62 protein-coding genes (1 of these 62 running past the window's edge) are annotated in these 86,728 nt (G+C 31.6%); 33 read left to right on the top strand and 29 right to left on the bottom strand.

Annotated features, from left to right (window positions below; genetic code table 11):
• Positions 1-271: 271 nt before the first annotated feature.
• The 4 genes from HN894_02860 to HN894_02845 are packed head-to-tail and all read right to left on the bottom strand — an operon-like array spanning position 272 to position 1,278.
• The gene (locus tag HN894_02860) at positions 272-502 is read right to left on the bottom strand and encodes a nucleotidyltransferase domain-containing protein (GenBank protein ID MBT7142253.1); all 231 of its coding nucleotides are present in this window, start codon (positions 500-502) and stop codon (positions 272-274) included.
• A 58-nt stretch (positions 503-560) separates the two neighbouring features.
• Positions 561-824 (bottom strand): DUF2442 domain-containing protein, encoded by a 264-nt coding sequence (locus HN894_02855; GenBank protein MBT7142252.1) that lies wholly within the window; start codon positions 822-824, stop codon positions 561-563.
• Entirely contained in the window at positions 802-1,041 is a 240-nt protein-coding gene (locus tag HN894_02850; protein ID MBT7142251.1) for a DUF4160 domain-containing protein, read from the bottom strand. Before HN894_02850 ends, HN894_02855 begins: the two co-directional genes overlap by 23 nt.
• A gap of 6 nt (positions 1,042-1,047) precedes the next feature.
• On the bottom strand, positions 1,048-1,278 hold the full coding sequence (locus HN894_02845) for a hypothetical protein (protein ID MBT7142250.1): 231 nt from the start codon (positions 1,276-1,278) through the stop codon (positions 1,048-1,050).
• A 185-nt stretch (positions 1,279-1,463) separates the two neighbouring features.
• On the opposite strand from HN894_02845, the gene HN894_02840 reads away from it, so the two are divergent.
• A complete protein-coding gene (locus HN894_02840; GenBank protein ID MBT7142249.1) occupies positions 1,464-2,303 on the top strand; it encodes a DUF2202 domain-containing protein in 840 nt (279 codons plus the stop codon).
• A gap of 378 nt (positions 2,304-2,681) precedes the next feature.
• Here HN894_02840 and HN894_02835 read toward each other — a convergent pair whose 3' ends face one another.
• The 3 genes from HN894_02835 to HN894_02825 form a co-directional block, all read right to left on the bottom strand.
• Positions 2,682-3,311, bottom strand: coding sequence for a M23 family metallopeptidase (locus tag HN894_02835; protein ID MBT7142248.1), 630 nt, complete (start codon positions 3,309-3,311; stop codon positions 2,682-2,684).
• An 81-nt stretch (positions 3,312-3,392) separates the two neighbouring features.
• The gene (locus HN894_02830; GenBank protein ID MBT7142247.1) at positions 3,393-4,751 is read right to left on the bottom strand and encodes a peptidoglycan synthetase; all 1,359 of its coding nucleotides are present in this window, start codon (positions 4,749-4,751) and stop codon (positions 3,393-3,395) included.
• 196 nt (positions 4,752-4,947) lie between these two features.
• Positions 4,948-7,866, bottom strand: coding sequence for an insulinase family protein (locus tag HN894_02825; GenBank protein MBT7142246.1), 2,919 nt, complete (start codon positions 7,864-7,866; stop codon positions 4,948-4,950).
• Between the two features lie 141 nt (positions 7,867-8,007).
• Between HN894_02825 and HN894_02820 the strand changes: the two genes are divergently transcribed.
• The 17 genes from HN894_02820 to HN894_02740 all read left to right on the top strand — a co-directional run bounded on the left by HN894_02820 (position 8,008) and on the right by HN894_02740 (position 29,955).
• Complete coding sequence (locus tag HN894_02820; protein ID MBT7142245.1) at positions 8,008-9,654, top strand: T9SS type A sorting domain-containing protein; 1,647 nt, start codon at positions 8,008-8,010, stop codon at positions 9,652-9,654.
• Between the two features lie 449 nt (positions 9,655-10,103).
• The gene (locus HN894_02815) at positions 10,104-10,586 is read left to right on the top strand and encodes a hypothetical protein (GenBank protein ID MBT7142244.1); all 483 of its coding nucleotides are present in this window, start codon (positions 10,104-10,106) and stop codon (positions 10,584-10,586) included.
• 117 nt (positions 10,587-10,703) lie between these two features.
• The gene (locus HN894_02810; protein MBT7142243.1) at positions 10,704-11,411 is read left to right on the top strand and encodes a DNA alkylation repair protein; all 708 of its coding nucleotides are present in this window, start codon (positions 10,704-10,706) and stop codon (positions 11,409-11,411) included.
• 510 nt (positions 11,412-11,921) lie between these two features.
• Positions 11,922-13,709 carry a sulfotransferase gene (locus tag HN894_02805; GenBank protein MBT7142242.1) on the top strand — a complete coding sequence of 596 codons (1,788 nt, stop codon included), beginning with the start codon at positions 11,922-11,924 and terminating at the stop codon, positions 13,707-13,709.
• A 52-nt stretch (positions 13,710-13,761) separates the two neighbouring features.
• A complete protein-coding gene (locus tag HN894_02800; protein MBT7142241.1) occupies positions 13,762-14,955 on the top strand; it encodes a glycosyltransferase family 4 protein in 1,194 nt (397 codons plus the stop codon).
• 8 nt (positions 14,956-14,963) lie between these two features.
• Complete coding sequence (locus HN894_02795) at positions 14,964-15,707, top strand: hypothetical protein (GenBank protein ID MBT7142240.1); 744 nt, start codon at positions 14,964-14,966, stop codon at positions 15,705-15,707.
• 54 nt (positions 15,708-15,761) lie between these two features.
• Positions 15,762-16,544, top strand: coding sequence for a sulfotransferase (locus HN894_02790; GenBank protein ID MBT7142239.1), 783 nt, complete (start codon positions 15,762-15,764; stop codon positions 16,542-16,544).
• Positions 16,545-16,588: 44 nt separating this feature from the next.
• Positions 16,589-17,416, top strand: coding sequence for a hypothetical protein (locus HN894_02785; protein MBT7142238.1), 828 nt, complete (start codon positions 16,589-16,591; stop codon positions 17,414-17,416).
• A 323-nt stretch (positions 17,417-17,739) separates the two neighbouring features.
• Positions 17,740-17,985, top strand: coding sequence for an acyl carrier protein (locus tag HN894_02780; GenBank protein ID MBT7142237.1), 246 nt, complete (start codon positions 17,740-17,742; stop codon positions 17,983-17,985).
• Positions 17,986-18,111: 126 nt separating this feature from the next.
• Positions 18,112-19,605, top strand: a complete 1,494-nt coding sequence (locus tag HN894_02775) for an MBOAT family protein (protein MBT7142236.1) — start codon at positions 18,112-18,114, stop codon at positions 19,603-19,605.
• Between the two features lie 20 nt (positions 19,606-19,625).
• Entirely contained in the window at positions 19,626-20,570 is a 945-nt protein-coding gene (locus tag HN894_02770) for a hypothetical protein (protein ID MBT7142235.1), read from the top strand.
• Between the two features lie 87 nt (positions 20,571-20,657).
• Entirely contained in the window at positions 20,658-23,405 is a 2,748-nt protein-coding gene (locus tag HN894_02765; GenBank protein MBT7142234.1) for a T9SS type A sorting domain-containing protein, read from the top strand.
• Positions 23,406-23,444: 39 nt separating this feature from the next.
• Positions 23,445-24,272, top strand: coding sequence for a hypothetical protein (locus tag HN894_02760; GenBank protein MBT7142233.1), 828 nt, complete (start codon positions 23,445-23,447; stop codon positions 24,270-24,272).
• A gap of 71 nt (positions 24,273-24,343) precedes the next feature.
• On the top strand, positions 24,344-25,870 hold the full coding sequence (locus HN894_02755) for an AMP-binding protein (GenBank protein ID MBT7142232.1): 1,527 nt from the start codon (positions 24,344-24,346) through the stop codon (positions 25,868-25,870).
• A 218-nt stretch (positions 25,871-26,088) separates the two neighbouring features.
• The gene (locus tag HN894_02750) at positions 26,089-27,531 is read left to right on the top strand and encodes an MBOAT family protein (GenBank protein ID MBT7142231.1); all 1,443 of its coding nucleotides are present in this window, start codon (positions 26,089-26,091) and stop codon (positions 27,529-27,531) included.
• A 238-nt stretch (positions 27,532-27,769) separates the two neighbouring features.
• Positions 27,770-28,864 (top strand): hypothetical protein, encoded by a 1,095-nt coding sequence (locus HN894_02745; GenBank protein ID MBT7142230.1) that lies wholly within the window; start codon positions 27,770-27,772, stop codon positions 28,862-28,864.
• Positions 28,865-28,899: 35 nt separating this feature from the next.
• The gene (locus HN894_02740) at positions 28,900-29,955 is read left to right on the top strand and encodes a hypothetical protein (GenBank protein MBT7142229.1); all 1,056 of its coding nucleotides are present in this window, start codon (positions 28,900-28,902) and stop codon (positions 29,953-29,955) included.
• Between the two features lie 214 nt (positions 29,956-30,169).
• On the opposite strand, the gene HN894_02735 is transcribed toward HN894_02740, so the two are convergent.
• Positions 30,170-33,073, bottom strand: coding sequence for an insulinase family protein (locus tag HN894_02735; GenBank protein MBT7142228.1), 2,904 nt, complete (start codon positions 33,071-33,073; stop codon positions 30,170-30,172).
• A gap of 171 nt (positions 33,074-33,244) precedes the next feature.
• On the opposite strand from HN894_02735, the gene HN894_02730 reads away from it, so the two are divergent.
• Together HN894_02730 and HN894_02725 are read left to right on the top strand one after the other, a co-directional pair.
• Positions 33,245-38,950 (top strand): hypothetical protein, encoded by a 5,706-nt coding sequence (locus HN894_02730; protein MBT7142227.1) that lies wholly within the window; start codon positions 33,245-33,247, stop codon positions 38,948-38,950.
• 145 nt (positions 38,951-39,095) lie between these two features.
• Complete coding sequence (locus HN894_02725) at positions 39,096-41,507, top strand: FtsX-like permease family protein (protein MBT7142226.1); 2,412 nt, start codon at positions 39,096-39,098, stop codon at positions 41,505-41,507.
• A gap of 111 nt (positions 41,508-41,618) precedes the next feature.
• On the opposite strand, the gene HN894_02720 is transcribed toward HN894_02725, so the two are convergent.
• Positions 41,619-42,473, bottom strand: a complete 855-nt coding sequence (locus tag HN894_02720) for a bifunctional methionine sulfoxide reductase B/A protein (protein ID MBT7142225.1) — start codon at positions 42,471-42,473, stop codon at positions 41,619-41,621.
• An 873-nt stretch (positions 42,474-43,346) separates the two neighbouring features.
• Positions 43,347-45,563: an amino acid permease gene (locus HN894_02715; GenBank protein ID MBT7142224.1), complete on the bottom strand. Its 2,217-nt coding sequence runs from the start codon at positions 45,561-45,563 to the stop codon at positions 43,347-43,349.
• A gap of 881 nt (positions 45,564-46,444) precedes the next feature.
• Between HN894_02715 and HN894_02710 the strand changes: the two genes are divergently transcribed.
• The 8 genes from HN894_02710 to HN894_02675 all read left to right on the top strand — a co-directional run bounded on the left by HN894_02710 (position 46,445) and on the right by HN894_02675 (position 56,138).
• Positions 46,445-46,822 carry a hypothetical protein gene (locus HN894_02710; protein ID MBT7142223.1) on the top strand — a complete coding sequence of 126 codons (378 nt, stop codon included), beginning with the start codon at positions 46,445-46,447 and terminating at the stop codon, positions 46,820-46,822.
• Between the two features lie 26 nt (positions 46,823-46,848).
• Positions 46,849-47,043: a hypothetical protein gene (locus tag HN894_02705; GenBank protein MBT7142222.1), complete on the top strand. Its 195-nt coding sequence runs from the start codon at positions 46,849-46,851 to the stop codon at positions 47,041-47,043.
• 170 nt (positions 47,044-47,213) lie between these two features.
• Positions 47,214-49,733 carry an XrtN system VIT domain-containing protein gene (locus tag HN894_02700; GenBank protein ID MBT7142221.1) on the top strand — a complete coding sequence of 840 codons (2,520 nt, stop codon included), beginning with the start codon at positions 47,214-47,216 and terminating at the stop codon, positions 49,731-49,733.
• Positions 49,724-51,064, top strand: coding sequence for an exosortase N (gene xrtN / locus HN894_02695; protein MBT7142220.1), 1,341 nt, complete (start codon positions 49,724-49,726; stop codon positions 51,062-51,064). Before HN894_02700 ends, xrtN begins: the two co-directional genes overlap by 10 nt.
• Before the next feature lie 176 nt (positions 51,065-51,240).
• The gene (locus HN894_02690) at positions 51,241-53,139 is read left to right on the top strand and encodes a family 20 glycosylhydrolase (GenBank protein ID MBT7142219.1); all 1,899 of its coding nucleotides are present in this window, start codon (positions 51,241-51,243) and stop codon (positions 53,137-53,139) included.
• Positions 53,140-53,262: 123 nt separating this feature from the next.
• Positions 53,263-54,603, top strand: coding sequence for a reductive dehalogenase (locus HN894_02685; GenBank protein ID MBT7142218.1), 1,341 nt, complete (start codon positions 53,263-53,265; stop codon positions 54,601-54,603).
• 11 nt (positions 54,604-54,614) lie between these two features.
• Positions 54,615-55,682 (top strand): ribosome small subunit-dependent GTPase A, encoded by a 1,068-nt coding sequence (gene rsgA, locus HN894_02680; protein MBT7142217.1) that lies wholly within the window; start codon positions 54,615-54,617, stop codon positions 55,680-55,682.
• Positions 55,683-55,808: 126 nt separating this feature from the next.
• Complete coding sequence (locus HN894_02675; GenBank protein ID MBT7142216.1) at positions 55,809-56,138, top strand: hypothetical protein; 330 nt, start codon at positions 55,809-55,811, stop codon at positions 56,136-56,138.
• Between the two features lie 40 nt (positions 56,139-56,178).
• Here the strand turns inward: HN894_02675 and HN894_02670 are convergent, their stop codons facing one another.
• The 3 genes from HN894_02670 to HN894_02660 all read right to left on the bottom strand — a co-directional run bounded on the left by HN894_02670 (position 56,179) and on the right by HN894_02660 (position 58,599).
• Positions 56,179-56,781, bottom strand: a complete 603-nt coding sequence (locus HN894_02670; GenBank protein MBT7142215.1) for a hypothetical protein — start codon at positions 56,779-56,781, stop codon at positions 56,179-56,181.
• Between the two features lie 4 nt (positions 56,782-56,785).
• Positions 56,786-57,346, bottom strand: a complete 561-nt coding sequence (locus tag HN894_02665) for a sigma-70 family RNA polymerase sigma factor (GenBank protein MBT7142214.1) — start codon at positions 57,344-57,346, stop codon at positions 56,786-56,788.
• 71 nt (positions 57,347-57,417) lie between these two features.
• Positions 57,418-58,599 carry a hypothetical protein gene (locus tag HN894_02660; protein ID MBT7142213.1) on the bottom strand — a complete coding sequence of 394 codons (1,182 nt, stop codon included), beginning with the start codon at positions 58,597-58,599 and terminating at the stop codon, positions 57,418-57,420.
• Between the two features lie 396 nt (positions 58,600-58,995).
• On the opposite strand from HN894_02660, the gene HN894_02655 reads away from it, so the two are divergent.
• Positions 58,996-61,635 (top strand): DNA gyrase/topoisomerase IV subunit A, encoded by a 2,640-nt coding sequence (locus HN894_02655; protein ID MBT7142212.1) that lies wholly within the window; start codon positions 58,996-58,998, stop codon positions 61,633-61,635.
• Positions 61,636-61,666: 31 nt separating this feature from the next.
• Here the strand turns inward: HN894_02655 and rlmD are convergent, their stop codons facing one another.
• The 5 genes from rlmD to HN894_02630 form a co-directional block, all read right to left on the bottom strand.
• Positions 61,667-63,073 (bottom strand): 23S rRNA (uracil(1939)-C(5))-methyltransferase RlmD, encoded by a 1,407-nt coding sequence (gene rlmD / locus HN894_02650; protein MBT7142211.1) that lies wholly within the window; start codon positions 63,071-63,073, stop codon positions 61,667-61,669.
• 65 nt (positions 63,074-63,138) lie between these two features.
• Entirely contained in the window at positions 63,139-64,197 is a 1,059-nt protein-coding gene (locus HN894_02645) for an ATP-binding cassette domain-containing protein (protein ID MBT7142210.1), read from the bottom strand.
• A gap of 34 nt (positions 64,198-64,231) precedes the next feature.
• Positions 64,232-65,005, bottom strand: a complete 774-nt coding sequence (locus tag HN894_02640; protein ID MBT7142209.1) for an ABC transporter permease — start codon at positions 65,003-65,005, stop codon at positions 64,232-64,234.
• Between the two features lie 4 nt (positions 65,006-65,009).
• Positions 65,010-66,002, bottom strand: a complete 993-nt coding sequence (locus tag HN894_02635) for a solute-binding protein (protein MBT7142208.1) — start codon at positions 66,000-66,002, stop codon at positions 65,010-65,012.
• A gap of 13 nt (positions 66,003-66,015) precedes the next feature.
• Entirely contained in the window at positions 66,016-66,852 is an 837-nt protein-coding gene (locus HN894_02630; protein MBT7142207.1) for an MBL fold metallo-hydrolase, read from the bottom strand.
• A gap of 179 nt (positions 66,853-67,031) precedes the next feature.
• Here HN894_02630 and hypF point away from each other — a divergent pair, with 179 nt between their 5' ends.
• From hypF to hypE, 4 genes are all read left to right on the top strand, one after another.
• A complete protein-coding gene (gene hypF, locus HN894_02625; protein ID MBT7142206.1) occupies positions 67,032-69,314 on the top strand; it encodes a carbamoyltransferase HypF in 2,283 nt (760 codons plus the stop codon).
• 87 nt (positions 69,315-69,401) lie between these two features.
• Entirely contained in the window at positions 69,402-69,665 is a 264-nt protein-coding gene (locus HN894_02620) for a HypC/HybG/HupF family hydrogenase formation chaperone (GenBank protein ID MBT7142205.1), read from the top strand.
• Between the two features lie 75 nt (positions 69,666-69,740).
• Positions 69,741-70,823 carry a hydrogenase formation protein HypD gene (hypD, locus tag HN894_02615; GenBank protein MBT7142204.1) on the top strand — a complete coding sequence of 361 codons (1,083 nt, stop codon included), beginning with the start codon at positions 69,741-69,743 and terminating at the stop codon, positions 70,821-70,823.
• A gap of 49 nt (positions 70,824-70,872) precedes the next feature.
• A complete protein-coding gene (gene hypE, locus HN894_02610) occupies positions 70,873-71,889 on the top strand; it encodes a hydrogenase expression/formation protein HypE (protein ID MBT7142203.1) in 1,017 nt (338 codons plus the stop codon).
• 55 nt (positions 71,890-71,944) lie between these two features.
• Here hypE and HN894_02605 read toward each other — a convergent pair whose 3' ends face one another.
• The 11 genes from HN894_02605 to HN894_02555 form a co-directional block, all read right to left on the bottom strand.
• The gene (locus HN894_02605; protein ID MBT7142202.1) at positions 71,945-72,343 is read right to left on the bottom strand and encodes a hypothetical protein; all 399 of its coding nucleotides are present in this window, start codon (positions 72,341-72,343) and stop codon (positions 71,945-71,947) included.
• Between the two features lie 436 nt (positions 72,344-72,779).
• On the bottom strand, positions 72,780-73,178 hold the full coding sequence (locus HN894_02600; GenBank protein ID MBT7142201.1) for a hypothetical protein: 399 nt from the start codon (positions 73,176-73,178) through the stop codon (positions 72,780-72,782).
• A 225-nt stretch (positions 73,179-73,403) separates the two neighbouring features.
• Positions 73,404-74,543, bottom strand: a complete 1,140-nt coding sequence (locus HN894_02595; GenBank protein MBT7142200.1) for an acyltransferase — start codon at positions 74,541-74,543, stop codon at positions 73,404-73,406.
• 5 nt (positions 74,544-74,548) lie between these two features.
• Positions 74,549-75,844, bottom strand: coding sequence for an AMP-binding protein (locus HN894_02590; GenBank protein ID MBT7142199.1), 1,296 nt, complete (start codon positions 75,842-75,844; stop codon positions 74,549-74,551).
• Position 75,845: 1 nt separating this feature from the next.
• Positions 75,846-77,012 carry a hypothetical protein gene (locus HN894_02585; protein ID MBT7142198.1) on the bottom strand — a complete coding sequence of 389 codons (1,167 nt, stop codon included), beginning with the start codon at positions 77,010-77,012 and terminating at the stop codon, positions 75,846-75,848.
• Between the two features lie 80 nt (positions 77,013-77,092).
• Positions 77,093-77,968: a 4Fe-4S binding protein gene (locus HN894_02580; protein MBT7142197.1), complete on the bottom strand. Its 876-nt coding sequence runs from the start codon at positions 77,966-77,968 to the stop codon at positions 77,093-77,095.
• A gap of 4 nt (positions 77,969-77,972) precedes the next feature.
• Complete coding sequence (locus HN894_02575; GenBank protein ID MBT7142196.1) at positions 77,973-79,658, bottom strand: peptidase C45; 1,686 nt, start codon at positions 79,656-79,658, stop codon at positions 77,973-77,975.
• A 42-nt stretch (positions 79,659-79,700) separates the two neighbouring features.
• Positions 79,701-81,200 (bottom strand): NAD(P)-binding protein, encoded by a 1,500-nt coding sequence (locus tag HN894_02570; GenBank protein MBT7142195.1) that lies wholly within the window; start codon positions 81,198-81,200, stop codon positions 79,701-79,703.
• Positions 81,201-82,691: an NAD(P)/FAD-dependent oxidoreductase gene (locus tag HN894_02565; protein MBT7142194.1), complete on the bottom strand. Its 1,491-nt coding sequence runs from the start codon at positions 82,689-82,691 to the stop codon at positions 81,201-81,203. It abuts the gene before it with no gap.
• Positions 82,688-86,524 (bottom strand): MMPL family transporter, encoded by a 3,837-nt coding sequence (locus tag HN894_02560; GenBank protein ID MBT7142193.1) that lies wholly within the window; start codon positions 86,522-86,524, stop codon positions 82,688-82,690. Before HN894_02560 ends, HN894_02565 begins: the two co-directional genes overlap by 4 nt.
• 6 nt (positions 86,525-86,530) lie before the next feature.
• On the bottom strand, positions 86,531-86,728 hold the 3' end of the coding sequence (locus HN894_02555; GenBank protein MBT7142192.1) for a DUF2062 domain-containing protein. Its footprint extends 975 nt past the window's final position; the window shows 198 of its 1,173 coding nt (coding positions 976-1,173); its start codon lies off the right edge, out of view; it ends in the stop codon at positions 86,531-86,533.

Here is an 86,728-nt window from a genome sequence, read left to right as displayed (position 1 = left end):
GTGTGTCAGATTTGAACTACCACAGATTTTTATTTTTGAGTAATAGCGAGCTATTTTGATGGAATAAAAATTGAGGACGGTCAAAGATGATGTGCAGTTTGGGCTTGTAGTAGAAATATTTATGAATTATTCAGGTTAGAAGTCGCCATAAAGGCGACTTCTAAAATACAAATTTCTTCGTTGTGTCGAAATTTAAAAATCCTCATTTACAATAGTAAACTTCGGTTTTAAAATTTCTTACGCCTTGAACTTTACTATTTTTAGAGCTCCCCTAAAGTAAAATATCTATTGGTTTCTGAGAAATCTGACTAATTTCTCTACGAATATCTCTAATCAATTCTATTTTTCGTTTTTTTCCTAAATCAGTAATGATACAAAAATCCAAGTCGCTTCTTGCCTGTAGTTCCCCATAAGCAAAAGAACCAAATAAAAATATTTTTTTTGCGTCAAACTTATTAGCAATACTTTCAGCTAACACATTGATTTGTTTTTTTGTAATCATACCTTCAAAAATTTTAGACAAATTTTAAGTCATTCAATCTTTAAGGGTTTGCAAATGGTTATGCTACTTGGACATCTTGAAGTGAAATTCCTTGAAAAAATCCGCAAATACTTAAATCTTCATCTAAATCTATCCAATGAATTCCTTCTCCGTCACCCAATATCTCATAATTTTCAAGCTGTTCTTTTGTAGCATTTTCCAGTGATGGATACCAAACCAAAGGTACATTTATACTTCTTCCATCTTTCAAAAAAACTATTAGTTCATCTTCTGTAATTTTCAATTTATAAGCCAATGGCTCATTTTGTATTAAAATACTCATTCCAAACCTCCAAAAATTTATTTTTATTTTCTGCAACTAATTTTTCCAATCTTCTCAATTCTTTTGGTGTAAATCTAATTGATTTTGATAATTTTACCGGAGTTAGCCAAAACTTTGCCGTTTTATTATCACTTTGTATATGAATATGTGGTGCTTCACCTAATTCATTACTATAAAAGAAAAAACGAAATTTACGAATCCATATTATTGTTGGCATAGCTTTCTATTTACCAAGCACTGCTACAGTGTTGTGAACATTGCCTTTTTCAGTATTTTCTAAAGTTTCAGTACCAACATGAATTAGTGAAAAATTATGCTCTTGTATATAATGATTTACAAAGCTCGCAAATTCACCTATATCAAATTGTTCATTACAATGTGTACATGTTTTACCATATTCAGTAGTAACATGAACAATTTCTTTAAACCCAATAAGCTGATTTGTTTTAGTCATTTTTCTCTTATTTTAATGAAATAATACATATTAGCTAACAAATATATATTTTATATCTCAAATAAGCAAAAAACCATTATTTAAAATAATTCGCTGGTTTTTTAAAATGCTTGTGTCTTATGAAGTAACCGGTTAAAAATTCTTAAAATAAATTCAAATTATCAATTAAAAAATAAAGTATTATGATGAAGAAAGTAATTAAAACAAGATTTATTATTGTAGGACTAATCAGTTTATCAATATTTTTTGTTAAATGTCAAAAAGACGAAAGCCCATTGGAAACACCTACCGAGGATGTTGTTTCCCTAAATATAATTAAGTCGATGAGTTTAGACACAATTATGTCGTTCCCCTACGATTCTTTGAGTCAGGAAGAAACAGATGGCTTAATCCTTATGCGTGAAGAAGAAATTTTTGCACGAGATGTTTATTTAGGTTTATATAATATCTGGAATTTGCAAATATTCAGCAATATTTCAAATAGTGAAGACAATCATACAACTGCTGTGAAAGCCTTGTTAGACAAGTATGGTATAATTGATCCGGCCGCTAACTACCAGACAGGGGTATTTTCAAATCAAAACCTGCAAACATTGTATGACAATTTATTAGCACTTGGTAGCACCTCAATTATGGATGCATTGCAAGTTGGTGCAACAATAGAAGACCTTGACATTTACGACCTTAACCATATGCTCGACAGTATTGTTGATAATGCTGATATTACTTTTGTATATGAAAATCTGGTACGTGGTTCAAGAAATCATATGCGTGCTTTCAACAAACAAATTGTAAATTTAGGAGGAACATATACTCCCCAGTTTATTTCGCTCACTTTATTCAATGAAATTATTAATAGCCCACACGAACCAGGAATGAAAGGTGGCATTGGAAATGGTAACGGAAGCGGAAACTGTGGATTAAGTGGCACTGGGAACGGAAACGGAAACGGAAATGGAAACGGAAACGGAAATGGAAATGGAAATGGCGGTGGAAACGGAAATGGCGGTGGAAACGGAAATTAAAAATCATATAAAATAAAGAAAATTGCTATAACTACTATTGCAATTCACTCTATCAATATAAATATTTGGAACTATCGACTTTTGCTTAAAAGTCTGATAGTTCCAATTTGTTTTAACAAAATTTTATGACAATTTCAATGCAGCCAAATAATCAAAATATAATCATTTATATAAATTTGCAGTAACTAATCAGTGTCGGAAACATTAAGTTAATAAAAAGCTTTCTCTGTGAAACTCAGTGTTTTCTTTGTGATTCTTTGTAAAACAGCTATTACACAAAGTTGCTCAAAGAAGCACAAAGTGGCACAAAGATTAAAAAGAATTATTTAGAATCTGTATCATCAAAACTATTTTGTACACTGTATAGTTACTAAAAAACTAATGTACCCAATTTTTGAAATATTCCATCGGATTATAATAATACTTATCTAAATCAGATATATCATAACATTCAAGACAATATGTTCCAAAAAACCTAAAAGGTATTTTTTTATTTGGCTTAAGATGACGAGGCTTGATTTTCAAAATTTCAAAATGTAAGTGATCAAATTGCCATCCATATTGTTCCAACTCATTTTTATTCATAAATCGAGCTATTGAATAATTTGGATTTACGAAATCTCCAACACTTACGCTTATACCGGCAACATGTTCATAAACTGACCAAACTGTGTTTTGATTTTCATTATTATGCTCAATTATTATTTGGGCGAATGGGCCATCATCTCTAAAACTAATAATTATACCATGCATTATTGGGAAAATAGGCTCATTTTCATAGTTGTCGTTTGGTCGTTTAAAATCGATACCTGTATGATGATGAGCCGGAACATTTGGTCTGGCATTTCTCATTACCCCAAACTGCCCGATTGAAGTCAAATGAACTGTTTCCCATGACTGTCGGTTTTCAATATTTATTGGCAAATAACATTCAAATACTTGTTGACCAAATAGATATTCAGAAAAAAAAATTATTAGAAATACGGCAAATATTTTTGATTGGTTCATGAACACAGTTATTCAATTATTCGTGTGCTATTTGGCAGAATATTAATAGTTTGAAACATAAAGCAACTTAAAATTCACAGTTTATTTCAAAATAGCCTCCGATAATTCAACAAAATCCAAACCATCGAAATTTCCTGAACTCATCAAAAGCAAATTTTTATTATCCCAATTTTTCGATAAAAGTAGCTCCTTTATTTTTTCAGAGCTTGTATAGATCTTAATATTGTCGCCACCAAAAGCTCTTGCAACTTGCTCTTTTGTAATTTGTTTCAGTTTTTTATGTTCAATGGTATGTGGATTGAAATAAACAATTGCCTCGTCGGCTTTTTGCATCGAATCTTTATAAAATGATAGAAATTGCTCAGTCAAACTACTGAAAGTATGAAGTTCCATGCAGGCAATAAGTTTTCTGTCAGAAAATTGTTGTTTTACCGCTTCAACCGTAGCTTTTAGTTTGGAAGGCGAATGTGCAAAATCGGAATAAATATTTGTTTTTGAATTTTTATCGACTAATTGCAAACGTTTTGCTGCACCCGAAAAACTGCTAATAGCTTCATAAAATTCCGAATCCGATATTCCGAGTTCCGAACAAACAAGTTTTGCACCGGCAAGGTTTTGCATATTATGTTTTCCAAAAACTTCAATCGGATAAGTTTTTTCTCCAAAAAGCAAACTGGTTTTACTATTTTCAACTCTATTTTCAATTTCTGAATATGGTAGTTTTTTTATATCAAGTTTCACATTTTCAGTAATTTTCAAAATTTCATCGTCCTTCTCGAAATAAACTAGGCTGCCATTTTTATCAATTAAATCTGCAAATATTTTAAACTGTTCTACATAATTCTCGAAAGTTGGAAAAACATTAATATGATCCCAGGCTATTCCGCTAATCAGAGCAATATGTGGTTTGTAAAGATGAAATTTTGGGCGTTTATCAATTGCGGAACTTAGATATTCGTCGCCTTCGAAAATTGCAATAGGAGCATTTTCGGTAATTTTAACCATAGTCTCAAAACCTGTAATTTTTGCCCCAACCATATAATCAAAATCCATATCAAGTTTTTTCAAAACGTGCATTATCATTGAGGTAATGGTAGTTTTTCCGTGGCTTCCCCCAATCACAACTCGTGTTTTGTTTTTCGATTGCTCGAACAAATATTCTGGAAAAGAATAAACTTTAAGTCCAAGTTTTTGAGCTTTCAACAATTCGGGATTGTTTGCTCTGGCGTGCATTCCGAGAATTACTGCATCAAGTTTTTCTGTAATTTTTTCGGGAAACCAGCCCCATTTATCCGGCAAAAGTCCTTTTGCTGCAAGTCTTGATTTCGATGGCTCGAAAATTTCATCGTCTGAACCTGAAATTTGATAACCTTTTTCGTGTAAAGCGAGAGCCATATTGTGCATCACGGCACCGCCTATTGCTATTAAGTGTATTTTCATTTGTTTATATTTTGGTATTCATTCTTTTTGAAATTTATTTGAAAAAATGCAACAAATCAGTGTATGATAATAAATTGTAATATGCTAAAACAAAATAAAAAATCTAAACGCAAAGGTCGCCATGCAAATCGCAATGTTTCGCAAATAAAACATATTCAATAACTTAGTGTTTTTCGCATTTCTCATTTCGCATTTCTCATTTCCTAAAAATATCCTTCTTTTTCAACACTATAATTTCTCCATATTTTTCTAAATCCTCGAAATTTATACTTCTTTTATCTCCCACAATTGTTATCAAAATTGGTTTTCCTGAAATATTCTTTTTGTAAAAATCAGTTATATCTTCAAATTCCAGGTTTTTAATAATTTCTATATTGAAATTTTTCGGGTCTTCGGTATATCCTTTTTTTCGCCAATATTCAACATTGCTTGAAAGCCACCTAAAAGTGGGGCGACTTGAATATAAAGATTGCTCGAGCGATGATTTTATATAATCAATTCTATTCGGTTTTTCGGGCATATTTGTAAGCAAATCGCTCATAGTTGCAATTGCTTCTACAGATTTGTCGGCTTGTGTTCCAAGAAAACCTCTCAAATATCCTTTTTTATTTTCATAAAAAGGATTGCTAAAATAAGCATAAGACGAATAAGCGAGAGAACGGAATTCTCTAATTTCCTGAAAAACAATTGCCGACATTCCAGAGCCAAAATATTTGTTAAATCCCGAACAAATTACTCTATTTTTCCTATCGTTAGGTTCGCCATCAATCACAAAATGGATATGACTTTGAAGAGATTTTTTATCATTAACAAAAAGTATGGTGTTTTTGTCATAAGTATTTCTCTCTTTATAAATGGGCGATTTGGTGGCAATTGTAACTTCATTCAGGGGCAGCGATTTTTTTAGATTCTGAATCACTTCTTCATTTTCAATATTTCCAACATAGTGAATATCAAGCTCATATTTCAAAGCCTTTTTGAAAGTTGAAATTATACTATCGCAATTCAGTTTTTTAGTTTCTTTCACAGTCAAACGATCGAGATATCGCGATTTTTTGCCATAAATTGCATATTCTTTAAGTGCATCGCCAACAGTTCCGGGTTCCTTTTTCTCAAATTTTGTATTAGCTTTTACATCTTGAACAAGTTTTTTCAACTTCGATTCGTCAACTTTCACTTTTGTAAAAAACTCATTGAACAATTCGAGGGTTTTTTCAAAATTTTTATCCAAACCTGTTATGCTAAAAGAGAAATAATCTTGGCTGGCATGAGCATAAAACGAACTTCCAAGATTTTGCATACTTTGCTTAAACTCGTCAACTGTTTGAGAATCTGTCCCTAAATAATAAATATATGATGAAACTTCTTTCAGACGAGGCAATTCGTGAGTGCCTACACCAAATTTCAGTTTCAAACTAAAAATGTCGTTAATTGGATTTGGCGTTGAATAGAAATGCACTTTGTTGCTAATATCGGTTATAAATACATCATCCTCAGGCTTCGATTCATTTACATTAAAGTTAATGAATTTAATTTTTTCTTCCTTTGGTTCAATAACTTCAATCATTTTTCGATAGTCTGATTTCACTTCTGCATTTTGTGGTATGATAGGTTCATATTTTGGATTTTTAATTTTGTTCTTTTTGGGGAAACCCATCTTTGAATACAACACCAGATAATTTTCTCCATAGTATTTTTTTGCAACCCTAATTACATCTTCCAATGTAACACTCTGAATTTTATCGTTGTAAGCTAAACTTTCTTTCCATGATTTGTCTTGCAGAAAAACATCTATTAGTCTGTAAAACCTACGATAAACATTTTCTATGGATTTCTGGAAATCTACATCCATTTCCAGTTTTATTGCATCAATTTTTGTTTCATCGAAATTGCCGGTTTTAATTTTTTCGAGTTCTGCTAAAACAATTTTTTCAGCCTTGTTTAACGACTGCCCAAATATTTTTGGAATAAAGTACAACATACATCCGCCATGATCAATTTGATTTACATTTTCCATTCCCGCACCCAGCAATTTATTGTCTATCCCAAGCTTGTCTAACAATCCGGTGCTTGAATAATTCGAGAGCAAAGCATTGCAAACATCCAAAGCAGGCTCGTCAGGATGTCCTAAAGGCACTGTTCTGAAACCAATTACACCAACTTTTATAGGTGTCATTCTTTTAGAAAACAATTCTCTCCCTTCAAACTCCTTTTCTGGATATTCGGGTAAAGTAGGAATTTCTCCGGATTTCCATTTTCCAAATTTTTTATCAATCAAAGGAATTAGTTCATTTACATTTATGTCGCCCGTAAGAATTAAAGCCATATTATTCGCAACATAATAAGTATTGAAATATTCTTTCATTTTTGTCAATGAAGGATTTTTGATATGATCGACTTCGCCAAGAACCGATTGTTGTCCGTATGGGTGATTTTTGTAGAAATTTTTGCTGTATTCTTCCAGAAGTCTTCTGAACATATTATCCAGAGCACGATTTTTTTCCTCGAAAACAGTTTCCAATTCGCTTTGAAAAAGCCTGAAAACCGGATTAGTAAATCGATTACTATAAATTTCAAGCCATTTTTCAATTTGGTTTCCCGGAAACATATTGTAGTATGCAATACAATCGTGATTGGTGAAGGCATTAATATTACTTCCACCCATTTCCTCAAGCATTTTGTCCATTTCGTTTGGAATGGCAAATTCTGAGGCTTTCAAAGAAAGATCATTAATTTTCTGCTGAACCTTTTCTCTTTGGTCTTCATCGGAAATTGCTCCGAGCAAATCGTACATTAAAACTATGCTGTCGAGAAATACTTTTTCTTTTTCAAAATCGATAGTTCCAATTTCTTGCGTACCTTTAAATAACATATGTTCAAGATAGTGAGCAATTCCTGTTGCATCTTTAGGATCACGTTTTGCACCGCCTTTTACAATAATTGCACCTGCCACTTTCGGACTACTGTGGTCTTCGTTTAAATAAACTGTCAATCCATTTTCGAGTTTATATTGTTTAACGATTAGCGATTGGTTTATACTTTCTTGTGCAAAAACACTTAAAACACTAGAAACCATGATAATAATTCCAAATGCAATTATTGACTTTGTTCTCATAATCAGAAAATTTTAAAATTAATTTTTAATTTTATTTTTAATAAAAACTTACTATTTTAGCAAAACAAAAATATTAATAAAATATTATTATTTGCTGGCATCAATTTAATAAATCAAACGTCTAATTAAAAAAAAGAAAGCATGAAAAACCATTTATTACTTATCTCAATAATTTTCAGTTCCTTTTTTGTAAACGCTCAAAACCCAGATTGGCTTTGGGGCAATGTTGCCGGTGGAAATTATTATGATCTTGCACAAGGTATGTGTCAGGATTTTTATGGGAATATATATATCACCGGACATTTTGAAAGCGATAGTCTCTTATTCGGAAATGAATACTTCATAAATTTGGGACATTCAGACGTTTTTGTTGCTAAATACGATTCGGCTGGAGATTTTCAATGGGCAATAACAGGTGGTGGTTCTCAATATGATTTTGCTAACGATATTTATGCCGACCAACAAGGATTTATTTATATTATTGGAACATCTTATAGTAGTAACTTTCAGATTGGTTCTACCGGATTTTCAACTATGGGTTTCGGAGGTTATTTTGTTTCAAAAATAAGCATTAACGGATTCCCTCAATGGGCAGTTGATGGTGGAACAGAATTCGTAGATATCGGAAATGGAATATGTGGCGATCAGCAAGGAAATATTTATGCAACAGGAGAATATAGAGGGAATACTATGTTTTTAACAAAATTTTCTTCCGCCGGTGCAGAAATTTGGACAAAGATGGCAGACAGTTCGGGAAATTGTTTTGGTGAAAGTGTAAACATTTTATCTACAGGAGAAATAGTTGTAGCAGGAATGTTTGAGGATAGTTCAATTACTTTTGAAAACATAACTTTACAAAACAATGGAGAGTATGATATTTATGTAGCGAAATATTTGGCAAATGGAGATTTTGTTTCTGCTTTTAGTATAGGAAATGACGACTACGACTATGTAAATGATATAAGTACCGACAACTTTGGAAATTTTTATCTTACCGGAAGTTTTTATAGTCTGAATTTATTTTTTGGAGATTCAGTAATTATAAACAATAATCATACAGCAGAATTGGACGCATTATATATAGCAAAATACGGAAATTCCAATGCCGTAGAATGGATTAAAACCGGTAGCAGCGATTTCGATACCTGGGCAATTTGCTCTGAAGCAGACCAATTTGGCAACTTATATGTGGTAGGAGACTTTTGGGAAGAAATAAGTTTCGATGGCAATCCAATTTCTGCAGTAGGACAATACGAATGTTTTATCGCACGATTTAATCCGGCTGGTGAAATTGTTTGGGCTGAAAGTATAGGTAGCGAACGAAACGATTTTGCTAAAAGCATTTGTATTGAAGACACAAATCGCATTTATATCCTTGGTGGATACGAATATGAGAATATTTCGATTGCAGACTATACATATAGTAATTTAGGTGAGGAAGATATTTTTCTGGCTAAACGTAAGGCAAAAAGTTCTGTTTTTGTTCCTTATGAGCCACCTCCACCAGGATATGTCAGCTTTCTGGAAACTAAATTCGAATTGTATCAAAACTCGCCAAATCCTTTTGTTGATGTTACCAAGATTTCCTTTTACCTGCCTAAAAATTCCTATGTAAATATTTCGACATATAGTATCCATGGCGAAATGATAGAATGCGTACTTTCAAAAAAACTACATTCAGGAGAGCATTCAGTAATTGTTACTGCCGAAAACTATTCTCATGGAACTTATTTATATAAAATTTCCAGTCAGGAATTTTCAAAAACTAAACGAATGATGATTCAGTAGTTACTTTTTCATGAAGTATGTTTGGGTATGTATAAGCAAGATGCAAAATCCTGATAAAAATATGGACATTATTTATAAATAATTACAGGGAAATGAAAATTATTTTCTAATCTGGGATGGTAAATCAATAAAATTCTCGAAATTCAAAATCAAGCTTCAGGTAGATGTTTGGTGTGGAAATCATCAATCTGCAATTGGTTTGGTCATACAGGAGGCTTAATTTTAGGCACAGCCACAACTTTAGAGATTCATCCAAAAAGCAAAACAGCCATAATAATTTTTACCAATACACATTCTGAAATAGTATTGCCAGGTAACGATATATTTTGGTTAATAAAACAAAAAGCAAATGAATATATCCAATAATTTTTTGAACAATCTTTCAGCAAAATAAATGTTTTGTTATGAAGATGAAATTGTTACTCAAAAATTATATAGGAGGAAATTAGATGAAAATATTCATTATTATTTCAGCTAGCTTAATTATACTTATAATCCTGGCTTTACTTATTGCAGTGCAAAAGAAAAAGCCAAAATTTAATAATAATGGATATACTCCTCTTGAGAAAAAATTATTAACGGAACTATATAGTTTGTTTCCTCCGGCGATAAATAAAAAATTGCAAAAACAAATTGTCTATTTCGAACAAAAAAGACAATGGAGGCGCTACTGGGAAAATTGTATTTCTGTTGAATTGTTTGGAAATGATAAAACTCAAATTCCTGCTGAGATACAGTATAAAAACTCGGATATGATAAAAATAGCAATAATTGATTTTAAAGCAAATAATAATAAATACAGCGTAGAATTTGATAGTTACAATGGTAGAATTTGGAGCTGGAAAATAAGTCCTAATCCTAAATCAATTCAGAAAATAAACAAAATTGAAATTATCAATAAAAATATTCCTGAGCAAGCTATTTTGAGCTAATATCCTGTCCTTCAACTGGTTTTTTTAATTATTTAGAATTTCTATTTTTGTTGAGTTAAATTTTATATTTAACTAATAAAAATAATTAATGGAATTTATTAAAACTAAAATATAAAAATGACTGTTGAAGAAATAATGAAGAAGCTCGAAGAATTCGGGGATGAAAATACCAAAAAAACCTTAAAAAAGCACGGCGCTAAAGAACCATTCTTTGGAGTAAAAGTAGCAGATTTAAAAAAAATACTTAAAAAAACCAAAAAAAATCATGAGCTTTCCTTAGAGCTTTATAAAACCGGAAATACAGATGCGATGTATTTGGCCGGACTGATGGCAGACGAAAAACAAATTACAAAAGAACAACTGAACGAATGGGTTGACAAAGCTTATTGGCATTATTTGAGCGAATATGCAGTTCCATGGGTTGCCGCCGAAACCGATTTCGGATTTGAACTTGGAATGGAATGGATAAAATCTAAAGAAGAAAGAATTGCTGCTGCAGGATGGGCTACATTAGCCTATTATGCAGGAGTTAACAAAGATGAAGATTTAGATATTAAAACCTACAGCAAATTGCTTGATTCAGTTGAAAAAGAAATCCACCAAGCTAAAAACAGAGTAAGGTATGCAATGAATGGATTCCTTATCGCAATTGGTTCATACATTATTGAATTGAATGAAAAATCGAAAAAAATTGCAGCTATGGTTGGAAAAGTAGAAGTGAATATGGGAGGCACGGCATGTAAAGTTCCCTTAGCGAAAAACTATATTGAAAAAGTAGAAGATAGAGGAAATCTAGGAAAGAAGAGAAAAACCGCAAGATGTTAGGATTCTTTTCTATTGTATAAAGTTGAATTCCAAATAAAACAGAAATCTAATAACTAGAATTTAATACAAGAATTTGCCAAAAAAGAAATCATTATTACTTTTGCTACAAGATTTTTTTGTATTAACTAAACATAGATTTGAAGAAAGAAACAAATAATTACTTTCTCTGAAAACGGAAAGTATAGACCATTTGCAATACTAGGATGCAACAAATTTTATTAACTTTCAATAAAAAAAACTCTATCGTGAAAATTATAAAAGCCACTAAAATAACATTAGCTTTCCAGAAATATTTCTTCTCTAAATATTTAATATCTGAAACCTTAGGAAATATCAAGAACCAAATTGTAATATCGAATGAAAGGCAATTTGGAAAAATACCAATCTATTTGCAGTGCTGAATTACATAAATTCCTTTATTTAGCCACGAAAATTCTACCAAAATTTACAAACATTCTACAATAATATACACATGCTTTAATTGATAAATTCAATTATGCAAACTACCTAATGACAAAAAGGAGCTTGGCACATATAACACATCCGGTGTTCGACAAGGATAACAAAGATTCAGAAGCAATCCAAAATATTGCATTTGAAACAATGAAAATAGCTAAGTCGAAAGCAGACAACATTGTTGATGTTGAACAATATGTTGCCTATTATCCGGAAGATGAAAAAATTGTTCCAAGCTATCTCAAAAAAACAAAACCACTCACAAGGTCTGCTTATGTTATAAAGTCGTTTCACTTAAAACAAAAGCGTCCATTGCTAAAAGACATTCTCGACAGACTATATCAAAATAGCAATGCAGATTATTTTATCCTTTCGTCGCCAGACGTAGCTTTGATGCCCGAATTCTATACTGAAGTAAATAAATTGATAGATAAAGGAATTGATGGTTTTGTCATAAAAAATAAAATTGTAAAAGGCGATTTTTGCAGAATAGAGCAAATCCCGCAAATGTTTAAAGAAAATGGTGAAGAAAACGCCGGATTTAACGCATTTGTGTTTCCACGAAAAATATACAAGAAATTTATTCTGGCAAATTCATGTGCCCGAAGCAATTGGACAAGCAGAATTCTAATTAGTAATATATTTACCTATTCAAACGAATTTAATTTTGTTAAGGAGAAAAAGCTAATATTTTGTAGCGAAAAAGCCGAAAAAATCAGGACCAATACCCACCAATTGTTTCACTCATATAACGAGCAAGAATTATTGAAGGTTTTGGTTATATTGATGAAAGAACAAAAAGCAAAGAATAGTAAAATCATCACAAATTTTTACAATTTTCATAACAAATACGACCCAACAATTCTTCTTTCTAATAATAATCAAACAGACAACAGACCTAAATATAAGTTACAAGACAAACCTGAAAATATTTATCATAAAGATTTTAGACATAGCAGTTCGTGGCTTCACTTCAAACACCAGCGGCTACGACAAGATCCTATTTTTGTTATAGGGCAAGAACAACTTCACGTAAATTTCATACACTCAATAATAAATTCAAACTCAAAAATATACTCTATCCCAAATTTGCATTTTTTCGATGTTGTAAAAAAACAGTTTGAAGTTGAGAACGATAGCATACTTTTCGATTCTATTGACAGAACAATCAATGTTATTAGAAAAATTATTCCATTCTCGATAAATGCCGAAGAATACATTATAAAATTGTCGAGAAACAAATCGCTCTCGCCAAAAATGCTATACGAAATTGTAGTGATAGACAATATGATTGAAAATGTAAAACCCAAAAATATCAACCGCACTATATGGATGGAAAAATCTGCTGTCAATATTGATGCTCTCGAAATAATAACCAGATTTTATCCAGAAGCCAGAATAATTGCAGTAATTAGTAACCCAATCAGTAAAATAGTGTCCTTAAAAAACTCCGGTCAATTAATTTTTTCTGACCAAACTTATAAAGACAAATTTGATGAAACAATAAACCAGTGGCTGCAAAAAATTCAGGAAATTGAAAAATACAAAAATCTAAAGCCAGACAATTTCCATATAATTAAAATAGAAGAGCTTGCCAAAAACATTGAAGAAGAAGCAAAGAAAATCTATAAATTTATTGATATACCATATCATCAGGATTCGATCAAAATAAATGAAGGCTTTTTGAAAAAAGTTTCTCAATATAAAAGTTATGAAATGTCGCTTAGCGAAAAAGTAAAATTGTATAAAAAAGCAAAAGGAAAGATGATGCGCTATGGCTATGGTTCGCTTGTTTCAGAATTAAAAGTAAATCTATGTCATCATCTACTTAATAGAAATTGAAAATACAGTTAAATGAATTTTCGAATAGTAATAAGTCAAATATCAATATAATATGAGTTCTAAAAGAATACTTATTCAATATCCATACAATCCATTTACAAAAGCACACGGCGTTCATACCAGATATATGCAAATCTTTAAGTATTTGAAATCGCGTGGTATTCAGATTGATATGATTAGCCATAAAAGTTTTGGAGACCCTTGGAACGATGTAATGGTTATGTCGAACGAAATAGAGCATATGATTGATAATCTTTATGTTAATGACAAAGATGTACATCATTACAAAAAAACCAAACTTTCAAAAAAAATATCAGGCTTAATTTCCCGGAAAGAAGGCAAACAGACAGATTTTTTAGACAGCAATCAATTTCCGGATTATGCCTATCAAAACCTTCAGGAGCAATACAACAAAATACTGAAAACCAGAAAGTATGATATGGTCTTAATCACATATCCAATGTGGGCAAACCTTATCAAAAATATCGATAGAAGCATAACAACTTTTATGACAATCGAAGATTTTATGTCTTTAAATTATTTTGATAAAAGCAATGGGAAAATAAATATTGGTAACTATCTCGGAGAAGAAATAAAAAGGACAAATTATTTCGACAAAGTTATATGTATTTCTAAAGAAGAAATGGCCTTTTTCGAACGATTTTGCAAAAAACCAAAGTTCTACCATATTCCACACATGATGCCACTTATGGAAATGAGAACCGAAAACGAAAAGACCATAGATATCACATATGTAGGTTCAAACAATCAGTTTAACCGCGATGGTATGATATGGTTTTTCGAAAAAGTAGTTCCCTTCTTAAACCCCGATTATAAAATTACAATCATAGGAAAAGTCAATGAACATTTAGATAGATACAAAAATAAATACAGCAACTATGACTTTGTAAATTTTGCCGAAGAGTTAGAGCCATACTATCATTCAAGCAAAATTACAATTTGTCCTATGTTTGGCGGAACTGGCTTGAAAATCAAGGTGATTGAATCTTTATCGTTCGGATTGCCTTGTGTTACTACCGACTTAGGAATTGTTGGAATGGAAGATTCGTCAAAAAATGGTTGCATAGTTACGAACAATGCCGAGCTTTACGCAATGCACATAAGAGACCTTATTGAAAATCAAGAATACAGAAACAAAATTTCAAGAGAAGCTTACGAGTATTTTCAACAAAACTATACCGAAGAAGAGATTTTTTACAAAATGGATGATGTCTTTTTAAAATAGAATTAATAATGGAAAATATAAGGAAATTTGCAATAATTAGCATTCCTAGAACAGGCTCAAATATGTTGGTCGGTGCTTTAGATGCACATCCCGAAATAGTGTGTCATTACGAAATTTTTCATGTAGATGATATTTACTATTCAGGTATGTACGATTTCGACTGGAGCAAACATTTCACCAAAGAAACAAGAAATGAAAGACCCCAGAAATTTTTGAATTTCGTGCTTTCGCAAGCACTTTCAGAAAAAACTAAAGCAATAGGATTTAAAATTTTTCAGGATCAGAATAACTCATTCATGAAGAAAATTGCAAACAGAGATGATATCGACAAAGTTTTCTTGAAGCGAAAGAATTATTTACTCTCAAGAGTATCGCAGCTTGAGGCCGAACAGTCTGGAGTATATGATATTACTATCGACAAAAAAGACCGATTAAATAAGTCACAAAAAATATTTCTCGACATCGAAAAATTTCTATACTATGAAAATAGAAAAAGGCTGTATTTCGAGCAATTCGAGAATATTGCAAAAACAAGAAACCAAAGAATGATATCGCTTGAGTACGAAACTTTATTAGAAATAGAAAACCAGAAAAAACTCTTAAGTTTTTTGGAGGTAGAGCCAAACCCTGATTTATTGGAGATACGATTTAAAAAGCAAAATGAGAAAAAACTTAAAGATAGAATTGTAAATTATAAGCAATTATGTGCTAGACTATCAGGCACTCCGTACGAAAAATACTTAGAAGAATAAAGTGAATTTTTTTATAAAACATAAGACTAAAAAATAATTATCAAAAATAAAATCATGGAAAATAAACCACTATTAACCTATTTCGGACATCACAAATGTGGCACGCAATGGTTCAAAGCTATCATCACCGATGTCAGCGCACTTTTGAAAATAAAATATGTGAGTCATCATAATGCTAGTCAGTTCGACAAAGACCTGCCTAAATTTGTCGAAGGCAACCAAATGGATTTTTATTCTTTTATAAATGCACAATGGAAATTTATTAAAGATCTGAAAAATCACAAAGGCTTTCATGTGATTCGAGACCCAAGAGACATTGTAGTCTCTGGCTATTATTCACATCTATATTCTCACTCGACCCAGGCCTGGACACAGTTAGTCGAAATAAGAGACAAACTTCAAACCTCTTCGAAAGAAGATGGCCTAATGTCAGAAATTGAAAGATCCACAAACCTTATCAATCACATAAGCTCATGGGACTATTCCAACCCAAATATCATGGAACTGAAAATGGAAGAGTTTATGGGAAATCCTTATGAGAGACTGATTGATGTTTTTAAATTTTTAGATTTGGTTTATGATAAAGAGTCGCCACAAAATTTGAAAAACAATGACCGACTTCCTATTGGAAAATTCATGGCGGCAGCCTACTACAACCGTTTTTCGGCGAAAGCTAAAGGCCGTACCGAAGGACAGGAAGATCAGAAAAGCCACTACAGAAAAGGAGTTGCCGGCGATTGGAAAAATCATTTCACCGAAAATCACAAAAAAGCATTCAAAGATATTGCGGGGCAAGCACTCATAGAACTTGGTTATGAGAAAAATATGGATTGGTAATACTAAATTTTGTTTTGTTGCATATTTTACAATAATAGATTGTTATGAAAGAAATAGAAAAACCAAAGCTAAAAGAAGATATTTCTAATAAAAAAGAAACGGGGAAAAACGAACAATACGAGACTATGCTTCCCGAACAGGAAATGAAGGTATATGTCAAATATATTCAGAATCTGGAAAAACTTCCTGAAAAGAAATTTATGATTTTTGGTATTTCGCGTAGCGGAAGCACACTTTTAGTAAATCTGCTAAATTCTCACCCAAAAATTCATTGCGAAGGAGAAATATTAACTCAAAGGGTAACTAATCCATTCCTTTATGCAAAATGCCATCAGGCTTATACAAAAAAAGAAGTTTACGGTTTTAAACTTTTGGTTTATCATTTGAATGGGGTACAAGAAATTGACAAACCTATTAAGTTTGTTTCTCGCTTACATCAGCAAGGATATAAACTTATTCATTTGAAAAGGAAAAATGTTTTGAGGCAAGCATTGTCCGGCTTGTATGCCCGACACCTTGGAACTTTCCATATGTACACAGATAGAGCAAATGTTGTCAAAGACAAAATGCATGTTAATGTAGATAAACTATTAAAGAAAATAAAAGTAACCGAAAAAAAAGGAGTGTTCGAGGAAAAAGTGCTAAAACACATACCACATCTAAGTTTTACTTACGAAGACGACTTAATGAATCTGGAAGTACAACAAGCCACAGTAGATAAAATTACAAATTATTTAGAAATTCCCAACTCAAAAATTCATACAGATCATGTAAAAGTTGCTCCAAACAAATACGAGGATTTTATCGAAAATTCCGATGAAGTGATTGAAGCTATTGAAAACTCTAAATACAAACAATTTTTAGACTATTAAAATAAATTATCAAATACAAATTTAAGAAGTGTACAAAACTGAACTAAAAGCGAGGCGGTTTTTTCAGAATTTGCAAAAGAAAAAAACATTATTACTTTTGTTAAAAGATTGTTTAATATAGTAGAAAAAATGGAATTATTTAATGCAAGGAATAGAAAAAATAATATGACTCAAATTCCTCTTTTTGCAAATTATAAGTTCAAAAATATATGAAAGAAATGAGAAAGATAAAACATAGATATTATATACAGTGCCAAAGTATTATATAAATAAACTACCAGAATAAAATAATACAAGAATAATATTAATTAAAACTAATGAGAATGACAAGAGAACAAGTAATAGAAAGGCTAACACCAATTTTTCATAAGGTGTTTAAAGATGATAGCATAATTGTTACAGATTCGCTCAATGCAAATGATGTAAAAAAATGGGATTCATTATCTAATACACTAATGCTGGCAGACGTTGAAAAAGAATTTAATATAAAACTAAAGTTCAAGGATATTTCTAAAATGCAACATGTTGGCGATCTTATTGATTTGACAATAAAGCATTCAGAAAATTAATGTCTTGATCACTTTTTTAATGGTTCATTTCATGAAAATAATTTATTTATTAATACTGTTTTTGTAATAATAAAATAAGTTCTATTTACCTCAGCTTAAGAATTATAAATATCCAATTTAGCTAAAATGCTTTTTAACTCATTAAGTTTTATAATATTTTTTCCCATTGTAGTTGTTTTCTTTTTTGCACTACCACAGAAATATAGATGGATGTTGCTACTTGCTGCATCCTATTTTTTTTATCTCTCTTTCGAAATAAAATATTTCTTTCTTATAGCCACTTCAACATTAGTAAGTTACTATACTGCAATTTGGATGGGAAATACCGATGATGATAAATTACGAAAAAAGTTCTTGTTATTAAATTTAATAACAAATTTGGGGATTTTGTTCGTCTTCAAATATTTCAATTTTGCAATAGATACAGCAAATTTTACTTTAGAAAAAGTACAGATTGGCTATCAGATCCCGTTGATGAGATTGATGCTGCCGCTTGGAATATCCTTTTATACTTTCCAAATTATTGGTTACACACTCGATGTGTATTACGAAAGAGTAAAACCACAAAAGCACCTTGGAATATTTGCTCTTTATGTTTCATTTTTCCCACAACTTGTAGCCGGTCCTATCGAAAGAGGTGGCAGGCTATTGCCCCAGTTTTTTGTAAAACATAAATTTGATTACAATAGAGTGAAAACCGGTTTAATTATAATGCTTTGGGGATATTTTAAGAAGTTAGTAATTGCTGATAGAATTTCTGTAATCGTAGATCAGGTTTATGGAACACCTGAACAATATGGCGGTGTTGCCTTAATAATTACTACTGTACTATTTGCTATCCAAATTTATTGCGATTTTTCCGGATATACCGATATTGCAATTGGAGCAGCTAAAATCATGGGTTTTGACCTAATGATCAATTTTAAGCGTCCTTTTATTTCGAAAAACATATCCGAGTTTTGGCGGCGATGGCATATTTCACTTTCGACCTGGGCAAGAGATTACATTTATGAACCTATTGCTTTCAAAAGGAAAAATTGGGGAATGAAAGGTATCGTATGGGCAATTTTTGTTACATTTTCATTATTAGGTTTATGGCATGGTGCAAAATGGGCATTTGTGTTTTTTGGAGTTCTACAAGGATTAGCATTCTACTACGAAATGTTTACTAAAAACTTTAGAGCTAAACTTGCCAGAGCCATTCCTGCGATGATATATAACAAACTAAGTATATTATTGACATTCTCATTTTTCTGTTTCACAAGCATATTTTTCAGGGCAGATAATATTATAGATGGTTTCCATATAGCTGGAAGTCTTGACAATGGATTACTCGAATTTATTAGCAACTTTACCAAAAAATTACTTTTTGAATTCAGTCTGTCGCCTGGTGCTGAAGTGCTTAAGGAATTAGATTTGCAACCATTTGATTTTGTTATATTGATGTTTGCAATTTTTACTATGTTCCAATTCGAAAAATTTGGACGTGATGGATATTTTTGGGAAGTATTAGAAAAAGCTCCATTAATTGCTAGATGGACTGTTTATGCTTTTATCTTTACATTTATTCTAATGTATGGAGAATTTAACATTCAAGAGTTTATCTACTTTCAGTTTTAAGAACGAATGGATTACAAAAAATGAAAAAAATTATTATAAAGTCAATTATATTTATTTTGCTTTGGTTTGGCTTATTCAACTTCGTTATAGCCCCTGCATATTTATCATCATTTTTTTATAAAAACCTAAGCAATCATACAGCTTTTACCAGAATAAAAACGAGCAAAACATATGGACCTGAAAAAGTAGTATTTTTAGGCGAAAGTGTCGCAAACCAATTGTTTGGAAAAATGTCTAATACATTAACAACTTCTGGCGCTACTCTAATGGTTGGCAACTACATATTAGCCTATAATGCTATTCAAAACTATCCTAATCTAGAATATATTGTTTTATGTGCAGCTCCGGAAGTTATTGGTCAGGCGTTCGAAAGAGAAAAAACATACAACAACCTGATAAAACCATTTTTTACATACGAAAATAAAGAGCACTTTTCGGAACTTGTTCATTCTAAAATGAGACAAAAATGGTGGTCGTATTTTGCAATTTTGCCTGCTGTAAAAGTAGTTAGTTGTTTCTCTGATGTAGATTACAGTACTCTCCCAAAACTTCCCGAAAAAACTTTTTTCTCCGATATTGCAATAGAATATCTTGAAAAAATTTACCAACTCGCCTACGATAATGATATAGAATTTATTGTAGTTTCATCACCATTAAATAAGAAAAAATTTAGTCGTGAAATTGAAGATGACTGGTGGGATTTTCGTTCAGAAATTGAAGAACATGGATTAGAATATATTTTCATAGATTATTTTGACAACTTACTATACCTCGACAATAAGAATTTCAAAACAGATGGTAAACACATAAAAAAGAACTATTTAAATGAGAATAAAAACTACATAATATCAAGTATTTTACCTAATTTTGTTTATGAAGCAACTGACAAAAACTTCGGCAAGAATAAGAACAATAAAAAGAATAAGAACAATAAGAACAATAAGAACAATAAAAAGAAGAAATAAAATAGATTGAGTTTTCTATAATGGTAAATCTTTGGAAACTATATTTAAGGAAATCAAACTAAAAGCTGTTTACTAATATAAGAAATTATGAAAAAAATAGCTCCTAATAAACTCCTAATACTTTGGTTGTTATATATTTGGTCGAGTAATTCTATTTCCCAAACATGGGTATGTGGAGATGACCTAATTGATGTTCGCAATGGAAGACAATATAATACCGTACAAATTGATGATAGATGCTGGATGGCTGAAAACATCAATATTGGTATAATGATAGATGGAGACAGCAGTCTTGCCAATAATAACATTATAGAAAAGTTTTGCTTCGAAAATGATTCAATTAATTGCGAACTTTATGGAGGAATGTACAATTGGAATGAAATGATGCTGTGGGATACCATAGAATCTTGCCAGGGAATTTGTCCGGATGGTTGGCATATACCAAGTGATAGTGAGATATTTGATTTAGAAACTTTTTTTGATTCAACAATAACTGATCCATTTTCCTTTGGACTTAGAGGAACTGATGCTGGTAAAAAACTTAAAATGGGAGGAATATCAGGCTTTAATTTTTTATTAGGCGGTTCACATTATTTTCATTCAAAAGGATTTATAAGAGTTGGTTATACAGGTGGATTATTAAGCTCATCGCAATTTTCTTCATTTAATGCACTTGGGAGAGGATTTATATTTAATGAAGACCAAACCGGAAGAGAAACAAAAATGAAACACCATGCTTACTCAATAAGATGTTTAAAAGATTCCTCAAGCAGTTCTTGTTTGCCAATGCCTTCAATATCTCATGCAGGACATGACCAACTATTTGTTACCGATACATTTGTGTATCTGCAATCAAATGTTCCTATTTTTGGGAGTGGAGTGTGGAGTTTATCAAGCGGATTAAATGGTAATTTTTCAAATATATATTCAAATACTTCTACATTTTTTGGGATACCTGGACAAACATATAAATTGGTGTGGAGTATTTCAACTAATTGTAACACATCAAATGATACTCTAATTATTCGATTTCTAAGTCCATTTTCTCAAGATATAGCCTGTGGAGACACATTAATTGACATTAGAGATGGGCAAAAATATCCAACAGTCAAAATTGGCGAGCAATGCTGGATGAAAGAAAACCTAAATATTGGGAACAAGATAATAATTGATACGGCAAATTTTACCCAGCAGTTAGACAATAATGTAATTGAAAAATATTGCTTAAAAAACAAAGATTCAAAATGCAATATTTATGGAGGACTATACCAGTGGGATGAGATGATGCAATATTCTTCCACTTCTGGGAGTCAAGGTATATGTCCCTCAGGCTGGCATATACCAACAATATCTGAATATTATACTCTGATAGATTATTATGGAGGAAATGAAGTTGCATCCGGTCCCCTAATGGATACATCAACAGAATTTTGGGCAATCCCAAATAATATTGCTACAAATGCAAGCAGATTTTCTGCATTGGGTACAGGATATATAGCTATAGATGGATCATCAAAATATGAACATGATATTGAATTGCTCTGGTCCTCTTCTGAAAATACAATTGGTAATGCATGGAGGATTGGTTTAAGCAGCAATACTGAAAGAATTTATAAATTAAGTAGTGATAAACTGAATGCAAAATCAGTACGCTGTATAAAAAATCCATGTTCGCCCCAACCTACTTACTCAAATGCCGGTGCTGATCAAATCATTCAAGGGAAATTTGCCAGCTTAAATGCCAATACTCCATTTGTAGGTTTAGGAATGTGGTCAATTGAAGATGGTGTTGGAGGACATTTGCAAAATGACACATTACCAACAACTCTGTTTAAAGGAATACAAGGCAACACTTATATATTAAAATGGACTATTAGTAACACATGTGGCAGTTCTGAAGATTTTATTACAATTAGTCTATTATCTTCATTTTCAAGTTGTGGCGATACTTTAACAGATTACCGTGATGGAAGAAAATATTCCACAATCCAAATAGGTTCACAATGTTGGATGGTTGAAAACCTAAATATTGGAATTTTTATTCCAAGTACCAATACGCCCGGATTGATACATTCTGACCTTTCAAACAACAATATTTTCGAAAAGTATTGTTACAATAATGATACTGGCTATTGTAGTGATTACGGTGGTTTATATGATTGGGATGAACTTATGAAATATAATACAATGGAGGGATTTAGAGGAATTTGTCCCAATGGATGGCATATACCTACAGATCTTGAGTTTTATAATCTTGAAAACTTTGTTGATACAAATATTAATGATCCAAATTTAATTGGCTGGAGAGGCATTGATGCTGCTGTGAAAATGCAAAATGGAGGATCATCGGGTTTCAATTCCCTTTTTGCAGGTTATAGAGATAAAACAGGTAGTTTTAAGAAGATGAATAATAAATCATTTTTCTGGACTTCAAGTGAAATTAGTACACAAAAAGTATGGCATCGTCAAATTCATAATGGGTACTACCAAATTAATAGAGATGAGTTGGTAAAAAAAGACGGATTATCAATCCGATGTATTTTAAACAGTAATAATAAATCTTATTCATTTGAAAATAAAGAAGACATAAGAATCAAATTGTTCCCAAATCCAACATCCGGGAAACTTGAGATTTTATGGAATAGTGTAGCTGATACAAAATACAATATTGTTATCACAAATCTTATGGGTAATATTTTATTCAATAGAAGTATTACGCTTGATAATGAACAGAAACTGACATTAGATATTTCTGATTTTCCGGCAAATGTTTATTTGGTGAAAGTTTTTAATAAAGAAATATACACAATCAATAAAATTATTATAATAAAATAAACTATGATTTTGAATTATTTTATTAAGCAATAGAAGACGATGAAAACAGAAGATATACAAACAAAAAAAGAAGATATTAATACTAATGAGGAGGTAAACCAAAATAAAAATGAAGATAAGAATATATCTATTGAAAGAGAGCTGAAGACTTTTGTTAAATATGTTCAGAATATTTCTAAATTACCAAAAACGAAATTCATCATTTTTGGCTTAGGTCGTAGTGGCAGCACTCTTCTTGTAAGCCTTCTAAATGCAAATCCAAAAATACATTGCGAAGGCGAAGCTTTGATACATAAGGTACAAAATCCATTTCTCTTTACAAAATGTCGTCAGGCTTTTTCTACTAAAGAAGTTTATGGATTTAAATTGCTTCTTTATCATTTAATTGATGTACAAGAAATAGACAAGCCAGCCAAGTTTATTTCGCGTTTATTAAAAGAAGGATTCAAACTTATTCATCTGAAAAGACAAAATATTTTAAGACAAGTGCTCTCCGGAATGTATGCAAGGCATCTTGGAACGTTCCACATGTTTTCAGGTAATGAAAATATTGCTAAGGATAAAATGACTATTGATATAGACAGACTATTAAATAAGCTAAAGTCAACCGAAAAGAAAGGAATGTCTGAAGTAAATATACTAAGAAATCTTCCCCATATAAGTTTTACTTATGAAGAAGATCTGATGAATCAGGAATCTCAACAAGCAACAGTTGATAAAATTACCGAATATTTAGAAATACCTACTTCAGAAATTCATACAGATCATATGAAAATTGCACCAAATCGGTTTGAAGATTTTATCGAAAATGCTGAAGAGCTCATAGAAGTTTTAGGGAAAACAAAATACAAAGAATTTTTAGATTAATACAGAAGATACATTACGAATGAAATAATACTATTACAATTTGTGTCAATTTTTATTATTGAAATATTTATATGAAAACAGAAAAATCAACTATCCATTATTTCCTGAAAAATTGCAAAATATTCCCGGATAGAACAGCAGTTTTTGTTGATGACAGGGAATATACTTACAATGAACTGTTAATAATAGTAAGCAATATTCGATCAGAACTAATAATGACCCAAAACAACAAGAAACTGATAGGAATATTAACTGAGCGAAACATATATACCTATGCCTCATTGTTGGCAATTTTTTCACTTGGTATAGCTTTTGTTCCCTTGAATGGAGAAGATCCTGTTGAGCGACTTGCAGAAATAGTTTCCGATTCTGAAATAGATACAATTCTTGTAAGTAAGTCGAACAAAAAAAATGTTGAAATTGAAGCAAGCAATAAAAAAGTTAAGTCAATCGAAACTTCTTTAATAAATGATGCAAAAATTATTGATGCAATTCCTGCAATTGAAGAAAACAGTTTGGCTTACATGATTTTTACATCAGGAAGTACCGGAAAACCAAAAGGAGTTCCAATTTATAACAAAAATCTGAATTCCTTCCTTTCGTTTATGACTGATAAAAAGAATTATCAACTAAACGAGGATGATAGATTTTTGGAAATGTTTGAATTAACATTTGACGCTTTCTTGATAAGTATAGTTACAGCCCTTTCAATTGGAGCTTCATTTTATGTTGTTCCTCTCGAAGGAGTATATTATTTCAACATTTACAATCTTATGGAAGAAAAAAAGATCACATTTGCAAATGTTGTCCCTTCATTAGTAACATATCTCAAACCATATTTTTCTGAATTGGATTTACCTCATTTAAAGTACTTCTTGTCGGGAGGTGAAGCTCTATCGGACGAATTGATGTCGGAATGGTCTAAGTGCATGCCAAATGGGGCAATTGAAAATGTTTACGGACCTACCGAATCTACTATCTTTTGCACAAGCTATAAATGGCATCCAAGCGAAACAAAAAAGGAAATATATAATGGATTAATGCCAATTGGTAAATCTTTAGACAACTCATTTGTTTTAATAATTGATGAAGAAAACAATGTTTTACCAGACGGTGAAAAAGGCGAAATGCTTTTATGTGGAGAATTAGTTACAAATCATTATTGGAAAGATGATAAAAAAACTATGGAATCATTCATACAAATTGAATATGACGATAAATTAATTAATGGATATAAATCTGGTGATATAGGCTTTGTTAATGAAAATAAAAATTTAGTTTTTGTAGGGAGAGTTGACGAACAAGTAAAAATTGATGGTTATAGAGTAGAACTCGGAGAGGTAGAATCAAGAGTAAAAAATATTAGCAATCTTCAAAAAATAGCTGTGATTACAAAAACCAATGAAATGGATAACTTATCAATCCATCTTTTTATTGAGGATTACAAAAATGATATTTCAACCTTATCTGAAAATCTTGCAAAGAAAATGCCATCATATATGCTTCCTTCAGAAATACATAATATAGATAAGATTCCAATAACCGCGAATGGAAAAAATGATAAGAAAAAACTTAAGAAATTATTAGAAAAAATTTAAGTTTGAAAACTGATAAAATCTATAATTAGCTAATAATTTATTTTTTGATATTAAAGAAAATTATAAATTTAGCACCAAATTTACTGAAATAATGAAAATAATAAAGAATAAGTTTGCGATAATAATTTGTAAATATTTGATTTAACTTTGATAGTAGATAAAAATTAAAAATAATAAAACATCTAAAGCTGAATAATTAAAAATAAAGAAAATTAATAATGCTATTTAATTCGCTCGATTTCCTGATGTTCTTTCCAATAGTATTTATACTATTTTATGCCTTGCCTCACAAGCTGAGAATGATATTGTTGCTGGCTGCAAGTTACTATTTCTATATGTGCTGGAAGGCAGAATATATAATTCTAATACTTGTTTCAACAATAATTGACTATTGGGCAGGCTTGCAAATGGGTAAAATTCCTGAGAAGAAAAAAAGAAGGAAATATTTATACCTAAGTTTAATTGTTAACCTTGGAATACTTTTTGGATTTAAGTATTTCAATTTATTCAACGATGCCACTCGGGCAGTATTTGAAAGTTTCGATTTGTTCTATGGAATTGGCGAGTTCGATGCTTTACTGCCGGTAGGGATTTCCTTCTATACTTTTCAAACCCTTAGCTATTCTATTGATATATATAATGGTAGCGGTCAGGTTGAAAGGAATCCGGTGCGCTTTGGATTATATGTAGCATTCTTTCCGCAGTTAGTTGCAGGACCAATAGAACGTTCCACAAGATTGTTACCTCAATTCTACAAAAAAGTAAAGTTTGAAAGAAATCGGGTTGTTAGTGGAGTAAAGCTAATGGTTTGGGGATTTTTCAAAAAAGTTGTTATTGCTGATACTCTTTCCCTATATGTTGGTAAAGTATTTATGAATCCAGACAGTTTTGAAGGTTGGCATATTATTGTAGCTTCAATTTTGCTATATATACAAGTTTATAATGACTTATCAGGTTATACCGATATTGCCAGAGGAGCTGCACGTGTTTTGGGCTACGACCTGATGAAAAACTTTAACTTTCCTCTTTTTTCACGCTCATTTTACGATTTCTGGAAACGATGGCATATCTCTTTAACAACATGGTTCAGAGATTATTTGTATATTCCATTAGGTGGAAGCAGGGTTGTGAAATGGCGATGGTATTATAATATTTTCATCGTTTTTGTAATCAGTGGTCTTTGGCATGGAGCCAACTGGACATTTGTAATATGGGGAGTATTGCACGGACTATTCCAGCTAATTGAAATTATGACTGATAAAAGCAGACATAAATTATTTAAACGGATAGGGCTTTCGAAAATTCCAGGATTGCAAAAAGTATTAGGAATTATCACAACCTTATTACTAGTAAGCTTTGCTACATTATTCTTTGGTGCAGCCAACCTTAACGATTCATTTATTTTAATGGGGAATGCGGTACGGGGACTAAGTTTTAGTGCATTTTGGCAAGATTTCCTAAGTGATTATAATTTGCAGATGAGTTTCATTCTGGTTGCTTTCTTGTTCATTATTGAACATATGCAGGCAAATTATAACATAATTAAAGTTGTAGCTCAAAAACCAATTGTTATCAGATGGGCAGTATATGTTCTACTTTTGGTTGCAATATTTAATCTCGGTGAATTTGGAGAAAAAGAGTTTATTTATTTTCAGTTTTAAATGTTGAACAAAATAAGAAGTATAATAATTCAAGAATTAAATATAGTATATAGTGAAATATTTCGGTACTAATCAAAGGAAATTAGCAATGAAGAATAAAAGTAATATTTATAAATGGAATTTTACGTTGAATACTGATATATTTAATCGAATAGATAAGTTCATAGATTAAACTAAAATTTCAACAATTGCAAACTTGAGACATCGCAGGAACTATAAAAATCTCTAATGAACAAAAATGAAAACGCCGAAATTTAAGAATACATTCGGAATAATAAAATTGATAAGTCAAATGGCAATTATCATAACTGCTGTTTTGATTATTAACCAATTGATTAGGAAATCATTTGTCTCAAAGACTTGGGGAAACTTTAATGTGCATATCAAAACTAAGTATATAAAAGAAAAGGGTGATGAATTCAACACCTATTTCATTGGATCAAGTACAATCTATAGACATTTAATGCCAAGTGTGTTCGATGAAGAAATTGATCCTGATCTTGAGGTTAGGTCGTTTAATTTAGGCACTGGTCGTTTTGCACCTCCTGAAACCTACATCTATTATGAATATCTTATTAATGAGGAAGACCTTAATATTGATTATGTAATTATTGAATTAAGAGATATTTTTAAAATTCTTGATGAAAATTTGCATACAGCAAGAGCAAGCTATTGGTACACTCCAAGTGCATACTTGTTTGCAATAAAATCATTAATGTCATCCAAATCATTTGAATCATCAGATGAAAAAAGTCACAAAATTAAAAATCATACTATATCTTTTGCTGAAAATGTTTTCAATTTTGGCTTGATTAAATCCTACGTACGTGCTTTGCAAAAAGAATATGAATTGAATGAAAGGAAAGTAAAAAGTATTATTGGTGAGTTTGATGACGGATTTAAAGGATATTATGTGGAAGATTTAAAAAAAGGTAAAAATGAATATTACAAAAGAGATCCGGCTAGATTGCAGAAAAAACTCAACCAAATGGAAATGAAGTATAATAAGTACGATAGAAAAAGCTTTGATTGCAACTTAGTTCATTTATATGAAATAAACAGACTTATTGAACTCTCAGAAGAGAAAGGAATACATTTAATATTCTTCCTTAATCCTAAGATAGCAGTCAAACAATATGAAGAATATATTCCACTAATGCAGCAAATTGATGATGAACATAAAATTGAATTGGCTGATTGTAGATTTTATCCAGAATTATATTCATTAGAATATGCATACGATAACAATCACCTAAATATTGACGGGGCCAGAATAATTACAAAACTTGCTGCTAAAAAGTTTAATGAAATCGTGAGAAATAAAAAATATTGAGAAAAAAACTTTGTTAAAAACTAATATATAATTTTATGATTAGGATTATTTTACAAATTATTTTAATAATGTTCCTGACATTATGTACAAATTATTTTATCAGACATATTCTACTACCTGATCAAACCTGGGGAAATGCTACCATCAGTATTAAGAAAGATCAGCTTGAAGAGGACATACATAAATACAATGCTATTTTCATTGGAGCAAGTACAACATATAAACAATTAATTCCAACTACTTTCGACCGAATTGTTACAGATGCAGACATTCGATCATTTAATTTGGGCAGTCAAAGTACAATGCCACCTGAAACTTTTCATATTTATGATAACATTCTTAAACTTGATGGTCTGGATATTGAATATGCCTTTATTGATTTAGCCAAAATTGACCCTTGTCATACTGAACACTTGCATACCACCCGGAAAAGATATTGGTATTCGCCCATATCATATATTTTTACACTAAATGTAATTAATAATTCATTACTTCCTGACACTCTCAAAATGCTTGCAATTAAAAACCATACTATTTCATTTGCTGAGAACATATTTAATATTGGATTAGTCACAGCGCTTGACAACATAAAAAGAACGAAATGGAATTTATCTGATGAAGACTTAGAAGGTATCCTTGGAGAAAATTACGATGGGTTTGTTGGTCTTTATGAAGATGCACCAGGCATGATAAGAAGAAGGGAATTATTTTTGAGGGATACTAACTCAGTTGACCGAAAAGAGAAGAAAATTCAGAAACTTTATAATGGAAATATAAATTCAAATCTGTTGAATTATGCTTATTTAGATAAAGTTAATTCGCTAATAGAAGAATCTAAAGAAAAAGGCATTCATTTAGTTTTTTTTCTACAACCCCGTATGCAATTAAGTCAATATAGGGAACTTATTCCACTATACAATCTCATTGATGAGGTACACAGAATTGATCTTGCAAATCCCAATTTATACCCTGAATTCTATAATGCTAAATATATGTTTGATGCAAGTCATCTAAATCCGGAGGGAGCTGAGATATTTTCAAAATACTTTGCCCAAGAATTTAATAAATTATTAATAAAAAAGAATAGTTAGAAAGGAACAGAGATAAACGATTGACAAGTTTGGATTGATTCTATTTCATTTGCAAATCTAAATACAATTAGTCAACAATAAACATATTTAACAAAATAGCCTGATTGGTTCTAATAAAAAAGTTGAATCCAATGGTTTTGTAAATGAATGAAAGACACAACCCAACTTAGGCATTTTTCAAAGCAAAATACATAATTTGGAATAAAGGAAATTCCTATTTTAAAAACAAGTCCTTCTCTTTAATTTTAACAATTTTCCCGTAAGCTTCAATTCTTTTTAAATCAATTTGCTTTTCGTTTCCAACAATTGCTATTACAATAGGAATGTTTTGAATGTTCTCGATATAGAATTGAATTATTGATTCAAATTCTAATTGTTCATACATTTTCGATTTCAATTTTGCGGGATCTTCGGTATAACCTTTGAGTTTCCAGCTTTCTATTTTTTGACTAAGGTCTCTAAAGCCAGGTTGGTCAGTCGAAAGTTTCTGAATTAAATATGGTTTAACCATTTCAATTCTTTCCGGCTTTTCTGGCATATTTTTAATTAGTTCGTAAAAAACATCAATTGCTTCGTTTGTTTTATCGGCTTGTGTGCCAACATATCCAATAAAATTTGATGGCTTACCTTCCAAAACAGGGATAGTGTAACGCGAGCCGGCACTGTAAGCCAACGAACGATATTCTCGAATTTCCTGTAAAACAATTCCTGAAAATCCTCCTCCAAAATACAAATTGAAAGCATCAATATCTGCTTCTTTTTCTTTCTGAAAAACCTTGCCATTACCGAAAAAATAGACTTTGCTTTGTGTTGCACTCTTTTTGTTTACAAAATAGATTGTGTTCTCTTTATGAACTTCCGAATCCCTAACAATTGGAGATTCGCTAATCGCAATATTTTTGTTAGGGGCAAATGAGTTTTGAACAATCTGATGCACTAAATTTACATCTTCTTGAGCAACTATATGAATTTTTGATTCGAAATTCGTTGCGTTTTTAAAAGCTTTTTTTAAAGTTTTTGTGTCAAGATTTTTTATTTCTTTCAACGAAAGTCTGTCAAGATATTGGGATTTAGATTTGAAACGAACAAATTCGAAAAGTGCATCGGCTACATTATCAGGTTCGGAGCGTTCCATTTTTCTATTTGTTTTTTCGCCATCGTACAATATTTTTAGCTTATCTTCTTCGAGAACAGGGCTGTTTATCAAATCATTGATTAAAATTATGGCTGATTTAAAGTTCTTCTCTAATCCTTCTACGCTGATTGTCAAGTAACTATCGTCGCTTGATATGTAGTAGTTGCAACCGATTTTGGCAAATTCATTTTTCAGTTCCGATACCGAATGTTTTTTTGTTCCGGCATAATTCATAATTTCCGAAGCATACTTCAACATAGGAAGTTTCTCATTTCCAATACCATATTTAATTGTCGCTGAAAAAATATCATTCACAGGATTTTTTGTGTAAAATAAATTCACACCATTTGATATCTCTTTATGCTGAACATCTTCCTCGAAATAGAAATAAGATTGTTTTGGGGTTTTTGTAGGAATTAATTCAAGTTTTTGGGCAAAATTAGATTTTACTTCATTTTTTGAAGGAATAGCCTGATAATCCGGTTTTTCAATTTTTTCCTTTTTTGGAAAACCCATTTTTGAATAAAAAGCAAGATAGTTGTCGCCATAATATTTCTGAGCAACTTCTATAATATCTTCCCTTGCAATTCTGTCAAGACGTTTTGTAAATTCCAGAACCGTTTCAACTTTTCTGCCTTGAGCAAAACTTTCGGCAAATTGTATAGCTCTACTATCGTTGTCTTCCATAGAAAGCGAATGTTCAACATATAAGCTTTGTTTCACGGCAGGAATAATCCAGTCATCAAATTCTCCATTTCTTAGCTTTTTTATTTCGTTCATAACTAAGTCTTCTGCATTTTCAAGCTTTTGTCCAACAATTTTTGGCACTATAAAAATCACAGTAGCCCCATGATCGTAGTAAGGAATAGGGATTGTCATTGCTGCCAAAAGTTTATTATCTAACGACAGTTTGTCTAACAATCCGGTTTGATTCGGATTAGATAAAATCTGATTACAAACTTGTAGTGCAATTTCGTCTTGATGCCCGGCCGGAACAGTTCTGAAGCCAAGCATTCCTATTTTTATCGGGCTCAATTTCATTTGAACAAACTCACGCCCTTTGAAAGGTTCTTCGTGATAAACAATTCGTTCCGGAATATTTCCGCTTTGCCATTTGCCAAATTTTCTTTCAATCAGTTTTCGGGCTTCAGCCGGATTAAAATCTCCTGAAAGAACTAAAGCCATATTATTTGCTACATAGTATGTTTTATAAAAATCATACATTTTTGTTAGCGATGGATTTTTTAAATCATCAATAGTCCCAATAAGGGTTTGCTGTCCATAGGGATGATTTTTGAAAAAATGTAACTGAAACTTCTCTAACAATCGAGTTTGAAACATATCGGAGTATAGATTTTTTTCTTCATACACAACTTCGAGCTCTGCCTGAAAAGACCTAAAAACGGCATTCTCAAATCTATGGTTATAAATCTCTAACCATTTTTCTAATTGATTTGATGGGAAAGTATTGAAAAAAACAGTTCGGTCGGGACTTGTATTTGCATTCATTCCGGTTCCGCCAATTCCTTTAATTATGCCTGACAATTCGTTTGGAATTGCAAATTCGTTGGCTTTGACAGACTCTTCGTTTATTTGTTTCTGAATGGCTGCACGAACTTCATCATCTTTCGTTTCTCCAAGACGGTCGTACAATGCGAAAATATTTTCGATATATGGTTTTTCCTCTTCCCAGTTTGTAGTTCCGAGTTGTTCGGTGCCTTTAAACAACATATGTTCCATATAATGAGCCATTCCTGTAGCATCGGCAGGATCGTCTTTCCCACCGGCTTTTGTTACAACAAGCCCAAATATCTCTGATTTGGTGTGGTCTTCATTTAATATTATCGTGAGGCCATTTGGCATAACGTATTGAATAACATTGGTTTTTACATCCCTATTTTGTGCAGACACAAAATTTTGCGATAAAACTAATGATGAGATTATAATGAGTTTAAAACAGAATAAACCGATAATTTTTTTCATAACAATATTTATTATTTATTTAAAAATGCAAAATTATCTAAATTAATATTTTTCACAACTGGTCCAACCTCTAATAAATCAGACTTTTTATTTTTTAAAACCAAAATCAAATTAACAAACATAAAAACCCTATATTCGTAGAGTTAAATTTAATATATTAATGATATGAATATGAAATGCTTAAATAACAAAACGATAATAGCTATTTTAGTATTGTTACTAAATTTTACATTTATTTTTAATGTCGCAGCTCAGGTTCAAACAATTCAATATCAAGATAGTTGGGCAACACAAGGATTTTCTATAAAACAAGAAAGCTCGGCAAGTGCAATAGTTTCTTTTTCGATAAATGAATTTTTTCTCGAAGATTTTATTGTAGCCGGGGACAGTATGCAAAAACTACAGTTACCGGGAAGTTTTTTGCCAAACAACGAAGGTGCCCCTGATATTCCGGGAAATGGAAGATATATTGCGATTCCTGAAAATTCTAATGCCAGTATAAATATTATTTCGATGCGAATTGATACCCTTGAAAATATAGATTTGCTTCCAGCTCAACGAATTCCGTTAGTTACAGACAACAATCCTGTTGAATATATTAAAGATAATTCTATTTATGAGGACAATAGTTTTTACCCTAAAAAAAATATTCAGCTTTCTGAAAAGAAAAAAATTCGTGCTGTGGATGTTGTTATGCTTGGGATTACACCATTTCAATACAATCCGGTTTCGAAAAGATTGTTGATTTACAGAGATATTGTTGTTGAAGTTTCATTTCATGGAGGGAACGGACAATTCGGCAACAATCGTTATCGAAACAGATGGTTCGAGCCTATATTGAGTAGTCATATTTTGAATTATAATTCATTGCCACCGATTGATTTTTCAAGCCAAATTTCTTATAGTACAAATACAACACAAGATTTTGAATATCTGATAATTGCACCAGACGATGCCGCTTTTCTATCATGGGCAGATTCGATAAAAAACTGGAGAATTCAGCAAGGGATAAAAACCGGAATAATTACAACAACTCAAATTGGTGGGAACTCAACAACATTAATTGAAAATTATATAAACAATGCCTATAATAATTGGACAATTCCGCCGGTGGCAGTACTTTTGCTTGGCGACTATGGAACTACAGGAAGCACAATTATTTCGCCGGAATATAACAGCTATTGTGCCTCCGACAATATTTATGCAGATGTAGATGGCGACAACCTGCCGGATATAGCATTCGCAAGAATTACTGCACAAAATTCTACACATCTTGCTACTATGGTAGGGAAGTTTTTAGATTACGAAAGGCAGCCCCCAATTTCAAATAGTTATTATAAAAATCCGTTGATTGCAGGAGGTTGGCAATCTGATAGGTGGTTTATAATGTGCACAGAAATTTTATATGGTTTTCTCGAAAATGAATTAGGGAAAACTCCCGTAAGAGAATATTCCGGTACAAGTTCCGCACCTGCTTCGTGGTCAACAAACTCGAATACCGGAATGGTTGTTAATTATTTCGGACCAAACGGATTGTCATATATTCCAAATTTACCATCTTACTTAACCGACTGGACCGGAGATGCTGCCGGAATTAATGCAGCAATAAACAATGGAGCATTCATTACACAACACCGCGACCATGGAGGCACAACAGGATGGGGAGACCCAAGCTATCACAACAGCGACCTTAGTAATTTATATAATATCGACCCAACTTTTGTATTTTCAATAAATTGTCAAACAGGTGCATTCGATGCCAGCTCTGAATGTTTTGCTGAAGCATTTCATAGGCATCAGTATGGTGCATTAGGTATAATTGCTGCCACTGCAAATTCATATTCCTTTGTAAACGATGCCTTTGTTTGGGGAATGTATGACTATATGTGGCCTGATTTTGATCCTGGTTATGGATATACAGGAGAACACACGTTGATGCCCTGCTTTGCAAATATGTCAGGAAAATATTATTTGCAGGCATCTGCATTTCCATACAACTCAAGTAGCAAGGCAGTTACTTATCATTTGTTTCATCATCATGGGGATGCTTTCACTACAGTTTACTCTGAAGTACCTCAGTCGCTTACTGTTTCTCACGATTTAGCTTTATATAGTGGTGTTACCTTTTTTACTGTTACAGCCAATCCAGGAGCTACAATTGCTTTAACTCGTAATGATGAAATTTTGGCTGTAGCTGAAGGTACAGGTTTGCCTCTTGCAATTTCTATTTCACCACAAATTCCGGGAGGAGATTTAAGAATTACCGTAACCAAACAAAATTTTTATAGATATTCTGAATCGGTTATAATTATTCCTCCGGCAGGACCGTATATTACTTATGAATCTTATTTAATTAACGACAATTTTGGAAATGCTGATGGAAATGCTGATTTCGATGAATTAATTTTATTGAAGGTAGATGTAAAAAATGTGGGATTAGATTCGGCAAATTCTGTCAATTGTACATTATCATCATCTGATAATTATATAAATATTTTAGATTCGTTAGAATTTTATGGAACAATTTCTGCAAATTCTACTGTTGGAATAACTGATGCTTTTGCATTTCAAATATCGGATTCTGTTCCTAATGAACATATAATCAATTTTGAAATTATTGCTACAAACCCGGACAGTACATGGACAAGTAGTTTTTCAATTTCAGCAAATGCACCCGAACTAAATATTGGGAATATTGTTGTTTCAGATGCAAACGGAAATAGCAATGGAGCTTTAGATCCGGGCGAAACTGTTGATATTATTGTTCCGATAGCAAATATTGGAAACAGCAATGCACTAAATACAACTTGCACATTGTCGAGTTCAAGTATTGATATAAATATAGTTTCAAGCTCTGTTATCTTTACAAACCTTGCTGCCTTACAGACGGTAAATGCCGTTTTCAGTGTTAGTGTGAACCAAAATGCTATTATTCCAACAATTGTGAATTTTCAAGCTAATGTAAATTCAGGAAATTATTCACATCAAAAAGATTTTGCAAAATCAATTGGGCTTATTTTTGAAAACTGGGAAACAAGCAATTTGAACCAGTTTTTTTGGCAAACAGGTGGCGATTTGCCATGGTTTATTACATTAAACCAATCATATGATGGATTATATTCTATTCAATCCGGTGATATTAGCGATTCTCAAAGCTCAGAATTTGAACTTTCAGTTTATGTTTTAACAAGCGATAGTATCTCATTTTTCAGAAAGGTATCTTCAGAAACATCATACGATTATTTAGAATTTTATATCGACAATATTATGCTTGATCATTGGGCAGGAGAACTAAGTTGGGAAAATGTAAGCTTTCCAATTAGCAGTGGGTATCACACTCTGAAATGGGTATATGATAAAGACGGCTCGGTTTCAACGGGTAGCGATTGTGCATATGTTGATTATATTGTTTTTCCTCCAATTGTAGTTCCCGATATTGATATTGGAGTAACTGCCGTAAATTCTCCGATTAGTTATATAAGTTTAGGTTCAAATGAAATTGTTGAAGTTGAAATAAAGAATTTTGGAAGTAATCCAGTTTCAAATTTTGATATAAATTATTTAGTTAATAATTCTACTGTTGTTACAGAATTAGTTGATACAGTGATACTTTCAGGGAATACTTTAACTTATACTTTTAATACTACTGCCGATTTATCAGCAATTGGACAATATGATTTTAAGGTTTTTACAAATTTGCCTACTGATACTTTTCATTTTAATGATACAATTTTTTATTCAGTTGAGAACATACCTTTAACATATTGCCAACCAACTGCAAATTGTAGTTATGGAGATGGGATAGAAGATTTTGAGCTTGATTCAATAAATCACTCAACAGGGTGTAGCACAAATGGATACGGAGATTATACTAATTTATCTACTTCATTAATTACCGGTCAAACATATACTATAAATGTAACAACCGGCTATGCTAACCAATATTTGTCTTTATGGGTAGATTTCAATAATAATTATCTCTTTGAGGCTTCGGAACTTTTAATTACAGATTTTTATTTAAGCTTATCGAATACTAATTATTCTACCTCGCTCACAGTCCCAATGTTAGTAACCAGTGGTTCTCACAGAATGAGAGTTAGAGTAAATTATGCTGCAAGCAGCGCAGATCCATGTGCAACTTTCACTTATGGTGAAACTCACGATTATACTGTAGAAATTGTTAGCAGCGTTAATCCACTTTTAGTAAATGCCGGTATCGATAAAGATATTTGTATGGGCGATTCTGCAGTATTGTCTGCATCTGTTTTTGGTGGGAATCCGCCATATTATTACAGTTGGAGCAACAACGATACTTTGCCCTCCACTATAGTAATGCCAAATACGTCAACCACATATTATGTAACTGTTACCGATTCGCTCGGAAATACTGAAATTGACGATATTATGATAACTGTAAATCCTTTACCAACAGTATTTATTGGTGCAGATACAAGTTTGGTTTTAGGACAAACATTAACTCTAAATGCAGGTTTAGGCTTTAGTTCATATATTTGGAATACAGGACATCAAAGCCAAAATATTTCAGCAAATGCGACAGGCAATTATTCTGTAACTATTACAGACATAAATGGTTGCCTAAATTTCGATGATATAAATATTACTTTTTCACCAGCAATCAGCCCTGCGTGGACATATGAAGTTACAGGAGAGAATCATACAATTTTAATTCCCCAAAATACAAGTATTATTATAAACAATTCGCCAATTGCAGTTGGTGATTATATTGGAGTATTTTACGATTCGCTCGGTACACTTTTATGCGGAGGATATACGCAGTGGTTAGGAACAACTACTTCAATTGCCGCATGGGGCGAAGATGTTGGGAACGATGGTTTTGAAAATGGCGAAATTTTTAATTGGCGAATTTGGGATGCTTCAGAAGCAATGGAATACGGCGCTTCAGCAATATATAACACTAGCATGTTTCCAAATAGTGAAGCTTATGTACCTAATGGAATGAGCGGAATAGATTCCTTGAAAGTTTTACTTCCTGATTGGACATACTCCGTAACCGGAACAAATCATACCATTTTAATTCCAGATAATACCAATATAAATATTTCAGGAGTATCAATCTCACCGGGAAGTTTTCTTGGAGTTTTCTACGATTCTATTGGAACATTGGTGTGTGGAGGATACACAATTTGGGAAGGCAGCACAACATCGCTCGCAGCATGGGGCGAAGATGTAGGAAACGATGGTTTTGCTATCGGTGAAGAATTTAATTGGAAAGTTTGGGAAGTTTCAAACGGACAAGAATACGATGCAACTGCAACTTACAATACTGTAATTTTTCCAAACAACTCTATGTTTATGGTTAATGGAATGAGCGGTATTGCAGAATTAGTTTCATTAAATTTCCAAAATCAACAAATTCAACTTTCACAAGGCTGGAATATTTTTTCGACATATATTCAATCATCGTATCAAATTGCCGATAGCATTTTTTCTTCTATTGCTAGCGATGTGATAATTGTTAAAAACGGTCTTGGATTGGTTTATTGGCCTCTCTATAATATTAATAATATTGGAGAATTAATAATAGGCGATGGCTATCAAATAAAAATGTCAAATTCTAATATACTGACTATTAGTGGTTCGATGATATTTCCAGAAAGTTTTCCAATAAATTTATTACAAGGTTGGAATCTGGTTGCATATCTGCGTTTGCAAGCTGCACCCATAGAAAGCATGCTAAACAGTATAAGTTCAAATATTATTATTGTGAAAAATGAAACAGGTTTGGTTTATTGGCCTGCATGGGGAGTTAATAATATTGGGAATATGGAGCCGGGCGAAGGTTATCAAATCAAGCTAAGTTCAAATTCTATATTATTGTATCCGGCTAATAATTAATGTTCATATTCGGACAATTAATTATTTAGTATCGAACAAAGAAACTTACTAAAATGAAAAGTATTTGCACATAAGTATTTGAGTTGTATTTGTTTAATTTATATGGTATAATTAGTGTGAAATAAACAAGGTTTTTTTGCAAAATATGATAGTTGGAAGTTTTAAAAATATAATAAGAATAATAATTAGACAAAAATTCTATGCCTTGCTAAACATTTTTGGTTTAGCAATCAGTATTGCGAGTTTTGTATTAATATCCTTGTATATTTTCGATGAATTGAGCTATGATAAACATCACCAGAATTATGAAAAAATATTCAGAATTGCTGGAGAATATAATTTTGATGGAGTTGGAGAAAAACCTTCAAGTCAGCCATTTCCATTAGGTCCTATCTTAAAAAAAGAGTATCCCGATTTGATAAAAGAGTACGTTAGATTTTTCAATTTTCAGCTTCCTAAAGTCATTATACAATATGACAGAATGAAAGAAATTGAAGACAGACTATTTTTTGTAGATTCTACGGTTTTCAGCATATTCAATATAGAATTTTTAAGCGGCAAAGGCGAAAAATCTTTAGACGATCCGTTTTCGATGATTATTACCGAAAGTATGGCAAAAAAATATTTTGGTGATATAGACCCTATAGACGAAACAATTATTGTTGATAATTACTATAAATATACCGTAAGGAGTGTGATAAAAGACCCTCCTACCCAATCGCATTTTCGCTACGATTTTTTGGTTTCAATGTCGTCTGCACGATACATGTATAGAGGCAAATTGCCAACAACTTGGGTGTGGAATCCTTGTTGGACCTATGTTCTTTTGAACAACAATGTAGCAGAAGAAGACTTGGAAAGTCAGTTTCCAAACTTCATTAGAAAATACTTTGAAGATGCAGAGAAAGACAATATTTCACTCAATCTGCAAAACATTTCGCTTATTCACTTAAATTCACATCTCGACTATGAAATTGAACCAAACAGCTATGCAATTTATATATACATTTTAGGATTAATTGCACTTTTTTTACTGATAATTGCTTGTATTAATTTCATGAATCTTGCCACTGCCTCTTCTGCCCACCGTGCCAAAGAAATTGGAGTAAAAAAGGTTGTAGGAGCCTACCGTTCACAATTGATTTTTCAATTTATTTTTGAAGCTGTGATTATCAGTTTTGCTGCAATCTTTATCGCCATTTTGATGGTAGAATTACTATTACCGTATTACAACGATTTTCTAAATAAAGATTTCAGAATAAGCATTTTGCTCGAAACCAGGAATTTAATCCCATTAATTTCATTAGGATTTTTAATTGGAATAGTTTCAGGAATTTATCCGGCATTTTATCTTTCTACTTTTCAGCCAGCAAATGTTCTAAAAGGAAAACTTATAAATGAAGTAAAAACAGGATTTACTCGTAAACTTTTAGTAATAGTTCAATTTACTATTTCAATAGCCTTAATAATTGGAACAATAATGATTTTCAAACAATTGAATTTCATGCGTTCAGCAAATTTAGGTTTTCGAAAAGAAAATATAGTTATCCTTCCAATTTACAAAAGCAATCTGATTTTGGAATATTCAAAATTCAAATCAAAGCTCCTGGAAGTACCGAACATAATGCACGTTACAGCCATGAACGACATTATTGGAAGAGATCATAATACTCACGAATTCAGGCCAGAAGGCACACCGGAAGACGAATGGCAGTTTTATCCGGCTCTTGCTGTCCGACACGATTTTGTAAAAACATTCGACATAGAAATAGTGGAAGGGAGAGACTACGATGAGAAGTTTGAAAAGGACGATTATAAAGCAATTATAATAAATGAAGCGATGGTAGGACATCTTGGATGGGGAAGCAATAAAAATGCCATTGGGAAAACTTTTCAATCCATGCTTGGAAAGGAGAAAGTGATAGGAGTTTTTAGAAATTTCAACGAAACTTCTTTACATAATTCAATAGAACCTTTCGTTTTAGACCTTATTCCGAAAGAATATAAAAACAATGCAATGACCAGATATATCGCCATCAGATTTCAAACAGACGACAATCAGAAAGCACTTAAAGAGGTGAAAAAACTTTGGTATAAGTTTGTGGCTCACAGACCTTTTGAGTATTTTTTCTTAGACAAAGAATTAGATGACCAATATGTTGGTGAAGAAAAACTTGGCAAACTGTCTGGAATACTTTCAATTTTGGTTTTAATAATTTCAAGTATAGGACTATTTGGGTTAACCTCCTTTTTTACTGAAAAACGCACAAAAGAAGTGGGAATACGAAAAGTTCTCGGTGCATCGAAAAATGATATTATTAAAGAATTATCAAAAGAATTTATCATTTTGATAATTATTGCAAATTCTCTGGCAATTCCTTTAGGATATTTAATGATAAAAAATTGGTTTCAGGAATTTGCATTTCAAACAAGCATCGAATGGTGGATTTTTGTCATTGCAGGAACCATCGCTATTCTGATTACTCTGCTTATCTCAAGCTACAAAGCCAACAATGTTTCAAAAACCAAACCTGTTGATACTTTGAAATATGAATAGTTTTTGAAACAGATTCTTAAAGAACAACTCATTAACTATTAATAATTGTTTTATAATTATTGAATGTTGGCTTTTCAATTTATAAATAGTTTTAAATCAGTAAGCTTATATTCAAAATCGCTTGGTATAAACATGGCAATAAGGCAATGCTCCATTTCTTTCATAATAATTTTGATGATAGTCTTCGGCTACATAAAATTCCGCTGCCGGTGTTACTTTAGTAACAACATTGTATCCATTATTTTGCAAGATTTTTATAAGCTTATTGGCAATATTTTTTTGATTTTCGTTAGTATAGAAAACCTCTGAACGATACTGTTCACCAAAATCAGGCCCTTGATAATTCAACTGGCTAGGATCATGAATTTCAAAGAAAAAGCTCGCAAGAATTTCAAAATTTGTCAATGAAGGATCGAAAACAACTTGCACTGCTTCGGCATGTCCACTCATTCCTGTGCATATAATTTCGTAATTTGGATCTTCTATACTTCCACCAATATATCCTGATTCAACCGAAATTACGCCTTTTTGTTTTTTGAAAAAATGTTCTACACCCCAGAAACATCCTCCAGCAAATATTGCTGTCTTAAATTTTTCTTTCTCAGGTACGAAATCTAAGGATATTGAATTTACACAATGACGCATATTATTTTGTGTAAATCCCTCGTTAAGAAAAACATGCCCGAGATGTGCATCGCATTCTGCACAAACAATTTCTGTGCGTTTTCCGTCCGAATCGGGAATTCTTTTTACAGCATTTTCTATTTCATCATCGAAGCTTGGCCAGCCACAATTCGATGAAAATTTATCTGTAGAATTATACAAAGAGCTGCCGCATTGTTTGCAAATATATGTTCCTTTTTCTTTAAAATTATTATACTTTCCTGTAAAAGGCATCTCCGTTCCTTTATTAATAATTATTCGTTTTTCGTTATCTGTTAATTCATTTTTACTATTTCGAGTCATAATTATAAAATTTAAATATTATCAATAACTCACCAAATCACGAGATATTTTATTTTCTTATGATTCAATTAACTACATTCTTATAGTATTTCATTTATCTTCATGCTGAATCATAATCTTTCAATTTTCAAATAACCAAAGGATGTTCAATATTAGGTATTAGGTGCGAGCCTTCAATTAATTCTTATAGATAACAATTATGAGAAAAAAAATTAGTTAAACATTTTTGGGACAAGTAATAATTTTAAAATAGCTCTCTCTCTACCTAAACAGAACAACAAAAGCCTTTGATTAGTGCATAGCAAAACTTTATCTCCCACTTTTATTGAAATCAAGTTGTGTTCAATCCTGATTTTTCATCAAAATTGTGCCCGGCCTAGCAGTTTGTCTCTGCTTTTATATTCTTAGGGGCTGGGAGGGCTACTTTTGATTTTGTTTTCCCATTTGAGCCTATTCTCCAGTCTAAGTCCAATTACTATTTCGTTATTCTTATTTATGTAAAACTTATCTTTTGCTTTTCCTCTATTTGGTCCACTTTTTTTATCTCGCTTTGAAACGAGTGCAATACATTCAATAAATTCTGTAGCACATCTATATTGAGGTTCAATGATGTATATGTCATTCTTATCAACAAATCCAAACTTTTCTTTAGTTGAATCATATTTTAACTTTAGAATGATTGATCAAATGCTATCATTTTGAGCCTGCACCTTTTCAAAAAATGATTTCTCTTGAGCAAAAGAGAATATCCATTGCATTAACAATAAAATTAAAAATAGTTTTCTCATAATAAGTTGCCACTAACATTAGCATTTACAAAAAATTCCATATATTTCTTTATTATTTATCATCATTAAATTTAATAGTTTCCTATTATTCAATTAGTTCTCCCTGTGTTGACTCGGCATTTCTTACTAAAATGGTAGCTTTAAAACCGGTAACGAGATTATCTAATTTTTCTGCAAATTCAATTTCATCATTTAATTGTGGCAGTGCTAATCCCACAAAAACAATATCTGCATTTTTACTTTTTCGCTGCATTAATTCAGTAACATTTTCATTATTTTTATTCAAAATTACATCACTTGCTGCCGCCATTCTCGATTCGCTGATAAGGGTTTTTAACTTTTCATTCATTGTGCTTTCTTCTGCTTCGCTGGAAACTATTGTTCGAACATATAATTTCGCATGTCTCCATGCAGTATTTGCATTTAACAAATGAGCAAAAAGTAACATCATATCACCATTTTTTTGCATTCCTCTCCACCAAACATCAATCCGATTGTGAGTAGATGATTTTTCCATTTCAGGAACATATGCCAGAATACTGTTTCTTTTCATTTTCGAAACAGTTCTGACTATCCTGAATAATCTTTGAATACGCTCAGCACCGCTTGTCCAGCCAAACATTACGGTATTCGAGTGCATTCCTGCAAAACCATTTGCCTGAATAATACCGATAATTCCGTTTTCGAAATTTGGGACAATATGAACTTCTGGAAATGCATTGATTTTCTGATTAACTAATTCCTGTTCCATATCTGATTGTATCTGGGTGGTATTCACTGTTGTATCTCCCAACTCTCCAACCAAAGTTCTACAAACAGTAACAATACCTTTATTTTGATTAAACCAATTTGCAACTCTGGTCAATCTCATCAATCGTGTCGGATTTGAAGAAAACAAAAGAATATTCGGTCGCCAATTTCTTGCATGAGTATTTTTTTCTTTCAGTTTCATCAATGCAAGTCTTGCAATCGAACCCCACAGTCCTGCCCTCACGTCTCCCCAACTGCTTTTTAAAGCTTTTCTTTTTAGATAAAAATATATTGTCAATTCCAAACAAATTGCAACTATGCAAGCTAATGGATTGATTAGGCACATCACTATTCCTGCTCCTATACTGCCGATTAGAGAAATGCTCCAATGAACCTTAATCGTAGGTCTGTATGAAACATCTCCAACGAGTTTTTCAATAACCGCAGATAAATTGATTGCGACATACAAAGTCAGGAAAAATATCGTAACCCAGCGGCCAACAGCATTCAGATCTCCAAGAGTAACAGCCAATAATGCAATTCCTCCCGTTACCCAGGTAGCAATAGTTGGCTGGCCTGTCCTGCTTGTTCGTCCCAGAATTTTTGGTGCAATTTTATCGAGCGACAATGCTTGTAAGACTCTTGGGCCTCCGAGGATACTTCCGAATGCCGAAGATAGTATTGCTCCCCAAAGTCCGGGATAGACTAATACCATACCAAAAAAGGCTATCTTTGACCAAATTGGAGGAGTCGAAGCATCTATTTTTGCCAACATTTCACCATCTACTTTCGATGTTACCGACAAAGCCGATAAAATTAATAGATAAACTACTGTTCCGGTTATCACAGCTAATATTGTTCCTCGTGGTATTGATTTTTTCGAATCTTTCAGGTCGCCACTCATTCCAATTCCGGCAGTAAAACCTGTTACAGCAGGGAAAAACACTGCAAAAACAAACCAAAATCCTTCAGGTGCAGATCGTTGATAATTTGGCACCATTTCAGGAGAATTGAAATCTCCTGTGAAAACTCCGGCAAAAAGTGCTATTACACTTATTCCTACAGCCACCATAATCGGTATCTGCATTTTTAAACTAAAGTTTGCGCTTTTGCCGGCAATGGCAGTAGCAAAAATAATAATCAGTGCTGCCATTATTTGAACAGGAGGAACTCCCCAGTCTGCTGGCCAAAATGGAGCAATGGATTCGGCTAATCCGAAGGCATATAATGTTAAACTCAAAGTCCGACAGAGAAATAAAGGTATTCCTATTGCTCCGCCAAGTTGAATCCCCAAACTTCTGGAAATCATATAATACTCACCACCAATTCCAACTTTCATGTTGGTGGCAATTGCAGATGCACTTAAACCTGTAATAAAAGTGATGGAGCTTGCAAGAACCACAGTGAGTAAGGTCAGCGGTAAACCAAGATTTCCTAAAACCCATCCAAATCTTAGATACATCATCACACCAAGTATAGTTAAAACACTTGGCGTAAATACTCCCAGAAAAGTTCCGAATTTTACTGCTTGTGTAGTATTTTTAACTGGCATAATCTTGTTTGTTTTTTATTGACTTGAATGTAAAGGCTTAATTTTTCATTTTTGATTTCATTAAATCCGGCCTGAAAAAAACGAAACAGTTATTTTTCGCAAAGGTGCAAAGTCGCAAATAAATGAATGTCAGCATAATACAATTTTACATTTTTGGAGAAATATAGGTTTTTATAATGAATTATTAAAATCAAACAAACCCGTTCCAGGGCAAACGTATGAAAACAATAATATATATTAAAGATAATAATAATTTTCCATTTTATTAAAAGTGAAAAAATAAATAGTTAATTGCATGATTGCAAGTATTTTAATTACAGCCACAAATATAAGATAGTAATAAAGTAGTAAGGTTGAGCTTGTTACCTTATTAAAACCTAAATGCAATTTTGCAATTTGTAATGGATTGTATTTTAATCAAATAACAAACCTACTTACTTTAATTTTTTTCATGCGTTTGCTCTGAACACGTGCAAACATACCAACACTAAATAATTAGGGTTCGGCTCGTATTCCATACCTAATATGACTTCTGCTGACTTCTCGGCTCATAGAAAACTAATCTATTCCGAGACCTCCCCAGGTAAAAACGCTTTCCTTCCTCCGATGCCTTCAGTATCTACTATCTGAAATTTGTTGGTCAGAGGCTTTGCAAAGATGTGCTTGCTTATCCATTTCAAACAGCCTCATATACTGTTTCTGTTCGTCAGTACCGGATTTTGTAGTCTCGCTTCCTTCAGATGTAGCTTCGCAGCTACCACCCTTGCGACTTACTAACAGGCTTCACCAACCCAGCCTGTAAGAGACTTTCACTCTCTGGAAATATTTAATGCCTACCCAAATTGAATATCAATTTTTATTTTCAAAAAATATTTCTATTTTTGAAATATTTCTTGAACATCAAGGTAGGTGTCCGCATACGCTTATGCTGGGCACACACATTTACTAAACTTGGTCTTGAAGATTTATATAAATATTTGGTCAATTTAAGTTCAGGTTCTGCAAGAGATAATTTATCACAAGATAAAATTCGAGAACTTAAATTTGTCATTCCAAATAATGATTTGATAGAGCAGTTTGATGAAACTGTTAGTCCTTCAATGGAAAAGATTTTAATAAATATGAAGCAAAACCAACAACTCACCGCTCTACGAGATTGGTTATTGCCTATGCTAATGAATGGGCAGGTAACAGTTGGAGAAGCAGAAGAAAAGTTAAGTATGGCAGCGGAGCCACAAGCGGAATATAAAAAAGGATAGAATGACGAAAATATGTTTGGGTAACTTTGGAGGATAGTTCTTTAATACAAAAAATATTAGATATTAGAAAAGACCAAACAAAAGATTGGTGGATCAAAATATCAGATGCAGAAAGAAAATCTATTGAAAAAGGAATATCGGATGCAGAAAATGGCAAATTAAACTCACATTCAGAAGTACGCAAAGTTTATGAAAAAAGAACTAAGAAAATTATCAAATGAAATTGAGAGAACTGTAAACCTAATTTCTAATATTCCTAATTTATTTCCTCTATCTGAAAATAGAACATATCGCAATTTGAGTGAATGATTTCGTTAAGAAAGGTTAAATAATTGAATGAATGAACACCAACTACTAATAAATTGACGTTTTGATTTGAAAATATAATATCATGGAGAAGCCTAAACAATCAAAAAGTAAATTATTAAATGCAGGACTAATATTAATTCCTGTAATGCTAGTAGTTTTAGTATTAACAAGTTTAAAACGCAGTGTAAATGGAGATTTCTTTGAAGGTAGTGGAGAATTTTTCGTTAATTACATTTTTTCAATTGGATATTTCTTAATTGTTCTAATAAATAACAGGCCGTTTTTTAGATTCAGACAAATTGATAGGAGACTAATAATTGTTTCATTGGTTCTTTTTTCAATTAGCTCATTTACATTAAACAATTCGATTGTAATATTTGCGCAATTTACTCTTTGGGTAAAGGTTTACTTAATTCTTTTCTACATTTCTTTTCTTGGAATATGTTATATCGAAAAAATACCAAAAGTTCTTAGATACCCTATTTCCTTTTTCCTTGGAGCAGGCATAGTTATGACAACTTATTTTGCTGTTTATTTAGCTCCCATTTATCATATATCAATAATCGGCCTGATGTTTTTCGGATTAACTATTCATTTATTAATCCCACTTTTAATAACAATATCAACAATAATTATCTACGCCAAACTGAAAAAATCGAAAACTGAAAAAGCACTGTTTTATTCCGGAATAATAATTCCAATTTCCATAACCATAGTTTTTCTATTTCAATGGAGTAATTTCAAAAACGAAATTCATAAATCAACTTCATCAATCATTACCAGGCCAGATAATACTTTGCCAGAATGGATTTTGCTTTGTCAGGATATGCCAACAGATAAATTTTCCCAGAAAATTATAAAAGGAAATTTAGCATATGACACTTTTAAAAATATGTGGGGAGCTTGGGGCAATACAATATTTGATGAAGTAAAAAGGCACGACCCTCTGGTGAATATTGGATTAGCTATTCTTGGCGACATTAATCTTGATAGAGATACCAGAGTAAAAATCTTAAAATCACAATTTAATGCAAGACATTTAGCTCAGAGAAAATTATGGTCAGGAAGAAATATTGGTACAATTGAGGTTCTTAATAACATTAAAATTTTCCCGGATTATCGTTTAGCTTATTCAGAAAAAATAATTACAGTAAAGAACTATAGTCAATGGGAAAATAACCAACAGGAAGCGGCCTTTACTTTTTATTTACCGGAAGGTTCTGTGGCCACTTCATTGTCACTTTGGATTGACGGAAAAGAAGAAAAATCCCGATTAACGACAAAATCAAAAGCTGATAGCGCATATGTTAGCATTGTTGGTGTTGAACGAAGAGACCCGGCTTTGTTGCATTGGCAAGAAGGAAATACCCTAACTGTAACAGTTTTTCCTTGCACTCCAAAAGAAAATAGGAGATTCAAAATTGGAATCACAACACCTCTTGAAAAGCTTGATGATATATTAACGCTCCAAAATGTATATTTTGATGGACCTGTAACACATGATATATTGGAAACAAGTCAGCTTGTATTTGAATCAGAAAATGATATTGAAAATATTAAAGTGCCGAATGGATTTAATAAAGGACTGGGAAACAATTTTGTTTATAATGGAAAGTTCAGGCCATATTGGGAAGTGTCTTGTCAGGCTACCGAATTATCTAAAAATGAATTCTTTTTTAATGAACATTCATATGCAATAAAAGAAATTGATAAGCAGATATATAAATTTAATCCTGAAAACATTTATTTAGATGTGAATAAAAGCTGGACAGAATCAGAATATAATGAGTTGCTGAAAATATTTTCCGAAAAACAGATATTCGTACATCATGATAAACTCATGAAGCTGAACAAGGAAAATGAAGCTGAAATTTACAAAGTAATTGGCAGCAAAAATTTTAGTCTGTTTCCATTTAATGAAATCTCTGATTGGAATAACTCACTTGTTATTTCTAAATCTACAGAACTTTCGCCAAACTTATCTGATTTAGAAGGTAGTGATTTTTTAAGCGAACTCATTAAAAAGATAAATTCAATCGATGAAAAGGTAAACCTCTTTCAATTTGGCGAAATAACATCGCCATATTTAAAGTCATTAAAAGAATTTCAAATAATTAATTTTCATTCTGGCGACATATCTGAATTATCAAAAATCATCAATGAGAAATATTTTTATCAATATAACACAGATTCGTCAACAATAAATCTGGATATAGCAGGTATAAGTATTCATAAGGACACAAACCAAGTTCAACCAAAAGCACCAGACCACTTATTGAGACTTTTTGCATATAATACCATTATGAAACAGATGGGGCGGAATTATTTCAATAAAAATAAGGAATATATCGATGATTTAGTAGAGATAGCAAATGAAGCTTACGTTGTAAGCCCTGTTTCAAGTCTAATAGTACTTGAAACAAAAAAGGATTATGAAAGATTTGATATACCTGAAAATGAAAATAGCCTAAAAAATGCATCGGTTAAATCTTCTGGAGCAGTTCCAGAACCTGGGGAATGGTTATTAATCTTTTTATTTATTGGAATTCTAATTTTCGTATTCTTCAAGAAAAAGACATTACACTTTGTGAAATGGAAATAAGCTTAACCACTTTTGTAAAAACCAAGCTATTCATAACCATAGCTTTAATTTCCATATTCGTTCTGTTAGCATTTCAAAAGCTTGCATTTTATGTAAGGTTTGACTTTAATTTTCTGTTATTACTGTTGGTTTTGCCATTTGTAATAAAGAAACAAGATAATACGAAGTCCATTAGATACGGAATTATTGCAATTATACTTTTCCTTCTATATCCTTTTCTAAAGCTTAGCTCAATATATTTTTTCGCATTCATTTGTTCCATATTTTTTATTTATGAATTTCAATATGGGAAATTAAGTTCTATCCCTTTGTTTTTCGTAATAATTGTCTCACCGGTTGCAATTTTTTTATCTGAGGTAGTTGGCTTTGAGATAAGATTATGGTTAACTAAAATTGCTACGAATATCCTTCAATTCATTAATAGTGATTTCAATTATTCTGGGAACATTATTCTAATTGGGAAAAATGAATTTCATGTTGATTCTGAATGTATGGGATTGAAAATGGTTTTATTGTCAATGTTTATAACATTGATATTTATTACGTATCATCAACATAAGAAAAAAGGTCAGATTAATATTTCATTTATAGTACTATCTTTATCAATATCATATATTCTGGTGGTAATATCAAATTTAGCCAGAATCATACTGATAACATTGTTTCAATCACCACCTGATACATTTTCACATGAGCTCATCGGCATAATCTGTTTCATTGTTTATGTTGTATTGCCCTTATGGTACGTAGTAAAAATTTTACCGACAAGTAAGAAAAAGAATACTAATGGATATGATTCAAAATTTAATGGACTTGTTTTTATTTCTTTAGTTTTTGTGTTGTTGTTTCTTCTCTCTCTCTACCGCTTTACTAATTTAGGTTCAAAGGAAAATGCAAAACCGGATATTATTTCGCTTGATTATTTCTCAAAAGATTTTTCTAGTTCAATAGAGGAGCACAGCGTTCTAAAACTAACAAATGAATATTTCTTGATATACATTAAACCTGCAGCAAGTTTTTATTCTGCCGACCACTCTCCTATCATTTGTTGGAAAGGTAGTGGATATAAAGTAATTAAAGAACAGATAATTTCAACAAACAAAAACAAAGTCTATTATAGTGAACTACAAAAGGATAATGATATTCTTTATTCAACATGGTGGTATGATTGCGGTAATGTTAAAACTATCTCACAATATAAATGGAGATTTAATAATCTAATCAATGGTGATGATTATCGTTTAATAAATGTGATTAGTGATAATAAAAATAGCTTAATCATAAAAACCAATAAATTGCTAACTGAAAATATTTTTGATGGAACTCAGTAAATCCAATAATCAAACCTACTTAGCATTTGCCTCCTCCCAAAAAAGCATCCAATTTTACTACAGATCCAAATAAAAACTTTGTATAATAAAATTGTGTTATGATTTGAATAAAAACAATAAATTTGAAGATTTCTGAATGGTTAGTATTACATAGAATTAATCTATTACAAAAGGCAATGAAAAATATTACACTAACAGCAATTAGTCTGATTTTTATTCTTCTTTCATGTAAAGAGAGCAAACATCATGTAGGGGTTTTGAAAGCAGAAATAATCCCAAAACCACAATCAATTGTTGAACTTGGGCATAATTATATTATTTCTAAATCGACTAAAATTTATGTAAACGAAACGAATGATGAACTTAAAGGAGTTGCTAAATACTTAAAAAAACGAATCGAAACAAGTGTTCAAGGAGCTTCAATTGCCATTGTTACAAATGCATCCTCAGAGGAAGGAATACATTTAATACTAAATAATGAACCTGATACTCTATTGGGTGAAGAAGGCTATACCTTATCGTCAGAAAACAACTTACTTATAAAGGCGAATACTTCTGCAGGTATATTTTATGGAGTGCAGACACTGCTGCAATTATTACCAGTAGAAATATATTCAAAGGAATCCAAAAATTTTGACTTAATTCTTCCTGCTGTCAATATTTTCGATAAACCGAGGTATGCCTACAGAGGGATGCATTTAGATCCCTGTCGGCATTTCTTTTCAGTCGAATTCACTAAAAAATATCTTGATTATATGGCCTACCATAAACTGAATAAGTTTCACTGGCATCTTACTGAAGATCAAGGCTGGAGAATAGAAATTAAAAAATATCCGAAATTAATTGAGATTGGTTCAAAAAGAAAAGGCACTTTGATTTTAAACCACGATGTAAGTTGGAAAGAACAAAAATACGATACCATTCCTGTTCAAGGATATTATACACAAGAACAAATTTTTGAAATAATTCAATATGCAAAAGAGCGATTCATAGAGGTAATTCCCGAAATTGAAATGCCGGGACACGCAACAGCTGCTTTAGCTTCTTATCCGAACCTGAGTTGCACCGGTGGTCCTTTCGAAGTATTGCAAAGGCCAGGAGTTATTGCAGATGTATATTGTGCAGGGAATGATTCTGTATTTGTTTTTATTAAAGATATAATTGATGAAGTGGTTGAATTATTTCCTTCCAAATATATTCATATCGGAGGTGATGAATGCCCTAAAGACAGATGGAAAGAATGCTCAAAATGTCAAAATGTTATCAAAAGGGAAGGACTTGAAAACGAACATGAATTGCAAAGTTGGTTTATTACTGAGATTGAGAAATACATTAATTCGAAAGGCAAAACTTTAATAGGCTGGAGTGAAATTATGGAAGGAGGTATAGCTCCAAATGCTGTATTGCAATCATGGTTGGGGACTTCAGCAGGAATCGAAGCTGCAAAACAAAAGCATAATGCAATTATGTCGCCATATCAATACCTGTATTTCGATGGAATATATGTTGACAAAAAACACAAGAAAATGGAACCTTTCGGGCAATCCTATTGTTGGACAAACACCGAAAAAGTGTATTCTTTCGATCCTACACCAGACACTATCCCGCAGAAATATCACTCTTATTTTATAGGCGCTGAAGCTACCATGTGGACAGAATTTATTAAAGATGAATCGCATTTGGAATACATGCTGATGCCAAGAATTAGTGCCCTATCAGAAATATGCTGGACAAATAAAGAGCAAAAGGATTTTGCAGATTTTTCTAATAGACTTGATAAACAATACATGAGATATGACCAATTAGAAACAAATTACCGGATTCCTCACCCAATTATACCGGACACAATTTTTGTTGATAACAGTGAAAAAATTAATATCATCAACCCAACAGGTATAACAAACGTAAGATATACTCTTGATGGAAGTATCCCTGATGAAAACGCTAAATTATATACTGGTCCATTTTTCATTACTGAAAGTAAAAGACTTAAGGCCAGATGTTTTAACCAAAATGGAAGAGGCAGCAGTATTGCAACTTCCATAATCATTATGAAAATCCCGCAAAATAAATAGAGCTGTGGGTATTTTGTAAAACCAAGTCAAGTTGGAAATAGGAATTGATCTAATATAAAAGCTAATAAAATAGGGCATAGAATAAATATTTTCTATTTTTACACCCTAATTTGATAATTTGTGATGCAATATATTTCATTTAGTATCGGAACAATTCTATTTCTGTTTTTTGTGCTTGTAGCTTTTATTTCAATCAAAGAAAAACAAAAAAGAGCTACCATAGTTTCATTAATTAGCAGCATAATTCTTTCTGCTCCTTTCGTTTTTCTTGCAATAATCAATGTTGAGATATATATCTTAATACTGGTTTCTGTTACGTCTTTTTTTCTATTAGTCCTTTTTATTCCTACAGGCAAAAAGAAAATGTCGGATATGGGAAAACCAAATTCCTTAATTGATGAAAGAGATATTGTTTTCTCAAGAATGCTTTTGAAGAAAGGTAGCGAAAGATTTGAAAACTATTATAAAGATAATCCATCAAATCTTAAACCTGATGAAGATTTCAGAAGTAAGCCCGGCTTGTTGGCAGAGGGCTCAACTGAGTATAATAATGTAATTTTCAAAACTGCTCAAATATGTTTTAATTTTATAAAACTACTCTATGACGATATTGATGGCAAGACTTCTGAGCACAAAGAGAAAGTTGATACTGAGAAAATTACATACTATATTAAAAACTGGTCGAAAAAATTAGGGGCAATTAATGTTGGTATTACTGAACTCAAAAAACATCATTTATACAGTTATAGAGGGAGAGAAAAAAATTATGGTAATGAAGTAAAAAACAAGCACAAATATGCAATTGTTTTCACAGTGGAAATGGATAGGGATATGATGTCAGCAGCTCCTGGTGCTCCAACAGTTTTAGAATCTTCCGAGCAATATATTAATGCAGCAGTTATTGCAGTAACAATTTCGTCATTTATTAGAAATCTTGGTTACAGTGCAAAAGCTCATATCGATGGAAATTATGAGGTTTTGTGCACTCCCATTGCTGAAGATGCCGGATTAGGAGTAATCGGAAGGCTCGGACTATTAATAACTCCATACCTTGGACCAAGAGTTCGTTTATCGGTAGTTACAACCGACTTGCCAATTATTTCTGACAAAAAGACCACAAATAGTTCAATTATAGATTTTTGCAATGACTGTAAAAAATGTGCTGATGTGTGCCCTACAGCTGCCATTCCTTTTGATGAGCAAAAAAATCACAATGGAGTAAAAAAATGGAAAGTAAATATGGATGCATGTTTTAAATATTGGTGCATCAGCGGAACCGATTGTGGTAAATGCATGTCAGTCTGTCCATTCTCTCATCCGAATAATATGTTTCATAATGTAATTAGATGGGGGATTAATAACTCAGTCATATTCAGGCGTTTTGCACTATTAATGGACAATTTGTTTTATGGAAAGAAACCCACTCCGGCTCAAGCTCCGGATTGGATGAATTTGAAAAACTAAAGCTTAATGAAATGAAATATGAAGACTTAGGATATGATGCAGATTTTGCAAATCACAGAAAAAATCAACAACTTGAGTCATTTGGACTTGGGCGGGTTATTTCAGAACACAAAGAAAGATATGTTGTAAAAACTACTAAAAAAGAATACGATGGAGAAATAATTGGGAATTTGAGGTTTTCGGTACACGATAGAAGCGATTTGCCGGCTGTGGGCGACTGGGTTGCAATTTCTGAATACGATGAAAATAAGGCACTTATTCATTCTGTATTTCCCAGAAAAACTATTCTTGAAAGGCAAGCTGTAGGGAAACAAACTGAGAAACAAATTATAGCAACAAATGTCGATTACGCCTTTATTGTACAAGCTGTTGACAGAGATTTTAATATCAACCGTATAGAACGATACTTAACAATTTGCTATACATCCGGAGTAAAGCCAATTATCATTCTCAATAAAATAGACTTAGTAAATGACACTGAATTAGCAAATTTGATTACTTCTGTTCAGGAAAGAATAAAGCAAGTACCAATAATCGCTATAAGCAATGAAAACCAAAAAGGAATAGAAAAACTTAAAAAGAGCTTAGAAAAAGGCAAAACCTACTGTTTATTAGGTTCGTCAGGAGTAGGTAAATCAAGCCTTATAAATAATCTTTCAGGCGAACCATTAATGAAAACGAATACGATTAGTACAAGTTCGAATAAAGGACGACACATAACAAGTCATCGTGAGTTATTAGTTCTCGAAAATGGCGGAATTCTAATTGACAATCCTGGAATGAGAGAAATTGGAATTGCAGATTCAACCGATGGGATAGAAAAAACATTCGAAAAAATTGCCCTGCTATCTAAAAAATGCAAATTCAAAAATTGCACACATACAACAGAAGCAGATTGTGCGGTTTTAGCAGCCCTGCAAGCTGGTAAATTAAACGAATCATTGTATAAAAATTTCCTGAAAATGCAAAGTGAAAAAGACCATTTTGAATCTACCGTAGCCGAAAAGCGAAAAAAGGATATGGATTTTGGGAAAATGATAAAGAATTACAAAAAGAATAAAAAAATGAATAGGTATTAATTTTAATAAAAGGATTTGGTTATTTCTGTCTATATCACATTTTGCATTTAAAGTCAGTTAAAAGAATATTAAAATCTTAACTTTCGCAATTTATTGACGTACGATCGAAGTGTAAAAAACAAATATATGAAAAATGAATATTCGCTTAAAATTGATAATGATTTAAAAATATTTCGATATCGACATCAGGGATATATTGATAAAAATGACATTGGAATTGCATGGGAAGAGTTGTTGAGCAAAGAAGAATTCACAAAACAAAAGTATAATTTGCTTTCTGATTACAGAAATGCAATGTTTGATAGTGAAATAGATGATGTTGATTTAATCAGCGATTTTCTTTACAAAATTAAGGATATACTAAAAGGAAAAAAGCAGGCAATAATTATTAACGACCCACTAAGTGCCGCATTATCTGTTCTTTTTGGGAATCAAGTGAATAAACGAATCGGTTAGGTGAAGATTTTTTCAACAGAGGAAGAAGCAGTAAGATGGCTTAGTGAGTAGTTTCCAACATTACTAAAAAATCTCGTAAAGAGCTGTCAGTTACAATATCATTTTTTGTTTTTAATTCCGACAAAATTTCTATATCCGAAGCACACAATTTTATGTTACAATCCGGATTGTAATCAGGTTTTTTGGATGGAACGGTAACATATGCCAATTGGTTTTTTGGTTCATTTTTATAAATAATTTTTTCTTTAATTATCACAACTGTATCTTTCACTTCCGAAAAAATTGTATCAGTAATTTCAACAAAGACTGTATCAACTAATGCCATAATATTTTGTTTTTCCGGATTTTGCGAAAGCGAGAAAATATAAGCTATGCCAAAAATTATTAAAATCGTAGCAGCTACTTTATAGGCTTCCATACGATAATTTAAAATTTTGTGAAATTTTGGTTTTTTCAATTTTAATGAAATTTTGGTTTTTTTATCGAGCAGTACCTTTGTGTCTTCAATTGTAGAACGAAGATTTTTGTACTCTTCGACAGACATTTCTTGCAATACAATTTCTATATCCGCCTGAGCTAAATCTTCAAAATTATAATCCTCCAGCAAATCGAATATTTTCTCAGTGTTTTTTTCTTTTTTCATAATTTCAAATTTTCAGCATCTTATTATATTGATTAGAAAGTTCTTTTATTGTATAAAATAGTCGCGATTTTATTGTACCTTCAGGACATTCATATATTTCGGCAATTTCCTTTATACTCAAGTTTAACTTAAATCTTAGAACAATTAATGATCGTTGTTCCGATTTTAAATTTTTAATATGGTCATTCAGCTTTTGCTCTTGTAGGTCTAAATCATAATGTGCTGTTTCTGTGTACTTTAAATGCTCATTATATTTGTTTTTTACAGTTTTGCTTCTAAAATGATTTTTCGACATATTCGAAGCTACTCGATAAATCCATGGTTTGAATTTCTGTTTTGTATTAAAGACATCGGGCTTTTCCAATATTTTAAGAAACAAATCGTGAAAAAAGTCTTTTGCCTTTTCATTATCTCTGTCTAAAGCAAGGAAAAAGTAATTTGTAATCGGCTGCAAATATCTCAAATACAGACAGTCGAATGCTTTTTTGCTCCGACTGTCTTTTGACATTTTGTATATCTCAATTAGTTTTTCGTCTGTAAAATTCTTCATTTCTTCAGAACTCATTATTTTTTTGGGACTATTTAATTTTACTATTTTAAAAGAATTCCTACGAAAATTCAATCTAAACTAAAAAATTATTTTAACTCCTCCAACATTTTTTGTTTCCAGCTTTCGCCTCCTTTTTCAGCAATGAACAAACCAAGTGCTTTAACTTTTTCGGCCTTTTGACTTGCACCACTCAATTTATAGTGTTCGTGAAGCTTGACTATTCCCGGAAGATAGTTTAGATTCATATGCTCAACTTTTTCTTTACTAATATCATAATAGTTTTGCATGGAAATGTAATCCATTCTATAGATGTTCTCAAAATTATTTATTAAAAATGCCATATTATCAATATTGCTGTCGGAATATTCCATAACAAGGCCATGAAGATATAAATCGTTTTCATATTCTTTTAGGTATTTCCATGTCGTTAAACCAATATACAAGGACTGTTCTTTTGGCTTGTTCTTAATAATATAATCAATAATTTCGCTTTGATTTTCGCTTACTGAGCCGTCTTCGTATTTTTTTCCTAAAGGTTTGATATTACTTTTTTCAAGGATCATTTTTTGATAATCGACATCTGTCAGCAAACTAACATTAAATACCATAATATCTGTTCTAATTCCAAGTGCATCTTGCAAAAGCCAAACTGGAAATGTGTCATTATCTCCAAAAGTCAGGAGAATACTATTTGGTTTCATCGACATCAAAACATTGTAATTGTACGAAATAAATCCAGGGGAAATCCAGTTAGACTTAAACATTTTTTCGTTAAATTCCTTTCTCTTAGCAAAATTACATTGCATTTCGTAGCCAACTACTATTCCTTCATATACTTCCGGAACTTTCGGATTCAATTCAATAGCTTTAAGCAGATGTTCAAGCCTTTCTTCAGGATCGCCATATTCTTTTAATCTGTAATAAGTGAACGAATTAGGAACATTTTTTTCTACCAATTCCAAAATGTCATCAAGCTTTTTCAAATATGGACTTTCATTTGTCCAGCCATCATTTTTTTTGCCATCAAAACCATTTATGTCTTTGTAGGTTCCTTTGCAATTTCTATTCGAGCGATAGTAATTATACCATGCATCGGCATTAGTTTGGTCTTTTTCAAGGACTTTCCACCACAATTCGGCTTGTTGAATATAATATTCGTGCGGTTTCGAAACTTTCGCAAACGAAAATATTTCTTCCGGAGTTTGAGCATTAAGTATTGCTGTTTGCATTATCAATACCATAATAATTAACTGGCTTATTTGTTTCATATTTGTTTCATTTTCAATAAAAATTAATATTCTATTTCATGCTATTCGAATTGCAATTCAAAATAAGTACACTTTAATTTCTAAAAGGTTCAAATGACATTTCAGAATTTGTTGAAAAAAATAAAAAAAATCCACGAAATTTGTGGAAGGAAAACAGAAAATATTTCTTGCAAATTACTCAGATTTACGCAAAAAATGAATCAGCTAAAATCAGCGGAAGAATAAAATTGAATTAGCTTTTCTGAAAATTTTAAAATGATTTGTGAGCAACAGAAAACAATGAATTCAAAAATATTCCTCAAAATAAATAGCATTTTTATAAAAGTCTGTAAATAGTTTTAAGTTCAAGTATTATCTTTGAAGCCAAATAATTTTTTGAACAGAGTATAGGTTTTAATGCAAACGGAAGAAAACAAAAAAATAGAAGGAGCTGAAAACGAAGAAATTAACAATTCGGGAGAAGACAGTCAAATTGCAAAATCAGACAATATGCACAATGTTGAATATCTGTCAGGCATGTATAAAAACTGGTTTCTCGAATATGCTTCCTATGTAATTTTAGAGCGTGCCGTTCCGCATATATACGATGGATTAAAACCTGTTCAACGGCGAATTCTTTTTGCTATGAAACGATTAGATGACGGACGTTTCAATAAAGTTGCCAATATTATCGGGCAAACTATGCAATTTCACCCTCATGGCGATGCCTCAATTGGCGATGCTATGGTACAAATCGGACAAAAAGAATTATTGATAGAAACTCAAGGAAACTGGGGAAACATAATAACCGGCGACAATGCAGCAGCATCAAGATATATTGAGGCTCGTTTGTCGAAATTTGCTATTGATGTAGTTTTTAATTCTAAAACAACATTTTGGAAAGCATCATACGATGGACGAAACAACGAGCCGATTAATTTACCTGTAAAATTTCCATTGCTTTTGGCGCAAGGTGCAGAAGGAATTGCAGTTGGTTTAGCATCAAAAATCCTTCCCCACAATTTTATCGAACTCATTGATGCATCAATCGACTTTTTGAACGACAAAGAATTTGAATTACTCCCAGATTTTCCGACCGCAGGCTTAGCCGATTTCAGCAAATATAACGATGGTTTGCGTGGAGGAAGTGTAAAAGTTAGAGCCAGAATATCTAAAATAGATAAAAAAACACTTCAAATTTCTGAAATTCCCTTTGGTAAAACCACCGGAAGTTTGATTGATAGTATCGTAAAAGCAAACGAAAAAGGGAAAATTAAAATCAAAAAAATTGACGATAATACTTCTGAAAATGTCGAAATTTTGATTTATATAAATTCGGGGATTTCACCAGACAAAACCATCGATGCGCTCTATGCTTTCACCGATTGCGAAATTTCAATTTCTCCAAACAATTGTGTTATAGAAGAAGAAAAACCACGATTTCTAGGTTCTTCAGAAATGCTGAAAATTTCGGCACAAAACACCGTCAATCTACTGAAAAAAGAGTTGGAGATAAAAAAATCGGAGCTCGAAGATGCCTGGCATTTCTCTTCATTAGAAAAAATTTTCATTGAGAATAGAATTTACATTGAAATTGAAGATTGCGAAACCTGGGAATCGATAATCGAAACTATTGATACACACCTCGAACCTTTCAAATATTTATTGAAGAAAACTGTAGTTTACGATGATATTGTTAAACTTACAGAGATAAAAATCAAAAGAATTTCGAAATTTGATTCCTTCAAAGCCGACGAACTAATAAAATCTATTGAAGCTGAGATTCAGCAAATTGAATATAATCTGAGCAGAATGGTTCAGTTTGCCATTGATTATTACAGAAAAATTAAAAATAAGTATGGAAAAGGAAGGCAACGGAAAACCGAAATTCGCAACTTCGACACAATTGTTGCTACTAAAGTGGTTGTTGCAAACGAAAAACTTTATATAAACAAAAAAGAGGGATTCATTGGAACTTCTCTTAAAAAAGATGAGTTTGTTTGCGATTGTTCCGACATTGACGATATTATAGCATTTCGCAGAGACGGAAAATATATCATCACCAAAGTTTCTGAAAAATCATTTGTTGGTAAAAATATTATTTATGTCACCATTTTTAAGCCAAACGACGACCGAACAATTTATAATGCAATTTATCGAGATGGCATAAGCGGAACTACACTTATGAAACGATTTGCAGTTCTAAGTATAATCCGAGACAAGGAGTATGATATAACTCAAGGAACAGCAAATTCAAAAATTATTTACTTCACAGCAAATCCCAATGGTGAAGCCGAAACCATAAAAATTTTCCTCAAGCCAAAAGCAAAATTGAGACGATTAAGTTTCGAACTCGATTTCAGAGACTTAGCAATAAAAGGTAGAAATTCAAAAGGCAACATTATTACAAAACATGATGTGTATAAAATTTCTCTAAAAACAAAAGGTGTTTCTACTCTAGGTGGCAGACAAATTTGGTTCGATGAATCTGTTTTACGCCTTAGTACCGAAGAAAGAGGAAAATTCATTGGCGATTTTTCAGGCAACGACAAAATTTTAACAATTACAAAATCAGGATATTTTCAATTGTCAGGCTTCGACCTTTCCAATCATTTCGACGAAGACATTGTTTTGATAGAAAAATATAATCCCGAAAAAGTGTTTTCGGTGGTTTTTTTCGATGCCGACCAAAATTACTATTATCTCAAACGTTTTCAGATTGATGAGACCGACAAAAAAGTTAGTTTTATTGGCGAAAATCAGAATTCGAAATTCATTATTTTTTCGACGGACAAGCTTCCAAGAATAGAAATTGAGTTCGGAGGCGAACAAAGTAGTCGAGAAAATGAAATAATAAATGTTGCCGAATTTATTGGAATAAAAAGTTACAAAGCACGAGGAAAACGAATTTCTATTTTTAATTTGCAAAAAATTTCGTGGATTGAATCTCTCGTATTCGACGAAAACGGAAACACTGAAGAACTTGAAGAATCAAAATCTATAGATGAAAAACCTTTGAATTTGGAAGAAGATGGACAATTCAGTTTGGAACTATAGAATTATTGTCAATTTCAAAAAAATAATTTCATTAACTAATCCTATGCAAAAGTGCCACATTCTCGACATGATGAGTATGTGGAAACATATCAACCGGCTGAATCAGTTTTACTTGGTATTCTTCGCCTAACAAAGCAATATCTCGTGCCTGAGTTGCCGGATTGCAGCTCACATAAACAATTTTTTCCGGTTTGGCGTAAAGCAAACTTTCAACAACATTTTTATGAATACCGGCACGTGGAGGATCAAGAATAATTACATCGGGCTTCCCGTTTTCTAAAATAAACTCTTCATTTAGAATATCTTTAATATCGCCTGCAAAAAACGAAGTGTTGCTAAGATTATTAATAGCTGAATTGGTTTTTGCATCAGCAATGGCATCTTCAATAAATTCTATTCCGATCACTTTTTTAGCCGATTTTGCAATAAAGTTTGCAATAGTTCCTGTACCTGTATAAAGGTCGTAAACCACCTCATCACCATTCAAATTTGCAAACTCACGAACAATTTTATACAAATTATAAGCTTGTAGCGAATTAGTTTGAAAAAAAGATTTTGGACTTATTTTAAATTTCAAGTCTTCCATTTTCTCAAAAATGAAACTATCGCCTGCAAAATGTTTAATCTCCAAATCGCTGATAGTGTCGTTTCTTTTCGGATTTACTACATACATCAGCGATTTTATTTTGGGAAATTGTTGATGTAGATATTCGAGCAACGAATTCCTCAATTTTTCATCTTCATAAAAAAATGAAGCTATCACCATAAACTCGCCCGAACTGTTGTTTCGAATAATTAAATTACGTAATAATCCTTCTTGTTTTCTCAAATCGAAAAAACTCATTCCATATTTCAAAGCAAACTCCCTCACAGCCAGCCTAATTTCGTTGGAAGGCGCGGGTTGTAAATGACAAAATTCAATATCGAGAACCTTGTCGAATCTGCCGGGTACGTGAAAACCTAAACCGTCTAATATTTTTTCTTCAGCATTTTCTATTTCGTCTTCGTGAAGCCAACGTCTGTTTGTAAAAGTATATTCCAACTTATTTCTGTAGAAATCAGTATTTTCGGAAGCCAAAATAGGTTTTATTTCATCGACCTTGAGCTTGCCGATACGCTCAAAATTATCGACAACTTGATTATGCTTGTAAGAAAGTTGCAAGTTGTAAGGCAAATTTTGCCATTTGCAACCCCCACACACTCCAAAATGTTTGCAAATTGCAGGCACTCTGTTTTCTGAGTATTTGTGAAATTTTATAGGATAGCCCTCGAGGAAACTTTTACGTTTTCTGTTTACCTGTACATCAACAATATCGCCCGGAATAACTTTTGTTACGAAAACAATTTTTTCATCAATTTTAGCAATAGCTTTACCTTCGGCTGCTAAATTGGTAATTTCCAAATTATAAATGATAGGGTGTTTTTTTCTTTTTCTCACTTTTTGAATTTATAAATGACTGATTAAAAACAAATATTACATCTTAATGACAGTATTCGGAGCCACTATGTTTTTATAAATTTTATGGCTGTTGCTTTAAAGCTGAGCCAAATATTTATATTGTTTGACAAATCTAATTTTCGCGATGAGCTTTTTGTTATTACTACATATAAGAAAACTCCAATATCGATTTTTACTTCAACACCATTGGTTGTTGGTACAATATGTCCAATTTTTCCACGAAAATTGTTGCAAGCACTTGATTCTATTTTTTCTTTCGATAAAATAATTTCATTGCTTTTTATTATGATATTTCCTTCGCATTCATCACATTCTGTTGCTATAATAAATTTCATGTCATTCTCAATTTCAGCTACTTTTGTGCCCGATTTCTCATCACAAACTATTTTTGTTTTGAAAAAATTCTTGTCGCCCGAAAAATTAGCAACAAATTCTGATTCGGGATTCTGAAAAACGATTTTAGGTTTTCCATACTGTACAATTTCACCATTTTGCATAATAGCAACTTTGTTAGCCAAAGAAATTGCTTCCTCGTATTCATGCGTAACATGGACTATAGTTATTCCTTTGCGGTTTATTTCCCGAAGCAATCCCCGAATTTCGTTCCGCAAAATTACATCAAGCGATGTTAATGGCTCGTCGAGTAAAAGAATTTTGGGTTCTAACAAAAGAGTTCTTGCAAGTGCAACCCTTTGTTTTTCGCCGCCGGAAAGCATTTTCACTTCTCTTTCGAGCAAATGTGAAATATTCATTTCAGTAGCTATATTTTCTACTTTTAGTTTAATCTTAGATTTTTTAAGTTTTTTGAACTTGAGCGGATAAGCAATATTATCGAAAACCGACAAATGTGGAAAAACAGCAAAATCCTGAAAAACAAGGCCAATTTTTCTTTTTTGGATTTTTTTACGGGAAATATTTTCACCTTCCAAAAAAATATTTCCTGAGTCAGAGGAAATCAATCCGGAAATTATTTCAAGCAGAACAGATTTCCCTGAACCTGAAACGCCAAGAATTACGAAATAATCTCCCTTTTCTACTTTGAAGCTAAGATTTTTTATCTCGAACGAATTGAATTTTTTGTTTATTTTTTCAACTTCTAACATGCTTATTTGACCATATTTTTTTGTTCTTCTAACATTATTTTTTTCTCACAAAAAAACGCATTAAAATAAAAACTACTAATGAAACTGCAATAAAAATTATTGCAACCGGACGGGCATAATTTAACCCGAATGAACTGAATCGCTCGAAAATCAAAACAGGCGTAATCATCGGATGATATGCAACAATCACTACTGCTCCAAATTCGCTCATGCCCCGTGCAAACATCATAACTAAACCAGATAGAATATTTCGCCATGCTAATGGAAGAGAAATTGTAAAAAATACTTGTACGGGCGACGCACCAAGATTTAGAGCTGCTTTTTCGAGCCTGTCGGGGACATTGCTGAAACCATCGCGAGATGCATTAATAACAAAAGGAATGCTTACAAAAGCCATTGCAATAGCAATTCCAAAAGGATGGCCAACTAAATTCAAGCCAAAAAGAGAAGCAAACTTGCCAATAGCTGTGTCGCGCGAGATGAAACCCAAAATAGCAATACCAGCGGCTGAATGAGGAATCACAATAGGTAAATCAATAATTCCAAGAAGTAATTGTTTGAAAGGAAAATCCTTTTTTGAGAGGATGTATGAAAATGGAATTGCAATTATCGAAAAACTAATTGTAGCTAGCATTGAAGTCCAAAGAGTAAGCCAAATGCTACCCAAAACTTCATCGTCTTTGGTTGTTTCAATAATCTGTCCTAAACTAGTATCAAATAGCATTATAAGAAGTGGAGCCACTATAAATATCAAAGTTAATCCACTGAGGAAAATCAATAATAGCTGAAACAATGAGTATTTTTTCACAGTTTTATTGAGGTTTTGCAAATTTTTTCAATCTATTTGGAACGAAACTGAATGTTTCGGAAATAGCAGGAATTAGCGATTTTTGGCCATTCCTCTCTATTATTTTCATACCTTTTTTTTCGCTAAGAAAAAACTCTGTAAATTCTATAGCTAATAATTTATCTTGAGAATTATCAGGAATTGTAAGCCCGTAAATCATTGGTTCTCCATTTTTTGTAATAAATTCATTTGGCTTTTTTCCACTTATCTTAACCGAAGCTGTTTTATAAAATGCACCATATTTTGGGCTTTTTAGGTTTATCTCATCCGGGAGGACAATGTATTCTAAGCTATGTTGCTGAGCTACCGAACGATAAATAAAAATATAGTCGATAGCACCAATCTCAAGCAGGCTCAATAAGTCAACTTCTTTTGGGCGGACATAATTCAAATCTTTTTGCAAAAGCTCAATTATCTGATTTTGATTATAATGCTTTTCAGCCAATTTGATTGTTAAAACACTTCGGTAGCCACATGGGTCAGAATTCGGGTCGGATCGCCCAAAAGCAACATTTTCATCAAACAGAATTTCGAACCAATTTATTGAATTTATATCGTCTTTTAGTTTCGATCTTTCTGTGAAAGCAATGACCATTTCGTTGCTTGCAAATTTTATATTCCATTTTGCAAAATCGGGAATTAGCAAATTGTCAATTACAGCATAATCTGCCGAAACCATCAGGTCGCAATCTTTTTTTAAGTCGGTAATTTTTCTTGCACAAGTTCTACTGCCAGCAGATTCGAGCAGAATCTTTATATTTGGATGCACCAATTTAAAAGAATCTGCAATTTCATTTATCGGAACAGTCATACTCCCGGCATGAAATATTTTAAGCGTTCCCGATGATTTATTATTTGAAAATTCCTTGCTTCTTCCTTCTATGTTTGAATTTGTGCATGAAAAAATTGCAGAAATGGTTAGAAATAAAAACAAGCAAAAAATTGGTTTTGTGTTCATTTTGCATACATTACTAAATGTCTTCTAACTTAAAAATTTTATCAACTCTGGCTCCTTTAATTGTATTTTTCAATGTACAACATTCATTTTTTATATCGTGTTCGAAAAAAAGTATGAAATTGCCATCGAGAGCATCTTTGTAAAATCTTTCTTTATCATTAAGAGTCAGAAGAGGCTGAGTATCGTAACTCATAATATAGGGCATTGGAATATGAGCAGTAGATGGCAATAAATCAGCCATATAGGCAATAGTTTTTCCATTATAATTTATATAAGGGATAATTTGTCCGACAGTATGTCCATCAAAAATTTTTGCAGTAATATTTGGGATTATTTCTTCTTCACCCTCAACAAGTTTCAATTTTCCGCTTTCACCAATTGGCAAAATATTCTCTTCAAGAAAAGAGGCTTTTTCTCGCCTATTAGGATTTTTTGCAAGCTCCCACTGTTTTTTGCTAACCCAAAAGTTTGCATTTTTAAAAGCAGGAACGAGATTTTTTTCTTCATCGTATTTTATGCTGCCTCCGCAATGGTCGAAATGCAAATGTGTTAAAACTACATCGGTAATATCATCGAAACTAAAACCACAATTTTTCAGTGAGCCAGCCAAAGTATCGTCTCCATTAAGTAAATAATGTTTCAAAAAACTTTTTCCTTGTTTGTCTCCAATTCCGTTGTCAATCAAAGTAATTCTATCGCCATCTACCACGAGCAAGCACCGCATTGCCCAATTGCACAAATTATTTTCGTCTGCCGGATACAGATTTTCCCACATCACTTTTGGAACAACTCCAAACATAGCTCCACCGTCCAATCTTAAATTCCCTGTCTCAATTACATATAATTCCATAATAAATACTATTGTTTATTTCAGCTAATTTCAAAAGGCGAAAATTAGTAATTTTTGAATTATAAAAACTGTGTTGAAATATTTAATCTGTTTACAAATCAAATAATAGAAATAATTTCAATTTTTTCATTAATCAACATTCTTGTATGTTTGCACGTTTTTTTAATGAAAAATTATTAATGCAAATAGAAAAAACTGAGGCATATTTAATTGAGGTAAAAGGGCTTGTACAAGGCGTAGGTTTTCGTCCTTTTATTTATAGAATTGCTCTAAATCATAGAATTTTTGGATGGGTCGAAAATCGCAATACAGGAGTTTTGATTCATGCCGAAGCTAAAATTGAGAATATAAATAGTTTCATAAGGGCAATAAAAAGCGAAGCCCCTATTGCCTCAAACATAGCTTCAATAGATCATAAAAAAATAGAAAAACAAAATTTTAAAGATTTTCAAATAGTAAAAAGCAAAAACACTTCGGAAGAAATTACTGAAATAAGTCCAGATATTGGAGTTTGCAAAGATTGCTTGGAGGACATAAAAATTCAATCAAACAGAATAAATTATCCTTTTGTAAATTGCACGAACTGCGGTCCTCGATTTTCGATAATAAAAGATCTACCATACGACCGTGACAAAACTACAATGGAAAAATTCGAGATGTGTAAAACCTGCCACCATGAATATACAGATATTTTAGACAGGCGGTTTCACGCCCAACCAATTGCTTGTTCTGATTGCGGACCCCAATACGAAATTTTTATTGAAGGAAAAACTTTTCATAATTTCGATGATATTATTGAAAAAATAGTTGAATTGTTGAATGACGGGAAAATCATTGCAATAAAAGGAGTTGGCGGATTTCATATAATGTGCGATGCAACAAACGAAAATGCCGTCAGCCGTTTGCGAAAAATGAAAGTCAGAGAAGGCAAACCTTTCGCTGTCATGTTTTCCGACCTTCAAAATTTAAAAAAATATGTGCACTTAAATTCTGCAGAAGAGCTTTCGATAAAATCCTGGCGGAATCCGATTGTAATTTGTAGTGAAAAAGAAAAACTTGCAAAAAGTGTTAGTCTTGGTTTCAATACAATTGGGGCAATGTTGCCATATATGCCAATTCATTATTTGCTTTTCGAAAAAATTGAACAATCGGCTCTGGTTTTGACAAGCGGAAATATTTCTGACGAACCTATAATTATTGATAATGAAATTGCAAAAGAGCAACTCTCTGAAATTGCAGATGCTGTAGTCTGCTACAATAGAGATATTTACAACAGAACCGACGATTCTGTAACAATGATAATTAACGAGAAAGAAAGACTTATCAGACGTTCGCGATCCTATGTTCCATCTCCTTTGCGTTTGAAAATGAATGTTGAAGGAATTGTTGCAGCAGGTGCAGAATTGGTGAATTGTTTTTGCATTGGGAAAGAAAATCAAGCAATTATGAGTCAGCATATTGGCGATTTGAAAAATCTTGAAACTTTAGATTTTTATACCGAGACTTTCGAACAATTCAAAAAGCTATTTCGACTGAAACCTGAAATTATTGCATGCGACTTACATCCCGATTATTTATCTACAAAATTTGCAAAAAGTACAGACTATAAGAAAGTTTTTGTACAACATCACCACGCCCACATTGCATCATGTATGGCAGAGCATGGCCTTGATGAGAAAGTGATTGGTGTTAGTTTCGATGGAACCGGCCTGGGCGACGATGGGAATATTTGGGGAGCAGAATTTTTTGTTTGCGATTTGAATAATTATGAAAGAGTTTCGCATTTTGAATATATGCCAATGCCGGGTGGCGATAAAGTCACAAAAGAAACCTGGCGAATGGCAATTTCCTATTTATATGATATTTATGGAAAAGATTTTATAAATCTTGATTTGAATTTTTTAAAAAAAATAGATAATCACAAGATAAATTTATTAATTCAGGCAATAGATTTAAAAATCAATTCTCCTCTTTGCTCAAGTGCAGGCCGCTTGTTCGATGCAATTGCTGCCCTATTGGATATTTGCGTAGAGCCAAAATTTCATGCAGAAGCTCCTATGCAATTAGAAAATCTAATAATTGAAAATTGCGATGACGAATACGATTTTAGCTTCGACAAAACTATTTCGTTTTCTAAAACTATTCGGCAAATTGTAACAGATATAGTTGACAATCAGAATATTTCTTCAATATCAACAAAATTTCACAATACTATTATTTCAGTTATTTTTGCGATTGTTTATGAAATGAGATTAAGATTCGGTATCAATAAAATTGTGTTATCCGGTGGTACTTTTCAGAACAAATATATATTAGAAAAAGTTGAAAAGAAATTGAGAAAAGAAAAGTATAAAGTTTTTTCGCACAGCAAAATTCCAACAAACGATGGAGGAATTGCATTAGGGCAATTGGCTATTGCTGCTAAAAGGAGAGAGCTAGAGAAAATGAATAATAAAGATTGAAGAATTGATTAATGATTATTTAGATTAATTTTCAATTCCAATAAAAAATAAAAACATAAATAAAGAACATAAATAAAATATAAAAATATGTGTTTAAGTATTCCTGCAAAAGTGCTATCAATCGATGGTGTAATGGCAAATGTTTCAGTTGGTGGAGCAGAATATCAGGCAAGCATAGAAATGCTTGAGGATGTTAAAATTGGCGATTATGTCTTACTTCATACCGGATTTGCAATCCAAAAACTTGATGAAGAAGATGCTAAAGAATCGTTGAAAGTTTTTGAAGAATATGATGATTTTAACAAATTGTTAGATGAAGAAGAAAAACTTACCGGAAAAAGAATAACTTAGAAAATTATGAAATATGAAATATGAAATATGAAATATGAATTTCTAATTTCTTAAAAAAATATTAATCTATTGTAAATGAAATATATCGATGAATATCGCAATAAAGAATTAGTTCTTAAAATTGTAAACAAAATAAAAAGCATATCGAAAAAAGAAGTTTCCTTGATGGAAGTTTGCGGAGGACATACCATGTCTATTCAAAAATTTGGCATCCCTTCCTTACTTCCCAAGAATATAAAACTTATGTCAGGACCGGGCTGTCCTGTTTGTGTTTCGAGCCGCAAGTTTATTGATCAGGCGATAGCCTACAGCCGTTTAGATGATGTAATAATAACTACATATGGCGATTTGATTAGAGTTCCGGGTTCAAGCTCATCATTAGATTTGGAAAAAGCAAAAGGACAAGACATCAGAATAGTTTATTCTGTGCTCGACGCTTTAAAAATTGCACAACAAAATCCTTCAAAAAAGATTATTTTTCTAGGTATTGGATTCGAGACTACAGCTCCGAGCAGTGCAGCCGGGATTTTAAATGCTGAACGTCAGAAAATTGACAACTTCTATTTATTCAGCTCGCATAAAATTATGCCCCCAGCAATGGCAGCCTTGATTGATGAGGGTGTGAAAATTGATGGCTATATAGCTCCCGGGCATGTAAGCACTATCACAGGTTCAGGCATTTACACAGATGTGGCCGAAAAATATAATCTCGCTTGCGTAATTTCAGGTTTCGAGCCTGTCGATCTTTTGCAATCGATTTATATGCTTGTAAAACAAATTGAAGAAAACAATTTCAGTGTCGAAATTCAATATAAACGAGTTGTAAAACCAGAAGGAAATCTTATTGCTCAGAAAATGTTGGATACAGTTTTCGAATTGCGAGACGAATGGTGGCGAGGACTGGGAGTATTACCCGATAGCGGATATTTTCTAAAAGAAAAATATAGCAAATTCGATGCAGAGAAAATGCTCGAAGTTGAGGTTGAGCCTACGCTGGAAGAGAAAGGCTGCATCTGTGGCGAAATTTTAAAAGGACTGAAAGTGCCGAAAGATTGCAAATTATTTGCAAAAGCTTGTACTCCAAATAATCCTTATGGAGCTTGTATGGTTTCGAGCGAAGGAGCTTGCAATGCATATTACAAATACAATAGAAATTAGACATTTTCAGTTGAGAAAATAAATTACCACACTATTCCAAAATTCAAAAATGAAAAATAAAACAATCTTACTCGGGCATGGTAGCGGCGGACAGCTTTCACATGAATTGATAAAAAACCTTTTCGTGAAAAATTTTAGTAATCGAATTTTAGACCAACAAAGCGATTCGGCTGTATTGAGCATTAATAATAATTTATTAACATTCACGACAGATTCTTTTGTTGTTGATCCAATTTTTTTTCCTGGAGGAAATATAGGGAATCTTGCTGTTGCCGGAACAGTGAACGACCTGGCTGTTTCAGGGGCTAAGCCATTATATTTGAGTTCTTCATTCATTATCGAGGAAGGTTTCGATATGGACAAACTTGAAGAGATTGTAAAAACAATGTCGATCGAGGCGGAAAAAGCAAATATCAAAATTGTAACCGGAGACACTAAGGTTGTGGATAAAGGAAAATGCGATAAAGTTTTTATAAATACTGCAGGAATTGGACTTCTACCAGGAAAAAATAAAAATATCAGCTCAGGGAAAGATATAATTATTGGGGATAAAATTATTATTAACGGTTCGATTGGCGATCATGGAATGGCAATTCTTAGTGCCAGAAACGAGCTAAATATAAAGACAAACATTCAATCGGATTGTGCATGTCTAAATCATATGATAGATTCTGCACTTTTGGTTTCCGAAGGCATAAAATTTATGCGAGATGCTACTCGAGGTGGCATAGCTACTGTTCTTAGCGAACTTGTTGAAGATAAACAATTTGGCATTGAAATAGATGAATCTACAATTGATGTAAAAGAAAATGTTCGCGGAATATGCGAGCTTTTGGGTTTTGATCCTTTTTATGTTGCTAACGAAGGAAAAGCTATTTTTATAGTTGCTGAAGAAGATGCTTCAAAAGTTTTGGCTAAACTTAAATCTGATGAATTGGGCAAGAATGCTGCAATCATTGGCGAAATCACAAAGAAGCATCCGGGAAAAGCCTGGATAAAAACTTCGATAGGAGGAAAACGAATTATTGATATGCTTGCAGGGGAGCAGCTTCCCAGAATTTGCTAAACAAAAAAAGTATATTATCAATCGTAATATCCTTTTTTTATAAATTAGCGGACTACTAAATCCCGTATTCGTCGTGCATTTTTCTCATTGCATCACCTAAATTTTCGAAAGCAACAAACTGCTTATCACAACCTTTTCTAGAGCATAGTAACACTTTTCCCCCAGATTCGATTACGAATGGGATAAGGGGTGCTTCACATAGTTCGCAAATTGTGTTACTCAAAAGTTTTTGATTGCAGTGAGGGCAGAAAAAATCGACTATAGCATTTTCGCCAATTTCGATTGAGCTTTCATGATTGAAATGGCCATAAACTGAGCATAAATTAATATTTCCACGGTTTCCACCGGTTTCGATATTCAATTTTATACTCGGCGATTCATTAATTAAATGTTTTTCGTCCATTATGGATTCTCTACACTTGGGACATTTTACTTTAAAAGAAATCTTTTTCATAATTTGCTTCTATTAAATATTAATAATATATCTCCTCAAATAAACTTCCAAATAGAAATTTGCGGCAAAATAGGATATTAATTTTGAAATTTGATGAATTATCCTCAAGTTTGAACAGGGAGTCTTACAATCAGCTAAGTGTCTGCTACTTATGCCAATATGATTTTTGTCAGCTTTTAGTTTTAAAGGTAATTTTAGAAATATTGTAGCAACTTTTGCAGTTTCAAAAGATATGAAGAATTAATTTTTCATATGACTTATTGAGAAGAATTTCAGCTATTAGGATTTCATATTTGTATATAAAAAAAGGATATTATCTTAACTGACAATATCCTTTTTCTAATTCGCTAAATTTATATTCAACAATAGGTTTCTATCGATAGCCTAAAATCAAATATTCATTAAAATGTCATTATTGCATGACGGGAAGAGTTTTCTAAACTCCATATTCGTCGTGCATTTTTCTCATCGCATCACTTATGTTTTCAAAGGCAACAAAATGTTTGTCGCAGCCTTTTCTTGAACAAATGAGCACTTTTCCACCCGATTCGATTACAAATGGAATAAGTGGGGCATCACATTCAGAACAGGTAGTGTTACTAATTAGTTTCTGATTACATTCAGGGCAGAAAAAATCAACTACTGCATTTTCACCAATTTCAATTGAACTTTCGTGATTGAAACAACTATAGGTAGAACAGAGTCTGATATTTCCACGTTTTCCATCGGTTTCGATATTCAATTTTACGCTGGGGACATCATTGATTAGATATTTTTCATCCAATAGGGATTCATGACACACCGGACATTTTACTCTTAAAGAAATCTTTTTCATAATTTACCTCCATCAAAATTTATTATTGATATACTACACACTAATTAAAACTAAAATACAAATATGCACAAATTAATAATTTTGTGTTAAAAATACAAATAATAATTCATTTTATGTAGTAATATTTTTTTGCCTTTTGTATAAGATGAATTGAAAAACACATTTATTTTATTGCTAAATTCAAATTTCATAAACCATACTTTGAAAGTTATAATGAATTATAAATTATTGAGTTTTATTAAAATTGATTAAAGGCATAGCATACATTTGAGTAAACATATTTTTCAATTCACTTTTGTCTCCTTTTATTGTAGAGATTTTTGAGTTTACATAATCCATAAAATCATTTTTTTGCTCTTGACTATATTTTATTTTGAAATATTTATTAGAAGTTGTAAAAATATCATAAGCAATATAATTCCTTGGCCAGATTTCATAATTTTTATAAGTTTGATTATTAATTTCCTGGATAATAATATCAATCAATTCATTTTTCGAAATACCTGCAACAGGTAATTCTTCTAAGAAATTATTTATTGGTGTTCCAAAAGTCATATGTATTTTTCCTTTATAATCTTTAATGCCTCTCAAAACACTATTTATATCCTCATTTTTTTGTTTTTTGTATTCTCCACTTTTTGATAAAATCAATTCTTGTACTTTTAGAGCATCGCAAGGTTCATATTCGTATGATATAGTTACCGGAACAATATATAATTCTCTTATTGCAGTAAGAAAATCCTTTTTTCCCATAACCAACATTTTTATTAAAGCCACTTGCGTTTTATCATTACCGTCTTTTGTTCTGCCGTCTCTTTGTGCTATCCATATCGATTCTTTTTCATTAGAAATCACATGTCGAATATACTCGGAATGTAATACGGCGTTCTTATACATTTGAATTTTTGATCCTCCTCTATAAAACGTAAACATTTTGTTTAGTTTGCCGAGATCAATTACAAACTCTCCGAACATTAAATTGCTGCCAAAAGTAATTTGCGATGTTTTATGCTTGTATTCTACAAGCAACATTTGCATTATTGCAGAATCTAAAACAATATCTCTATGATTTGCAATAAACAGGTAAGGTTTACTATTGTCTAATTTTTCTAATCCGGAAGTACTTAGTCCGGCTGAAGTTTTTCTTACGATTTCTCGAACAGCATAATGAGAAAATTTTGATTGAAACGAAGAAATAGTTTTAATGCTTTTAAACATTTCAATTACATCATTTCTATTTTCATTTTCATACAAAAATGAAAGAATGTTTTTGAATTCTTCCTTTTTTACAATTCTATTAATAGCGTCTTCAACTTCACTATCAATATATGGTCGCATTTTTTCAAATTCTTGTATGAAATTCATATATGTTATATTTTTCTTTTATCAATGAAAGTAATTGGTTTCCTGCTCATTTCAGGAAATTGTATTTTTGAAATTTCGGCAGGATTCATTATCTGAATGCCAGGTGCAACTCTGATTTTTGCTCTAAAAAAATCTTTGATTTCTTTTTCAAATCCAGAATTTATCAAATTACTACCCACTTTCACAACAATTTCGTCAGTTCCTAATTCATTAGTAAAAACTTCAACAATATAGTTTTTAACATTTTGAATGTCATTTAAAATATCGAACAAAGCTGGAGGATAAAGAATTGTTCCTTTATATTTTATCATTTGTTGTTTTCTTCCGATTACAGGACCCAAACGCATTGTATTCCTGCCACATTTACAAGGGTCAGTATAAAAATGGCAAATATCTCCTGTTTTAAAACGAAGTAATGGTATCCCTTCAACTCCAATATTTGTAACGGTAACTTCTCCTGCCTCCCCTTCTTTAACCGGATTATTTTTGCTATCTAAAATTTCCACAATAATGATTTCAGGATGATGATGACCTCCCCTTCCATGTTTACATTCGGTGAAAGCTGTTCCCATTTCTGTAGAAGCATAGGTTGAATAAAGTTTAATATTCCATTTGTCAATTATTCTTTTTCCCAGAGTATTGAGTTCGAAATTTCCAGTCCTGATGGATTCGCCAATGCAAACAGCTTTTGAAATAGATGTTTTGTTTAAGTCGAAATTGTTTTTTTCTGCATATTCAATAAGTTTTATTATGAAGGAAGGGACTGTAATGAATGCAGTTGGAGAAATTCTATTAATAGTGTCGAATTGCAATTCGGGATTTCCCGGACCAACTCTCACAATGCCAGCACCCAATTTTCGAATTCCTGAATAATATGCCATACCTGCCATAAAACGCCTATCCATTGTTACCATAAGTTGAAAAATATCAGTTTTTATGGCATCAGCACACGAAAAAGAAATATATTCATTATAAGCTAATCTGTCTAAATCATTATTTGTCATCGCAAAAATAACAGGTTCGCCCAAAGTTCCTGATGTTGATAAATAGTCTATTATTTTTTCTTCATCAACACACAAAAAATCTTTGTTTCGTTTTTGGAGATCATTTTTTGTAGTAACAGGAATTTGGATTAAGTCTTCAAGCGTTTTTATTTTTGTAATATCAATTTTTTGCTCATAAAATAAATCTTGATAAAATTTTGAATTATTTTTCAAATATCCTAATATTTCAGGTAATTTGCTTTCTTGAAACATCTTGATTTCTTCTTTCGATTTTGTTTCAATTATTGGGATATACATATTATTTGCTTCTTACTTTATAAATAAGATTATTATTTGCAATTTCTTCCATTAATAATTCTGATGAAATATTTTTTAAATATAAATTAAAAAAGGATAGAATATAATTATTTATCGTCTTCATAGTTTTTTTTTCATCTACTTTTCCAAAGAAAGACTCTTGTTGTTCTTTCGAAAGTATTGGCAATAGAGGGGCATCTGTAAAGATAAAATGATTTGAATTTAATAATAATAATGAATAAAAATCAGATTCAATATGAGAATAAACATATTGATTTCCTAGATTCCATTTTTTTTGATATTCGCTTTCAATCAACATAAAAGGCGTTTCCAAATCGTTGTCCACAATATTTCCAAACTGAAAGCAGTCAATATTTATTCCTGCTTTCACCCGTTCGTCGATTAGTGAAAGCTGACCGGCAGTTGAACCTCCTAAAGATTGCCCAAACACTCCAATATTCTTTAAATCTAATTTTGAATAGAAAAAATCTGAGCTATCGTTGTTAATAACAGCAAGATAGCTTAACAAAAATTGATTGTCTGCTACCCATAAATCAACAATTTTATCGAAAAGTGTAAGTCTTTTAAGTACTTTTTTTGTATAATCTTCAATTTTTCCTTTAGGAATTATTTTTTCAATATCAGTCCTTTCTTTGAGAACCCATTCTAAAAAGGCAAGTTGAGATTTTTTCTTTAATTGCTTTAATTTTTCGCCTCCAGGAAATATTACTAAAGGTTGATGATATGGATGAATTATAGAAAAAACAACAAATCCGTTGCTTGCAAGTTCTTCCATATATGTTGTATATAAATCGGTAATACCGAAATAATAACCAGAGTTGAAAATAATAACCGGATAGTGATTTTCCGATTTTGAAATTTCTAAATTAGATTTAGAATGTGTATAATATTGTTTTATAGAATCAACATCCTGAATAGATACTTTTTTAGATTTGAAAATATCATAAATTGTTTTTGAATCGTAATTTGATAAATATTTGCTATAAGATTGATTTTCATTTTTAGTAGCCGGATACCAAACTTTCACATATAATCTTCGGTATCCATTATGAAACTTTTTAAGCATTTCCATTCTGCCCGAATCTGATAAAAATAACTCTGTAGTTCCAACATCATATTTTCCTGAAGGTTCAAACAAAAAAGTCATATTTTCTTGGCTAACAAGTGTTTTTGTGAATAATAAAAAAAATAAAAAGTATAGTATATTTTTTATAAAATGTGGCATTTTTATTTTTCGATTTTTTTGTTTGTAAGTTTTAACACATCTTTTTGGCAGGCACTTACACATCTTTCGCATACTATACAAAGTTTATGCGATATTTTTTGTTTTTGTAAAACTTTTCCTTTCACATCAATTAACATCTGACAGGCTTCATTACACGAATTGCATTGTGTACAATTTTCATGATTTAACGGTGTAATTTTGAAAAATGAGAATCTCGAAAAAAGTCCAGATATAGTAATAAAAGGACAAAGCATTCTGCAATAAGATCTACTACCGGTCAGAAATAAAAGAATAAAACCACAACTAATGATAAAAATATTTTCGCCTACAATCCACAGTTTTCTTGACTCTTCATCTTCAGCAGGATTATGGTAAATTGAAACAAAAAGAGGAAGGATTATTAAAGCTAACAAGTATCCCCAGGCGAGTAATTCCGATCTTTTTTTTGTTTTTTTTGAAAGGTGTTTTTTTGAATTTGTCATCTCGAAGAAAAAGCCTGTCCAACAAGCTCTTGAACAAAATGCATTTCCCAAAAAGAAAGGAAGTAAAACACGAGCAATCAACATCTGAATTAAAGTACCAGTTACTATTCCTGCCGATGCATCGAAAAATATTTGTGGAAATTGAAAATTAATTCCAATAAATAGGCTAAGCCAACAAAAAAGAAAACCGCCAATTAGAGCTTGTGTAAATAACCTGAAAAATTGCCTTAATTTTGGAAAGTGGATTATTACCGTTCTTGTAATTAGCTCAGCAATTCCAATACCGGCGAATAAATAGAAATAGCGAATATCTCTAAACATCCATACCGCAAATCCGATTAGTAAAAAGAGCAAAAATGAAATAATCGGGACCCAATACTTTTCAAAAATTTGCATATTGTCAATTTTCTTCTAAAACTTTCTTTTGCATTTCAATAATTAAATCCATTTCGTCTTGTCGTGGAATTTCTTTTTGTAATGCCAGATTGTAAAATTTTATTGCCTTCTCATTATCGTTCATATGCCTATAATATTCGCCAATAATAAAATAAGTATAGTAATATTCAGGATTTAGTTTTCGGTATTTTTCTATAAAATCTTCATCAAAAGTTTTTTTCGATTTTTGCTTAAAACTTTGTTGTAACAGTTTTGTTGTTTCTTTAAACTTGATGAAATTTTTATATTCTTCTGAATTTTTAAACGAATCCGCTACAATTGTTAGCGAGGAATCAAATACGTTTTTTTGATAATTCAAAGATTCGGCAAAAACAGTTTTTAAATTATATGCAATGTATTTGCCCAATTGATAAGGAGATGTTGAAATCCAAATTTGGAGTTGTTCGGGTTTAAAAATAACAGAATGATGAGCAATAAGTTGATTTATTGCTTTCTCATTTCCCATACCAATATTCTTTCCATTTTTTCCTTTTCTGTCTCGTAAAATTGCAGCAAATGAATACTGGTCGTGTTTTTCTTTTTCTATCAATAGTTCCTTTGTTTTTTCCCATCTGTAAACAGAAGCACTTTCTTTTCTGTTTTGAATTGTTAGTTCTGTGTTTTTAAATGTTTCTCCCTGAAAATGATTAGTAAGAATAATCTTATCATCATTTGATTTGTATAAATCTATATTTTCAGTAGATTTTTCAATAATGGCAAACTCTCGGTCTTTTGCCGAGGCAATTAAAAAAGATTCCGCTACAAAAGTTTCATAGTTTTTAGCAATTTCGTAGGCTTCATCAATAGTTGAAGCGTATTGCAAAATTTTTCTTGCTAAAACAGAAACCGGTGTTTTTGCTGATGAAGGGATATTAGATTTAGCTGCATTTAGAGTTACGGTTAAACCTTGGTCGTTCATTCCCGATAAAACACCAATTAATGCACCCCATGTGATAAATGCAAAATTGTATCCATTTTCGGGTTTGTAAAATGCAATTATCTTGTTTTCTGCAAATTTATCGCCAGAATAGAAATCCATATTTCTTCCAACTAAAAGAGTATTATCTTCTGATATTGAATCTTTTACTCCAAATGCAGTGCATGCAACTAAATTTAAATTTTGAAGAGTATGACCAATATCGTGGGCAGCATGATAATTTAATAATCTGTGATAATTTGGTGCAATAAAATCGTATTTTGCCGAAGCATTAAATGATATTCCATAAATTTCCTTTTGATATTCAATAGGAATATACTCATCTATACTTTTATTAAACCAAGAAATAAAGTATTTCAGAAAATTCAAATAAAAATCTGAAGGAATCATTTCTTTGAGTCTTTCAACGAAGGCCTCCTCTTGATATTCTATGAGTTCTTTTGTGAGAATCCCGTTTTTTGCACCTAATTCAAAATCTCCTCCACAAACAAATAATTCCCACAAACCATATTTGTTTTTTTTGAGCCAAGAATCTTCAACAAAATAAAAGTTTTCGCCGATTTGAGTCCTCTCTAATTTTGTAGCAGATATATCCGAAACTTCAGGTGGAGAAAGAATAACTATTAATTTGAAAAAGACAATCATACCAATGATTAGAGCAAGAAAAGCGAATAAAAATTTAAATAATTTCTTTTTGTAAAAAGGCTTTTGCATAAAAGATTTTTCGATTGATTTTTAATTTATAATTGAAAATTATCAATATTCATTAGAAATTTCTCTGATAACTTTGTTAATATCAATAATTGCAAAACAGGTTTGAAAAGCGGTCATTATCACACCTAACATACCGTGCAAATTCAGATTTTGTCCGGTTAAGAGAAGGTTTGGAACTTTAGTTCTAGTCGAGATAAATGAACGCAACGGATCATTACAATCTTTTACTATTCCGTACATTGAACCTTCAAAAGTATTGGTATAATCTCTGTAAGTTAATGGCGTTGCACTGTATAATGTATCAATAGATCTTTTCACTTCAGGAAATTTTATATAAACTAAATCTAACAATTTTTGTGCTTTGTTTTCCTTAAATTTGAGATAATCTTCACCTCTTTGTTTTATCCTTGTATTTTCCCATTGTTTCACATCTTCATATTTCATTGCTGAAATTATGACTATACTTTCTGCAAATCCCTTCATATTATGATCTTCAGTAGTGTACATCATATATCCTTTTGGCCAAGTATCTTGTGTATATTCACAATTGTCCCAGACATTATTCGTACTTGAGAAATAAATATTTGAATTTACATGTTTTAATTTCCCTTTTTTTAATACTATGAAAAGGGTAAAAGAAGATATAGAATTTTCTAAATTTTCAATTCTGTGGATGTAGGCTTTCCTAAATTTTCCTGGCTCCAATAGTTTTATAGTAGAGTTTGGGTGAATATTAGAAATATAAATATTTGCAGTGAATTTTTCTCCATCGTTTACAATGGCAGAAGATATAATTGAACCCTCAAACTCAAACTGTTTTACTTCTTTTTTGGGGAAAACATTTCCTCCATTATCTTCAATTTTTTTTTGTAATAAATTTGCAATATTTTCGCCGCTTTCAGCAATTCGCCAGGCACTATTAATAAAAAAACTATTGATATTTGCATGGATAAAAAGAGGAGTTTTTTCTTTGATGCCGGCATAAAGACCATTTGTAGCAGCCAATAAAGCTTTTAGCTCTTTATTATCAGTAATTGAATCTATGAACTTAAAAGCACATTCACTATATTCTTCAAAATGAGGAATTTCATTGAAATTTAGCTCCCTTAAATTTAATATATCGGAAGATTCCCATATTTGCTCTAATTTTAAAGTATAAGCTTCAATCGCTTTTTTCTCATTAGGAAAATAATTTAGAAGATTATTTTTGAAATTTTCCATTCCCGTTGCATAGCAATATTCATTGTTTCCAATAATGATTTTTTCGAAACAATTATCATCTAATCTGGTAATTTTTAAATCTTTGTAAATGTCTAAATAACTAAATATCTTACCTAAAATTTGATTCTTTTCCAGCGAGCCGGCATAATGCATTCCGGCACTAAAATGACAGTCTTTACGCTTAAACACCTGCAAGTTTCCACCTATTTGGTGATGCTTTTCAAGAATACAAACTTTTTTTCCTTCTTTGGCTAATAAAGCACCACTAAACAAACCGCCTAATCCACTTCCAATAATTACTACATCGTATTTATTTTTCATTTACTTATTAATTTTTTTTAATAAATAGTTAATACCTATTATCTCAGAACATGTTAGAACTGCTCCTATAGTTACTCCTAAAATTCCATGCATATTTAAATTCTGACCGGTAAAGTAAAGATTTTTTATTCTCGATTTGGGTGTGATTATAGTAGAAAGCGGATCATTGTAATCTTTTAATATTCCATAGGAGGTACCTTCTGGCGTAGCAGTATAATCTCTATAAGTGAGAGGAGTTGATGTATAGTAACAGTCAATTGATTGGCGAAAGTTCGGAAATTTCTTCTCAATACAATCTATTAGTTTTTCTGCTTTTTTCAGTTTAAATTCAAGATATTCCGAACCTCTATTTTCAACGAAAGTATTTCCCCATTTTTTTACTTCTTCAAAATTCATGTAAGTCATGGCAATCAGTCCATCTGCATATTGGTCAGATTTTGAAATTGCTGGTGTATATAAAAAATAATGTTCGGGCCACGATTTTTCAGAATAATTAGAAGTCCATGCGTTTACAGTAGAAAAATAATGATGATTGAAATTGAGATACGAGAAACTATTTTTTTTCAAAACTACATATAAAGTAAACATACCAATAGTATTTTCGAGAGAGGTAATTCTTCTTTTGTACACCTTTTTGGATAATTCCGAAGGAATCATTTTTAGTGTAACGGCAGGATGCAAATTCGAAATTATTTTATCGGCAAATATTCTTTCTCCATTTTCAAGCTCAATATACTGCACATGTTTGTCTTTTCCGCTAATTGACAAAACCTTAGAAGAAGTCAGAATTTCTCCCCCATTGATTTTTATCACTTCAGCAATTTTTGTTGCCAACTGAGAGCTTCCATCTACCAAACGCCAGGCACTATTGATAAATGAATAATTTATTAAAGCATGAACATACAAAGGTGTTTTTTCTGCAACACCACCGTATAATGAATTCATTCCTGCTAAAATTTGCTGCAAACGATTATCTGGATGAACAGACTGTAAATATTTAAAGGCACTTTGTTTTAAAACAATTTCACTTGTGGTTGTTCCGGAAGACGAATCAATTGTATATAATGGAAATGAATGACAAATATCTTTTAAAGTTTTTATATAAGCTTTCAAGTTTTTTTGGCTTCTTGGAAAATATGCTGCTAATTTTTCAATAAAATTGTTGTGCCCTTGTGCAAATGGATACTCTACATTATCAACAAAACTGATTTTATTAAAACAATCAATATCTAAGCGTTTAATCTTTAGTTTATCCATTATTTTGAAGTACTTGAAATATCTATTAAGAACTTCTCCTTCTCCCAAACTTTCAGTATAGTTTAATCCTGTATTAAATATGGTTTTGTTTTTTGCAAAAGATTGAATACTACCACCTAACTTTTTGTTTTGTTCTAATATGCAAACGCTCAGTCCTTCTCTGCTAAGGATATTTCCACAAAGCAAACCACCCAATCCTCCTCCAATAATTATTACATCGTACTTATTTTTCATTTTTTAATGATAAATGTAATGTTGGAAGTTTTCTTAGAATTATCAAATCTAGTACAATTGAACCCATTGTTTTTTGCAATATTGCTTATCTTCTTTCCTGAAATATAGGTCAAATTGTATTTTGTTTTATTAAACTTGAAAATTTTAGTCGATTGTATTTCCGTTTTTTTTGTAACTTTTGTTCTCTTTTCTAAATCGGCATCGGCATCCCTTACAATAATAATTCCATTGTCTGAAACTTGGTTCATACATTTATTTAGTATTGCTATTTGTAGATTTTCAGGCATATAATGTAATACATCTTTTAAAATATAAACATCTGCCGATGGAATGCTCCCCTCTGAAATATCTTTTAAAATAAAATTTAAACCCGCATTATTTGTTTCAATTCTATTTGCTACGGCAATTTTTTCTTCATCATAATCAATTCCTAAAATATTTCTTTCTTTTGAAACTGATTTTAACATATAAGCTAAATATCCATATCCGCAGCCGATATCTACAATATTTGCATTCTTGGGGATTATTTCATTAAGAAAATAGTAATTCTTTTCAAGTTTTAATTTTACTCTAACATACCATTCCAAAACTGGACCTTTGTAAATATATCGGTTAATAATTTTTTGCCGATAAAAGTCCGTAGTTTCTTTTTCAATACATAGAGCATCGTATTCTTTTCTTTTGAATTTTGTCAGGTCTTTTGCTTGCTGTCTGTATGTCTCATTCTTTTCTGTGTTGACAGATTTTACTTTTATCCTATCGAAATATTTTATTGATATAAAACCCGAGCGTAGGAAAAAATCTGTTTTTGGCAAACATTGATAAGCTCCGTGAATTAAAATTGGCTGTATTTCTAAATTCAAGTCATCGGCTAACTTAAAAGCTCCTTGATGGTACCGTTTTATTGTACCATCAATAGTTCTGGTTCCTTCCGGAAATACTAAAATAGAATATCCTTCTTTTACTTTTTTGCGTATTTTTTCAAAGCCTTTATCAATGCCTTTATAAATTGGAAAATAATCGGCAAATCTTACTATAAAACCATAAAAAGGATTATTCCAAACCCGCCTATTTGTTATTACTATTATTTTTGGATTTAACATTAGAATAAGCACAAGGTCTAAATGAGATTGGTGATTAGATACAAATACAGAAGGATTTGAAAAATCAATTTTTTCTTTATCTATTATCTCTTTTTTAATTATAAAATTAATCCAAACCACAAAGCGACTTGTTGAATAAATTAGCCAATGAAAAATATATTTTCCATATTTTCGCGGCAAGGGAAGTATATATAAAAATGGAATGCAAATGGTAAGAAAAACCGAATTGATTAGAAAAATTGTGAAAGTAAATATTGAAATTAAACTATTTGTCATTGTAATAGGTTCATTTCTGAGGCATCCATTTTGACTAGTAAGCACACCAAATAATAATGGGAGAATTGTATAAGAAATTATTACAACTGATGCAATTCCAAAAATAGAAACAAATGCAATTGATTTTAATGCGGGATGATGTGCGAAAATTAAAACTCCAATTCCCAATATTGTTGTTATTACTGACAATAAAACAGAAAGCTTATAAGGAGTAATAGGACGATTTCCATATTTATAATTACTCAGCAATCCTCTCATTATAAATATACTGTAGTCAATCCCTAATCCAAAAATAAATGTGGAGATAATAATATTAAAAATATTGAACTCAATATTGAACAATCCCATTAATCCTAAAGTCCAGAGCCAACTAAGCATGATTGGAGTAAATGTGATTAAAGCAAGCTCAATTCTTCCGAACGACAATAATAAAATGCTAAAAACAATTATTATTGAGAGTATAACAAGCTTATTAAAATCATTTCTTAGAATATCGAAAAAATAGTTAGAAAAATATTGTTTATCGAAAATAATAATATCATTTTCCATCTCGAACAAATTAAACAATTCTTGTTTGTTTTTTTGTTCAACCTTCAAAATAGAAATTACCGAAAACATACTATCCGCTGAATTGATATAATTTCTTAGAAAAGTATTTTGTAAAGTAGAAAACTCATCTAATGGAATAGGAACAAATTTTTTATTGATTAAAGTAAAGAATTGACTGAAAGCACTTTTGTTAAATTTAATTTTTTTTCCTTTTTCAATTATAATAGATTCTAATCTCGACCTATCAACAGAACTCCAAAATAAATCCCATTGTTTGATTTTCTCAATTTGTCTTTTTTCTGTAAGAAGCAAATCTACACCTGAAGACATTGAAGAAAACAGCTTTTTATTTTCGGCAAACTTTAATAATTCCTTTTTATTTTCGGTTTTATGTAGTGCTTCGTTCAAACTTTCACCCATAGTTACAAAATATACGGCACTAAAAGTTTCAGAACTAATTTTCTCTAAGTTTTTTTCGGCATTCCGCAAATAATCGGGGAGATAGTTGAGTGTAGCTATATCGCTATTAAAGTGAATATCGCTAAATGTGAAACTAAAAACTAAAGAAAATAACACAATTATTACAACAACAATCTTATTTTTATGAATTTCGTAAACAGCTATTTTATCTAAAAACCCAAATTTTGATTTTGATAATCCGAAGCTCTTATCTGACAAAAAAGCAGGAATAATTATTAAAACCGCTAATGCTGCAAAAATGATACTTAAAGCTCCGAACAAACCTAATTGATTAAGAGCTTCAGATTTTATAACAAAAAGGCACAAAAAGGCTGTGGCAGTAGTAAAACTACTTATCATTACAGGAAAAGAAATCTCTTCTAAAGTTTGTTTAATAGAGCCACTATTTCTAAAATGTGTAAAAAAATGTAGCGAATAATCTATAGAAATGCCCACCAAAATAGCCCCTACACCTAAAGCTATGGCTGAAACACTTCCATAAAAGATAGAAATTAAACTTATTGAAATACCTGTCCCTATAATTACAGGAAAAAAAAGTAGTATTAAGATTTTTATTTTCCTGAAAAAAAAGAAAAAAATAATAAAGATGAATAAAAATGCAAACGAAACAGTTAGCATTATATCGGCTTTAATTCTTTTTGCATTTGCCACAGCAACAGCAGTTCCTCCATAATATTCAATATTTATTTCGGAATCCGAACTAAGCAATTTTGTTATTGCACATTCTATCGAATCAATTAATATGCTATTTTGTTCAATATTATTTGAAGGGTAAGCAGGTTCAATAAAAACCAACAAATTCTTTTTGTCTTTAGTAAATATACAGGATTTGTATATATTAAAATTGTCATCTAATTGAAAATCTTGTAATTTCTTTAAAGCTAAAGGTGTAATGCTGAATGGGTCTTTCAGAATATAATTTTTAGTAGCCATTCCTGCTGGAGAAATTAACGATTTAAAATCTTTTCTTAATGCTCGTTCTATTTCATCTTCTGTGAATAAACTTTTTATATATCTATAGTCTTCATTAGACAAATAAAATGGAAGATGCTCATAAAAGAAATCGTAAACCTCTTGAAAAGAATTATCTTCTACTTTAAAACTAATTTTATTGATAAGTTTTTTGTTTTTTGCTAAAAACTCAACAAGTTTTTCTGCTTTTTTTACTAAAAATTCAGCATTTGTTTGAGAAATGTCATTGCATGAGAAATTTAAAATTATCTGGTCCGAAAATTTAGAATTATTCAAAACTAAACTAATTTTATCAATTCTATCATCTTGAGGAATAATAGCTTTGATGTCTTCTTCTAATTTAATGGAAGATAAAAAGAAAGCTATAAAAGCAAAAATAGCAACGATAGTTGCTATTAGCAGAAATTTCTTTCTATTGAATAAATTATATGTGTTGATAAAAATATTTTGCATTTATTGTTACTTCTTTCGACCTGCAATTTCCAATAATATATATGAGGCTATTCCAAATATGGAACCTGCCAATATTGCAAGAGCCATACTTCCTACCAAATATTGCTTCAAATTTTCTTTTACTGTTTCAAAAGATACATCTTCAATTTCTATTGTCCACGAAATATCTCCCAAAATATATCCTCCCAATACAAAACTTAAATA

The organism is Bacteroidota bacterium (assembly GCA_018692315.1).
Classification (GTDB): Bacteria; Bacteroidota; Bacteroidia; order Bacteroidales; family JABHKC01; genus JABHKC01.
Note: the sequence above shows the minus strand (reverse complement) of the source record. Positions and strands in the feature narration are given on the sequence as shown.

Excerpts from the sequence above, each read along its gene's own strand:
- HN894_02860 (MBT7142253.1), bottom strand. The coding sequence starts at position 502 with ATGATTACAAAAAAACAAATCAATGTGTTAGCTGAAAGTATTGCTAAT.
- HN894_02855 (MBT7142252.1), bottom strand. The coding sequence starts at position 824 with ATGAGTATTTTAATACAAAATGAGCCATTGGCTTATAAATTGAAAATT.
- HN894_02850 (MBT7142251.1), bottom strand. The coding sequence starts at position 1,041 with ATGCCAACAATAATATGGATTCGTAAATTTCGTTTTTTCTTTTATAGT.
- HN894_02845 (MBT7142250.1), bottom strand. The coding sequence starts at position 1,278 with ATGACTAAAACAAATCAGCTTATTGGGTTTAAAGAAATTGTTCATGTT.
- HN894_02840 (MBT7142249.1), top strand. The coding sequence starts at position 1,464 with ATGAAGAAAGTAATTAAAACAAGATTTATTATTGTAGGACTAATCAGT.
- HN894_02835 (MBT7142248.1), bottom strand. The coding sequence starts at position 3,311 with ATGAACCAATCAAAAATATTTGCCGTATTTCTAATAATTTTTTTTTCT.
- HN894_02830 (MBT7142247.1), bottom strand. The coding sequence starts at position 4,751 with ATGAAAATACACTTAATAGCAATAGGCGGTGCCGTGATGCACAATATG.
- HN894_02825 (MBT7142246.1), bottom strand. The coding sequence starts at position 7,866 with ATGAGAACAAAGTCAATAATTGCATTTGGAATTATTATCATGGTTTCT.
- HN894_02820 (MBT7142245.1), top strand. The coding sequence starts at position 8,008 with ATGAAAAACCATTTATTACTTATCTCAATAATTTTCAGTTCCTTTTTT.
- HN894_02815 (MBT7142244.1), top strand. The coding sequence starts at position 10,104 with ATGAAAATATTCATTATTATTTCAGCTAGCTTAATTATACTTATAATC.
- HN894_02810 (MBT7142243.1), top strand. The coding sequence starts at position 10,704 with ATGACTGTTGAAGAAATAATGAAGAAGCTCGAAGAATTCGGGGATGAA.
- HN894_02805 (MBT7142242.1), top strand. The coding sequence starts at position 11,922 with ATGACAAAAAGGAGCTTGGCACATATAACACATCCGGTGTTCGACAAG.
- HN894_02800 (MBT7142241.1), top strand. The coding sequence starts at position 13,762 with ATGAGTTCTAAAAGAATACTTATTCAATATCCATACAATCCATTTACA.
- HN894_02795 (MBT7142240.1), top strand. The coding sequence starts at position 14,964 with ATGGAAAATATAAGGAAATTTGCAATAATTAGCATTCCTAGAACAGGC.
- HN894_02790 (MBT7142239.1), top strand. The coding sequence starts at position 15,762 with ATGGAAAATAAACCACTATTAACCTATTTCGGACATCACAAATGTGGC.
- HN894_02785 (MBT7142238.1), top strand. The coding sequence starts at position 16,589 with ATGAAAGAAATAGAAAAACCAAAGCTAAAAGAAGATATTTCTAATAAA.
- HN894_02780 (MBT7142237.1), top strand. The coding sequence starts at position 17,740 with ATGACAAGAGAACAAGTAATAGAAAGGCTAACACCAATTTTTCATAAG.
- HN894_02775 (MBT7142236.1), top strand. The coding sequence starts at position 18,112 with ATGCTTTTTAACTCATTAAGTTTTATAATATTTTTTCCCATTGTAGTT.
- HN894_02770 (MBT7142235.1), top strand. The coding sequence starts at position 19,626 with ATGAAAAAAATTATTATAAAGTCAATTATATTTATTTTGCTTTGGTTT.
- HN894_02765 (MBT7142234.1), top strand. The coding sequence starts at position 20,658 with ATGAAAAAAATAGCTCCTAATAAACTCCTAATACTTTGGTTGTTATAT.
- HN894_02760 (MBT7142233.1), top strand. The coding sequence starts at position 23,445 with ATGAAAACAGAAGATATACAAACAAAAAAAGAAGATATTAATACTAAT.
- HN894_02755 (MBT7142232.1), top strand. The coding sequence starts at position 24,344 with ATGAAAACAGAAAAATCAACTATCCATTATTTCCTGAAAAATTGCAAA.
- HN894_02750 (MBT7142231.1), top strand. The coding sequence starts at position 26,089 with ATGCTATTTAATTCGCTCGATTTCCTGATGTTCTTTCCAATAGTATTT.
- HN894_02745 (MBT7142230.1), top strand. The coding sequence starts at position 27,770 with ATGAAAACGCCGAAATTTAAGAATACATTCGGAATAATAAAATTGATA.
- HN894_02740 (MBT7142229.1), top strand. The coding sequence starts at position 28,900 with ATGATTAGGATTATTTTACAAATTATTTTAATAATGTTCCTGACATTA.
- HN894_02735 (MBT7142228.1), bottom strand. The coding sequence starts at position 33,073 with ATGAAAAAAATTATCGGTTTATTCTGTTTTAAACTCATTATAATCTCA.
- HN894_02730 (MBT7142227.1), top strand. The coding sequence starts at position 33,245 with ATGAAATGCTTAAATAACAAAACGATAATAGCTATTTTAGTATTGTTA.
- HN894_02725 (MBT7142226.1), top strand. The coding sequence starts at position 39,096 with ATGATAGTTGGAAGTTTTAAAAATATAATAAGAATAATAATTAGACAA.
- HN894_02720 (MBT7142225.1), bottom strand. The coding sequence starts at position 42,473 with ATGACTCGAAATAGTAAAAATGAATTAACAGATAACGAAAAACGAATA.
- HN894_02715 (MBT7142224.1), bottom strand. The coding sequence starts at position 45,563 with ATGCCAGTTAAAAATACTACACAAGCAGTAAAATTCGGAACTTTTCTG.
- HN894_02700 (MBT7142221.1), top strand. The coding sequence starts at position 47,214 with ATGGAGAAGCCTAAACAATCAAAAAGTAAATTATTAAATGCAGGACTA.
- xrtN (MBT7142220.1), top strand. The coding sequence starts at position 49,724 with ATGGAAATAAGCTTAACCACTTTTGTAAAAACCAAGCTATTCATAACC.
- HN894_02690 (MBT7142219.1), top strand. The coding sequence starts at position 51,241 with ATGAAAAATATTACACTAACAGCAATTAGTCTGATTTTTATTCTTCTT.
- HN894_02685 (MBT7142218.1), top strand. The coding sequence starts at position 53,263 with ATGCAATATATTTCATTTAGTATCGGAACAATTCTATTTCTGTTTTTT.
- rsgA (MBT7142217.1), top strand. The coding sequence starts at position 54,615 with ATGAAATATGAAGACTTAGGATATGATGCAGATTTTGCAAATCACAGA.
- HN894_02675 (MBT7142216.1), top strand. The coding sequence starts at position 55,809 with ATGAAAAATGAATATTCGCTTAAAATTGATAATGATTTAAAAATATTT.
- HN894_02670 (MBT7142215.1), bottom strand. The coding sequence starts at position 56,781 with ATGAAAAAAGAAAAAAACACTGAGAAAATATTCGATTTGCTGGAGGAT.
- HN894_02665 (MBT7142214.1), bottom strand. The coding sequence starts at position 57,346 with ATGAGTTCTGAAGAAATGAAGAATTTTACAGACGAAAAACTAATTGAG.
- HN894_02660 (MBT7142213.1), bottom strand. The coding sequence starts at position 58,599 with ATGAAACAAATAAGCCAGTTAATTATTATGGTATTGATAATGCAAACA.
- HN894_02655 (MBT7142212.1), top strand. The coding sequence starts at position 58,996 with ATGCAAACGGAAGAAAACAAAAAAATAGAAGGAGCTGAAAACGAAGAA.
- HN894_02645 (MBT7142210.1), bottom strand. The coding sequence starts at position 64,197 with ATGTTAGAAGTTGAAAAAATAAACAAAAAATTCAATTCGTTCGAGATA.
- HN894_02635 (MBT7142208.1), bottom strand. The coding sequence starts at position 66,002 with ATGAACACAAAACCAATTTTTTGCTTGTTTTTATTTCTAACCATTTCT.
- HN894_02630 (MBT7142207.1), bottom strand. The coding sequence starts at position 66,852 with ATGGAATTATATGTAATTGAGACAGGGAATTTAAGATTGGACGGTGGA.
- hypF (MBT7142206.1), top strand. The coding sequence starts at position 67,032 with ATGCAAATAGAAAAAACTGAGGCATATTTAATTGAGGTAAAAGGGCTT.
- HN894_02620 (MBT7142205.1), top strand. The coding sequence starts at position 69,402 with ATGTGTTTAAGTATTCCTGCAAAAGTGCTATCAATCGATGGTGTAATG.
- hypD (MBT7142204.1), top strand. The coding sequence starts at position 69,741 with ATGAAATATATCGATGAATATCGCAATAAAGAATTAGTTCTTAAAATT.
- hypE (MBT7142203.1), top strand. The coding sequence starts at position 70,873 with ATGAAAAATAAAACAATCTTACTCGGGCATGGTAGCGGCGGACAGCTT.
- HN894_02605 (MBT7142202.1), bottom strand. The coding sequence starts at position 72,343 with ATGAAAAAGATTTCTTTTAAAGTAAAATGTCCCAAGTGTAGAGAATCC.
- HN894_02600 (MBT7142201.1), bottom strand. The coding sequence starts at position 73,178 with ATGAAAAAGATTTCTTTAAGAGTAAAATGTCCGGTGTGTCATGAATCC.
- HN894_02595 (MBT7142200.1), bottom strand. The coding sequence starts at position 74,543 with ATGAATTTCATACAAGAATTTGAAAAAATGCGACCATATATTGATAGT.
- HN894_02590 (MBT7142199.1), bottom strand. The coding sequence starts at position 75,844 with ATGTATATCCCAATAATTGAAACAAAATCGAAAGAAGAAATCAAGATG.
- HN894_02585 (MBT7142198.1), bottom strand. The coding sequence starts at position 77,012 with ATGACTTTTTTGTTTGAACCTTCAGGAAAATATGATGTTGGAACTACA.
- HN894_02580 (MBT7142197.1), bottom strand. The coding sequence starts at position 77,968 with ATGCAAATTTTTGAAAAGTATTGGGTCCCGATTATTTCATTTTTGCTC.
- HN894_02575 (MBT7142196.1), bottom strand. The coding sequence starts at position 79,658 with ATGCAAAAGCCTTTTTACAAAAAGAAATTATTTAAATTTTTATTCGCT.
- HN894_02570 (MBT7142195.1), bottom strand. The coding sequence starts at position 81,200 with ATGAAAAATAAATACGATGTAGTAATTATTGGAAGTGGATTAGGCGGT.
- HN894_02565 (MBT7142194.1), bottom strand. The coding sequence starts at position 82,691 with ATGAAAAATAAGTACGATGTAATAATTATTGGAGGAGGATTGGGTGGT.
- HN894_02560 (MBT7142193.1), bottom strand. The coding sequence starts at position 86,524 with ATGCAAAATATTTTTATCAACACATATAATTTATTCAATAGAAAGAAA.